Annotated in this window: 79 protein-coding genes and 6 pseudogenes (2 of these 85 only partly in view); 29 read left to right on the plus strand and 56 right to left on the minus strand. The window is 71.1% G+C overall.

Going from position 1 to position 115,343, the window contains the following annotated elements:
• Positions 1-642: the 5' portion of an alpha/beta fold hydrolase gene (locus ACJX2R_RS44525; RefSeq protein ID WP_413104727.1), read on the minus strand. It extends 225 nt beyond the left edge of the window; the window shows 642 of its 867 coding nt (coding positions 1-642); it begins with the start codon at positions 640-642; its stop codon lies off the left edge, out of view.
• 172 nt (positions 643-814) lie between these two features.
• On the opposite strand from ACJX2R_RS44525, the gene ACJX2R_RS44530 reads away from it, so the two are divergent.
• Entirely contained in the window at positions 815-2,074 is a 1,260-nt protein-coding gene (locus tag ACJX2R_RS44530) for a cytochrome P450 (RefSeq protein ID WP_413104728.1), read from the plus strand.
• Positions 2,075-2,156: 82 nt separating this feature from the next.
• On the opposite strand, the gene ACJX2R_RS44535 is transcribed toward ACJX2R_RS44530, so the two are convergent.
• The 9 genes from ACJX2R_RS44535 to ACJX2R_RS44575 form a co-directional block, all read right to left on the minus strand.
• Positions 2,157-2,567 (minus strand): acyl carrier protein, encoded by a 411-nt coding sequence (locus ACJX2R_RS44535; protein ID WP_262706065.1) that lies wholly within the window; start codon positions 2,565-2,567, stop codon positions 2,157-2,159.
• 36 nt (positions 2,568-2,603) lie between these two features.
• Positions 2,604-6,467, minus strand: coding sequence for a type I polyketide synthase (locus tag ACJX2R_RS44540; protein WP_413104729.1), 3,864 nt, complete (start codon positions 6,465-6,467; stop codon positions 2,604-2,606).
• Positions 6,464-7,894 (minus strand): FAD-dependent oxidoreductase, encoded by a 1,431-nt coding sequence (locus tag ACJX2R_RS44545; RefSeq protein ID WP_413104730.1) that lies wholly within the window; start codon positions 7,892-7,894, stop codon positions 6,464-6,466. Before ACJX2R_RS44545 ends, ACJX2R_RS44540 begins: the two co-directional genes overlap by 4 nt.
• 26 nt (positions 7,895-7,920) lie before the next feature.
• On the minus strand, positions 7,921-8,397 hold the full coding sequence (locus ACJX2R_RS44550; protein WP_413104731.1) for a nuclear transport factor 2 family protein: 477 nt from the start codon (positions 8,395-8,397) through the stop codon (positions 7,921-7,923).
• A 35-nt stretch (positions 8,398-8,432) separates the two neighbouring features.
• Complete coding sequence (locus tag ACJX2R_RS44555) at positions 8,433-8,870, minus strand: nuclear transport factor 2 family protein (protein WP_413104732.1); 438 nt, start codon at positions 8,868-8,870, stop codon at positions 8,433-8,435.
• A complete protein-coding gene (locus tag ACJX2R_RS44560) occupies positions 8,867-14,713 on the minus strand; it encodes a type I polyketide synthase (RefSeq protein WP_413104733.1) in 5,847 nt (1,948 codons plus the stop codon). Before ACJX2R_RS44560 ends, ACJX2R_RS44555 begins: the two co-directional genes overlap by 4 nt.
• A gap of 90 nt (positions 14,714-14,803) precedes the next feature.
• Complete coding sequence (locus ACJX2R_RS44565) at positions 14,804-21,409, minus strand: SDR family NAD(P)-dependent oxidoreductase (RefSeq protein WP_413104734.1); 6,606 nt, start codon at positions 21,407-21,409, stop codon at positions 14,804-14,806.
• Positions 21,410-21,456: 47 nt separating this feature from the next.
• On the minus strand, positions 21,457-35,781 hold the full coding sequence (locus tag ACJX2R_RS44570) for a type I polyketide synthase (RefSeq protein ID WP_413104735.1): 14,325 nt from the start codon (positions 35,779-35,781) through the stop codon (positions 21,457-21,459).
• Positions 35,782-35,822: 41 nt separating this feature from the next.
• The gene (locus tag ACJX2R_RS44575) at positions 35,823-36,482 is read right to left on the minus strand and encodes a hypothetical protein (RefSeq protein ID WP_413104736.1); all 660 of its coding nucleotides are present in this window, start codon (positions 36,480-36,482) and stop codon (positions 35,823-35,825) included.
• Between the two features lie 268 nt (positions 36,483-36,750).
• On the opposite strand from ACJX2R_RS44575, the gene ACJX2R_RS44580 reads away from it, so the two are divergent.
• Positions 36,751-38,148 (plus strand): M28 family peptidase, encoded by a 1,398-nt coding sequence (locus ACJX2R_RS44580; RefSeq protein ID WP_413104737.1) that lies wholly within the window; start codon positions 36,751-36,753, stop codon positions 38,146-38,148.
• 83 nt (positions 38,149-38,231) lie between these two features.
• On the opposite strand, the gene ACJX2R_RS44585 is transcribed toward ACJX2R_RS44580, so the two are convergent.
• Entirely contained in the window at positions 38,232-40,235 is a 2,004-nt protein-coding gene (locus ACJX2R_RS44585; RefSeq protein ID WP_413104738.1) for a M6 family metalloprotease domain-containing protein, read from the minus strand.
• Positions 40,236-40,573: 338 nt separating this feature from the next.
• Here ACJX2R_RS44585 and ACJX2R_RS44590 point away from each other — a divergent pair, with 338 nt between their 5' ends.
• A complete protein-coding gene (locus ACJX2R_RS44590) occupies positions 40,574-42,208 on the plus strand; it encodes an AMP-binding protein (protein WP_413104739.1) in 1,635 nt (544 codons plus the stop codon).
• A gap of 115 nt (positions 42,209-42,323) precedes the next feature.
• Here ACJX2R_RS44590 and ACJX2R_RS44595 read toward each other — a convergent pair whose 3' ends face one another.
• Positions 42,324-42,692 (minus strand): arsenate reductase family protein, encoded by a 369-nt coding sequence (locus tag ACJX2R_RS44595; RefSeq protein ID WP_020866139.1) that lies wholly within the window; start codon positions 42,690-42,692, stop codon positions 42,324-42,326.
• 122 nt (positions 42,693-42,814) lie between these two features.
• Between ACJX2R_RS44595 and ACJX2R_RS44600 the strand changes: the two genes are divergently transcribed.
• The 4 genes from ACJX2R_RS44600 (at position 42,815) to ACJX2R_RS44615 (ending at position 45,295) form a co-directional block, all read left to right on the plus strand.
• Positions 42,815-43,147, plus strand: coding sequence for a hypothetical protein (locus tag ACJX2R_RS44600; protein WP_413104740.1), 333 nt, complete (start codon positions 42,815-42,817; stop codon positions 43,145-43,147).
• Between the two features lie 275 nt (positions 43,148-43,422).
• On the plus strand, positions 43,423-43,902 hold the full coding sequence (locus ACJX2R_RS44605) for a general stress protein (protein WP_413104741.1): 480 nt from the start codon (positions 43,423-43,425) through the stop codon (positions 43,900-43,902).
• A gap of 98 nt (positions 43,903-44,000) precedes the next feature.
• The gene (locus tag ACJX2R_RS44610; RefSeq protein ID WP_413104742.1) at positions 44,001-44,555 is read left to right on the plus strand and encodes a hypothetical protein; all 555 of its coding nucleotides are present in this window, start codon (positions 44,001-44,003) and stop codon (positions 44,553-44,555) included.
• Positions 44,556-44,626: 71 nt separating this feature from the next.
• Positions 44,627-45,295, plus strand: a complete 669-nt coding sequence (locus ACJX2R_RS44615) for a DUF305 domain-containing protein (RefSeq protein ID WP_262697709.1) — start codon at positions 44,627-44,629, stop codon at positions 45,293-45,295.
• A gap of 103 nt (positions 45,296-45,398) precedes the next feature.
• On the opposite strand, the gene ACJX2R_RS44620 is transcribed toward ACJX2R_RS44615, so the two are convergent.
• Positions 45,399-46,115, minus strand: a complete 717-nt coding sequence (locus tag ACJX2R_RS44620) for a M56 family metallopeptidase (RefSeq protein ID WP_413104743.1) — start codon at positions 46,113-46,115, stop codon at positions 45,399-45,401.
• Positions 46,116-46,312: 197 nt separating this feature from the next.
• Complete coding sequence (locus ACJX2R_RS44625; RefSeq protein ID WP_037956606.1) at positions 46,313-46,681, minus strand: BlaI/MecI/CopY family transcriptional regulator; 369 nt, start codon at positions 46,679-46,681, stop codon at positions 46,313-46,315.
• 107 nt (positions 46,682-46,788) lie between these two features.
• On the opposite strand from ACJX2R_RS44625, the gene ACJX2R_RS44630 reads away from it, so the two are divergent.
• On the plus strand, positions 46,789-47,370 hold the full coding sequence (locus ACJX2R_RS44630; RefSeq protein WP_413104744.1) for a TerD family protein: 582 nt from the start codon (positions 46,789-46,791) through the stop codon (positions 47,368-47,370).
• A gap of 112 nt (positions 47,371-47,482) precedes the next feature.
• Here the strand turns inward: ACJX2R_RS44630 and ACJX2R_RS44635 are convergent, their stop codons facing one another.
• A complete protein-coding gene (locus ACJX2R_RS44635) occupies positions 47,483-48,358 on the minus strand; it encodes a hypothetical protein (protein ID WP_413104745.1) in 876 nt (291 codons plus the stop codon).
• Complete coding sequence (locus ACJX2R_RS44640; RefSeq protein ID WP_413104746.1) at positions 48,358-49,626, minus strand: VWA domain-containing protein; 1,269 nt, start codon at positions 49,624-49,626, stop codon at positions 48,358-48,360. The genes ACJX2R_RS44635 and ACJX2R_RS44640 overlap by 1 nt, the downstream gene beginning before the upstream one ends.
• Before the next feature lie 168 nt (positions 49,627-49,794).
• On the opposite strand from ACJX2R_RS44640, the gene ACJX2R_RS44645 reads away from it, so the two are divergent.
• Together ACJX2R_RS44645 and ACJX2R_RS44650 are read left to right on the plus strand one after the other, a co-directional pair.
• Positions 49,795-52,599 carry an alpha/beta fold hydrolase gene (locus tag ACJX2R_RS44645; protein WP_413104747.1) on the plus strand — a complete coding sequence of 935 codons (2,805 nt, stop codon included), beginning with the start codon at positions 49,795-49,797 and terminating at the stop codon, positions 52,597-52,599.
• Positions 52,600-52,604: 5 nt separating this feature from the next.
• Positions 52,605-53,459, plus strand: coding sequence for an ABC transporter permease (locus tag ACJX2R_RS44650; RefSeq protein ID WP_413106110.1), 855 nt, complete (start codon positions 52,605-52,607; stop codon positions 53,457-53,459).
• A gap of 264 nt (positions 53,460-53,723) precedes the next feature.
• Here the strand turns inward: ACJX2R_RS44650 and ACJX2R_RS44655 are convergent, their stop codons facing one another.
• Positions 53,724-54,902 (minus strand): FAD-dependent monooxygenase, encoded by a 1,179-nt coding sequence (locus tag ACJX2R_RS44655; RefSeq protein ID WP_413104748.1) that lies wholly within the window; start codon positions 54,900-54,902, stop codon positions 53,724-53,726.
• A gap of 815 nt (positions 54,903-55,717) precedes the next feature.
• On the opposite strand from ACJX2R_RS44655, the gene ACJX2R_RS44660 reads away from it, so the two are divergent.
• From ACJX2R_RS44660 to ACJX2R_RS44670, 3 genes are all read left to right on the plus strand, one after another.
• Entirely contained in the window at positions 55,718-58,012 is a 2,295-nt protein-coding gene (locus tag ACJX2R_RS44660; protein ID WP_262697701.1) for a glycosyltransferase, read from the plus strand.
• The gene (locus tag ACJX2R_RS44665; protein ID WP_413104749.1) at positions 58,009-59,259 is read left to right on the plus strand and encodes an acyltransferase family protein; all 1,251 of its coding nucleotides are present in this window, start codon (positions 58,009-58,011) and stop codon (positions 59,257-59,259) included. Before ACJX2R_RS44660 ends, ACJX2R_RS44665 begins: the two co-directional genes overlap by 4 nt.
• A 171-nt stretch (positions 59,260-59,430) precedes the next feature.
• Complete coding sequence (locus tag ACJX2R_RS44670; protein ID WP_413104750.1) at positions 59,431-60,039, plus strand: extensin; 609 nt, start codon at positions 59,431-59,433, stop codon at positions 60,037-60,039.
• Between the two features lie 11 nt (positions 60,040-60,050).
• On the opposite strand, the gene ACJX2R_RS44675 is transcribed toward ACJX2R_RS44670, so the two are convergent.
• The 5 genes from ACJX2R_RS44675 to ACJX2R_RS44695 all read right to left on the minus strand — a co-directional run bounded on the left by ACJX2R_RS44675 (position 60,051) and on the right by ACJX2R_RS44695 (position 65,459).
• Positions 60,051-60,974 carry a lysozyme gene (locus ACJX2R_RS44675; protein ID WP_413104751.1) on the minus strand — a complete coding sequence of 308 codons (924 nt, stop codon included), beginning with the start codon at positions 60,972-60,974 and terminating at the stop codon, positions 60,051-60,053.
• An 82-nt stretch (positions 60,975-61,056) separates the two neighbouring features.
• Positions 61,057-61,704, minus strand: coding sequence for a TetR/AcrR family transcriptional regulator (locus ACJX2R_RS44680; protein WP_413104752.1), 648 nt, complete (start codon positions 61,702-61,704; stop codon positions 61,057-61,059).
• 10 nt (positions 61,705-61,714) lie between these two features.
• Positions 61,715-63,877, minus strand: coding sequence for a xanthine dehydrogenase family protein molybdopterin-binding subunit (locus ACJX2R_RS44685; protein ID WP_413104753.1), 2,163 nt, complete (start codon positions 63,875-63,877; stop codon positions 61,715-61,717).
• Positions 63,874-64,875 (minus strand): FAD binding domain-containing protein, encoded by a 1,002-nt coding sequence (locus tag ACJX2R_RS44690; protein WP_413104754.1) that lies wholly within the window; start codon positions 64,873-64,875, stop codon positions 63,874-63,876. Before ACJX2R_RS44690 ends, ACJX2R_RS44685 begins: the two co-directional genes overlap by 4 nt.
• Positions 64,872-65,459: a (2Fe-2S)-binding protein gene (locus ACJX2R_RS44695; protein ID WP_413104755.1), complete on the minus strand. Its 588-nt coding sequence runs from the start codon at positions 65,457-65,459 to the stop codon at positions 64,872-64,874. Before ACJX2R_RS44695 ends, ACJX2R_RS44690 begins: the two co-directional genes overlap by 4 nt.
• A gap of 50 nt (positions 65,460-65,509) precedes the next feature.
• Here ACJX2R_RS44695 and ACJX2R_RS44700 point away from each other — a divergent pair, with 50 nt between their 5' ends.
• Entirely contained in the window at positions 65,510-66,661 is a 1,152-nt protein-coding gene (locus ACJX2R_RS44700; protein WP_413104756.1) for an XdhC family protein, read from the plus strand.
• Between the two features lie 77 nt (positions 66,662-66,738).
• The gene (locus ACJX2R_RS44705) at positions 66,739-68,082 is read left to right on the plus strand and encodes an MFS transporter (protein WP_413104757.1); all 1,344 of its coding nucleotides are present in this window, start codon (positions 66,739-66,741) and stop codon (positions 68,080-68,082) included.
• A 126-nt stretch (positions 68,083-68,208) separates the two neighbouring features.
• Here the strand turns inward: ACJX2R_RS44705 and gndA are convergent, their stop codons facing one another.
• Both gndA and ACJX2R_RS44715 read right to left on the minus strand, forming a co-directional pair.
• Positions 68,209-69,663, minus strand: coding sequence for an NADP-dependent phosphogluconate dehydrogenase (gene gndA, locus ACJX2R_RS44710; protein ID WP_413104758.1), 1,455 nt, complete (start codon positions 69,661-69,663; stop codon positions 68,209-68,211).
• A 365-nt stretch (positions 69,664-70,028) separates the two neighbouring features.
• On the minus strand, positions 70,029-70,646 hold the full coding sequence (locus ACJX2R_RS44715) for a TetR/AcrR family transcriptional regulator (RefSeq protein WP_413104759.1): 618 nt from the start codon (positions 70,644-70,646) through the stop codon (positions 70,029-70,031).
• A 114-nt stretch (positions 70,647-70,760) separates the two neighbouring features.
• On the opposite strand from ACJX2R_RS44715, the gene ACJX2R_RS44720 reads away from it, so the two are divergent.
• Positions 70,761-71,672, plus strand: a complete 912-nt coding sequence (locus tag ACJX2R_RS44720) for an alpha/beta fold hydrolase (RefSeq protein ID WP_413104760.1) — start codon at positions 70,761-70,763, stop codon at positions 71,670-71,672.
• Between the two features lie 170 nt (positions 71,673-71,842).
• Here ACJX2R_RS44720 and ACJX2R_RS44725 read toward each other — a convergent pair.
• Positions 71,843-72,181: pseudogene (locus tag ACJX2R_RS44725) on the minus strand (MarR family winged helix-turn-helix transcriptional regulator); the annotation flags it as partial.
• Positions 72,182-72,206: 25 nt separating this feature from the next.
• Here ACJX2R_RS44725 and ACJX2R_RS44730 point away from each other — a divergent pair.
• The gene (locus ACJX2R_RS44730) at positions 72,207-72,722 is read left to right on the plus strand and encodes a YceI family protein (RefSeq protein WP_413104761.1); all 516 of its coding nucleotides are present in this window, start codon (positions 72,207-72,209) and stop codon (positions 72,720-72,722) included.
• 115 nt (positions 72,723-72,837) lie between these two features.
• On the opposite strand, the gene ACJX2R_RS44735 is transcribed toward ACJX2R_RS44730, so the two are convergent.
• The 4 genes from ACJX2R_RS44735 to hisD form a co-directional block, all read right to left on the minus strand.
• Positions 72,838-74,625 carry a thiamine pyrophosphate-binding protein gene (locus ACJX2R_RS44735; protein WP_413104762.1) on the minus strand — a complete coding sequence of 596 codons (1,788 nt, stop codon included), beginning with the start codon at positions 74,623-74,625 and terminating at the stop codon, positions 72,838-72,840.
• A gap of 37 nt (positions 74,626-74,662) precedes the next feature.
• Positions 74,663-75,331, minus strand: a complete 669-nt coding sequence (locus ACJX2R_RS44740) for a ThuA domain-containing protein (protein WP_413104763.1) — start codon at positions 75,329-75,331, stop codon at positions 74,663-74,665.
• Positions 75,328-76,986, minus strand: coding sequence for an APC family permease (locus ACJX2R_RS44745; protein ID WP_413104764.1), 1,659 nt, complete (start codon positions 76,984-76,986; stop codon positions 75,328-75,330). The genes ACJX2R_RS44740 and ACJX2R_RS44745 overlap by 4 nt, the downstream gene beginning before the upstream one ends.
• A 95-nt stretch (positions 76,987-77,081) precedes the next feature.
• The gene (gene hisD, locus ACJX2R_RS44750) at positions 77,082-78,407 is read right to left on the minus strand and encodes a histidinol dehydrogenase (RefSeq protein WP_413104765.1); all 1,326 of its coding nucleotides are present in this window, start codon (positions 78,405-78,407) and stop codon (positions 77,082-77,084) included.
• Between the two features lie 124 nt (positions 78,408-78,531).
• Between hisD and ACJX2R_RS44755 the strand changes: the two genes are divergently transcribed.
• On the plus strand, positions 78,532-80,139 hold the full coding sequence (locus ACJX2R_RS44755; protein WP_413104766.1) for a PucR family transcriptional regulator: 1,608 nt from the start codon (positions 78,532-78,534) through the stop codon (positions 80,137-80,139).
• Between the two features lie 11 nt (positions 80,140-80,150).
• On the opposite strand, the gene ACJX2R_RS44760 is transcribed toward ACJX2R_RS44755, so the two are convergent.
• From ACJX2R_RS44760 to ACJX2R_RS44770, 3 genes and pseudogenes are all read right to left on the minus strand, one after another.
• Positions 80,151-81,734, minus strand: coding sequence for a GMC oxidoreductase (locus tag ACJX2R_RS44760; protein WP_413104767.1), 1,584 nt, complete (start codon positions 81,732-81,734; stop codon positions 80,151-80,153).
• A 61-nt stretch (positions 81,735-81,795) separates the two neighbouring features.
• Entirely contained in the window at positions 81,796-82,170 is a 375-nt protein-coding gene (locus ACJX2R_RS44765; RefSeq protein ID WP_413106111.1) for a GMC oxidoreductase, read from the minus strand.
• Positions 82,116-82,346 (minus strand): annotated as a pseudogene (locus tag ACJX2R_RS44770) (NAD(P)-binding protein); the annotation flags it as partial. The pseudogene ACJX2R_RS44770 and the gene ACJX2R_RS44765, both read right to left, overlap by 55 nt.
• 526 nt (positions 82,347-82,872) lie before the next feature.
• Here ACJX2R_RS44770 and ACJX2R_RS44775 point away from each other — a divergent pair.
• The gene (locus ACJX2R_RS44775; protein WP_413104768.1) at positions 82,873-83,058 is read left to right on the plus strand and encodes a hypothetical protein; all 186 of its coding nucleotides are present in this window, start codon (positions 82,873-82,875) and stop codon (positions 83,056-83,058) included.
• 172 nt (positions 83,059-83,230) lie between these two features.
• On the opposite strand, the gene ACJX2R_RS44780 is transcribed toward ACJX2R_RS44775, so the two are convergent.
• Complete coding sequence (locus tag ACJX2R_RS44780; RefSeq protein ID WP_413104769.1) at positions 83,231-83,677, minus strand: anthrone oxygenase family protein; 447 nt, start codon at positions 83,675-83,677, stop codon at positions 83,231-83,233.
• 90 nt (positions 83,678-83,767) lie between these two features.
• Between ACJX2R_RS44780 and ACJX2R_RS44785 the strand changes: the two are divergent.
• Positions 83,768-84,202: pseudogene (locus tag ACJX2R_RS44785) on the plus strand (helix-turn-helix domain-containing protein); the annotation flags it as partial.
• A gap of 158 nt (positions 84,203-84,360) precedes the next feature.
• Here ACJX2R_RS44785 and ACJX2R_RS44790 read toward each other — a convergent pair.
• On the minus strand, positions 84,361-85,029 hold the full coding sequence (locus ACJX2R_RS44790) for a Type 1 glutamine amidotransferase-like domain-containing protein (RefSeq protein WP_413104770.1): 669 nt from the start codon (positions 85,027-85,029) through the stop codon (positions 84,361-84,363).
• Positions 85,030-85,263: 234 nt separating this feature from the next.
• Here ACJX2R_RS44790 and ACJX2R_RS44795 point away from each other — a divergent pair, with 234 nt between their 5' ends.
• The gene (locus tag ACJX2R_RS44795; RefSeq protein WP_413106112.1) at positions 85,264-86,352 is read left to right on the plus strand and encodes a serine hydrolase domain-containing protein; all 1,089 of its coding nucleotides are present in this window, start codon (positions 85,264-85,266) and stop codon (positions 86,350-86,352) included.
• A 38-nt stretch (positions 86,353-86,390) separates the two neighbouring features.
• Here the strand turns inward: ACJX2R_RS44795 and ACJX2R_RS44800 are convergent.
• Positions 86,391-86,492, minus strand: a pseudogene (locus ACJX2R_RS44800) (DUF5988 family protein); the annotation flags it as partial.
• A 220-nt stretch (positions 86,493-86,712) separates the two neighbouring features.
• On the opposite strand from ACJX2R_RS44800, the pseudogene ACJX2R_RS44805 reads away from it, so the two are divergent.
• The 4 genes and pseudogenes from ACJX2R_RS44805 to ACJX2R_RS44820 form a co-directional block, all read left to right on the plus strand.
• Positions 86,713-86,985, plus strand: a pseudogene (locus ACJX2R_RS44805) (methyltransferase domain-containing protein); the annotation flags it as partial.
• Positions 86,986-86,998: 13 nt separating this feature from the next.
• A complete protein-coding gene (locus ACJX2R_RS44810; protein ID WP_413104771.1) occupies positions 86,999-87,496 on the plus strand; it encodes an MFS transporter in 498 nt (165 codons plus the stop codon).
• A gap of 100 nt (positions 87,497-87,596) precedes the next feature.
• Positions 87,597-88,396: pseudogene (locus tag ACJX2R_RS44815) on the plus strand (ATP-binding cassette domain-containing protein).
• A 72-nt stretch (positions 88,397-88,468) separates the two neighbouring features.
• On the plus strand, positions 88,469-88,663 hold the full coding sequence (locus tag ACJX2R_RS44820; RefSeq protein ID WP_413104772.1) for a hypothetical protein: 195 nt from the start codon (positions 88,469-88,471) through the stop codon (positions 88,661-88,663).
• A 138-nt stretch (positions 88,664-88,801) separates the two neighbouring features.
• Here ACJX2R_RS44820 and ACJX2R_RS44825 read toward each other — a convergent pair whose 3' ends face one another.
• Entirely contained in the window at positions 88,802-89,836 is a 1,035-nt protein-coding gene (locus ACJX2R_RS44825; RefSeq protein ID WP_413104773.1) for a sensor histidine kinase, read from the minus strand.
• A gap of 32 nt (positions 89,837-89,868) precedes the next feature.
• A complete protein-coding gene (locus tag ACJX2R_RS44830) occupies positions 89,869-90,543 on the minus strand; it encodes a response regulator (RefSeq protein ID WP_413104774.1) in 675 nt (224 codons plus the stop codon).
• Between the two features lie 236 nt (positions 90,544-90,779).
• Between ACJX2R_RS44830 and ACJX2R_RS44835 the strand changes: the two genes are divergently transcribed.
• Positions 90,780-91,859 carry an alpha/beta fold hydrolase gene (locus tag ACJX2R_RS44835; RefSeq protein ID WP_413104775.1) on the plus strand — a complete coding sequence of 360 codons (1,080 nt, stop codon included), beginning with the start codon at positions 90,780-90,782 and terminating at the stop codon, positions 91,857-91,859.
• A gap of 10 nt (positions 91,860-91,869) precedes the next feature.
• Positions 91,870-92,049, plus strand: coding sequence for a hypothetical protein (locus tag ACJX2R_RS44840; RefSeq protein WP_413104776.1), 180 nt, complete (start codon positions 91,870-91,872; stop codon positions 92,047-92,049).
• Positions 92,050-92,195: 146 nt separating this feature from the next.
• Here ACJX2R_RS44840 and ACJX2R_RS44845 read toward each other — a convergent pair whose 3' ends face one another.
• From ACJX2R_RS44845 to ACJX2R_RS44860, 4 genes are all read right to left on the minus strand, one after another.
• Complete coding sequence (locus ACJX2R_RS44845; protein WP_413104777.1) at positions 92,196-92,693, minus strand: hypothetical protein; 498 nt, start codon at positions 92,691-92,693, stop codon at positions 92,196-92,198.
• 121 nt (positions 92,694-92,814) lie between these two features.
• Positions 92,815-93,378 carry a DoxX family protein gene (locus tag ACJX2R_RS44850; protein WP_413104778.1) on the minus strand — a complete coding sequence of 188 codons (564 nt, stop codon included), beginning with the start codon at positions 93,376-93,378 and terminating at the stop codon, positions 92,815-92,817.
• A 91-nt stretch (positions 93,379-93,469) separates the two neighbouring features.
• Positions 93,470-94,861, minus strand: coding sequence for an MFS transporter (locus tag ACJX2R_RS44855; protein WP_413104779.1), 1,392 nt, complete (start codon positions 94,859-94,861; stop codon positions 93,470-93,472).
• Positions 94,862-94,981: 120 nt separating this feature from the next.
• Positions 94,982-95,485, minus strand: a complete 504-nt coding sequence (locus ACJX2R_RS44860) for a metallophosphoesterase family protein (RefSeq protein WP_413104780.1) — start codon at positions 95,483-95,485, stop codon at positions 94,982-94,984.
• Between the two features lie 104 nt (positions 95,486-95,589).
• Between ACJX2R_RS44860 and ACJX2R_RS44865 the strand changes: the two genes are divergently transcribed.
• Positions 95,590-96,144, plus strand: coding sequence for a tyrosine-type recombinase/integrase (locus ACJX2R_RS44865; protein ID WP_413104781.1), 555 nt, complete (start codon positions 95,590-95,592; stop codon positions 96,142-96,144).
• Positions 96,145-96,246: 102 nt separating this feature from the next.
• Here the strand turns inward: ACJX2R_RS44865 and ACJX2R_RS44870 are convergent, their stop codons facing one another.
• The 6 genes from ACJX2R_RS44870 to manD form a co-directional block, all read right to left on the minus strand.
• Entirely contained in the window at positions 96,247-99,753 is a 3,507-nt protein-coding gene (locus ACJX2R_RS44870; protein WP_413104782.1) for a phosphodiester glycosidase family protein, read from the minus strand.
• Positions 99,754-99,916: 163 nt separating this feature from the next.
• Complete coding sequence (locus tag ACJX2R_RS44875; protein WP_413104783.1) at positions 99,917-100,348, minus strand: YchJ family protein; 432 nt, start codon at positions 100,346-100,348, stop codon at positions 99,917-99,919.
• A gap of 324 nt (positions 100,349-100,672) precedes the next feature.
• Positions 100,673-101,680 (minus strand): NAD(P)-dependent alcohol dehydrogenase, encoded by a 1,008-nt coding sequence (locus ACJX2R_RS44880; RefSeq protein WP_413104784.1) that lies wholly within the window; start codon positions 101,678-101,680, stop codon positions 100,673-100,675.
• A gap of 38 nt (positions 101,681-101,718) precedes the next feature.
• Positions 101,719-103,098: an MFS transporter gene (locus tag ACJX2R_RS44885; protein WP_262697669.1), complete on the minus strand. Its 1,380-nt coding sequence runs from the start codon at positions 103,096-103,098 to the stop codon at positions 101,719-101,721.
• 33 nt (positions 103,099-103,131) lie between these two features.
• Positions 103,132-104,565: a mannitol dehydrogenase family protein gene (locus ACJX2R_RS44890; RefSeq protein ID WP_413104785.1), complete on the minus strand. Its 1,434-nt coding sequence runs from the start codon at positions 104,563-104,565 to the stop codon at positions 103,132-103,134.
• Entirely contained in the window at positions 104,562-105,779 is a 1,218-nt protein-coding gene (manD, locus tag ACJX2R_RS44895; protein ID WP_413104786.1) for a D-mannonate dehydratase ManD, read from the minus strand. Before manD ends, ACJX2R_RS44890 begins: the two co-directional genes overlap by 4 nt.
• Positions 105,780-105,886: 107 nt before the next feature.
• On the opposite strand from manD, the gene ACJX2R_RS44900 reads away from it, so the two are divergent.
• Complete coding sequence (locus ACJX2R_RS44900) at positions 105,887-106,645, plus strand: GntR family transcriptional regulator (protein ID WP_262697666.1); 759 nt, start codon at positions 105,887-105,889, stop codon at positions 106,643-106,645.
• Between the two features lie 108 nt (positions 106,646-106,753).
• Here ACJX2R_RS44900 and ACJX2R_RS44905 read toward each other — a convergent pair whose 3' ends face one another.
• The 9 genes from ACJX2R_RS44905 to ACJX2R_RS44945 all read right to left on the minus strand — a co-directional run.
• Positions 106,754-107,440: an NADase-type glycan-binding domain-containing protein gene (locus tag ACJX2R_RS44905; RefSeq protein WP_413104787.1), complete on the minus strand. Its 687-nt coding sequence runs from the start codon at positions 107,438-107,440 to the stop codon at positions 106,754-106,756.
• A 587-nt stretch (positions 107,441-108,027) separates the two neighbouring features.
• Entirely contained in the window at positions 108,028-108,603 is a 576-nt protein-coding gene (locus ACJX2R_RS44910) for a phage tail protein (protein WP_413104788.1), read from the minus strand.
• Entirely contained in the window at positions 108,604-110,583 is a 1,980-nt protein-coding gene (locus ACJX2R_RS44915; protein ID WP_413104789.1) for a putative baseplate assembly protein, read from the minus strand.
• Entirely contained in the window at positions 110,580-110,987 is a 408-nt protein-coding gene (locus tag ACJX2R_RS44920; protein WP_413104790.1) for a GPW/gp25 family protein, read from the minus strand. Before ACJX2R_RS44920 ends, ACJX2R_RS44915 begins: the two co-directional genes overlap by 4 nt.
• Before the next feature lie 3 nt (positions 110,988-110,990).
• Complete coding sequence (locus ACJX2R_RS44925; RefSeq protein WP_413104791.1) at positions 110,991-111,266, minus strand: PAAR domain-containing protein; 276 nt, start codon at positions 111,264-111,266, stop codon at positions 110,991-110,993.
• 79 nt (positions 111,267-111,345) lie between these two features.
• Positions 111,346-113,265 carry a VgrG-related protein gene (locus tag ACJX2R_RS44930; protein WP_413104792.1) on the minus strand — a complete coding sequence of 640 codons (1,920 nt, stop codon included), beginning with the start codon at positions 113,263-113,265 and terminating at the stop codon, positions 111,346-111,348.
• A 3-nt stretch (positions 113,266-113,268) separates the two neighbouring features.
• Positions 113,269-114,102, minus strand: a complete 834-nt coding sequence (locus ACJX2R_RS44935) for a peptidase M23 (protein WP_413104793.1) — start codon at positions 114,100-114,102, stop codon at positions 113,269-113,271.
• A 3-nt stretch (positions 114,103-114,105) separates the two neighbouring features.
• Positions 114,106-114,537: a phage tail protein gene (locus ACJX2R_RS44940; protein ID WP_020866080.1), complete on the minus strand. Its 432-nt coding sequence runs from the start codon at positions 114,535-114,537 to the stop codon at positions 114,106-114,108.
• Positions 114,538-114,562: 25 nt separating this feature from the next.
• Positions 114,563-115,343, minus strand: partial view of a hypothetical protein gene (locus ACJX2R_RS44945; protein ID WP_413106113.1) — the 3' portion only. Its footprint extends 794 nt past the window's final position; only the last 781 of its 1,575 coding nucleotides appear in the window; its start codon lies beyond the right edge, outside the window; its stop codon occupies positions 114,563-114,565.

Raw genomic sequence — 115,343 nt, forward strand, 5'->3', positions numbered from 1 at the left:
GATGGCCGCGTACCACGGCCGCGGCGGCTCGTTCCAGATGCTGTGCAGGATCGACATGTGCTGCTCGATGGACATGCGCCGGGACAGCGATCCGTCCGGGTTCTCGCGCATCGTGGCCACCGCGGCATCGATCGCCGCCGGGGACCAGTCCGGGTGGATGGCGCGGAAGTAGTCGCTCACGCTCCGCACCGTGGCGCCCTCCAAGGACGCCGGGCGCAGCGCCCCGACGAACGCGTCCCAGGAGGGGAACGCCTTGGCCGGCTCCAGCCAGCCGCCGTCCACCAGGGCCAGCGCGGCGACCAGCCCGGGGTGCTCGGCGGTCAGCCGCACCGAGATGTTGCCGCCCCAGGAGTGACCGGCCACCACCACCCGGTCCAGCCCGAGGGCGGTGGACGCCGCCACCAGATCCGCGACCGCGGTCGGGATGTCGTATCCGGTCTCCGGGGTGTCGGAGTCCCCGTGGCCGCGCAGATCCACCGCGTACACCGCATGGCCCGCGGCGGCCAGATGGTCGGCGACCTCGTCCCACAGCCGGGCGCTCGACGCCATGCCGTGGACCAGGAGAAAGGGAAGCGACGCCGTTCCCGGCCGGTGCCGGAAATGCAATTTCACATCGTCGGTTACGGGCACGGAAAGATCCATGGCGGAATTCTAGCCGGACCGCCCAATCCGATTCGACCGCCGGGGAGATGAGGTATGCGCGAATTAGCGGCGCTTTAGCGGGAGGCGAGATGCTGGCTGGCCGGGCGATTCATACTCGCATGCCGACCCACCTCCCTTGCCGACCGTAGACTCCGAGCCGAAGCGAGGCGCCGTGTATCCCCCGGAATCCAGGTTCGCCCATATCGACAACATCGACCTCACCGACCTGTCCTTCTGGGCACAGCCCTACGGCGACCGCGACGCCGCCTTCGCGGCGCTGCGCGGACGGCCGGAGCCGGTTCTCTTCCGCGAGCCGGTCATGCCCGGGTTCGGGCAGGGGTCCGGCTATTACGCGATGGTCCGGCACGCCGATATCGCCGAGGTGAGCCGGCGTCCGCAGGACTTCGGCTCCGTGCCCACCGCGATCAGCATCATCGATCTGCCGGAGGAGTTCAACAACTTCTTCGGATCGATGATCAATATGGACAATCCCCAGCACGCCCGGATGCGCCGGCTGGTCTCCCGCGCGTTCGGCCGGGGAATGGCCGCCGAGTTCGAGGCGGCTTCCCACAAGGCGGCCCGGAAGATTGTCGACGACCTCATCGCGGAAGGGCCGGGAGACTTCGTCCGGAAGGTCGCGGCCATCATGCCGATCGCGGTACTCAGCGGCATGATGGGGATTCCCGACGACGACTACGAGTTCATTTACGACCGGTCCAATATCATCGTCGGCACCTTCGACCCGGAATATGTTCCCCGGGCCGATCAGGCCACCGCCGCCCTGCTGAAGACCTCCCATGAACTCGCCGACTACATCGCACGGCTCGCCGCCGACCGCACCCGCAACCCCACGGGCGATCTGATCACCCGGCTGGTGCAGGCGCAGATCGACGGTGAGCGGCTCAGCCCCGAAGAACTCTCGTCCTTCTTCATCCTGCTGGTTGTCGCCGGAATGGAGACGACCCGCAACGCCATCTCGCGAGGTCTGGTGCTGCTCAGCGAGCACCCGGAGCAGCGGAAGCTGCTGCTCTCCGACTTCGAGGCGCACGCGCCGGGGGCGGTCGAGGAGATCCTGCGGGTCGCGACGCCCATCAACTGGATGCGGCGCACCGTCCGGCGCGACTGCGAGGTGAACGGCCACCGCTTCGAGGAGGGCGACAAACTGCTGCTCTTCTACTGGTCGGCCAACCGGGACGAGGACGTCTTCCCCGACCCCTACGAGTTCGACATCACCCGGGACCCCAATCCGCATATGACCTTCGGGTCGGTCGGACCGCACTTCTGCCTGGGCGCGCATCTCGCCCGGATGGAGGTCACGGTGCTCTTCCGCGAGCTGTTCAGCCGGCTGCCGGAGATCCGCACGGTTGGCGAGCCCCGGCGGCTGGTGGCCAGCTTCGTCGAGGCCATCAAGCATGTGGAGTGCGCCTTCTGACGCACCTGCCCCGCAGCACCGAGAACGCCGCGCGGGAGGGGGCCGATCCCCTCCCGCGCGGCGTTGTGCCCCGCGGGCCGTACTAGGCCGTGGCGCCGTCACCGGAGTTCACCGCGGCGTACGCCTCGGCCAGGTAGTGGCCCAGCTGGGCCGGGGTGGGGTATTCCAGGATGGCCACGAGGGGGATCTCCACGTCGGTGAGCGTCATCAGATTCCGGGTGAGCTCGAGCGCGGTCAGCGAAGTGAGCCCGTTCTCCAGGAAGTTGCTGTCGTCGTCCACCACGGTGGGGGCCAGGATGTCGGCCAGCTGCGCCCGTACGGTCTCCCGCATGACGTCCTCGCGCTCCTCGGCCGTGGCGATGGCGAGCGCCTGGTGCAGCGCCGCCCCGTCGAGTGCGGTCTCGCTCTTCTCCGTCTGCATCGCGGATCCCTCTCCTTGAGCTTCGGTGCCGTCGCCGGGGGTGTGGTTGTTGACTGTGGTGTGTGCGTTCATGGGTACTCCCGCCTGGTTGGGGCCGGTCGGCGTCGGTCACCGACCGCGGTGGGTGTGCGGCGTGCTCGAAGGGCCGGAGACGTCATCGAGGAGCCGATGTGTTCCCAGCTCGGAGGCGTGTGCGCTCATCCAGGCCCAGTCGATGTCCGCGATGATCACGGTTGCCGTGTCCGCCATGACCGCCTGCCGCAGCAGGGCGGCGGCCGAGCGCTGGGGGAGCGCGGGCAGCCCGTTGGCGCGCAGCTGCTTGGCGGCGCCGACGGCCGTGTCGGGGTCGTCGATCGAGCCCCAGCACACCGAGGTCGCCGGGACGCCCCGGGCCCGGCACTCCTGGGCGAGCGCGCTTAAGTAGGCGTGCGCCGGCGCCTGGTTGCCCAGACCCGGGCTGGGCAGGACGCCCACGACCGAGCATCCGAGCACCAAGGCCGACAGCTCATGGTCGGTGCCGAGGGCGCAGAGGTTCACCGCGCCCGCCACCGTGGCCGCCCACTCGCGCTCGATCCGCGCCACCTCCAGCTGCCCCGCCTCCGCGGCCAGGGGCGCCGTGAGATGCAGGACGGCCGTCAGCGGGAACTCCGCGGGAATGCCCGCGACGACCGCGGTGAGCGCCTCCGGGTCCGCCGCATCGACGGTGGCCACGGACGTCCGTACGCCCGAGGCGCCGAGCTCGGCCACCAGGCCGGCGGAGGGTGGCGCGGTGTCGACGAGCAGCAGGTGTTCGGCGCCGTCCCCGGCCGCCCAGCGGGCGGTGTGGGCACCCAGGGCGGTGGCGGCACCCGTGATGAGGACCGTTCCCCGCAGCCGTCGGGCGGGGATGGCGAGGGCCGTGGGGACATCGCGCACCAGACGCCGGGCGAAGCAGCTGTCGCCTCGTACGGCCACGTCCACTTCGCCGTACGCCCCGGCCAGCACGCCCGCGAGCCGCCGCCCCGCGCGGTCGTCGAACCTGTCCGGCAGCTCGACCAGCCCGCCCCACCAGCGCGGACGCTCCATCGCCAGCGCGCCGCCCAGGCCCCGGAGCCCGGCCTGCTCCGGACGGGACATCGGATCGCCCACGTCGACGCTGACGCCACCGCGGGTGGCCAGCCACACAGGGGCCTCGACCCCAGCCCGCCGCAGCGTCTCGAACAACTCCACGGTCGGGGCCAGCGCCGGGCTCCGCCCGTCGTCCGCCGGTGGCCGAGCGTCTTCCACCGCCAGGAGGGAGAGCACCCCCGCGACCGGCGGCCCGGCGAGGGAGAGTGCGGTGTCCGGAGCGAACATGACGGTCTCCGCGCCATGGTCGCGCAGCGCGGTGGTCACGGCGGCCACCGTGGCGTCCTCGCCGCCGTCGCCGGACGTCACGACCAGCCAGGTGCCGGTCAGCCGTGGTGTCGGCGGGTCGGGGAGGGGCTTCCAGGCGATGCGGTGGCGCCACTCCCGCTGCCGCCGCCAGGTGGCCAGGGCGGGCAGGATCTCCGCGAGCGCTTCCCGCCGCTCGGCGGGCACCTCGAGCGCCCGGGTCAGGGCCGCCGCGTCCGTACGTTCCACGGCATCCCAGAACTCGGCCTCCGCCCAGGTCTCCACCGTGGGCACGGCATCCGACGGCGCCTCGTTCTCCAGCCAGAAGCGCTGTCGCTGAAAGGCGTACGTGGGCAGGGCGACGGCGCGGGGAGCCGGGTCGCCGTCGAACAGGGCGGCCCAGTCCACGGTGGCGCCCCAGGTGTGCGTACGGGCCAGGCCGCACATCAGCGCCCGCACCTCGGCCCCCTCACCACGGAAGGGCGCCAGCACCAGCGCGGCCGGGGCGGAAGGCAGCATCGCCCCGGGCCCCAGCTCCCACACCGCACCGGCCCCGTCGAGCGAGGGCATGGGCGGCCGCTCGTACTCCACCGGACCCGGATCGGCGTCGGTGGCCACCAGCCGGCAGGCGTCGGCGAGGTCCAGAGCACCGGTGAGGTGTGCCGCGGCGATCTCACCGACCCCACGGCCCACCACCGCGTCGGGGCGCACCCCCACCGAGGCCAGCAGCCGGGCCAGCGCGACATAGAGGGCGAACAGCCCGGCCCGGGAGGACGCGTCGTGCACCCCCTTCACCCCGAGCCGTTCACCGATCTCGTCGAAGGCCGTGGCGAAGACGGGGAACCGGTCGTACAGCTCGCGGCCCGTCCCCGGCCGATGACCGCCCTCGCCACCGAAGGCGAACACCGTCCCGCCCGCCGAGGCCGTCGCGCCGGTACGGGCCACATCGGGCCCCACCACCGAGGGGTGCGGCTCACCGGCCGCCAGCGCGGCCAGCCCCGCCCTCAGCTCGTCCGGCCCCCGGCCGACCACGACCGCCCGGTGGTCGAACACCGACCGCGTGGTCACCAGCGACCAACCGACGTCCGTGGGGGACAGCCCGGGAGCGGCGGCCACATGTGCGGCCAGCGCACGGGCCTGGCCACGCAGCGCCGCCGCGCCCCGCGCGGACAGCACCCACGGCACCACCCCCGGGACGCGGGCGCCACCCTCGTCGGCGGCGCCCTCCACCGATTCGGTGAACTCCTCCAGAATCACATGGGCGTTGGTACCGCTGGCGCTGAACGAGGACACCCCGGCCCGCCGCGGCCGGTCCACCCGCGGCCAGTCCATCCGCTCCGTCAGCAGCCGCACCGCGCCCTTGCGCCAGTGCACCAGCCTGGTCGGCCGGTCGATGTGGAGCGAACGCGGCAGTACGCCCCGGCGCATCGCCATCACCATCTTGATCACACCGGCCATTCCCGCGGCGGCCTGCGTATGACCGATGTTCGACTTGATGGATCCCAGCAGCAGCGGCCGGTCCTCCGGACGGTCCTGCCCGTACGTGGCGAGCAGCGCCTGGAGCTCGATGGAGTCGCCGAACGCGGTACCCGTGCCATGCGCCTCCACCGCGTCCACGTCCCCCGTGGACAGCAGGGCGTTCGCCAGGGCGTCGCGGATCAGCTGCTGCTGGGCGGGGCCGTTGGGCGCGGCCATGCCCGTACTGGCGCCGTCCTGGTTGATGGCCGAGCCGCGGATCACGGACAGCACCGGATGGCCGTTGCGCCGTGCGTCCGACAGCCGCTCCAGCAGCAGCAGACCGGCGCCCTCCCCGTACACCATGCCGTCGGCGGCGTCCGCGAACGACCGGCACCGGACATCGGGCGACAACTGACGCTGACTGGAAGCCACTTGGAACACGCTCGCGGTGTACATGATGGCGGCGCCACCGGCCAGCGCCAGCGTGCACTCGCGCCGCCGCAGTGCCCCGGCCGCCAGATGCATCGCCACCAGCGACGACGAACACGCGGTGTCCAGGCTGACCGCCGCGCCCTGAAGGCCGAGGGTGAACGCCACCCGGCCCGAGGACACACTGCCCGCGTTGCCATTGCCCACATGGCCCAGCAGACCCTCGGGGATCTCGTCCAGACGCGAGGCGTAGTCGTGGTACATGACCCCCGTGTAGACGCCGGTCCGGCTGCCCCGCAGGGTGTGCGGATCGATGCCCGCGCTCTCCGTCGCCTCCCACGCCAGCTCCAGCAGCATCCGCTGCTGCGGTTCGATGGCCGCCGCCTCCCGGGCGCCGATGTCGAAGAACTCCGCGTCGAAGTCGGCCGCGTCGTAGATGAAACCGCCGGCCCGCACATACGAGGTGCCGTGGTTCTCCGGATCGGGGTGATAGAGGTTCTCCAGGTCCCAGCCCCGGTCGGTGGGGAAGCTGGAGACGGCGTCCCGCCCGTCGGCCACCAGGTCCCACAGCTGGGCCGGGGTGCGCACACCGCCGGGGAAGCGGCAGGCCATGCCCACGATGGCGATCGGCTCCTCCAACTCCTCCTGGGCCTCCCGCAGCCGCTGCCGGGTCTCATGGAGCTCGGACGTGGTCCACTTGAGATAGTCGACGAGCTTTTCCTCGTTGCTCATGAGCCGCCCGCACCCACTGCGCTGCGCGGGCTCAGATCCACCAGCGCGAGCTCATCGGCGGTCAGCGGCGGCTCGGTGAGCTCCGGGAGGACCCGGTCCTTCTGCATCAGTGACAGGAAGCCGCTGGACGCCAGCTCGGACTGCGGGGCGGTGAGGCTGATGACGTCGGTCACCACATCACACACCGCCGAGGAGCGAATCGACCGGTCGGCGATCAGATCGGAGAAGCGCTGCCGTGCCACGGACCCGCCCGTCAGCCGTGGATCCGTCGTGTTCATCCGGCAGTTGACGTACTCCACGTCCTTGGACGCGGCCATGATCCAGGGGTCGTCCACGGTGGCGCTGATCGCCTGCTGGGCCCGGTGCGTCGCGCCCCCGGCGATCCCGGACCGCTGGAGCTCGGTGTCCAGTGCGGCGGCCGCACGAGCCGCGGAGCTCATGCCGTGGCCGTAGATCGGGTTGAACGCGGCCAGCGCGTCCCCGAGCACCAGCAGCCCCTCCGGCCAGATGTCCAGCCGCTCCGGATACAGCCGCCGGTTGGCACCGACCCGAGAGACGGCCACCGAGGTCAGCGGCTTCGCGAGCGCGATGAGATCGGCGACCAGCGGATGACGCAGTGTCCGCGCGTAGGGCAGGAACTCGTCGTCGTGGGTGGGCAGCCCGGCGCCCCGGGTGCACGACAGGGTCACCATCCAGGTGTCGTCCTCCTGCGGATACACCACCCCGAACCGGCCCGGCTCGCGCAGCCGGTGGTCGGCGGCCACGTTGACGGCGGGGAATCCGGCCGCGGCGCCCGGCGGACCCTGGTACACGCGGGTGGCGTAGGCGATGCCCGCGTCGACGATGTCCTCCTCAAGCGGCGGCACCTCCAGCGCCGACAGCCAGTGCCGGAGCCGGGAACCGCGCCCGGAGGCGTCGACCACCAGATCGGCCTCCAGGGTTTCGCCCGCCCCGGTGTCCACGTCACGCACCCGGACCCCGGTGACCCGTTTGGCGTCGCCGACCAGATCGAGGATCTCGGTGCGCCGGCGCACGGTGATCCGCCCGGTGGCGAGTACGCGGTCGCGGACCTTCCAGTCCAGGAACGGGCGGGTGCACATCAGGGCGTACTGCCGGGCCGGAAAGCGGTGCTGCCAGCCGTGGGACGTCAAGGTCACCAGGTCCTGGTGGAATCCGATCCGGCGGGCGCCCGCGTCGAGCAGTTGGTCGATCATGCCCGGCAGGAGCGTGTCCACGATGCGCGCACCGCTGGACCACAGCACATGGACATGGCGCCCCTGCGGCGAGCCCTTGCGGTGCCGGGGTCCGTCCGGCAGCACATCGCGCTCCACGACGGTGACACGCTCCAGATGGCGGGCCAGCACATGGGCGGCCAGCATTCCCGCCCAGCCCCCGCCCAGAACGATTCCGTGTGTGGGTTCGGTCATGGTTCTCGCTCTCCTCCCTTCACCGCTTACGGCTTTCCCGTCAGACTGGGGCTGCCCTTGGCCTGGACCATCTTGGCGAGGTTCTGGGTGACGGCCATGAAATGCGCGACACCGGTGAGTTCGGGACCGTCGCCCACCTTCGTATCCGTGATGCCCCAGAAGGCCTGGGCGTGATGGACCAGACCGTCATCGCCGAGTTCGATCACGCCGATGATGCTGAAGGTGAGTTTGGTCGGCGCGTACACCGTGACCGTGGTCGGCACCGCCACCCTGCGGCCGTCCATGGACGTGACCGGACGGCCCGGGGTTTCGTGCACCTGGCATTCGATGGACCAGGCGATGTGTTCACGAAGCGCGTCCTTTCCGATGAGCGGGGGCGCGCCGACCGGGTCCTCGAAGACGATGTCGTCCGAGAACAACTCCAATACGGCCTCGACATCACCCTCGTTCATGCGCCGCGCGTATTCCAGAGCCATCCTCTTGAGGGTCGCCTCATCGGCCATGAACGCCTCCTGTGCGGTGCCGGGGTCGTGGGGAATCAGTCGGCGATACCAATGTCCGACCTCCCCCAGAACATCTTCAGTTCCTGAATGAGGCCACCGGCCCCCGCGCGCATCATCAGGACGTACTCCCAGGTGATGCGGGAGTTCTCCGGGGCGTCCTGAGCCACCAGCCAGCCGCGCTCGGCGAAGCCGGGACCTTTGGGCAGATAGTTCATGGTGGCCGTCACCGGCACCAGGACATGCACCCCGTCCTGCCCGGCGACCGGCTCACCGGGAATCTCGGTGATACCCGCCGCGGTGAGTTCCTCGAAATGCGCACGAAGGGCGTCCCGCCCGGTCCTGCGCCCCGAACCGACCGGATCCTCGAATGTGACCTCGTCCGCGTAGAGTTCGAGAAGCCCGTCGACATCCGCGGCGTTCATCCGGCGGCTGTGCTCGAGAATGAGCTTCTTCCGGCTTCGCTCGTCAATCACCGTGTGCCCCCATGTGCATGCTCTCCGTCGCTTTCGCTTCGGCCCAGGTCCTGGTCGATGAACTGGAAGATCTCGTCGGCCGTGGCGTCCTGAATGCGGCCGGCCGTTTGGCCTTCCTCCGTTCCGCCGCCGTGCAGGGCACCCAGTTTCGACAGCGTGGACTGAAGGCGCTTCAACAGCGCCTCATGTGCCGTCCCGTCCTGGGCTACGGAAAGCAGCGCGCTTTCCAGCCTGTCGATTTCGCCCAGCATCGGGGCGAGCGGATCCACATCCTCGGGCGCCAATTCCGCATGCAGATGGACGGCGAGCGCGGCCGGATTCGGGTGGTCGAAGATGAGGGTGGTGGCCAGCCGCAGCCCGGTCACGGCCGTCAGCCTGTTGCGCAGTTCGATCGCGGTGAGCGAGTCGAAACCGAGCTCCAGGAAGCCACGCTCGGTCTGGATCCGCCCCGGGTCGGAGTGGCCCAGCGCCGCCGCGGCATGGGTGAGGACCAGATTGAGCAGCGTACGGCGCTGCTCCTGCACCGGCAGCGCGGCCAGATGACCGGCCCAGTCGGTGTGCGGCCGGGCCGTGGCCGCGGTGCGCCGGGCCGTACCGCCACCGGTGAGCGCCCGCAGGGGAGCGGGCAGGGTGAGGGCCGGCCGGCCCGCCAGCGCCCGTACGTCCAGGTCGATGGCGATCAGATGGTGGTGGCCGTGGCGCACGGCGGCGTCCAGCAGCCCCAGCGCCCGCTCGCTGGACATCGCCCCGATGCCCGACCGGCTCATCCTGGCCCGGTCCGTCTCCCCCAGATGCCCCGTCATGCCACTGGCGTCGGCCCACAGGCCCCACGCCACCGAGAGCCCCGGCAGGCCGAGGGCGCTCCGCCGGGCGGCCAGGGCGTCGCAATAGGCGTTGGCAGCGGCGTAGTTGGACTGCCCGGAGGCGCCCAGCGTGCCCGCCGTGGAGGAGAACATCACAAACAGGGACAGCGGCAGCTCCGCGGTCGCGGTGTGCAGATGGGCCGCGGCCGTGGCCTTCGGACGCCACACCCGCGCCAGCCGCTCCGGGGTCTGGGTGGTGAGGACGGCGTCGTCCAGCACCCCGGCCGCGTGGACCACACCGGTCAGCGGATGCGCGGGATCGACCCCGGCCACCAGATCGGCCACCGCGTCCGGGTCGGCGACATCGGCCGCGGTGATGTGTACCCGCGCCCCCAACTCGGTCAGCCGATCGGTGAGTTCATCGGCACCGGCCGCCTCCGGGCCGCTCCGGCTCACCAGCAGCAGATGCCTGACGCCCCATGCGCGCACCAGGTGTTCGGCGACCAGAGCGCCCAGGGTGCCGGTGCCACCCGTGATCAGCACGGTGCCTTCGGTGTCGAGCCCGGTGGTCCGCTCCTCGTCCTGGCCATCGACGGCCGGGCCGGTCGCGGCCGTCGCACGGACCATCCGGGGCACCAGCACCCGTCCGTCCCGCACCGCCACCTGGGGCTCATGCGCGTCGATCGCGCGCACCACGGCCTCCACGATGCCCTCGCGGTCCGCGTGGCCCTCGTGGTCCTCGTGGTCCTCGGCGAGGTCCAGCAGGACGAACCGGCCCGGGTTCTCGGACTGGGCGCTGCGGATCAGCCCCCACGCCCCGGCGCCGGACGGGTCCAGTGTGGTGTCGTCGGTGTCGTCGGTGTTTTCGTTGGTATGGCTCGCTGCCACGGCACCCCGTGTGACGACCACCAGCCGCGTGTCGGCCAGCGCCGGGCGCCGCAGCCAGGACTGCACCAGCCCCAGCAGCTCCTCGGTCGCCTCCAGCCCGTCCCCGTGGCCGCCCTCGGCGGCGTACGGATGGGCCAGGACGACGGCAGGAGCGGGTTCGCCCGCCTCGACGGCCGCGATCAGCGCATCCAGGTCCGGATGGCACGCCACCGCATCGCTCGTGCCCGCCCGTACCGGCTCCGCCAGCCTCAGCGGGTCCTCGCCCAGCACCACCCAACCACCCTCACCGACCACCGAGTCGGGAGAGGGCGCGGTGGCCGGAGCGGGCAGCGGAGTCCAGTCCAGGGTGAACAGCCCGTCCACGGCACGGGCGGCCGTGCGCAGCCGGTCGGTCGCGGCAGGACGGGTCACCAGCGAGTCGACCGTCAGCACCGGCGCGCCCACCGTGTCCGCCACCGTCAGCCGCAGCGACTGCCGCTCCTCGTCCCGGGACAGCCGGACCCGTACCGTGGCCGCCTCGGTGGCCCACAGAGACACGCCGTTCCAGGCGAACGGCAACCACACCTGGCCGTCGTCCTCCTGCCCCTCGGGCCGGTCCATCAGCAGCGACGGATGCAGCGCCGCGTCCAGCAGCACCGGATGGATGCCGAATCCGTCCCGGCTTCCGGCCGCATCGGGCAGTGCCACCTCGGCGAGGACATCCCCGCCCTGGCGCCACGCGGCCGTCAGGCCCTGGTACGCCGGGCCGTAGCCGTATCCCGCCGCCATCACCTGCCCGTAGAAGGCGCCGACATCCAGCGGCTCCGCGCCCGGCGGCGGCCATGCCCCGCCCAGGCCCTCCACCGGTGCGGGGGCCTCGGCGGCGGGTGCGAGCACGCCCACCGCATGACACACCCACCCCGTGTCCGGGCCGGAATCGAGGGCCGGGGCGTGGCCGAGGCCGTTGGCGGTGTTGGGGTCGTCGGAGGCGTTGGGCCGGTCGGGCCGGTCGGGCCGGTCGGGACGTGAGTACATCCGCACCTCACGCCGCCCGTCCTCCGCCGCGGCGCCCACCACCACCTGCACCCGCAGCCCACCGAACTCGGGCAGCGCCAGCGGCACCTGGAGCGCCAGCTCCTCCACCCCGCCGCAGCCGACCTCGTCCGCCGCACGCAGCGCCCACTCCACCAGCATCGCGCCCGGCGCCAGCACCGCCCCCGCCACCACATGCTCGGCGAGCCATGGATGGGACCGGGTGGAGATCCGCCCGGTGAGCACATGAGTGGTGCCGTCGGCGAGTTCCACGGCGGCGCCGAGCAGCGGATGCCCGGCGGCCGTCAGCCCCAGATCGGCTGGGTTGCCACCCGGCCCGCCCTCTCCGTCCAGCCAGTACCGCTCACGCTGGAAGGCGTAGGTGGGCAGGTCGATGACGCGGGGTGCGGGGTCGGTGCGGAACCAGCGGGTCCAGTCGACGCTGACTCCGGCGGTGAACGCCTGCGCCACCGACCGCGCCAGCTGGGCCGCGCCACCGTGGTCGCGTCGCAGGGTCGGGATGGTGACCGCGTCGACCCCCGCCTCCTCGATGCTCTCCTGCATGCCGATGGTGAGGACGGGGTGGGTGCTGGCTTCGATGAACACGCGGTGGCCGTCGTCGAGGAGTGCTCGTACGGCGTCGGCGAACCGTACTCGTTCGCGGAGGTTCCTGACCCAGTACGCGGTGTCGAGTCCGCTGGTGTCCATGCGGGTGCCGGTGACCGTCGAGTAGAACGCCACCTGGCCCGACACCGGCTTGACCCCGGCGAGGAGTTCGTTCAACTCATCCGCGATTTCGTCGACTTGGGCGCTGTGGGAGGCGTAGTCCACGTCGATGAGGCGGGCGCGATGGCCTGTTTGTTCACATGCGGTGACGGCGTGGGCGACCTGGTCCGGTGGTCCGGAGACCACCACGGACCCCGGTCCGTTGACGGCGGCTACACCCACCCCCTCGGCGCTTTCGCCGAGTTCGGTGAGGAGTTGTTGGGTGTGGGTTTGGCTGAGGGTGAGGGAGGCCATGGCGCCGTGGCCGGTGAGGCGGCGGAGGGCGTGGGCGCGGAGGGCGACGATGCGGGCGCCTTCGTCGAGGGAGAGGGCTCCGGCGACGCAGGCGGCGGCGATTTCGCCTTGGCTGTGGCCGACGACGGCGGCTGGGGTGACGCCGTGGTGGTCCCATACGGCGGCCAGGGAGACCATGACGGCCCACAGGGTGGGCTGTACGACGTCGACGCGGGCGAGGTCGGCGGCGTCCACGCCACCGCGCAGGACGTCGGTCAGGGACCAGTCGACGTGGGGGGTGAGGGCTTGTTCGCATTCGGCTACGCGGGTGGCGAAGACGGGTGAGGTGTTCAGGAGTCCGGCGCCCATGCCGAGCCATTGGGAGCCTTGGCCGGGGAAGACCAGGACGGGGCCCATACCGATGCCGCCGCCGGTGGTGGTATTCGGTTCGATGATGGTGGGGTGGGTGTTGCCGGTGGCGAGGGCGTTGAGTCCGGTCAGGAGTTCGTCGCGGTGTTGGCCGACGATGACGGCGCGGTGGTCGAAGACGGACCGGGTGGCGATGAGTGACCAGCCGACTTCCTCCGCTGTTGTCTCGGGGTCGGTGGCCATTCGTTCGGCCAGTGCCCGTGCCTGACCGCGCAAGGCCTCGGCGCCACGCCCGGAGACCACCCACGGCACCACACCACCCGCCGAAACACCACTCGCCGACACCCCGCCCCCCGAGGTGTCCGGCGCGGGGGCGGCCTCGACCGGCTCGGGGGCCTGCTCAAGGATGAGATGGGCGTTCGTACCGCTGATGCCGAACGACGACACACCCGCACGGCGCGGTCGTCCGTTCGCCCCCCACTCGACGGGTTCGGTCAGCAGCCGCACCTCGCCCGCGTCCCAGTCCACATGCGGTGTCGGCTCGTCGATGTGCAGCGAGGTGGGCAGCACCTCATGCCGCAGGGCCTGCACCATCTTGATGACGCTCGCCACCCCGGCGGCGGCCTGGGTGTGCCCGATGTTGGACTTGATGGAGCCGAGCCACAGCGGCCGGTCCTCCGGCCTGCCCTGGCCGTACGTGGCCAGCAGCGCCTGCGCCTCGATCGGATCGCCCAGCGTGGTGCCCGTACCGTGCGCCTCCACCGCGTCCACCTCGGACGGCGACACCCCCGCGTTGGCCAGGGCCTGCCGGATCACCCGCTGCTGCGAGGGCCCGTTCGGCGCCGTAAGACCATTGCTGGCCCCGTCCTGGTTGACCGCCGAACCCCGGATCACCGCCAGCACCCGGTGCCCGTTGCGCCGCGCGTCCGACAGCCGCTCCAGCAGCACCAGGCCGACGCCCTCGGAGAAACCCGTGCCGTCGGCCGCCGCGGCGAACGCCTTGCACCGCCCGTCCGGGGAGAGTGCGCGCTGGCGCGAGAACTCGGTGAACCCACCGGGCGTGGCCATCACCGTCACCCCGCCCGCGAGGGCCAGCGAGCACTCGTCCTGCCGCAGCGCCTGCACCGCCAGATGCGTGGCCACCAGCGACGACGAGCACGCCGTGTCCACCGTGACCGCGGGCCCTTCCAGGCCGAACGAGTACGACACCCGGCCCGAGACCACGCTGCCGAGGTTTCCGGTGGCCACATAGCCCGCCGAGTCGCTGGTCGTCTGGCCGATGAGCGACAGATAGTGGTACGAGTCCACCCCGGCGAACACCCCGGTGGCACTGCCGCTCAGCGCCTCCCGCGTGAGCCCCGCGCGTTCGAACGCCTCCCACGCCGTCTCCAGCAGCAGCCGCTGCTGCGGATCCATCGCCGCGGCCTCACGGGGGCTGATCCCGAAGAACTCGGCGTCGAAGTCGGCCACATCGCGGAGGAATCCGCCCTCGCGGGCGCTGCTGGTGCCGGCGTGCTCCGGATCCGGGTCGTAGAGGCTCTCCAGGTCCCAGCCACGGTCCTCGGGAAACGAGGAGATGACGTCCACGCCCTCGTCCACCACCCGCCACAGATCTTCGGGGGTCGCCACATCGCCGGGGAAGTGGCAGGCCATCCCGACGATGGCGATGGGCTCCCGGGCGCGGTCCTCGACCTCGCGCAACTGCCGCCTGGCCAGACGCAGATCGGCGGTCGCCCGCTTGAGATAGCTGCGGAGCTTCTCGTCATCCGTCATATCGCATCAACCCGATCGTCACGGCTGTCCTGATCCAGCGGTTTTGATTGAGCGGTCCTGGTCCAGTGGTCCTGGTCCAGCGGTCCCGATTCATCGGAGACTGTCGTCGGAGGGGACGGTCAGCTCGTTGTCGAGCGCCCGGAACAAGTCCTCGTCGCTGGCCGACGCCAGATCCTCCTCGGGGTCGTCGCCGTCCGCGTCCTGCCACGGGCCGTCCGCCTTGCGCAGCAGCTCCCGCAACCGGGCCGCGATCCGGGCCTGTTGCTCCCGGTCGGCGATCCCCCCGGTCAGGGCGGCGTCGAGGGAGTCGAGACCGGTGAGGAGCGAGTCCGCAGCCGCCGCCCCGGCCGGGACCAGGAGCTCCTCAAGCAGCCGCACCACCGCGGTGGGCGTGGGGTGGTCGAAGACCAGGGTGGCGGGCAGCCGCAGACCGGTGGCGGCACCCAGCCGGTTGCGCAGCTCCACGGCGGTCAGCGAGTCGAAGCCCAGCTCCCGGAAGTTCTGGGCGGGGTGGATGGCATCCGCCGTGTCATGGCCCAGTACCGTCGCCGTGGCGTTGCGCACCAGCTTGAGGAGTGCCTGCTGCCGGTCCTCCCCGGACATGGCGGCGAACGCCTCGGCCGGTGCCGCCCCGCCCGAGGCCACGGCTGCGGTGGCCGCCTGCGGGGCGGCGCCGCGCACCAGGCTCCTGAAGAGGGGCGGCAGATCGTCGGTATGGGCCCCTCGCCGCATGGTGGCCAGGTCGAGCCGGATGGGCGCCAGGGTCGGCAGGCCGCTGTCGAGCGCGATGTCGAGCAGCGCGAGGCCCTGTTCGGTCTCCAGCCCCACCATCCCGGCCCGCGCCAGCCGTGCCCGGTCGGTGTCGGTCATCCCACCGGTCATGCCGGTGACCTGGGCCCAGTACCCCCAGGCCAGGGAGGTGGCGGGCAGGCCCTGGGCATGACGGTGCACGGCGAGCGCGTCCAGGAAGGCGTTGGCCGCCGCGTAGTTGCCCTGGCCCGCGGCGCCCAGCAGCCCGGCCGCCGCGGAGAACATCACGAACGCCGACAGCCCGGCGTCGCGGGTGAGCTCATGCAGATTCCACGCCGCGTCGGCCTTCGCCCGCAGCACCTCATCGAGCTGATCAGGTGTGAGCGCCTCGACCGTGGCGTCGCGCAGCAGCCCGGCGGCGTGGACGACGGCGGTGAGTGGATGGCGGTCGGGCACGCTCTCCAGCAGCTTGGCCAGGGCGGCCCGGTCGGCCACGTCACACGCCACGATGGAGACGTGTGCGCCGAGCTCGGTCAGTTCGGCCGCCAGCTCCGTGGCCCCCGGGGCGTCGGTGCCCCGGTGGCTGATGAGCAGCAGCCGCCGTACGCCGTGGTGGGCCACCAGATGTCGGGCGGTGGCGGCGCCGAGAGTGCCCGTGCCACCGGTGATGAGGACCGTGCCCTCCGGGTCGAGGGCGGTGGGGAGCGTCAGCACGATCTTGCCGATGTGGCGGGCCTGGCTGAAGTAGCGGAACGCCTCGGGGGCCCGGCGGATGTCCCACAGCGTGGTCGGCAGCGGTTGCAGCGTCCCGTTCTCGAACAGCGTCGACAACTCGGCCAGCATCTGCTGGATACGGTCCGGCCCCGCCCCGCCGACCAGGTCGAACGCCCGATAGACGACCCCCGGACACCGGGCGCCGACCTCCTCGGGGTCACGGACATCCGTCCGGCCCATGTCGATGAAGCGACCGCCGGGGGCCAGCAGCCGCAGGGAGGCGTCCATGAAGTCACCGGCCAGGGAGTTGAGCACCACATCGACCGTTCCGGCGGCGGCGCGGAACACCTCTTCGAAGTAGAGGGTGCGCGAGGAGGCGATATGACGGTCGTCGAAACCACGTTCCCGCAGGGCGTGCCACTTCGCGGGTCCCGCCGTGGCGAACACCTCGGCCTCCCAGTGGCGAGCCAGCTGCACGGCCGCCAGGCCCACCCCACCGGTGGCCGCGTGCAGCAGCAGCTTCTCTCCGGCCCGCAGCCCCGCGAGATCGGCGAGACCGTAGTAGGCCGTGAGAAAGGCGGATGGTGTGGTGGCCGCCTGTGCGTAGGACCACCCCACGGGGATCCTGGTGATCATCCGGACGTCGGTGACCACCAGCGGTCCGGTGCCGTTGAACAGGCCCATGACCCGGTCGCCCACGGCGAACTCCTCGGTGCCGGGCCCCACTTCGATGACCACGCCCGCACCGTCGCCACCCAGCGGCCTGGGGTCCTCCACCATGCCCAGCGCCACCACGACGTCATGGAAGTTCACCCCGCCCGCCCGAAGCGCCACCCGGACCTCGCCCCGGCCCAGCGGGCGGGTGTTGTCCGGGCAGTCGACCAGCGCGAGCTGGTCCAGGCTGCCGTGGCCGGTCAGCCCCAGGCGCCATGTGGCCGACCCCTCCGGCGGGGTGAGCCGCTTGGCCGCGTCGTCATGGACCAGCCGCGGTACGTACGCCACCCCGTCCCGCAGCGCCAGCTGGGGCTCGCCCGAGGCCACGGCGTCGGACAGGGCCCGTAGCGAGGAATCCCGGTCATCGAGGTCGAGCAGCAGGATCCGGCCAGGGTTCTCCGACTGGGCGCTGCGCACCAGACCCCATACGGCGGAGGCGGGCAGATCGTGCACATCGTCATGGCTCTGCGGGGCGACCGCCCCACGGGTGACCACCGCCAACCGGGCGTCGGCGCATTCGGGAGCGGCGAGGAACTCCCGCAACACCCCAAGGGCCTCCCCGCCCAGGTCATGGGTGCGCTCCACCGGATCGCCGCGGCCATCGGCGGAGGAGCCGAAGAAGGCGAACACCACATCGGGGGCCGGGCCCCCGTCCGCCACCGCCGCCCGCACGGCGGCCATATCGGGGAGGTGGGAGGCATCGGGCGGCGCGTCGGACAGGGGACCGCCGTCCGGACCGATCACGACGGAACGGCACGCGGAGGTGCCCTCGGCCGGTGTCATCCGCGTCCAGGCCAGCTGGAACAGCGAATTCCTCCCCGCCGTACGGGCCCGGCCCAACTGCCCGTCCGGCACCGGGCGCAGGATGAGATCGTCCACGACGGCCACCGCCGCGCCGGTCGGATCGGCCGCGAGCAGGGCGAGCCGGTCCGATGCCGTCGGGGTGATGCGGATCCGCAGAGTGTCCGCGCCGGTGGCACACAGCCGCAGACCGCTCCAGGTGAACGGGAGCAGGATCCGGTGCGCCTCCTCTGAGTCAGGGGCGACATCCAGGGCACGGGCGTGCAGCGCGGCGTCGAACAGGGCGGGATGGATGCCGTACGCGGCCGCGCCCCCGCGCTCCCCTTCGGGCAGGGACACCTCGGCGTAGACGTCGCCGTCCAGCCGCCAAGCGGCGGTGAGGCCCTGGAAGGACGGTCCGTAGTGGTATCCGTGGTCGGCGAGTCGCTGGTAGAAGTCCTCGACGGGGAGCGGTGTCGCCCCGGGGGGTGGCCAGGCGCCGTCCAGGGCTGGGGAGTTGGGTGCGGCGGCGGTGGCGAGTGCACCGGTGGCATGCCGGGTCCAGGCCGTGTCACCGGTGTCGGCCGACGGCCGTGAATACACCGTGATCGGACGCTCGCCCGTGTGATCGGGAGCGGCCACGGCGATCTGCACATCGACCGCCTCTCCCCGCGGAATCACCAGTGGCGCGTGCAGGGTCAGCTCCGCCACATGGTCACAGCCGGTTCGCGCGGCCGCGTGCAGAGCGAGTTCGGCGAAGGCGGTGCCCGGCAGCAGGACGGTGTCCAGCACCCGGTGGTCGTCCAGCCACGGATGGGTCCGCGGCGACAGCCGGCCGGTCAGCAGCTGCGCGCCGCCCTCCGCGAGTTCCACGGCGGCGCCGAGCAGCGGATGCTCCGCCGACCCCAGCCCGAGGTCACCCGGGTCGCCACTGTGGCCACCCCGCCCGTCCAGCCAGTACCGCCGCCGCTGGAAGGCGTAGGTGGGCAGGTCGATGACGCGGGGTGCGGGGTCGGTGCGGAACCAGCGGGTCCAGTCGACGTCGACTCCGGCGGTGAACGCCTGCGCCACCGACCGCAGCAACTGGGCGTGGTCGCCGTGGTCGCGGCGCAGGGTCGGCACCGCGGCCGCGGGCACACCGGCTTCCTCGAAGGTCTCCTGCATGCCGATGGTGAGGACGGGGTGGGTGCTGGCTTCGATGAACACGCGGTGGCCGTCGTCGAGGAGTGCTCGTACGGCGTCGGCGAACCGTACTCGTTCGCGGAGGTTCCTGACCCAGTACGCGGTGTCGAGCTCGCTGGTGTCCATGCGGGCGCCGGTGACCGTCGAGTAGAACGCCACTTCCGCCTGGACGGGCTCGATCCCCGACAGCACGTCCCGCAACTCCCCGGCGATTTCGTCGACTTGGGGGCTGTGGGAGGCGTAGTCGACGTCGATGAGGCGGGCGCGGTGGCCTGTTTGTTGGCAGGCGGTGACGGTGTGGGTGACTTGTTCGGGTGGTCCGGAGATGACGACGGAGCCGGGTCCGTTGACGGCGGCGATGCCTACTGCCTGGGCGTTTTCGCCGAGTTCGGTGAGGAGTTGTTGGGTGTGGGTTTGGCTGAGGGTGAGGGAGGCCATGGCGCCGTGGCCGGTGAGGCGGCGGAGGGCGTGGGCGCGGAGGGCGACGATGCGGGCGCCTTCGTCGAGGGAGAGGGCTCCGGCGACGCAGGCGGCGGCGATTTCGCCTTGGCTGTGGCCGACGACGGCGGCTGGGGTGACGCCGTGGTGGTCCCATACGGCGGCCAGGGAGACCATGACGGCCCACAGGGTGGGCTGTACGACGTCGACGCGGGCGAGGTCGGCGGCGTCCACTCCACCGCGCAGGACTTCGGTCAGGGACCAGTCCACGTGGGGGGCGAGGGCTTGTTCGCATTCGGCTACGCGGGTGGCGAAGACGGGTGAGGTGTTCAGGAGTCCGGCGCCCATGCCGAGCCATTGGGAGCCTTGGCCGGGGAAGACCAGGACGGGGCCCATACCGATGCCGCCGCCGGTGGTGGTATTCGGTTCGATGATGGTGGGGTGGGTGTTGCCGGTGGCGAGGGCGTTGAGTCCGGTCAGGAGTTCGTCGCGGTGTTGGCCGACGATGACGGCGCGGTGGTCGAAGACGGACCGGGTGGCGATGAGTGACCAGCCGACTTCCTCCGCTGTTGTCTCGGGGTCGGTGGCCATTCGTTCGGCCAGTGCCCGTGCCTGACCGCGCAAGGCCTCGGCGCCACGCCCGGAGACCACCCACGGCACCACACCACCCGCCGAAACACCATCGCTGTCGCCATCGGTCGGCACCGTTGCGACGGGCGGCGTCCCGGCGGGGGCGGGTGCCTGCTCCAGGATGAGATGGGCGTTCGTACCGGAGATCCCGAACGCGGACACACCGGCCCGGCGCGGACGCTCCCCACGCGGCCACGCGACCGGCTCGGTCAGCAGCCGCACCGCACCCGACGCCCAGTCGGCGTGCGGCGTCGGCTCGTCGATGTGCAGCGAGGCGGGCAGCAGCTCATGCCGCATCGCCATCACCATCTTGATCACACTGGCCGCACCGGCGGCGGCCTGCGTATGCCCCAGGTTGGACTTGATCGAGCCGAGCCACAGCGGCCGGTCCTCCGGCCTGCCCTGGCCGTACGTGGCCAGCAGCGCCTGCGCCTCGATCGGGTCGCCGAGAGTGGTGCCGGTGCCGTGCCCGTCGACCGCGTCCACCTCGGCGGTGGACAGCTGCGCGTTGGCCAGGGCCTGCCGGATCACCCGCTGTTGCGAGGGCCCGTTCGGCGCCGTGAGACCATTGCTGGCCCCGTCCTGGTTGACCGCGGAACCCCGGATCACCCCGAGGACCCGGCGGTTGCGGCGCTGCGCCTCACACAGGCGCTCCAGGACGATCAACCCGGCGCCCTCGCCCCATCCGGTGCCGTCGGCGGCCGCCGCGAACGGCTTGCAGCGGCCGTCCGGGGCCATGCCGCGCTGACGGGAGAACTCGATGAACGCGCCGGGTGTGGCCATCACGGCCACACCACCGGCCAGGGCCAGATCGCATTCGCCGCCGCGCAGCGCCTGACACGCCAGATGGATGGCGACCAGCGACGAGGAACACGCGGTGTCCACCGTGACCGCGGGCCCCTCGAGGCCGAGCGTGTACGCCACCCGGCCGGACACCACACTGCCGAGGTTCCCGGGCCCGACGTAGCCCTCCACCTCACTGGTGATGTCGCCGATGACCGACAGATAGTCATGCGAACCCACCCCGGCGAACACCCCGGTGTTGCTGCCGCCCAGCGACGACCGGTTGAGCCCGGCGCGTTCGAACGCCTCCCACGCGGTCTCCAGCAGCAGCCGTTGCTGAGGGTCCATGGCCTGGGCCTCGCGGGGGCTGATGTCGAAGAACGCCGCGTCGAACTCGGGCGCGTCGTAACAGAATCCGCCCTGGTCCACATAGGACTTCCCATGGCTTTCGGGATCCGGGTCGAACAGCTCCTCAACGCCCCAACCCCGGTCCGTGGGAAAGCCGGAGACGGCGTCCTCGCCGTCCCGTACCAGCCGCCACAGCTCCTCAGGCGAGCGCACACCCCCCGGATAGCGGCAGGCCATGCCCACGATCGCGATGGGCTCCGGCTCGGCGGACTCGGCCTCCCGCAGACGCTCACGGGTCTGGCGCAGCTCGGCCGTGACCCACTTGAGGTGGTCGAGCAGCTTCTCTTCGTTCGACATCTAGCGGAGGCTCCTTGGCGCGTCGCGGAGGATGGGGGTCATCGGGCTCACGACTTTCCGAGCTCGTCGGACTTTCCGAACTCGTCGGAGATGAGGTCGAAAATGTCTTCTGCCGTCGCCGTCTCGAGCTCGCTGTGGGCCGCGGAACGCTCCGTTTCCCGTTCCGTGTCACTCCACTTGGCCAGCAGCAGCCGCAGTCGCCCGGTGATCCGGCGGCGGGCCGCCTCGTCCACCGCCGATGGCTCCGAGACCGAGTCCCACCGGTCGAGCTCCGACAGCAGATGTCCCTCGGAGGTCAGCTGCCCCTCGACCAGCCGCTCGCGCAGATAGTCGGCCAGCTCCTTGGGGGTGGGGTGGTCGAAGACCAGGGTGGGCGGAAGGTCGAGGCCGGTGGCGGCGGAGAGCCGATGCCCGAATTCGACGGCCGTGAGCGAGTCGAACCCCAGCTCCTGGAACGGCTGGGCGGGTGGGATCGCGTCGATGGTGGCATGGCCGAGGATCGCGGCGGCATGCGTCTGGATGTGATGGAGCAGAAGCTGATGCCGCTGGGCGGGGGAGCCGGTGGCCAGCTGCCGCTGAAGCGAAGTGCTCAACGCCGCGTCGGTGTCCGGGATGGCATCGGTGCCCGGTGACGCGGCGGCGGCCAGGTCGGACAGCAGCGGGCTGGGCCGCTGTGCGGTGAAACCGGCCGGGAACGTCTCCCAGTCGATGTCCGCGATGGTGATCGTGGTGTCACCGTGGTCCAGGGAGTGCTGGAGCGAGGCGATGGCGAGATCGGTGTCCAGGGGGCGCATTCCGCGCCGGCGGTAGTACTCGATGACGGCCTCGTCGGCGGCCATGCCCGCATCGCTCCATGGCGCCCAGGCGAGGCTGGTGGCAGGCAGGCCACGGGCGCGGCGGTGCTCGGCGAGGGCGTCGAGATAGGCGTTGGCGGCGGCGTACGAGGGCTGTCGGCTACCGCCCCACGCGGCCGCGCCGGACGAGAAGAGCACAAAGGCGCTGAGGTCGAGATCCTCGGTGAGCTCATGCAGATGGGCGGCCGCGAGCGCCTTGGGCCGCAGCACCGCCTCGATCCCCGGAAGGTCCAGCTCGGCGAGCGGGGTGTTCTCCGCGAGCCCGGCGGCGTGGACGACGGTGGTGAGGGGTTGTTCTGCGGGGATGGTGCCGAGGAGGTGCTGGAGTGCGGCGCGGTCGGATACGTCGCAGGCGGTGACGGTGACGGCGGCGCCCAACGCGGTGAGTTCTCCGGTGAGTTGGTTGACACCGGGTGCGTCGGGGCCGGAGCGGCTGATGAGATGGAGATGGGATGCGCCCTGGCGGGCGAGCCAGCGGGCCACATGCGCGCCCAGACCGCCGGTGCCGCCGGTGATCAGGGCCGTACCGGCGGGGCGCCACGCGGTGGGCGCGGTGTCCGGGCAGGTCGCGCGCTCCAGACGGCGGGCCAGGGCGGTGGCGCGGATCGCCACCTGGTCCTCGGGCTGGCCGGGCGTCAGTACGGCGGCGATACGGGCGGGGGTACGGGCGTCCACGTCGGCCGGAAGGTCGATGAGACCGCCCCAGAGTTGAGGGTGCTCCAGGGCCGCGACCCGGCCCATACCCCAGATCTGGGCCTGGTGCGGATGGGGGAGCGGATCGGTGGCGGTGGCGGCCACCGCACCCTGGGTGACACACCACAGGGGCGCGATGAGCGGCGTCTGACCGAGGGCCTGGACAACGGCGGCCGTCGCCGCCAGCCCGGTGGGGACGGCCGGGTGGTCGGGGTGGGGCGTCTGATCGAGCGCGAGCAGACTCAGAATGCCCTCGGGGGTGCTGCCATCGGGCAGCTGTGAGAGCAGTGGGGCGAGGGCGTCGCGCCGGGCGTCCACGCCATCGAGCGACAGGACTTCATGGGCCGCGCCATGGGCATCCAGCGCCTGGACGGTGGCGTGGACGGCCGGATGCTGCTCGTGCCCGGAGGGCACGAGCAGCAGCCAGGTCCCGCTGAGGGGCGGCGCGGTGGCGGGGTCCGGCAGCTGCTTCCACGCGACGCGATAGCGCCAGGAGTCGATGGTGGAGCGCTCGCGGTGGTGACGCCGCCAGGTCGACAGTACGGGGAGTGCGGGCAGTAGGGCGTCGATGCCGGGGCTGTCCTTGTCCAGCTGGAGTGTGCTGGTGAGGGCGTCGACGTCAAGCTCCTCGATGGCATCCCAGAGCCTGGCCTCGGCCGGGTGGTGGCCGTTGACATGACCTTCGGCGCGCGGAGCGGGCGGGGCGAGCCAGTAGTGCTGGTGGTGGAAGGCGTAGGTGGGGAGGTCGATGGTGCGGGGGGTGGGGGTGGTGGGGTACCAGCTGGTCCAGTCGATGTCGATGCCGGTGGTGTGGAGTTGGGCGAGGGTGTGGGTGAGGGCGTGTGTGTCGGGTTGTTTGTGGGTGAGGGTGGAGGTGATGAGGGGTGTTGGGCGGTTGGTTTTGGTGGTGTGGTGGTGGAGGGTGTGGTGGGTTGCGGTGGCGAGGGTGGGGTTGGGGCCGAGTTCGAGGTAGATGCTGGTGTGGGGTGTGGTGTGGGTGATGGCGGGGTGGAAGTGGACGGGTTGGCGGATGTGTTGGGTCCAGTAGTCGGGGGTGGTGATGTGTTCGTCGGCTGGTTGTCCGGTGAGGTTGCTGATGAGGGGGATGGTGGGTGGGTGGTAGGTGAGTTCGCTGATGGCCTGTTTGAAGGGTTCGAGGATGGGGTCCATCAGGGGTGAGTGGAAGGCGTGGCTGACGGTGAGGGTGCGGGTTTTACGACCGCGTTCGGCCCAGGTGGCGCTGATCTCGGTGACGAGGTCGATGGGTCCGGAGATGACGGTGTTGCCCGGGGTGTTGAGGGCGGCGATGCTCACCTGGCCGTGGTGTGCGGCGAGGTCGTCGGCGAGTTCGTCGGCCGTGGCGGCGATGGTGGCCATGCCTCCGCCGGTGGGGAGCCCTCCCATGAGGGTGGCGCGGGTGGCGACGAGGCGGCAGGCGTCGGGGAGGTCGAAGACTCCGGCGATGTGGGCGGCGGCGATTTCGCCGATGGAGTGGCCGATGACGGCGTCGGGTCGTACGCCGACGGAGTTGAGGAGTCGTGCCAGGGCGATGTGCAGGGCGAACAGCCCGGCCTGGGCATATGTGGTGTGGTCCAGGAGTGCCGCGTGTTCGGGGTCACGGCCGAAGACGAGCTCTCGTAGTGGGTGTTCGAGATGCGGGTCGAGTAGGCCGCATACTTCGTCGAAGGCTTCGGCGAAGATGGGGAAGCGGTCGTAGAGTTCGGCGCCCATGCCGGGGCGTTGGCTGCCCTGTCCGCTGAACAGGAACACCGTCTGCCCGGTGATTTCGGCGGCCCGGCCGGGGTGCACCAGTCCCGGATGTGGTTCTCCGGCGGCCAGTGCCTCCAGCCCCGCCACCAGCTCCTCGCGGTCCTGTCCGATGACCACCGCCCGGTGGTCGAAGAGCGTCCTGGACCGCAGCAGGGACCAGCCCACCTCCAAGGCGCTCACCTCGGGCTCACCGATGACGTGCCCGGTCAGGGCCCGCGCCTGGCCTCGTAGCGCCGCGTCGCTCTGTGCGGAGATCACCCAGGGCACCACACCGGCGACGTCCGATACGGGGGCGGGCTCGATCGGCTCGGGGGCCTGCTCAAGGATGAGATGGGCGTTCGTACCGGAGATGCCGAAGGAGGAGATTCCCGACCGGCGGGGCCGTTCGCCTTGGGGCCATGGGACGGGTTCGGTGAGCAGGCGCAGGTCGCCCGCGCTCCAGTCGACATTCGGGGTCGGTGCGTCGATGTGCAGTGAGGCGGGCAGTACCCCGTGGCGCATCGCCATCACCATCTTGATGACCCCGGCCACTCCGGCGGCGGCCTGGGTGTGTCCGATGTTGGACTTGATGGAGCCGAGCCACAGCGGACGTCCCTCCGACCGCTCCTGGCCGTACGTGGCCAGCAGCGCCTGCGCCTCGATCGGGTCGCCGAGGGTGGTCCCGGTGCCATGCGCCTCGACGGCGTCCACCTCGGACGGTGACAGCCGGGCGTTGGCGAGCGCCTGCCGGATCACCCGCTGCTGCGAGGGCCCGTTGGGCGCGGTGAGGCCGTTGCTCGTGCCGTCCTGGTTGACGGCGGAGCCACGGATGACGGCCAGCACCCGGTGGCCGTTGCGCCGCGCGTCCGACAGCCGTTCCAGCAGGACGAGACCGACGCCCTCGCCCCACACCATGCCGTCCGCCCCGGCCGCGAACGGCTTGCACCGCGCGTCGGGCGCCAGACCGCGCTGGCGGGAGAACTCGATGAACGCGCCCGGGGTGGCCATCACCGTTACCCCGCCGGCCAGGGCCATCGTGCATTCCCCCTGCCGCAGGGCCTGGGTCGCGAGATGCATGGCCACCAGCGAGGACGAGCACGCCGTGTCCACCGTGACCGCCGGGCCTTCGAGGCCGAAGGAGTAGGCCACCCGGCCGGACACCACACTGCCGATATTGCCCGTGGCGACATAGCCTTCGACGTCGCTCGCCGTATCGCCGGTGAGGGAGATGTAATCCTGGGACGTCACTCCCGCGAATACGCCCGTGTTGCTGCCCGCGAGCGTGTCCCGGTCCAGACCCGCGCTCTCGAAGGTCTCCCAGGCGGTTTCCAGCAGCAGGCGCTGCTGGGGGTCCATGGCGACCGCCTCGCGCGGGCTGATGCCGAAGAACCCGGGATCGAACTTGGCCGCCTGGTAGAGGAATCCGCCCTCGCGGACGTAGCTCGTCCCCGCGCGGTCCGGGTCGGGGTCGTAGAGCGCGTTCAGATCCCAGTTGCGGTCGGTGGGCATCTCCGCGATGGCATCGCGGTGCGCCATGACCAGGTCCCACAGCTCCTTCGGGGAGTGTGCGTCGCCGGGGTAGCGGCAGGCCATGCCGACGATCGCGATCGGCTCGTCCTGAGCGGCCGTGGTGGGGGTGTGAACGGTGACGGCCGACTGCTGGCCCGTGAGTTCGGCGCGCAGATATGTGGCGAGGGCGTTGGGCGTGGGGTGGTCGAAGACGAGCGTGGGTGCGAGGTCGATTCCGGTGGCGGTGGCGAGCTGGTTGCGCAGCTCCACGGCGGTCAGGGAGTCGAAACCGAGCTCTTGGAACGGCTGGGCGGGCGGAATGGCGTCCGGTCCGGAATGCCCCAGGATCGAGGCCGCGAGGGACTGGATCCGCTCGAGGAGGAGCTGGTGCTGCTGCTCGGGAGTGGCGGCGGAGATCCGCTGCCGGAGTGAGGTGCCTGCGGACGTGCCGGCGGTTCGCTCGGTGGGGTTGTCGGCGGGCGTGATCAAGTCGTCGAGCAGCGGGCTGGGGCGCTGGGCGGTGAACGCCGCCGGGAACCTCTCCCAGTCGATGTCCGCCACGGTGACCGTCGTGTCACGCTGGTCCAGGGCGTGCTGGAGCGATGCCACGGCCAGCTCCGGGCTGAGCGGAGACAGCCCGCGCCGCCCGTAGAACGCGAGCGCGGTCTCGTCGGCGGCCATGCCCGCATCGCCCCAGGGGCCCCAGGCGAGGCTGGTGGCCGGGAGTCCACGGGCGCGGCGGTGCTCGGCGAGGGCGTCGAGATAGGTGTTCGCGGCGGCGTAGGCGCCTTGCCGACTGCCGCCCCACACGGCCGCGCCGGACGAGAAGAGCACGAAGGCGCTGAGGTCGAGCCCCTGGGTCAGCTCATGCAGATGGGTGGCGGCCAGGGCCTTGGGCCCGAGCACATGCCGCAGCCGCTCCGGCCCGAGGTCGGCGATGAGCTCGGTGTCCGACGTCCCGGCGGCGTGGACGACGGTGGTGAGGGGGTGTTCTGCGGGGATGGTGTCGAGGAGGTGCTCGAGTGCGGCCCGGTCGGAGGCGTCGCAGGCGGTGATGGTGACGGTCGTGCCCAGGTCGGTGAGTTCTTGGGCGAGTTGGGCGGCGCCGGGTGCGTCGGGGCCGGAGCGGCTGATGAGGTGGAGATGGGGTGCTCCGTGGCGGGCGAGCCAGCGGGCGACATGGGCGCCGAGGCCACCGGTGCCGCCGGTGATGAGCGTGGTGCCGGTGGGCTGCCAGGTCCTGGGGGCATTGGTGGGCGTACCGGCCCTACGAAGGCGCCGGGCGTAGCTGCCGGTGGCGCGGATGGCGGTCTGGTCCTCCGGCCCACCGGGGGCGAGCAGGGCGGCCAGACGGTCGGCGGTGTGGTGGTCGATGACGGTCGGGAGATCGATCAGGCCACCCCAGCGGCGGGGGTGTTCCAGGGCCGCGGCCCGGCCAAGTCCCCAGATCTGCGCCTGCCGAGGGCTGGGGAGCGGATCGCCGGGGCCGGTGGCGACGGCGCCTTGGGTGATACACCACAGTAGTGCCGTGATCTCGGCGTCGCCGAGGGCCTGCACGAGTACGGTGGTCGCGATCAGCCCTGAGGGTACGGCGGCGTATTGGGGGTGCGGCTCGTCGTCGAGGGCGAGCAGGCTCAGTACTCCGGTGGGTTCGCCCTCCATTGCCAGACGGGTGAGATGGTCCGCCAAGGCGTCACGATCGACGGTACGAGTGTCGAGCACATGGCGGAGCGGAGTGGCGCCGTGGGCGGTCAGGGTCTGTGTGGCCGTTGCCACGGCAGGGTGGTCGGACTGACCCGCGGGGATGATCAGCAGCCAGGTGCCGGAGAGGTCCGGACGCGTGGAAGGAGTGGGGAGCGCCTTCCAAGTGGCGTGGTATCGCCAGGAATTGATGACCGACCGCTCACGGTGCTGCCGCCGCCAGGCGGACAGCGTCGGAAGAACGGCGCCCAGCATGGGGTGCTGGTCCGCCGGTGAGTCGATGGTCGCCGCCAGGGACTCCAGATCCTCCCGCTCCACCGCCTCCCAGAACTCCCTGTCGACCAGAGCCGCCTCCGTGGGCGCCGGGCCCGAGGAGGAGCCGGACGACAGCCAGTAGTGCTGGTGGTGGAAGGCGTAGGTGGGGAGGTCGATGGTGCGGGGGGTGGGGGTGGCGGGGTACCAGCTGGTCCAGTCGATGTCGATGCCGGTGGTGTGGAGTTGGGCGAGGGTGTGGGTGAGGGCCTGCGCTTCGGGCTGCTTGCGAGTGAGGGTGGAGGTGATGAGGGGTGTTGGGCGGTTGGTGGGGTTTTCGGTGGTGTGGTGGTGGAGGGTGTGGTGGGTTGCGGTGGTGAGGGTGGGGTTGGGGCCGAGTTCGAGGTAGATGCTGGTGTGGGGTGTGGTGTGGGTGATGGCGGGGTGGAAGTGGACGGGTTGGCGGATGTGTTGGGTCCAGTAGTCGGGGGTGGTGATGTGTTCGTCGGCTGGTTGTCCGGTGAGGTTGCTGATGAGGGGGATGGTGGGTGGGTGGTAGGTGAGTTCGCTGATGGCCTGTTTGAAGGGTTCGAGGATGGGGTCCATCAGGGGTGAGTGGAAGGCGTGGCTGACGGTGAGGGTGCGGGTTTTACGACCGCGTTCGGCCCAGGTGGCGCTGATCTCGGTGACGAGGTCGATGGGTCCGGAGATGACGGTGTTGCCGGGGGTGTTGAGGGCGGCGATGCTCACCTGGCCGTGGTGTGCGGCGAGGTCGTCGGCGAGTTCGTCGGGGGTGGCGGCGATGGTGGCCATGCCTCCGCCGGTGGGGAGCCCTCCCATGAGGGTGGCGCGGGTGGCGACGAGGTGGCAGGCGTCGGGGAGGTCGAAGACTCCGGCGATGTGGGCGGCGGCGATTTCGCCGATGGAGTGGCCGATGACGGCGTCGGGGTGTACGCCGACGGAGTTGAGGAGTCGTGCCAGGGCGATGTGCAGGGCGAAGAGCCCGGCCTGGGCGTAGGTGGTGTGGTCCAGTAGTGCTGCGTGTTCGGGGTCGTGGCTGAAGACGAGCTCTCGTAGTGGGTGTTCGAGATGCGGGTCGAGTAGGCCGCATACTTCGTCGAAGGCTTCGGCGAAGATGGGAAAGCGGTCGTAGAGTTCGGCGCCCATGCCGGGGCGTTGGCTGCCCTGTCCGCTGAACAGGAACACCGTCTGACCGGTGGTCTCGACCGTCTCCCTCCGCTCGACCAGACCCGGATGTGGTTCTCCGGCGGCCAGTGCCTCCAGCCCCGCCACCAGCTCTTCGCGGTCCTGTCCGATGACCACCGCCCGGTGGTCGAAGAGCGTCCTGGACCGAAGCAGGGACCACCCCACCTCAGCGGCACGTACCTCCGGGTCGGCGCTCACCCGTGCCACCAGCGCCCGCGCCTGACCCCGTAGCGCCTCCGTACCGCGCGCGGACACCACCCATGGCACGGGCCCACCCACCGGTTCCACCGGTTCCACCGAGTACGCCGAGTCCACCGGTCCCGCCTCGACGGCTCCGGCCGCCGCCACCGGCTCCTCGGGCGCCTGCTCCACGATGACATGCGCATTGGTCCCGCTGATGCCGAAGGACGAGACACCCGCCCGGCGTGGACGCTCCCCCCGTGGCCACTCCGTCACCTCGGTCAGCAGGCGGACATCGCCCGCGCTCCAGTCCACATGCGGGGTCGGTTCGTCGATGTGCAGCGAGGCGGGCAGTACCCCATAGCGCATCGCCATCACCATCTTGATGACCCCGGCCACTCCGGCGGCGGCCTGGGTGTGTCCGATGTTGGACTTGATGGAGCCGAGCCACAGCGGACTGCCCTCGGGCCGCTCCTGCCCGTACGTGGCCAGCAGCGCCTGTGCCTCGATCGGATCGCCGAGCGTGGTTCCGGTGCCGTGTCCCTCCACCACATCGACCTCTGCCGGCGACAGCCGGGCGTTGGCGAGCGCCTGGCCGATCACCCGCTGCTGCGAGGGCCCGTTCGGCGCGGTGAGCCCGTTGCTCGTACCGTCCTGGTTGACCGCGGAGCCCCGGATCACCGCCAGCACCCGGTGGCCGTTGCGCCGCGCGTCCGACAGCCGTTCCAACAGCAGAAGCCCGGCGCCCTCGCCCCAGCCGGTACCGTCGGCCGCCGAGGCGAACGGCTTGCACCGGCCGTCGGCCGCCAGACCGCGCTGGCGGGAGAACTCGACGAAGGTGGTCGGCGTGGCCATCACCGTCACGCCACCCGCCAGCGCCAACGTGCATTCGCCCTGCCGTAGCGCCTGGGCCGCCAGATGCATGGCCACCAGCGACGACGAGCACGCCGTGTCCACCGTCACCGCCGGGCCCTCAAGGCCGAACGCATACGCCACCCGGCCCGACATGACACTCGGCGTACCGCCCGCGAGCAGGTATCCCTCGACCTCCCGGGCCGAGGAACCGCCGGAGGCGCCGTAGCCCTGATAGGTGCCGCCCGCGAATACGCCGGTGTTGCTCCCGGCGAGCGTGTCCCGGTCCAGGCCCGCGCTTTCGAAGGTCTCCCAGGCGGTTTCCAGGAGCAGCCGCTGCTGGGGATCCATGGCGAGCGCCTCGCGCGGGCTGATGCCGAAGAACGTCGCGTCGAACCCGGCCGCGTCGTGCAGGAAACCGCCCTCGCGCGCATAGCTGGTGCCCAGACGCTCGGGGTCGGGATCGAAGAGGGTGTCCAGATCCCAGTCGCGGTCGGCGGGCATCTCCCCGATGGCGTCCCGGCCCGCGACGACGAGCTGCCACAGCTCCTCCGGAGAGCGCACACCGCCCGGGTAGTGGCAGGCCATGCCGACGATCGCGATCGGTTCGTCGTCGGCGGCCACGGACGACGTGTGGCTGGCGACGGCGGCCTTCTGCCCGGTGAGTTCGGCGCCCAGATACGTGGCGAGCGCGTTCGGCGTCGGATGGTCGAAGACCAGCGCCGGAGCGAGGGCGAGGCCGGTCGTGGCGGCGAGCTGATTGCGCAGCTCGACCGCGGTGAGGGAGTCGAAGCCCAGCTCCTGGAAGGGCTGCCCCGGGGGAACCGCGTCCAGCCCGGGGTGCCCGAGGATCGTCGCGGCCAGGGTCTGGACATGGCGGACCAGGATCTGATGACGCTGTGCGGCGGGCGCCGCGCCGAGCTGTTGCCGCAGCGGATTGTCGTCGGCGGTGGCCGTGGAGGTGGCGGGCTCCGCGTTCGACGGCATCAGACGGGTGAGGAACGGACTCGGGCGCTGCGCGGTGAACGTACGGCCGAACTTGTCCCAGTCGACATCCGCGACGGTGACGGTGGTGTCGTCGTGTGTCAGCGCGTGTTGCAATGACGCGATGGCGAGGTCGGTCGGGAGCGGGGAGAGCCCCCGCCGCTTGAGGTGGGAGAGTGTGTGCTGGTCGGCGGCCATGCCCGCCTCGCCCCACGGCCCCCAGGCGAGGCTGGTGGCGGGCAGGCCCCGGGCCCGGCGGTGTTCGGCGAGCGCGTCCAGGTAGGTGTTCGCGGCGGCGTAGGCGGCCTGTTGCCCGCTGCCCCATGTCGCGGCGTTCGACGAGAAGAGGACGAAGGCCGTGAGATCGAGGTTCTGGGTGAGGTCGTGCAGATGAGCGGCGGCCAGGGCCTTGGACCGCAGAACGGGCTGCAACCGCCCGGGGTCCAGCTCGCCGATCCGACCCAGTTCCATCGTGCCGGCGGTGTGGATGACCGCGGTGAGGGGGTGTTCGGCGGGAACGCTGTCGATGAGCCGCCGGAGTCCGGCGTGGTCGGAGACATCGCAGGCGGTGATGGTGACGTCCGTCCCCAGCGCGGTGAGCTCCTCGCGGAGCTCGGACGCGCCGGGCGCGTCGGGACCGGAACGGCTGACGAGGTGGAGACGGGGTGCGCCACGCTCGGCGAGCCAGTGAGCGATCTGGGTGCCGAGACCGCCGGTGCCACCGGTGATGAGCGTGGTGCCCGACGGCTCCCAGGGAGCGGGGGCCGCGTCGTCGGCGGGCACACGGGTGAGGCGGCGTGCGTACGTACCGGTGGTGCGGATGGCCACCTGGTCCTCGGGCTGCCCGGGGACGAGAAGGGCCGCTAGCCGACCCGCGGTGTGGTGGGTCATGGCGCCGGGCAGATCGATGAGACCGCCCCAGCGCTGCGGATGCTCGAGCGCGGCCACCCGGCCGAAGCCCCAGATCTGTGACTGCTCGGGGTGGGGGAGGAGGTCGCCGCGACCGGTGGCGACGGCGCCCTGCGTGACGCACCACAGCGGCGCGTTGATTCCGGCGTCATCGAGGGCCTGGAGGAGCGCGGTGGTGGCGCCGAGCCCGGCGGACACCGCGGAGTGGCCGGCGAGCGGTTCCTGGTCGAGGGCGAGCAGACTGATGGCTCCGGCGGGCTGGGACTCCTCGGTGAGCCGGTCGAGACGTTCGCGGAGCCCGGCGCGATCGATGTCATGAGCGTCGATCGCGTATGGGAGCGCCGTTGCGCCGTGTGCCCGCAGCGCCTGGAGGGTGACCTGGACCGCGGTGTGCTCCTCCTGCCCGGCCGGGACGACCACCAGCCAGATGCCCGTCAGGGCCGGGGCGGTCGGGTCGGGGAGCTGCTGCCACGTGGCCCGGTAGCGCCAGGAGTCGATGGTGGAGCGTTCACGGTGTTGCCGCCGCCAGGAGGACAGTACGGGGAGTGCGGGCAGCAGGGCGTCGATGCCGGGGCTGTCCTTGTCCAGCTGGAGTGTGCTGGTGAGGGCGTCGACGTCAAGCTCCTCGATGGCATGCCAGAGCTGCGCCTCGGCCGGGTCCCCGGCAGCTCCTTCGAGGCTCGTACGGGCGGCGGGCGGGGCCAGCCAGAAGCGCTGGTGCTGGAAGGCGTACGTCGGCAACCCGACGACTTTCGGGGCCGGGTCGCTGGGGAACCAGCTGGTCCAGTCGACGTCGATACCGGCGGTGTGGAGTTGGGCAAAGGTGTGGGTGAGGGCCTGCGCCTCGGGCTGCTTGCGAGTGAGGGTGGAGGTGATGAGTGGCGTCGGTCGGTCGGTTTCGGTGGTGTGGTGGTGGAGGGTGTGGTGGGTTGCGGTGGCGAGGGTGGGGTTGGGGCCGAGTTCGAGGTAGATGCTGGTGTGGGGTGTGGTGTGGGTGATGGCGGGGTGGAAGTGGACGGGTTGGCGGATGTGTTGGGTCCAGTAGTCGGGGGTGGTGATGTGTTCGTCGGCTGGTTGTCCGGTGAGGTTGCTGATGAGGGGGATGGTGGGTGGGTGGTAGGTGAGTTCGCTGATGGCCTGTTTGAAGGGTTCGAGGATGGGGTCCATCAGGGGGGAGTGGAAGGCGTGGCTGACGGTGAGGGTGCGGGTTTTACGACCGCGTTCGGCCCAGGTGGCGCTGATCTCGGTGACGAGGTCGATGGGTCCGGAGATGACGGTGTTGCCGGGGGTGTTGAGGGCGGCGATGCTCACTTGGCCGTGGTGTGCGGCGAGGTCGTCGGCGAGTTCGTCGGGGGTGGCGGCGATGGTGGCCATGCCTCCGCCGGTGGGGAGCCCTCCCATGAGGGTGGCGCGGGTGGCGACGAGGTGGCAGGCGTCGGGGAGGTCGAAGACTCCGGCGATGTGGGCGGCGGCGATTTCGCCGATCGAATGCCCGATGACGGCGTCGGGGTGTACGCCGACGGAGTTGAGGAGTCGTGCCAGGGCGATGTGCAGGGCGAAGAGCCCGGCCTGGGCGTAGGTGGTGTGGTCCAGTAGTGCTGCGTGTTCGGGGTCGTGGCTGAAGACGAGCTCTCGTAGTGGGTGTTCGAGATGCGGGTCGAGTAGGCCGCATACTTCGTCGAAGGCTTCGGCGAAGATGGGGAAGCGGTCGTAGAGTTCGGCGCCCATGCCGGGGCGTTGGCTGCCCTGTCCGCTGAACAGGAACACCGTCTGCCCGGTGATTTCGGCGGCCCGGCCGGGGTGCACCAGTCCCGGATGTGGTTCTCCGGCGGCCAGTGCCTCCAGCCCCGCCACCAGCTCTTCGCGGTCCTGTCCGATGACCACCGCCCGGTGGTCGAAGAGCGTCCTGGACCGCAGCAGGGACCACCCCACCTCAGCGGCACGTACCTCCGGGTCGGCGTTCACCCGTGCCACCAGCGCCCGCGCCTGACCGCGTAGCGCCGCCGTACCGCGCGCCGACACCACCCACGGCACGGGCCCACCCACCGACTCCACCGAGGACGTCGGCTCCACCGGTTCCGCCTCGGCACCCCCCTCAGGGGCCTGCTCCAGGATCAGATGGGCGTTCGTCCCGCTGATTCCGAAGGACGAAACCCCCGCCCGCCGCGGATGCTCGCCCCGTGGCCACTCCCGGGCCTCGGTCAGCAGATGGACATCGCCCGCGCTCCAGTCCACATGGGGCGTCGGCTCGTCGATGTGCAGCGAGGCGGGGAGCACCTCGTGGCGCATCGCCATCACCATCTTGATGACCCCGGCCGCACCCGCGGCCATCTGCGCGTGCCCGATGTTGGACTTGATGGATCCCAGCCACAGCGGTCGCCCCTCGGGCCGCTCCTGCCCGTATGTGGCCAGCAGCGCCTGCGCCTCGATCGGATCGCCCAGCGTCGTACCCGTACCGTGTGCCTCCACCGCGTCCACCTCGGACGCCGACAGCCGGGCGTTGGCGAGCGCCTGCCGGATGACCCGCTGCTGTGAGGGCCCGTTCGGCGCCGTCAGGCCGTTGCTGGCGCCGTCCTGGTTGACCGCCGTGCCCCGGATCACGGCCAGCACCTGGTGGCCGTTGCGCCGTGCGTCCGACAGCCGTTCCAGCAGCAGGACACCCACGCCCTCGGCCAGGGTCATGCCGTCGCTGTTGGCCGAGAACGCCTTGGACCTGCCGTCCGGCGCGAGCCCGCGCAGCTCGCTGAAGCCGATGAACGGTGCCGTCGAGGACATCACGGCCACGCCCCCGGCGAGCGCCATATCGCATTCGCCCTGCCGGATCGCCTGGCAGGCCAGATGCATGGCGACCAGGGAGGAGGAGCACGCGGTGTCCACCGTCACCGCGGCCCCCTCCAGGCCGAGGGTGTACGCCACCCGGCCGGACACCACGCTGGCGGAGTTGCCGATGGTGAAGTAGCCGGCCGAGCCCTCGGGCACCTGGGACGCGTCGGAACAGTAGTCGAGGTGATCGCAGCCGATGAAGGTGCCGGTCCGGCTACCCCGCAGCGACTCCGGGTCGACTCCGGCGTGCTCGATGGCCTCCCAGGACGCCTCGAGGGCCAGCCGCTGCTGTGGCGCCATTCCAAGGGCCTCGCGGGGGCTGATGCCGAAGAACGTGGCGTCGAATCCCGCCGGGTCGTCGATGAAGCCGCCCTCGCGCGTATAACTCGTCCCCGGGTGCTCCGGGTCGGGGTGGAAGAGATTCTCCACATCCCAATCGCGGTCGGTGGGGAGTTCCGAAATGGCGTCGCGCTCCGTGGCGACGAGTTCCCACAGCTCTTCGGGGGACCGTACGCCTCCGGGGAAGCGGCAGGACATTCCCACGATGGCGACGGGCTCATGCCCCGCGGACTCGACATCCTTCAGACGGCGCTGCGTCTGCCGGAGATCCGCCGTCACCCGCTTCAGATAGTCGAGCAGCTTCTCTTCATTGCTCGCCATGGTCGGCCACCCCCACTTCCCTCGGTCCGGAACGCTGAACGCTATTGGCGGCGGCAGTCGTAACTGCCTTGCAAAGTACTTCCGTCGGGGAAGGTGAAGCTCGTGGTGTCCTTGAAATGCCCCGGCCCGAGGACCTGGTAGTCATCCTTGAGGTCCAGCTTCACGCCCGTCGTCTGCCCCGAGGCATTCGGTGTGATCACCTGGGTGAGGGGCCCCTTGAATATCAGATGGCCGTCCTTCCAGCCGGACGAGGTGTAGTTTCCGGAGGAACCCCAGTTGTCGTGGTACTGGGTGATGAATGTCCCGTCCACGGGATTCCAGCCGAAGGACGAACGGCCGACCACGCTTCCGGGTTCGAGTGTGGCGTCCGTATAGAGGTAATGCCCGCCCATGGCCCGCTTGGTGTTCAGCTTCAGCACCGCCGGCTTTCCGCCCGGCGGTGGGGTGTAGTCGCAGGTGTAGGAGCCGAGCAGAAAGTCCAGATCGCGGATCTGCGGGGGAGCGGGGAGCGGATTCCTGCCGCGCGGCGGTTTGGCTCTGGTATCGGGCTCGGCGTTCACCGGGGAGACGGTGAGCGCGATCAGACTCACCGCGGCCACACCCACGACACCGGCCGGGATCTGCCGGGTCCACCTCCTGTGCCGGGCCGTGCCCCGCGGTTCCCGCTCCCGGTCCCGTTCCTCCGAGCTTTCGGTACGCACACTCGACTCCCAACCGTCAATCGGGCGCTGACCTGCGGCTGAGCCGCCTGATCGGCGGCTTGTCCGGATACGGCGACCATCATTTGTGCCGCCACCAAAGTGGGTCTAACGCCCGGCTTGGCCTCCTCCCGGAGGAGACGTTGGCGTCCTCCCGGAAGAGACGTGGCCTCGTCGCGGATGAGAAAAGGGGAGTGCCGACCTCGCATTAGCCCAGCTTTAGCCCGCCCACCGACCATGAATGCCGACCATGGCGATGAGGAGGATGACGATGAGCGGCTGGCCGGAGCTGGAGAAGTACATCGATCGGGCCCCCACCTCGAAGGAGATGATGGCCTGGATCGAACTGATCGTCAGCCAGGGCATTCGCCGGGCGGGCTATCCGGCCGACGGCTGGACCGAGGAGTGGGCCGCCGAACAATTCCGGGATACCGGTCTGGAGGACGTACGGCTGGAGCCGCTGGACACGCCCATCTGGCGGCCGCGGTCCGCCGCCTTCGAGATCTGGCCCACCGGCCGGCCCGATGAGGTCATCGGCTTCGAGGGACTGGCCTTGCCGTACACCACCCCGACCGAGGGCACCGAGGGCCGACTGGTGCGGATGGAGGACGGGGAGGTGCGGGGCTCCATCGCGGTCCAGGAGATCGGCTTCACCCAGCTGCCGCAGACCGAGGTGGGGGCCCGGGCCACCGGCTCCTACGACCCCGAGGGTGTCTTCCCCGACCTCGTCCAGACCGTGCCCTTCGACCTTCCCCATGTGCTGGACTTCGACATCGCCATCAAGGACGGCGCCACGGCCTATGTCGGCCTGCTCACCGGACTGCCCTGGGAGACCAGCGACTTCTACTGGCCCTATGACGCCGAACGGCGCTCCATCCCCGGCATCTGGCTGAGCGGCAAGGACGGGCAGCGGGTCCGCGAGCTGATGGCGTCGGGGGAGTGCGAGGGCCGGATCGTCTCCGACGCCACCATCACCGAGGAGACCACCCACAACGTGGTGGGCACCCTGCCCGGCGCCTCCGATCACTGGGTGATCGTCGGCTCACACCACGACGGTCCCTGGGCATCCGCCGTGGAGGACGCCTCCGGGGTGGCGCTCGTCCTGGCGCAGGCCAGGTTCTGGGCGTCGGTGCCCCGGGAACTGCGGCCGCACAACATGCTGTTCGTGCTCACGTCCGGCCATATGGCGGGCGCCGCGGGCACCCAGGCGTTCATCGCGGCGCACCCCGAGCTGTTCCCCCAGGTCGTCCTCGAAATGCATCTTGAGCACGCCGCGCGCCAGGCGGAGGTGGTCGACGGGGAGGTCGTGCCCACCGACGACCCCGAGGTGCGCTGGTGGTTCACCACCCAGGCGCCCCAGCTGGAACAGCTGGTGGCCGAGTCGCTCGCGGCGGAGGATCTGCGCCGCTCATGGATCCTGTCGCCGACCGCCTTCGCGCCGAACCCGGCCACCGACGGCGCCTACTTCTACTACACGGGTGTGCCGCTGGTGCAGCTGATCACCACGCCCATGTACATCTTCGATCCGCGGGACACCCCGGACAAGGTGGACGAGCAGAGCCTGGTGCCGCTCACCAAGGGGGCGGCGCGGATCATCGCCGGTACGGCGGGCTGTGAGCCCGACACCCTCCGGGTGCCGATCCAGACCGCGGCCGGCGGGACGGAGTAGGACCGTCGAAGGAGACCGTCGGCGGTACGGGACCGCCGAACGGGGACGGCCCGCCGGGTTCCGGCGGGCCGTCACCCGTCGCCCTACCGGCGCCCCGACAGCCGGCACAGCGCCTTGGCGGTCCGATGCGGATCGCTCTCGGAGCGGGCGGTGAGGACGACCGCGCCCCGCCGCTCGGCACCCTTCTTCGCGGCCACGGCGACCTCCACATCCACCGACTCACCGGCCCTGGCGGTGGCGAGACGGTTGGGCAGCCAGGCGGACCAGCCCCGGCCGACCGCCCTCGCCGACAGCCGGTAGACATCCGAGTCCACCGACGTGGCCGGAGTCGTCGCCCGGTCCCCGGTGGCGCGTCCGGTGTTGTCGAGGCCGAAGGTGCACATGGCCCGGGAGCGGGAGGGGTCCCCCTTGGCCTCGCCGCGGTGCAGGGCCACTCCACGGCGCCACGGTCCCGCGCCGTCCAGGGACTTCACCGCGATGGTGTACGAGAGCACTCCGGATCTGTCGCGCTTGAGGTCGAGCACATAGAAGTGCAGCCGGTTGGCCCGGTCGATGTACTCGTACTGGCTGCCGGAGTCGGCTCCGGCGTGGAAGAGGGCATCGCTGAGCTGCCGGTAGTCGCCCATGGTGATCTTCTGGTCGGTGCCGTCGGGGCGCCGGAAGTCCACCAGGTCGATGTCCTCGGGGTGGGCGTCGACAACCCAGGCGAACGGGGCCCGGTCCTTGTCCTTGGTCTTGGCCAGCAGCACCCCGTGATCCGGGGTGAACGAGTCCATCCCCATGCGGTCGACGACCTCGACGGTGTAGTTGTCGTAGCCGCCGCCGTCGCACAGCGGGTCGGTGCCGTTGTCGCAGGGCTCCGACAGATCGCCGCCCATGGTGATGTTGACCCCGGAGAGCCCCTTCTCGCCCGGTGGCGCCGAGCGTGCGGTGACCCGGGCGACGACGAGGCCGGAGTTCTTCAGCGCGTCGCGGTCCAGCCGCAGCACGTTCTTCTCGTCCACGATGCCGAGCTTCAGCTTGTCGCGCAGCACGTGCTGGGAGCCTATCGAGCCCCCGGCCGTGGCGGGGATCCGCCAGCGGGTGTGCGGTCCGCCGGGGCCGTTGAAGGAGCCGCGCGAGAGCATGCTCCAGATACCGGTGTACGAACGGCTGAGGGGGGTGCCGTACGGGTTGTTGTAGTTGTCCCCGATGCCCAGTATGTGGCTGAGTTCATGGGCGTACACCGCCATGCCGGAGCTCTCGGCCTGCACCGACGACCCGTTGGCGGCGTTGGGCCAGATACGGGCGGCGGCCTGCCAGGACGTCCACGGCACATAGCGGGTACGGGCCGAGTTGTCGCCCGTGGCGGCCGGTGGCCCCCAGGCGGCGGGTACGTCCGGTGCGCCCGGGAACTTCATCGGGCCGAACTCCTGCCAGGTGGACGACTCGTCCTGTCCGGCGGTGAGATAGAAGACGAAGTCGAACGAGTCCGCCTCGTCGGCGCCGACATCGGCCACCCAGGCGGCCTTGCCGTCCTCCCGGATGTCCTTGCCGCAGGTGTCCCCGGCCGGGCAGGCGCCCGGGTTCATCGAGTCCTCGACGCCGTACTGATAGGACTTGCCCGGCATGCGGTACACACCGAAGGCGGTCAGATCGACCCCGATACGGCCGCCGGAGTCCTCCATCCAGTACTCGTTGATGGTGTGGCCGTTGTTCAGCGGCCCCGGTGTGTTGAGGAAGTCCTGGTAGAAGCGCGGGAGACGGTCGCGCGGGACACCGGATGCGCTCGGCTGCGGATTGCCGAACAGGGTGGACCCGGCCGGCCGGCTGACCGTGAACTCCTCGTCCGGATAGTCCAGAAGCACCAGCGCGCCCTTGAAGGTGCGCTGGGTGGGCTTGACGGCGGGGTCCGCCCAGTGGGTACCGGGGACCGCGCGGTAGTCGGCCCAGGTCATGTCGTCGGGGTTGCGCCACTGCTGCGGATCGATCGGCCGCACCAGCGACGGTCGGGCGGGCCCGGCCGGCGGTGCGCCGTCCGGCGTGGCCCGCGCGGGTCCGGCGGCGATGGCCGCCGCGGTGGCGAGGACGGTGGCGACGACGGTCAACCGGCCGACGGGTCTTCGGGGGAGGAACAAGGCTCACCTCGTGTCGGGCGTCTCGGAGCTCAGACATGACAAGCCGTGCGAGCGGTATGCCTACCGCTGCCCAAAGGTAGGACCGGGGAAAGGGGGGACGCCAGAGCGCCCCGGGACGTAAGCGCGATAGCGTGTACCGGCCAACGGGAGCTGCCGCCGCCTGGGACTTCGTCAGCGCAACCCGGGGACAGCCCACCCCGGAAGGTGAGGTGCGCTCGCGCCCCCGAGGTGCGTCCGCGCTCGCCCGAGGCCGGGCACCGGCCCCTCCCGTCCGGCGCGACTCGTGGATACCAGCACTAGGAGCCCTCTTGACCAGCCCAGAACAGCGCATGGCTGACCTGCTCAAGACCTTCGGTGAGCCTGCGGCGAACACCGCGTACCTGCTGTGCGACAGGCACCCGGACGACGCCGTCGCGTTCACTGTGGTGGGCAAGGACATGACCGGTCATGACATGACGTACGGGGAGCTTCGTGACCGTTCCTCGCGCATGGCCGGTGCCCTGGCCGCCCTGGGGGTCGGAGTGGGCGACCGCGTCGCCACCTTGATGGGCAAATCCGCCGAACTGCTGGTCGCGAGCCTTGCGATCTGGCGGCTCGGGGCCGTCCAGGTGCCGTTGTTCACCGCGTTCGCCTCACCGGCCATCGCGCTGCGGATCACGGGCAATGACACGAAGGTCGTGATCAGCGACGCCGACCAACGCCCCAAGCTCGACCCGGAGTCGGGCTTCCCCGGCGAGCGCCCCTGGCGGATCGTCACCACCGGGCCGGTCACCGGGGCCGATCTGTCCTTCGCGGAGCTGGCCGAGGGGCACGACCCGCTGTCCGAGCCGGTGGCCGTGGGCGGCGACGGGCTCATCGTGGAGCTGTTCACCTCGGGCACCGCGGGCACGCCGAAGGCCGTCCCGATCCCGCTGCGGGCGGTCGCGGGCTTCGCCATGTACCAGCGGTTCGGCCTGGACCACCGGCCCACCGACGTCTTCTGGAACGCCGCCGACCCGGGCTGGGCGTACGGCCTGTACTACGCGCTCATCGGGCCCCTCGCCCTCGGACAGCGCGGACTGCTGCTGAACGGCCTGTTCTCCGCGGAGTCCACCTGGGAGGTGCTCTCCCGCTTCGGTGTCACCAACTTCGCCGCCGGGCCCACCGTCTACCGCAAGCTGCGCGCCTCCGGTATCCCCGCCCCCGCCGATCTGCGGCTGCGCTGCTGCTCCGCGGCGGGCGAACCGCTGCCCCCGGACGTCGTCGACTGGGCGCTCGAGTCGCTCGGCGTCCCCGTGCGCGACCACTACGGCTCGACCGAGCTGGGCATGGTGGTCGCCCATGCCTGGCACCCGGACCTGCGCGACGAGATCAAGCCCGGCTCCATGGGCCGTCCGCTGCCCGGCTGGAGCGTGAAGGTGCTGCGCGAGGACACCAACTCAGCGCTGGCCCGCGTGGACATCCCCGGACGGGTCGTGGTGGACATCGCCGAAAGCCCGCTGATGTGGTTCAAGGGCTACCGTGACGCCGCCGAGCAGACCGCCGAGAAGTTCAGCCCCGACGGGCGCTGGTTCTACACCGGTGACACCGCCGCCCGCGACGAGGAGGGCCATCTGTTCTTCTCCGGGCGCGGCGACGACATCATCCTGATGGCGGGTTACCGCATCGGTCCCTTCGAGGTGGAGACCGTGCTGCTGGAGCACGCCGCGGTGGCGGAGGCCGCCGTGGTCGGCGTACCGGACGACGAGTACGGCGAGGTCGTGGAGGCGTTCGTCGTGCCGCGCCCGGGGGCCGAGGTGGGCGACGCGCTCGCGGCCGAGCTTCAGCAGCTGGTCAGGGATCGGTACGCCAAGCACGCCTATCCGCGGCAGGTGCACTTTGTGGCCGAGCTGCCGAAGACCTCCAGTGGTAAGACGCAGCGGTTCCTGCTGCGCCCGCAGCAGGCCGCCCCGCGGAGCCGCTGAGTCGCCCCGGCCCGCAGTACCGAGCACCACGTACGCCCCGGGGCCCCGTGTACGACACGGGGCCCCGGGGCGTTTCCGTGGCCCTGCGGCGCGCTTCCGTGGCCTGGCCGTGAGGTCAGCCGCGGGACCGGGACAGTGCCTCCCGCACCGCCTCCTCGGTGCGCCCCACCACCGCCGAACCGTCGTCCGCCGTGATGATGGGCCGCTGGATCAGCTTGGGGTGCTCGGCGAGCGCCGCGATCCAGCGGTCCCGTGCGCCCTCCTCGCGCGGCCAGTCCTTCAGGCCCAGCTCCTTCGCGGCCGCCTCCTGGGTCCGGGTGATGTCCCACGGCTCCAGCCCGAGCCGGTCGAGCGCCGCGCGGATCTCGTCCTGGCTCGGTACGTCCTCGAGATAGCGGCGCACGGTGTAACCGGCGCCCTCCGCGTCGAGCAGGGTGAGCGCGCTGCGGCACTTCGAGCATGCCGGATTGATCCAGATCTCCATGCCGCACACGGTACCGCGAAAGTGCCTTGGAACGGGGTCTGACCAGGGGCCTTTGTCAGTACCCGGCCGTAGAATGGAGGGAGTTGAAGGGAAGGTTTCCCGACCAACTCAGGAGGTTGCCGATGGCCGTTGCCGGACCCCCTCTTCAGGATCTTCCGACCTTTCCGACCCTGCCGAAGAAGCGGATGCCGGCCGGGCGCCCGCGTGAGTGGTACGAGTCCCACAACCGCCGTCTGAAGGCCATGCGGCTGGCCATCGCGCTGCTCAACTCCGGTGTCTACCGCCCCGAGCAGGCGTCCGACCGCAAGATACGCACCACGGCCGCCCGGATCGGGGTGCATCCGCCGTCCGACACCACCTGCCGGATGGTGCGCTCCCTCATCCGCACTGACCACACCGACCGCACCGGCCACACCGACCGCACTGACCACACCGGCCGCGCCGCCTGCGGCTGAGACCCGCAAGGTCCGTCGCGCCTCCGGTTCCTTTCCGCTCGGCGGAAAGGAACCGGAGGGTTCCGGTAATCGCGCGGTGTCGGGCCGGGTGGGAATTGAGGGGCGAAGAGCGCCGGGGAAATGTTCCACGGAGAGCCGCGGTGGCCGTTCCGGATATCCGGCCGTGCGGACCCTCGACGGGTTTCTCCGATCTTCCCCGTGTCTCTTCCCCGCGTCCCTCCCGTTGCGAGGGTGCGGACGCGGGCGCACGCTCTCCTTGACGGAGGGAGTCAGCGATGACCCAGCAACCGCCGTCGGAGGTGATCGACCGCACGGTCGTCGGCTCGTACCCGACCTACGCCGGCGCCCAGCGCGCGGTGGATTTCCTGGCCGACAACAAGTTCCCGGTGGAGCACACGGCGATCATCGGCTCGGACCTCCGGATGGTCGAGACCGTGCTCGGGCGGCTGACCAGGGGCCGTGCGGCGCTCGCGGGCGCCGGTACGGGGGCGTGGTTCGGACTGCTGATCGGGCTGCTGCTGTCCGTGTTCGCGGCGGGCGCCCACAACGTGATCGTGCTGCTGGTGAGCGGTCTGGTCTACGGCGCGGTGTTCGGGGCGGTCTTCGGTTTCGTCGGGCACGCGATGACCGGAGGGCGGCGCGATTTCTCGTCCCGGAGCCAGATCGTGGCCGCGCGCTATGAGGTGGTCGCGGACGCCCAGGTCGCCGATGACGCGAAGAACATGCTGGCCAGGCTGGCGATGCGGGAGGGCTGAGCGGCTCCGGGGCACTCGGCGGGGTCCGCACACGTACTAATGACTTTAGGAGTAGGGTGTGACTCCGAGAGAGATCGCACCGACCCCGAGGAGCGACGGTGACCACCGGCAGGAGCATGCGCGCGGACGGAGTCCTTCCGCGGCTTCTGCTCGTCGTCGTGCTCGCGCTCGGGGTCCTCGTCATGCACACCCTGGGCCATCCCGACGGCGGCTCCGGCTCGGGCATGACCCACTCGGCGAGCCATGCGCCCGGTGAGATGCGCCCCGCGGCGGACAGCGGCGCCCCCGGGGCGTACAACGGCGACCGCGGGGTCTACGGCGGCGCCCCCGGGGCGTACGGCGGCGACCACGGCGGCGGTACGGCCGCCACCGACACCGGGCCTCAGCGGGCCGCTCCCGCGCCGTCCGCCGATGCCGGGCATGCCCCGGCCGCGCCCGAGAGCAAGCCGCGCGAACCCATGACCGGTATGGACATGGCCTCGCTGTGCGTCGCGGTGCTCGGCGTCTGGGTGCTCGGGGCGCTCCTGCACGCCGTGCTCACCCGCCGGAGCGGTCCGCCGCTGAGGCTTTCCCTGGCGGCGCCCGTCGTCGCGCGCCCCGATCCTCCCTCGCCCGGCCCCGACCTCACTGCCCTGTCTGTTCTGCGGATATAGGCCGAACCGCGCGTAAAGCGCCGGTACGCCCCATGGAACAGTCAACACTTGGCAAAAAGAGGTATATCGACATGACCGCATTCACGCATGTCCCGCGTCGGCCGCTCCACCGCCGTCTCGCGCTCGTGGGCGCCGTCGCCGCCGGAGGGCTGCTGCTCGCCGGCTGTGGCGGGGACGACGACATGAAGGGCATGGACCACGGGAGCGCGAAGGAGTCCGCCACCTCCGAGGCGACCGCGGGCTCCGCCGCGGGAGCGTTCAACGACGCGGACGTCAGCTTCGCGCAGATGATGATCCCGCATCATGAGCAGGCCCTGGAGATGGCCGGACTGGCCGACGACCGGGCCTCGAACGCGCGGATCAAGAGCCTGGCCGGGCAGATCGAGAAGGCTCAGGATCCGGAGATCGTCACCCTGAAGTCCTGGCTCAAGGGCTGGGGCAAGCCGGAGAAGGCGTCATCGGACGAGATGCCCGGAATGAACCATGGCTCGGACGGTAAGAGCGCCATGGGCGGAATGATGTCCGAGGAGGACATGCGGAAGCTCAAGGCCGCCAAGGGGCCCGCCTTCGACCGGGCCTTCGCGAGCATGATGATCGACCATCACGAGGGCGCGATCGCCATGGCGAAGGACGAGAAGAAGAACGGCCGTAACGCCAAGGCCAAGAAGCTCGCCGACGACGTCGTGAAGAGCCAGTCCGCCGAGGTCACCACCTTGCGGACCCTGCTCGACCGGCTCTGAGTTCCGCGTCACGTCCCACCCCGCCCCGGGTCCCGCGGTCCCTCCGCATGGGCCCGGGGCGGGCCGCGTGGTCCGGGGCGGGTCCTGGGGCGTGCCTGGAGTGCTACATCCCGGGGGCGCAGCCCAGTAGGGGTGGCAGCAGGGGTAAGCTCACCGCGACCGCCGCCGCCAGGCCGCACAGCGCCGGATGCGGACGCCGCCGGGCGTCCAGCATCCGCCGCAGCCGGACCGCGGCGCCCGGTCCGCCGACGGTGAAGGCTCCGCTGGGGGCGTGGGGAGCGTGGCCCGCCGCCATCGTGTAGAGGGCGGAGGCGAGCGCCTGGCGCGGATGGCGGCGCATTGCGCGGTCGTCCGCGGCCATCTCCAGCAGAAGCGCCGTCTGCGCCCTGGCCTCGCGCGCCAGCGGCAGCCACCGGAACACCCGGGCGAACGCGTCCGTGGCCGCCAGCGCCAGATGGTGGCGGCCCGCGATATGCGCGCGCTCATGCTCCAGTACGGACTCCAGCTGCGCGGGGGAGAGCAGCCGCAGCGCGCCCGCGCTCACGACGATCCGCGGCCTGCGGCCGGGCAGGCAGTACGCGGCGGGCGTGTCATGGTCCAGCACGGTGGCGCGCAGTCGCGCCGAGCGTCGGCCGACCATGTCCAGAACGCCCCGGTGGCGGGCGCGGACGCGCCGGGCCCGCAGCACCTCATGGCCGAAGCAGACAAGCGGGACCAACGCCACCGAGGCCGGTACGGCGATGGCCGGAACGCCGATCGGGCCCGTGCCGGGGATCCGGGCGTTCAGCGTCAACCCACAGATCCGGAGCAAGCCGGACATTCCATTACGTAGATGCCAAGTTGGGGTGACCAGGTGATAAGTGGTCAGAGCCAGTGCGATGGTGAACGACAGGGCTAATCCGTGCCAAACGGCAACCGCCAAGACGGGTGCGCGATGCGGCCAGGCGCTGCGCGCCAGCGCCTTCGGGGCCGCTGAGCCGACCACGGCGGCGTAGCAGGCCAGGGCGAGGGCGGCCGTCACGCCTTGGTCCGCCGCCCCGCGGTCCGCAGGGCCTTGCGCAGCGCGCTGACCTCCTCGGGGCCCATCTGCTCGACGAAGTGGGTCAGGGCGGCGGAGCGGTCCTCACTGGTGCCGAGGGCGTCCTCCATCAGCGCCGCGGTGTACTCCTCGCGGCTGCGGACCGGTGAGTACACCCACGCCCGGCCCTCCTTGGCGCGCAGCAGCCAGCCCTTGTTGTAGAGGATGGAGGCGACGGTCATCACCGTGGTATAGGCGACCGGGCGGTGCTCGTTGATGTCGTCCACGATCTCCCGCACCGTCGTGGGACGCTGCCAAGCCCAGAGGCGGTCCATGATCTCCGCCTCGAGCTCCCCCAACCGTCGCATGGACGCTTCCTTCCGCCGTTAGTACGGAGGCCCATAGTAGAGACCCCTCGGCGGGGCTCCGCACCCGGCTGTGGAAAAATCCTCAACTCGCCCTCCCCGCGATAGGCTTGACGCCACGCGCATTCAAATCCGCACGGTTCGAGGGAAGGGGAGTCCGGGTGACTGGTCTCAACAAGGGGCTTCAGAAAATCGAGGTGGCGCTCAAGTGGGATCCGAGCCCCCTCGGTGAGCCGCCCCACGATCTCGACATCGTGGCCGGGACGTACCGCGCCGCCGATCCGTACGGTGCGCCCGCGTACCTCGTCCACTTCGACAGCCGCTCACCGGACGGCACCATCAACCTCAACCGGGACAGCCGCACCGGTCAGGGCCTCGGCACCGACGAGTCCATGACCCTCGAGCTCGAACGGCTGTCGTCCGAATACGCCCGGGTGGTCGTCGGGATAACCATCCAGCAGGGTTCGGGGCGGAAGACGTTCGGGGATGTCCCGAACACCAGTGTCCGGATTCTCGAGGGATACACCGAACTCATGACGAGTGACTTCACCGGTGTCTCAGAAGCCACTTCCGCCACGGTCGCGGTATTCGCCCGGGACGACGCGGGGGAATGGGGAATTCAGAGCGCTATTCGTGGATTCGACGCGGATCCGGAAGGCTTTGGACAGCTCATGGGCAAGGACTATTCCTGAGCGGCCGGGCGGCTTCCCGAGAGCTTCCTGAGCGGCCGGGCCGCCTGGGTCCGGTGCGGCGCGGGGCCCGCACGATCGTCGTGCGGGCCCCGCGCCGATTCCGGACATCGGATCAGATGTCGGATCCGGGCCCGATCGGCGGGCGGCCCGGAGAGCGCGGCCCCCGGGTGAGGGTGTAGCCGCCCACCCCGGCGAGCGCCGCCAGCGCCGCGCCGATCACGGTCCACACCCACCGGTCCGACCACCATCCGGAGCCCCAGCCGTCCTCCGGCTCGGCGACCGCGTGCGGAATGTCCCCGCCCTTGTCGTCCGGCGAATCCGAGGCCGTGTCGTCGTCCGGCGGCTCGGAGTCCGTCCCCGGGGCCGTTCCGGCCCGCAGCACCGGATTGAGCGGCGTCATGTCCCCGCCGTCGGCACGCGCCCCGCCCGCGTCCCGTACGGACGCCTCGACCTCGGCGTCGATCGGCAGCCCGAGGTCCTGGGCGGGCAGATCGACGACGGTGAGCCGCACGTAGTACGCGCCCTGGAGAGGGTCGTTGGCCCAGCGCTCGGACCAGGACCGCACCTGGCGCAGGGTGCAGCTCACGGTGACCGTCCGGTCCTGCTGGGCCGCCCGGCGCGCCGGAGTGCCCGAGGCGCACGGCTGATGGCGGCGCAGACCGTCGTAGACATCCAGCTGCCAGGTGGCGCTGCCATGGCGGCTCGAGGCGTCGGGCAGCTTCAGCTCCGCCTCCACCTCGGGAACCTGCCCGGCGGCGGCCGGGAACACCCAGTACAGATAGTCGCCGGTGGAGGCCGCCGCGGTGGCCCGCTGACCGGGCTTGAGCTCGGTGGCGGTGCGGAAGCTCGTTCCCGCCTCGGTGGGCGCCTCCGTGCCGCTCCTGCCGTCCGTGCTGTCCTTACCGTCCGCGGCGGCCGGTGCGGCGGCGGTCAGCCAGGCGGCGGCGCACAGGGTGAGCGCGGCGCCCAGGGTACGCAGGGCTCGCATCAGTTGGACCTCCAGACGGTGACACGCCAGCGGGCCAGCCAGCCCCACAGCAACCCCACGAGCAGCCCGCCCACGGTGAGCACGCCCAGCAGCAACCAGCCGCGGCCCAGGCCGAAGGCGGCCACGTCGGCGGGCGGATCGTCGTTGCCCACCACGTCGACGGCGAGTTCCACCGGAAGGCCCGGAGCGCGCTTGACGGAGGCGGGCGCGGAGAACGACTGGCTCAGCTCCACGCACACCGTCCGCGCCGTCTCGTCCCCGTCGTCGTCCACATCGGCGACCGGATAGCGCAGCCCGCTGGAGATGACGTCCGTACGGCCGCTGCCCGCCTCGCTGCCGCGCACCAGCTCCCGGCCGCCCGGCGTCAACGCCCGCACCAGCACGCCGTAGTCCGGGTCGACGGCGCGGTCCACGGCCACGCTCGCCGAGGCCCGCAGCTCCTGACCGGGCGCCACCCGCATCCGGTACCAGCGGTGTTCCCCGAAGCTCTCCCGGTCGCTGTAGAGGCCGGAGCCCAGATACGGGGCCTTCGCGCACTGCGTGGCGCCCCGCACCGGCGTGGGCGTCTCCACGGGCGTGTCGGCCGAGCGCCGGACCAGCTGCTTGATACGGCTGGAGAGCTGGTCCCGGTGCTGGATCGCCGTATACGTGCCACCGGTTGCCTCGGCGATGCAGCTGAGCTGTTCGCGGACCTTGCGGTCCAGCGTCAGCCCGAGCGTGTCGACGACCAGGTGGGTTCCCTGGGCGGCCAGTTCCCTGGCCACATCACACGGGTCCGGCAGACCGCAGGAGTCCTCGCCGTCCGTGATCAGCACGATCCGGCGGGTCCCCTCGCCGCCGGAGAGGTCCTTGGACGCGCCGCGCAGCGCGAGCCCGATGGGCGTCCAGCCGGTGGGCCGCAGCGTCGCGACGGCGGCCTTGGCCTCGGTGCGGTCCACCTGGCCCACCGGGTAGAGCCGCTCGCTGTCCTGGCAGCCGGCCTTACGGTCCTTGCCGGGGTAATTGGCGCCGAGGGTGCGGATGCCCAGCCGCACCTCTTCGGGTGTGGCGTCCAACACCTCGTTGAACGCCTGCTTCGCCGCCGCCATCCGGGTGTCGCCGTCGACGTCGCGGGCCCGCATCGAGCCGCTGACATCGAGTACCAGCTCGACCTTGGGGGAATCGGAAGCCGGTTCGCCGGCCATGGCGGCGGGAGGGGATATCAGGCCGCAGGCGAGGGCCGCGAGCAGCCCCAACGCGCCTGTCGCCAGACGTTTCTTTATGATCACCGCCGCATCCTATGGAGCATCATCCGAGTGATCCAAAAGCCCGGGTGCCACGGTCGGGGGCATACCGCGCCGGGTGTACGGACGGTGTCCGAGTACTCCCCGGGGAGTGGACGAGAATCCGTCTGGTGTCAGCCACGGCGTTTGCCTCCTCCTCTTAGGGTTTCAGACATGGATCTCCGAAAGACCCGGCCGAGGGGCCGGCGCCTGGTCGCCGCCGTGGCCGCCGCGGTCCTCCTCGCGGGCGCGGGCACCTGGGCGGTCGCCGCCTCCGGCGACCGGCCGGCCGTGCACCGCCAGGACCGCGTGCTGGACATGCCGGGCGCGCGCATCGACACCTCGTACTTCACCGCCGGAACCGGCCGCAGGCCCGCGGTCCTGCTCGGCCACGGCTTCGGCGGCAGCAAGGAGGACGTACGCGACCACGCCGAGGAACTCGCCCGCGACGGATACGCCGTGCTGACCTGGTCGGCGCGTGGCTTCGGCAGATCCACCGGGAAGATCGGGCTCAATGACCCGGACCACGAGGTGGCCGACGTCCGGCGGCTGATCGACTGGCTGGCGAAACGTCCCGAGGTGCGGCTCGACCGCCAGGGCGACCCCCGGGTGGGTGTCGCCGGCGCCTCCTACGGCGGGGCGATCTCCCTGCTCGCCGCCGGATACGACCGCCGGGTGGACGCCATCGCGCCCGAGATCACCTACTGGAACCTCGCCGACGCGCTGTTCCCGAACGGCGTCTACAAGAAGCTCTGGGCCGGGCTGTTCTTCACCACCGGCTCGGCCGACCTCAGCGGTGGCCAGGGCGGCCAGGGCGACACGAGCGGCGCGGGAGGCTCAGGCGGGGGGATGGGCCCAGGAGGTCAGGGCGGCCAGGGCGGCGGAGGCGGCGGGACGGGCCAAGGAGCCCCGGCGGACCCGGGAGACACCAACGGCGGGGGAGAGACCAGGACGGACCGGGGCCAGGGCTGCGGTCGCTTCGAGAAGCAGCTCTGCGAGATGTACGAGCGGGTCGCGGTCGCCGGAAAGCCCGACACCGCCGCCCGCCGGCTGCTCGAGGCCCGCAGCCCGTCCGCCGTCGCCGACCGGATCAAGGTCCCCACGCTGATCCTCCAGGGGCAGGCCGACTCCCTCTTCCCGCTCGGTCACGCCGACGCCATGGCGAAGGCGATCCGCGCCAACGGGGAGCCGGTCGCCGTCGACTGGACGGCCGGCGGACATGACGGCGGCGACCGCGAGACGTCCCGGGTGGCGGCCCGTACCGACGCCTGGTTCGACCGCTACCTCAAGGGCGACAAGGACACCGACACCGGACCCGCCTTCCGGGTCAGCCGCACCGGCGGCATCGACACCACCAACGGCGCGGTCCAGCTGCGCGGCGCCACCGGCGACCGCTACCCCGGCCTCGGCGACGGCGGCCGGAAGGTGCCGCTGCGCGGACGCGAGCAGTCGTTCGCCAACCCGCCCGGGGCGGGGCCGCCCTCCATCTCCACCGTGCCGGGTATCGCCGGGCTGTCCCAGGCGTCCTCGCTCGGCGTCGGCCTGTCCCTCGACATCCCCGGCCAGTTCGCCCGGTTCGACTCGGAGCCGCTGGACCGGCCCCTGCGGATCACCGGATCGCCCGAGGTGAAGGTGCGGGTCAAGGCCGACACGGACGACGCCGTACTCTTCGCCAAGGTCTACGACGTGGGACCGGACGGACAGCAGGTGCTGCCCGAGCAACTGGTCGCGCCGCTGCGCGTCAACGGCGCCGAACAGGGCCGTACGGTCACCGTGCGGCTGCCCGCCGTGGACCACGAGCTCATCGCGGGACACCGGCTGCGGCTCGTGCTCGCCTCCACCGACCTCGGCTACGCCTCCCCGGACGAGCCCGCCACCTACACCGTCGGGCTCGCGGACGGCGGTCTGACGGTGCCCACCGCGCCCGGGGTGCACACCCAGCCCGCCCCGCTGCCCGCATGGGTGTGGGGGCTGCCGCTCGGCGCGGCCGTGGTGGCGCTCGCGCTGCTGCTGACCGGCAGGCGGCGTACGGCCACTCCGCCGCCCGACCCCGAACTGGCCGACGTGCCCCTTCAGATCACAGGTCTGAGCAAGCGCTACGCCAAGTCCGCCGACCGCTACGCGGTGCGCGATCTGTCCTTCCGCGTCGAGAAGGGGCAGGTGCTCGGGCTCCTCGGGCCCAACGGCGCGGGCAAGACCACCACCTTGCGGATGCTGATGGGGCTCATCGCCCCCGACGACGGCGAGATCCGGGTCTTCGGCCAGGCCATCAGGCCCGGCGCGCCCGTGCTCTCCCGCGTCGGAGCCTTCGTGGAGGGGGCGGGCTTCCTGCCGCATCTGACCGGCAGCGCCAACCTCGAGCTGTACTGGCGGGCCACCGGCCGCCCCGCCGCCGACGCCCATATCGAGGAGGCCCTGGAAATCGCGGGCCTGGGCAGCGCGCTGGAGCGTGCCGTACGCACCTACTCCCAGGGCATGCGGCAGCGGCTGGCCATCGCCCAGGCCATGCTGGGCCTGCCCGATCTGCTGATCCTCGATGAACCGACCAACGGCCTCGACCCGCCGCAGATCCGTGAGATGCGCGAGGTGATGATCCGGTACGCCGCCGCGGGGCGTACGGTGATCGTTTCCAGCCATCTCCTGGCGGAGGTCGAGCAGTCCTGCACCCATCTGGTCGTGATGGACCGCGGCCGGCTGATCCAGGCCGGCCCGGTAGGCGAGATCACCGGTAACGGCGGCAGTGTGCTGGTGGGCCACGACGGCGAGCTGAGCGAGGCCCTGATGGGCAAGGTGGGCGCGCTGCCCGGGGTCGCCTCCGCCGGCCGCACCGCCGACGGGCTGCTCGTCCAGCTCGACGGGACCACCCCGGCGCGGCTGCTCACCGAGCTGGTGCGGCTGGAGGTCCCGGTGACCAGCTTCGGGCCCAACCGGCGCCTGGAAGACGCCTTCTTGACGCTGATCGGAGGAGGATCCGCGTGAGCTCCCTGTCCCGGGTCACCGAGGTCGCGCCCGGCTACCGGGCCGGCCACACCCTGCCGCTGCGGGTCGAGGCCGTACGGCAGCTGCGCCGTCGCCGGACCCTGGTGATGGGCCTGGTGCTGGCCCTGCTGCCGTTCGTCCTCGTGATCGCGTTCGCCATCGGCGGCACCCCCGAGGGGCGGGAGAACCGGGTCACCCTGATGACCACGGCCACCGCCTCCGGCGCCAACCTCGCCGCCACCGCGCTGTTTGTCTCGGCCGCCTTTCTGCTGGTGGTGCCGGTCGCGCTGTTCTGTGGCGACACCGTGGCCTCCGAGGCCAGCTGGTCCTCGCTGCGCTACCTGCTGGCCGCGCCCGTGCCCCGGGCCCGGCTGCTGGTGAGCAAGCTGACGGTGGCCCTGGTGTTCAGCGCGGCCGCCATGGTGCTGCTGCCGCTGGTCGCGCTCGCGGTGGGCACCGTGGCGTACGGCTGGGGGCCGCTGCGGATGCCCACGGGCGGTGAGCTGCCGGTCGGGGACGCCCTCGTCCGGCTGGCCCTGGTGGTGCTGTACATCTTCCTGTCCCAGCTGGTCACGGCCGCCCTGGCGTTCTGGCTCTCGACCGTCACGGACGCGCCGCTGGGCGCGGTGGGCGGCGCGGTGGGGCTCACCATCGTGGGCAATGTGCTGGACGCGGTCACCGCGCTCGGCTCGTGGCGCGACTTCCTGCCCGCGCACTGGCAGTTCGCGTGGGCGGACGCACTCCAGCCCCACATGGAGTGGGGCGGAATGCTGAAGGGCGTCTCGGTGTCCGTCGCGTACGCCCTGGTGCTCGTCGCGTTCGCCTTCCGCGGCTTCGGCCGCAAGGACGTGGTGTCCTAGGGGGTGTCCGGCGGACCACGCGCGGAGCCGCATGTCGAAGCTTTCCCCTACCCGTCCCTTCCCGGCACCTGACGATATGCGGCTCCGCCGCGTGGGGGGCTTTGCCCCCAGACCCCGGGGTCGGGGGGCGAAGCCCCTCGTTACGGGAAGGGGCGGGTAGGGGAGCGGCTCGCCGCAGGCGTCAAGATCCGCCGGACCCCGTAGCCCGGCCACGGCTCCCGACCTGGCTCCGGCTGCTGCCCCTGCCACGGCGGCCGGGCCGGGTCAGTAGTCCTTGAGGGTGTAGGAGTTGACCACCTCGTAGAAGCTGTTGTCGATATTGGTCGGGTTGGTGTCGGGCTCCTGCCCGGCCGACGACTCCCGCGCCCCCTTCCGGGCCATGTTGTCCAGGGCGAGCTGCTGGTTGGCCGCCACATAGCCCCGCAGCTCGCGCTCGTAGGCGGCGAAGGCCGCGGTGTGGTCGCCCGCGGCCTTCAGTTCGCCCGCGAGGACGTAGGCGCCGACCACGGCCACGCTGGTGCTCTGCCCGGACGCCGGCGAGCCGCAGTAGCCGGCGTCGCCGACCAGGGCCACCCGGCCACGGGACCAGGAGTCCATGTGGATCTGGGCCGCCGCGTCGAAGTGGAAGTCCGGCGCCCCCCACATGTACTCCAGCAGCCGTGGCATCTCCCAGCGCGCGTGCCGGTACCGCTCGGCCACCAGCTGCTTCTGCTCCGAGACGGACCGGGAGCCGAGGAGCGTGCCGGGCGGTTCCTCGGAGTCGATGCCGATGTAGACCCGGGCCTCGGTGTTGTCGCGGACGCTCATCATCATCCCGCCCCAGACGTCCCCGGCCATCTGGTAGATGACCTCCCAGCGGTCGAGGCCCAGATAGTTCGGCACCGTCCACACGCCCAGATAGCCCCCAAGATGGCGGAGGAAGTCCTCCTCCGGGCCGAAGACCAGCGCCCGGGTGGAGGAGTGCACCCCGTCGGCCGCCACCACGATGTCGAAGGCGCGGGCACCGCCCCGGTGGAAGGTGACCGCCACCTCGTCGGGCCCCTGGACGAGCGAGACGATCGAATCGTTGAAGAGGTACTCGATCCCGTCGCCGCCCGCGGCCATCAGCACCGAGGACAGATCGTCCCGCAGGATCTCGATGTCGGAGCTGTTGAGATCCCCGCCACTCGCGGTCCGCTCGGTGGTGCTGAACAACTCCTTCCCGTCGTCGTCGACCATCGACATACCGCGCAGCCCGGTGCGGTGCGCCCGGATCTCCTCCAGCACGCCCATCCGCTCGCACACCTCCAGCGCCGGGCCCCGTACGTCGATCGCCTGCCCACCCGGGCGCGGCCGCGCGGCGCGCTCCACGACGGTGACCTGGAAGCCATAACGATCCAGCCAGTAGGCGAGCGCGGGCCCGGCGATACTGGCCCCGGAAATCAGAACCCGTGCATTCCGCATGGTGATGTCCCTTCCGAATTCAACCACCGAATGTGGTGCCTCGAAAAAGACTGGCCGGAGCCACCGACACCGCACCGACGCGGCGCCGACGCCGGGCCGATGACGCGCCGACGAGCCGCCGACGCGGTGCCGACAGGGCGCCGACACACCGGCGTCGCGGGGGAGTTGGGCGTGGCCGGGGTCGATCGGTGGACGAACGGAACTCTCTCATCGGTTAATGAGAGTGTTACTTCGATGTGTTGTGTGGTTCCGTAGTGATCGATGAGACTGGGGATTCCGACCGGTCAGCCCAAAAGATCGGTCGCCCCGCACTGGTGACGTTCGGTCCGCCCCCCACGATCCGAACAGGATGGGACCTAATGCGCAATTCGCTGGAGCACGTCCGCGTGATCCCCACCGCCGTCGTGCCCGTCTGTCCGAGACCCCGCCGGAGATCTCACCTCTCCCCGCGCGGATCGGCCACGGTAGCGGCGTAGCCGCCTCTCACCACTCACCGAACGGCGGATCGCCCCGGACTTCCCGGCGACGCCGTCCTCCGGCCTGCCCGTAGGCACCTGCCCCTGTGCACATGCCTGCGGGCCACGTGGTCTGCCATGGCCACGCGGTCTGTCATGGCCACGTGGTTTGTCATGACGACGTGGTCTGCCCGGTCATGTGGTCCGTCCGGCCACATGGTCCGTCCGGCCACGTGGTCTCGCATGACCCGGCCGGAACGTCCGCGTGCCCACGGCCCGTTCGGTGACGCACCCCCCACGAAAGGAACCCCTGAGGTGCTTACTTCGCACCACCCACGATCACGCGAACCCCAGCAACCCGTGCCCGCCGCTCGCGGCGACGTGGCGGGACCGAGCGGGCATGTGCTGGCGGTTGGCGAACCGGGCCCCAGGCTCGACCGGCTGACACGGACACTCGTCTCCACCGGGCATGAGGTGAGCCATGCGGAGCCCGGCGACGTCAGCCGACAGATGCGGCACTCCCCGCCGGACGCGATCGTCGCCCTGGACGACGCCGACGACGGACTGGACCTGATACGCGAGGTCCGCGCCGTCCCCGCGGGACGGGCGCTCCCCCTGCTGATGGTCACCTCCGACCCCCGCCCCACCGGCGTCGCCGACATGCTGCGTGGCGGCGCCGACGACTGCGTGGCGGAGACCTCCGACCCCGTCGAGCTCTCCGCCCGGATCGAGGCCAAGCTGCGCCGGGTCCCGGTCCCCGTCGAGAACCTGCTGCTCGACCCGCGCACCGGCCTGTACTCCCAGCCCCACTTCCTGGGCGAGCTCGACCGGGAGCTCAAACGGGTCGACGACAGCCGCACCGGTGGCGTCGTCGCCATGGTGGGCGTGGCCGAGATCGCCGCCCTCGAGGCCCGGCTGGGGCCGCGGGTCCGCCGTGAGGTCGCCGAACGTCTCGCGGGAGTGGCCGAGAAGCTGGGCGGCGTCTGCGACCGGCTCGGCTGGGACGACGAAGGCCATCTGCTGATGCTGATGCCCGGTGTGGACGAGGACACCGCGCGCCGCGAACTTCAGAGCTTCGCCAACGCCGTGGCCGGGACCCGCTTCGTGGTCGCCGATGAGAACGTGCGGCTGACCCCGGCGATCGGATGGACCCCGCTGGCCGACTGCGCGGACCGCGCCCAGGCCGTCGCCAACGCCCGGAACGCGGTCGAGGAGTCGATCCGCCACCGGGATCTGCGACCGGTCAAGTACGCGGCGTGGATGCGCGGCACCCACCGGCGCAGCCGCCGTACCCTCGCCACCGCGCTCCGCACCCTGCTGTCGGCGCTCTCGCCCGTCCTGGTGCTCCTCTTCGGGGTGGGCATACCGTTCGTCTTCTACCAGCAGATGTACGAACTGGGCTGGGACGTCGGCTCGGCCGCGTACTGGGTCGTGGTGTCCGGCCTGGTGCTCTCCGCCGCGCTGATCGTGCTGGAGTGCCTCTTCTCGCTCGACGCCAAACCCCGGCCCGAACGGCCCGCGCAGCCGTATCCACCGGCCAGTGCCGTCATCGCCGCGTATCTGCCCAATGAGGCCGCGACCATCGTCGACACCATCGAGTCCTTCCTGCGCCTGGACTACCCCAACGAGCTGGAGATCGTGCTCGCGTACAACACGCCGCACCCCATGCCCGTCGAGGAGACCCTGCGCGAGATGGCCCGCCGCGACCCGCGGCTGGTGCTGATGCCGGTGGCGGGCAGCACCTCCAAGGCGCAGAACGTCAACGCCGCGGTCACCCGGGTGCGCGGTGAGTTCGTCGGCATCTTCGACGCGGACCACCACCCGGTGCCCGACGCCTTCCAGCACGCCTGGCACTGGCTGTCCCATGGCTACGACGTGGTCCAGGGCCACTGCGTGATCCGCAACGGCGAGAGCTCCTGGGTCTCCAAGCTGGTGGGCGTGGAGTTCGAGGCCATCTACGCCGTCAGCCACCCCGGCCGGACCCGGCTCTACACCTTCGGTGTCTTCGGCGGCTCCAACGGCTTCTGGCGCACCGATCTGCTCGCCCGGACCCGGATGCACGGCACGATGCTCACCGAGGACATCGACTCCACGATGCGCGCCCTGCACGAGGGCGCCCGGATCGCCACCGACCGCACGCTCATCTCGCGCGAACTGGCGCCCACCACCCTCAAGGCGCTGTGGAACCAGCGGTCCCGCTGGGCCCAGGGCTGGCTCCAGGTGTCGCTGAAGTACCTGTGGCGGGGCTTGCGTTCCCCGGCCTTCACCACCCGCCAGAAGGCGGGGCTGCTGGTGCTGCTGGGGTGGCGGGAGATCCAGCCGTGGCTGACCCTGCAAATCCTGCCCGTACTGCTGTACTCGGCGTGGCGGGCCGGGGGAGTGGACCATCTCGACTGGGCGGTGCCGGTCTGCCTGCTGGCCACCCTGTTCACGCTGTCCGCCGGGCTGGTGCAGGCGCTGTTCGCGTGGCGGCTCGCGGTGCCCGAACTGCGCCGCCGCAAGGCGTGGTTCTGGCGGTATCTGGTGGTTTCCACCGTCTTCTACAGCCACTTCAAGAACATCGTGGCCCGGCAGTCGCTCCTCAAGGAGGTGCTGCGGGACCGCCAGTGGCGGGTCACCCCGCGCCCCGGTGACAAGGCGGTGAAGCGGACATGAGCACGGTGTCCACGACCATCGCGCCCACCACCGCGCCCCGGGCGGTCAACGGCACGCCCGCCAAGGGCGCGCCCTCGCGGAACCGGATGAGCCAGGAGATCCAGGGCCTGCGGGGAGTGGCGGCGCTCCTCACCGTCGTCTTCCACGTCTGGCAGCAGTACTACACCTACGACCGGGACGGCGCCCACTCACCGGTGCCCAACCGGTACGCGAACGCGCTGGTGTCGCTGGAGGTCATCGACCTCTTCTTCGTGCTGTCCGCGTACCTGCTGACGCTGTCCTACGCACGGGCGGCGATCGACGGGGGCTCGACCCGCCCCGGCCGGGTGTTCCTCTTCCGGCGGGCCATCCGGATCGTCCCGCTGTACTTCCTGGCGGTGACGTTCATCTGGGCCACCCGCAACCCCACCCTGCCCGGCGAGTGGTCCGATCTGCTGCACCATCTCACCTTCACCCAGGTCTTCGACCAGGAACAGATCTTCTACACCATCGGCCCCACCTGGTCGTTGTCGCTGGAAATCATGTTCTATGTGGCATTGGTGGCGCTCGGCCCGCTGGCCGTCCGCGCCTGCCGTCCGCTGCGCCGGAGGGCATCCCGGGTGGCGGTGTGCGCGGTGGGCTGTGCCCTGCTGTACATCGGGCCGTTCATCTGGATCGCGGTCGCCCGCTACGGACTGGACATCCCGCACACCGAATGGCCGGTGTACTTCGGACCGCAGGCCCGCTTCGGGGGGTTCGCGGCGGGCATGGGCCTCGCCGTGGCGATGATCGCCCTCGGCGACCGCGGACGGCTGGACGCGAAGGTGGCGATCCCGCTGCGGGCGGCCGCCCTCGTGGGGCTGTACCTGCTGTCCTACTCCGGTACGGAGGCGGAGGACTTCCCCACCACCTTCTACCATCCGCTGTCCGCCCTGCTGTGGATGCTGCTGCTGTACAGCACCATCCACGTGCGGCGGCAGGGGCGGTGGCACTCATGGCTCACGGCCCGCTGGCTCACCGGCGTCGGCCTCGCCAGCTACAGCCTCTTCGTCTGGCATGAGCCGATCATGCTGGGCCTGTACAACGCGGGGCTGCTGCCGCCCGACGGCCAGTCGGGCTTCCCGCTGGCCGTGGTCATCGTGCTGGTGGTGGCCGTGGCCGCCGCCGCGGTGAGCTACTGGGCCATCGAGTACCCGGCGAGCCTGCTCGGGAAGCTCAAGGACGGCAAGGGCCGTCCGCGCGACTTCTACCCGGAGGCCGCGCGCTAGCCAGGAACACACGTTCCCCGGTGCACGGGTGGCCGTACACCGGGGGACGGTGGTTATCATCTGGCTCGTTCTTTACTCTGTAACACGTGTGCGTCGGACATCAGTTCCGCTGGGAATCGGGGCTTCCGGGGCACCCCACCCAACACATGCCATAACGGGGAGACCAGCGAAATGGGTCGACACAGCCGACCGACCGCCGCACAGCAGGCGCGTACCACGACGCTCAAGGCGGCCACCGCCCTCGGAGTGGCCGGAACCATAGCCTTCGGCCTCCACTCGACGCTCGGCGGTGACAAGTCCGTCGAGGCCCGCTCCGATGTGAACGCACAGCAGGCACAGGCGCCGGACGAGGTCGAGCCCACCGCCGATCACTCGCCCTCGCAGAGCCATGTCTCGCCCAGCGAGTCCACGAAGCCGAAGCCGATCTCCGACCACACCGACGCCGCCACCCCCGGTGGCGGCGGTTCGGACCGGAGCGGCGGCACGCCGCGGCACGCCGCACCGGCCACCCCGGACGCGGCCCCCTCCAAGGCCGCGCCCACCATGGCGCCGACCGCCCCCGCGCAGCGGAACGACCAGGTGCCCTCCTCGCCCTCTTCACCGAGCGAGACGACCCCGAGCGCCGATCCGACCACCCCGTCGCAGCAGCCCGGCCAGCCGTCGCAGACCCCCGGTCAGGGCGGCCACCACGACAAGGGCCTGGTGGGCGGGCTGGTGGACGGTGTCGGCGACACCCTGGACGGGGTGCTCGGCGGGGTCGGCGGTGTGCTCGGCGGCTGAGCGCCGCCACCTCACCCCGCGGCCAGCGCCTTGAGGCCCGCCAGGCTTCCGTTGAACCGGTTGTGGTCACCCACCAGCGGTCCGCTCGAGGTGTACTGCCACAGGGTGTGGGTCTTCCAGCCGGCCGGCAGCGGCCCGGGGGTGGCCGCGTACCGCGCCAGCCACAGCGGGTTGCGGTCGGCGAAGGCGGCGCTGTCGCCGGTGCACGTCTGCCACCAGCCGGAGGTCGTGTAGATCACCGGCTGGCGTCCGGTGCGCTCCTTGACCCGCGCGGTGAAGTCACCGATCCAGTTCACGATCTGGGAGTCGGTCAGTCCGTAGCAGGTTGCTCCGTACGGGTTGTACTCGAGGTCCAGGACGGGCGGCAGGGTCTTGCCGTCGTCCGACCAGTCGCCTCCATTGGCGACGAAGAAGTCCGCCTGACGAGTACCGCTGGAACGGTCCGGCAGGGCGAAGTGGTAGGCGCCGCGGATCATGCCCTGCTGGAAGGAACCGTTGTACTGCGAGGCGAACGAGGGGTTCTTGTACGTCGTGCTCTCGGTGGCCTTGACGTAGGCGAATCGGACGTCGTCGTCCCACAGGGCCGCCCAGTCGACCGAACCCTGGTGGTCGCTGACGTCCACGCCCTCCACCGAGGCCGCTCTGGTGGCCCGGGGCGTGGCGCCGGGGTCGGTCTTCTCGTGGCGGGCGATGGTCGAGCCCATCCAGTCCCGCTCGGGGTGCGGGACGGACGCCGCGGGGGCCGGGCCGTTGCCGGCGTCGTGGTCGGGGTCGGTCGTCGAGGCCGTGGCCGGTACGAGGGTGGCGAGGACGGCGGCGCTGACCGCCACTCCCAGTCCGCCGATGGCGTAGGGCGAGCGCAGACGCGAAGGCGCCCGGTGGGCGCCCTTGGAGCCTGTGATACGACACAGGCTCTTACCGGATTTCAGGGACATCTGTTCCTCCGATCCGTTCCGCATCGACGGTATGCGCGCCGAACGAAGAACGTGAAGCGGAACGGGAAATTCTGTCCCTCCGTCAGCGGTCCCGGCCCTCCTCGCCGACCGGCCCGGACGGCACGCCGTAGCCCGCCACCAGCGCCCTAGCGGCCCGGGTCGCCCGGATGGCGACCTCCTCGACCACGTCATCCGGATCGCCGAACTTCCCTTCCAGCAATTGGGCGACATAGCCGCGGGCGAGCGCGTGCAAGGCGTCGAGCAACGCCACGGCCGTCACCGCGGCCTCGCCCGGGGCGACCACCTCGAAGGCGCTCGGCAGCAGCAGATCCACGAACTCCCTGCTGCTGTCCCGTAGCTCCGGATGGGTGGCCCGCAGCCCCGGCGCGAAGAGGATGTCCAGCCCGCCGCGGTAGCGGGCCGCCGTGCGCACGAAGGTGCCCGCCACCGTCGCCAGCCGCTCCTGGGCCGACCCGACGTCGGCCACCGAGTCCAGGTAGATGGCCCGCAGCCGCCGCGAGACCTCCAGGGCGGCGGCCGCGAGCAGCGCGTCACGGTCGGCGAAGTGACGGTACGGCGCACCGGGGCTCACACAGGTGCGGCGCGCGGCCTCCGCCACGGAGAAGCCGCGCACTCCGACCTCGTCGATGATCTCCAGGGTCGTCTGCACCAGCGCTGCGGCCAGGTCGCCGTGGTGGTAGGTGGCGCGTCCCTTCGGGGTGGGTGCCATTCGGGTGACCCTACCCGACCCGTGATTCCGGCTCACCCGCCCCTGGCCTGCGCCTTTCGGCGCCCCGCGCGGCCCGCAACGCGTCCCGCGAGCGCTCGATGCGGATCGGCAGATCCCGCACCCGATCTCCGGTGGCATGGTGGAAGGCGTTGCCGATGGCCGCCGCCGCGCCCACGATGCCCAGTTCACCGATGCCCTTGGCGCCCACCGGATTGGTGGTGTTGTCGTCCTCCTCCAGCAGCACCACGTCCAGTCGCGGAACGTCGGCGTGGGCGGCGATGTGATAGCCCGCGAAATCATGGTTGGCGAAGTCGCCGAAGACCGGATCGACCTCGCCGATCTCCAGCAGCGCCATCGACAGACCCATCGTCATGGCCCCGAGGAACTGCGAGCGCGCGGTGTGGGGATTGACGATCCGCCCGGCCGCGAACACGCCCAGCATCCGGTCCACCCGGATCTCACCGGTGTCGCCGTCCACCCGCACCTGGGCGAACTGCGCCCCGAAGGTGTGCCGCGACAGATCCGCCCGCCGCTCCAGATCCTCGACGGTGTCGGCCACCACCTCCAGGCCGCCGTCCGGGACCACACCCCCGTAGGTGTCCAGCTCCTTCACCAGCGCACGGCACGCCTTGTCCACGGCCCAGCCCCATGAGGCGGTGCCGAGCGAACCGCCCGCGAACGGCGCCATGCCCAGCGACGCACGGCCGATCTCCAGCCGCAGCCGCGACAGCGGAATGCCGAGCGCGTCCGCCGCCACCTGGGTGAGGGCGGTACGAGCGCCCGTACCGAGGTCCGCCGCGCCGATGCGCACCCGGTACGTCCCGTCCTCCTCGGCGCGCGCCACCGCGGAGGAGGGGAAGGTGTAGTCCGGGTGGTGCGAGGCGGCCACACCGGTGCCCAGCAGCCAGCGCCCCTCGCGCCGGACCCCCGGCGCCGGATCGCGGCGCTCCCAGCCGAAGCGGGCCGCGCCCTCGCGCAGACAGGCGACCAGATTGCGGCTGCTGAACGGCTTGCCGCTCTCCGGGTCGGTCTCCGGCTCATTGCGGATCCGCAGCTCCACCGGGTCCATGCCCAGTGCCCCGGCCAGCTCGTCCACGGCCGACTCCAGCGCGAACATCCCCGGGGTGTGGCCGGGGGCGCGGAACCAGGCCGGTGTCATCACATCGAGCGGCGCCACCTTCACCGTCGTACGGGCGTGGGGCGCCGCGTACATCATCCGCGTCGAGGACACCGTCTGGTCGGCGAACGGCACCTGGGCCGAGCGCTGCTGCACCGACTCGTGCTGGATCACCGTCAGCCGGCCGTCGCGCTCGGCGCCCAGCCGCACCCGCTGGATCGTGGGGGAGCGGTAGGGGATCAGCTGGAACATCTGCTGCCGGGTCAGGGCGATCTTCACCGGCCGTTCGACGGCCCGCGCGGCGAGCGCCGCCAGCACCGTCGGCGAGCGCGGAATGCCCTTGGACCCGAAGCCCCCGCCGATGTACTCGGCCACGACCTCAACCGCACCCAGCTCGATCCCGAACAGCGCGGACATCAGCTGCGCGCTCATATAGGGACCCTGGTCGGAGTTGAACAGCGTCAGCCGGTCCTCGTCCCACACCGCGATGGTGGCATGCGGCTCCATCGGGCTCGGATGCTCCACCGGAGTGGTGTACGTGGCGTCCACCCGCACCGGGGCGGTGGCCCAGGCGCCATCGGCGTCACCGCGTTCCACCAGGCCGGGGCTGCCGTCGGTCACCGTCTCGGCGATCTCCAGCCGCTCGTCGTCGGCGCGCAGCACCACATCGTGCGGCTCCCGCTCATAGCCCACCCGGACCGCCGCCGCGCCCTCGCGCGCCGCCTCCAGCGAAGTGGCCACCACGGCGGCCACGATCTGGCCGTGGTACGCCACCTGAGGGGACTGGAGCACGAAGAGGTCCGCGCTCGCCTCCGCCTCCGCGTTCAGCCGCGGGGCGCTGGTGTGGTCGAGCACCGTCAGCACACCGGGCAGGGCCAGCGCCGGGGCCGGGTCCACCTCCGTCACCCGGCCGCGGGCGATGGTGGCCTGCACCGGCCAGACGTAACTGACGTCCCGGGTGGGGAACTCATAGGCGTAGCGCGCCGCGCCGGTCACCTTGTCCAGGCCGTCGACCCGGGTCACCGGGGCGCCGACGCTCTGTTCGACGGTGGTCATGCGCGATCACTCCTCGCGACGAGGTCGCGGACGCCCGCGACGATCAGATCAGTGGCCAGGTCGACCTTGAAGGCGTTGTCGGGCAGCGGCCGCGCCTCGGCCAGCTCGGCCCTCGCCGCCTCGCGCAGCGTCTCCTCGTCCGGCCGGGCGCCGCGCAGCCGCTCCTCGGCGATCCGGGCGCGCCACGGCCGCGGCGCCACCCCGCCGAGCGCGATCCGCACGTCCCGCAGCGAGCCGTCCTCGGCCACGGACACCGCGGTGGCGACGCTCACCAGGGCGAAGGCGTACGACCAGCGGTCGCGCACCTTGCGGTAGCGCATCCGGGCACCGGGCGGCGGCGGGGGCAGCTCCACGGCGGTGATGAGGTCGCCGTGGTCCAGGACGGTCTCCCGGTGCGGTGTGTCGCCGGGCAGCAGATACAGCTCCGCCACCGGAACGGTGCGCGAGCCGCCGTCCACCGACCGCACGTGTGCCACCGCGTCGAGCGCCACCAGGGCCACCGCCATGTCGGAGGGGTGGGAGGCCACGCAGTGGTCGGAGGTGCCCAGCACGGCCAGATCGCGGTGGGCACCCTGGATCGCCGGACACCCGGTGCCCGGCTCGCGCTTGTTGCACGGCTTGGTCACGTCCTGGAAGTACCCGCAGCGGGTGCGCTGTAGCAGATTGCCGCCCACCGTGGCGACCGTGCGCAGCTGCCCGGAGGCCCCCGCCAGCAGCGCCTGGGACAGCAGCGGGAAGCGCTCGCGGATGCCCGGATCGCCCGCCAGCGCGCCGTTGCGCACGGTGGCGCCGATGAGCGCGGAGCCGTCCTCGCGGTGCTCGATCCGGTCGTACGGCAGCCGGGAGACGTCAATGAGCAGACCCGGGTCGGTGACGCCGAGCTTCATCAGGTCCACCAGATTGGTGCCACCGCCGAGATAGGTGGCATCGGGGCGCTGGGCGATCAGCGTGGCCGCCTCGGCGGCGTCGCCCGCGCGGGCGTAGGCGAACTCCTTCATCGGGCGCCTCCGACGGTGGCCGTGTCCTGGGCACCTTGGGCGCCCGCGGCCTCAAGCACGGCCTCGACGATCCCGTTGTACGCGCCGCAGCGGCACAGATTGCCGCTCATGCGCTCGCGCACCTCCCGCGCGTCCAGCGCCGACACATCGGCCACCCCGGTGGCGGTGTCCTCGGTGACATGGCTGGGCCAGCCGCGCCCGGCCTCGCCCAGTGCCCCGATGGCGGAACAGATCTGGCCCGGGGTGCAATAGCCGCACTGGAGCCCGTCGTGGTCGAGGAAGGCGCGCTGCACGGGGTGCAGCTCCCCGCCGTCCGACAGCGCCGCCACGCCCTCGATGGAGACGATCTCGCGCTCCTCGGCGGTCACGGCGAACATCAGGCAGCTGTTCACCCGCTCACCGTCCACCAGCACCGTGCAGGCCCCGCACTGACCGTGGTCGCAGCCCTTCTTGGTGCCCGTGAGCCCCAGGCGCTCGCGCAGCACATCGAGCAGGGTCGTCCGGTTGTCGATGGTCAGGGAGTGGGACGTGCCGTTGATCCGCAAGGTGATGTCGCTACTCGGTGAGTGATGTGAGAGGCTCATACATTGAATGTATCAACCTCTTACATCCGTGGCGAGGAGATATGGATTCCATGCGGGACGTCGTAGCGCAGATGCACCGATGGTGGGGCGAGGGCGAGCCGTTCGCCCGTGCCACGGTGGTGGCGACCTGGCACTCCTCGCCGCTGCCGCCCGGGACGTCCATGCTGGTCGGCCCCGATGGCGCGGCGATCGGCAGCGTCTCCGGCGGCTGTGTCGAGGGCGCCGTCTATGAACTGGCCCAGGAGGTGACCGACAGCGGCAGGCCCGTGCTGGAGCGCTATGGCGTCAGCGACGACGACGCCTTCGCGGTCGGGCTGACCTGCGGCGGGATCATCGATGTCTATGTGGAGCGGATCGACCCCACGGGCTTCCCCGAACTGGGCGAGGTGGCCGAGGCGGTCGCCGCCGGGGAGCCGGTGGCCGAGGTGATCTGCGTGGCCGTCGACGGGCCCGACCCGGAGGGACGGCTGGGCCGCCGGCTGGTCGTACGGCCCGAGGGCACCTCCGGATCCCTCGGCTCCGGGCGGCTGGACGCGGCCGTCGCCGAGGACGCCCGCGGACTGCTGGCCGGCGGGCGCACCGAGACCCTGGCCTACGGCTACGACGGCGTCCGCATGGACGAGGAACTCACCCTGTTCGTCTCGGTCCACGCCACCCCGCCGCGGATGCTGGTCTTCGGCGCCGTGGACTTCGCGGCGGCCATGGCCCGGATCGGGGCGTACCTCGGCTACCACGTCACCGTGTGCGACGCCCGGCCGGTCTTCGCCACCCCGCGGCGCTTCCCCGAGGCACACGAGGTGGTGACCGACTGGCCGCACCGCTATCTGCGCACCGAGGCGGAGGCGGGCCGGATCGACGAACGCACGGTGGTCTGTGTGCTCACCCACGACCCCAAGTTCGATGTGCCGCTGCTGGAGGTCGCCCTGCGGCTGCCGCTGGCCTACGTCGGCGCCATGGGCTCCCGCCGCACCCACGACGACCGGCTCCGCCGGCTGCGCGCCACCGGACTCGGCGAGGACGCGCTGGCCCAACTCGCCTCACCGATCGGCCTGGACCTCGGCGCCCGTACCCCGGAGGAGACCGCCGTCAGCATCGCGGCCGAGATCATCGCCGACCGCTGGGGCGGCAGCGGCACCCGGCTGACCTCCCTCAGCGGCAGCATCCACGGTCAGGAGCCGATGCGGCCCGCGGCCGGAGGCTGAGACGCGGCCACGGCCCGGGGCGGGGATGGTCACAATGGTTCCCGGCCCGAATGGATGTAGGAGGAATCGAACCAGCCGTGGAGACCGCTCGAAGCAGCGACGACGACATAGAACCCACTGCCGCCGACGATGACGCCGTCCCCGGCGCCGGGGACGGCGCTCCCGCCCCGCGGCCGAGACCCGGCTGGCGCCGCTGGGTCATGGACACCCGGCCGCTGCGTCACCGTCCCTTCCGCCGGCTGTGGAGCTCCACCACCGTCACCGCCATCGGCAGCCAGCTGACCGCCGTCGCCGTGCCCAAGCAGATCTACGACATCACCGGCTCATCGGCGTGGGTCGGCTACGCAAGCTTCGCCGGGCTCATCCCGCTGGTGGTCTTCGCCCTGTGGGGCGGGGTGGTCGCCGACCGGATGGACCGGCGCACCCTGATGCTCGTCACCAACGTCGGCATCGCCGTCACCTCGGTGCTGTTCTGGGCCCAGTCCTTCGCCGGTCTGGACTCGGTGGCGGTGCTCATCGTGCTGCTCGCCGCCCAGCAGGGCTTCTTCGGCATGAACTCCCCGGCCCGCAACGCCTCGGTGGCCCGTCTCGTCCCCGCCGACGAACTGCCCGCCGCGAGCGCCCTTCAGTCCACCGTCGCCCAGACCGGCATGATCCTCGGCCCGCTGCTCGCGGGTGCCCTGATCCCCGTCCTCGGCCTGCCCGCGCTCTACCTCATCGACGCCGTGGCGCTGTGCGTCACCCTGTGGGCCGTCTGGCGGCTGCCCGCCCTGCCGCCCCTCACCGAGGGCGCCACGGGCGGCGCGCGGCGCGGCGGATGGCGCGATGTGGCCGACGGCTTCCGGTACATCGCCACCCACCGCGTCCTGCTGATGTCCTTCCTCGCGGACATCATCGCCATGGTCTTCGGCATGCCCCGCGCGCTCTTCCCCCAACTCGCCTCGCACACCTACGCGCCCTGGGGCGAGGGCTTCGCGCTCGGCCTGCTCTTCGCGGCGATCCCGCTCGGCGCGGTGGCCGGCGGTCTGCTGTCCGGCACCTTCTCCCGCGCCCGCCGCCACGGCCTGATGGTCATCGCCGCCGTGGTGGCCTGGGGCGTGGCCATCACCGGATTCGGGCTCAGCCTCAACCTGTGGTGGGCGGTGGCCTTCCTCGCCCTCGCGGGCGTGGCCGACATGGTCTCGATGGTCTTCCGCGGGACGATCCTCCAGGCGGCCGCCACCGACGACATGCGCGGCCGGATGCAGGGCGTGTTCACCGTGGTGGTGGCGGGCGGCCCGCGCATCGCCGATCTGCTGCACGGCACCGCGGGCTCCCTCTTCGGGGCCCGTGCGGCGGTCGCCGCGGGCGGGCTGCTGGTGGCCGTCAGCGCACTCGGGCTCGCCGTAGCGGTGCCCGCCTTCCGCCGCTACACGCCCTGATTGCGCCGCCACGGGCCCTGATTGCGCCGCCACACGCCCTGACGACGCGGCCACGCGCGGACGGGTGAACGCACGACGGCCGTGCCCCCGCCGGAACCCCGGGCGGGAGCACGGCCGTCGCGGCCCTCAGGCCGTACGCTCGTCGCGGTCGGCGCCCCACAGCGTGTGGAACGAACCCTCGCGGTCCACCCGCCGGTAGGTGTGCGCGCCGAAGAAGTCCCGCTGCCCCTGGACCAGCGCGGCGGGCAGCCGCTCCGAGCGCAGCGCGTCGTAGTACGCCAGCGCCGCCGAGAAGCCCGGGGCCGGGACGCCCAGTTCCACCGAGGTGGCCACCACCCGGCGCCAGGCGTCCTGCGCCGCGCCCAGCGCCTCGGCGAAGTGGCCGTCGGTCAGCAGCGTGACGGGCTTGCGCTCCTTGGCGTACGCCTCGGTGATCCGGTTCAGGAACCGCGCCCGGATGATGCAGCCACCGCGCCAGATCCGCGCGACCGCCCCGGGGTCGATGTCCCAGCCGTACTCCTGGCTGCCCGCCTCGATCTGGTGGATGCCCTGCGCGTACGCCACGATCTTCGAGGCGTACAGCGCCTGCTCGACATCGTCGGCGAACCGCTCGGCGGCGGCCCCCGAGAGCCCCTTGCCGGACGGCCCCGGCAGCCCTTGCGAGGCGTCCCGCAGATCCGCGTGGCCGGACAGCGAACGGGCGAACACCGCCTCGGCGATCCCGCTCACCGGCACGCCCAGGTCCAGCGCGGTCTGCACGGTCCAGCGGCCGGTGCCCTTCTGCTCGGCCTGGTCCTGCACCACGTCCACGAACGGCTTGCCGGTGGCGGCGTCGGTGTGCCCGAGCACCTCGGCGGTGATCTCGATCAGATACGACTCCAGCCGGCCGCCGTTCCAGGTGCGGAACACCTCCGCGATCTCACCCGGCGACATGCCGAGCGCCCGCCGCAGCAGGTCGTACGACTCGGCGATGAGCTGCATGTCCGCGTACTCGATGCCGTTGTGCACCATCTTCACGAAGTGGCCGGCGCCGTCCGGGCCGATGTGGGTGCAGCACGGGGTGCCGTCCACCTTGGCGGAGATGCTCTCCAGCAGAGGCCCGAGCGACTTGTAGGATTCCACCGAACCGCCGGGCATGATGCTGGGCCCATTGAGCGCGCCCTCCTCGCCGCCGGAGATGCCGGTGCCCACGAAGTGCAGCCCGCGCTCGCGCAGGGACTTCTCCCGGCGCCGGGTGTCCTCGAAGTGGGCGTTGCCCCCGTCGATGATCACGTCGCCCTCTTCGAGGAGGGGTGCGAACTCCTCGATGACGGCGTCGGTGGGCGCACCCGCCTTGACCATGATGATCAGCCGCCGGGGCCGCTGCAACGAGGCGACGAACTCCTCGGCGCTCTCGGCCGGCACGAAGTTCCCCTCGTGGCCGTGCTCCTCCATCAGCGCCTTGGTCTTGGCGAACGTGCGGTTGTGGAGAGCGACGGTGTGCCCGTGCCGGGCGAAGTTACGGGCGAGGTTGCTACCCATGACGGCGAGCCCGGTGACGCCGATCTGGGCGGTCGGCTGGGCGCTGGAAGGGCTGGGCATACGGTGTTCCACTCCTGTCACGCGCATCGAATCCTTATGCGAGGCAGCAACGCCGAGGGGAGCGGGGATCTTCCCCCTCGATCAGCCGGATATCGCCCGGCCATAGTTGCACGATGTGCGGGACGGCGGATGAGTGTCCGGGGAATGACCCCGGGGCGTGTCATTTCTCTCCCACCCGGGCGATGAGCGGGATTGTGGGATCTCCACAAGGGGTGTGATGCGCGGGTGCGTCTCCAGCTGAAGCGCGGTGAACCGGTGCTCCCGGTACGGGGGGTACTGACCGCTACGGTTGCTTGTGACCGAGCTTCCGTGAGGGCTGCGCCTTGGTAGTGAGATCGGCTCGACAGGGTGTATATGGCCGCCCATCAACTCGCGACATCACCGGTGCGGAAGATTCGGTTCAGGTGGTGGTCCAGGACTGTGGTCGCGGACTCCGGGCTGCGCTGGCCGACGAGGATGCTGGTGCCGAGTCCCGCAGACATGGCAAGCAGGCCGACTGCCTCCAACTGTGGGTCCACACCGGGCTCAAGCAGTGCCGCTTCCTGCGCCTGCCGGAGGAGTTCGGTCAGGGCGTCTTCGGCGGCATCAGGGTTCTTGATGAAGGGCTGGGCTGCGAGCGCCGGGTCGTTCACGGCCAGAACCGCGTACGAAGTGTAGAGGTGGTGGAAGGTGCGGCTCTCGTCGTCTGTCGGCAGCGCCGCCATCAGCAGCGCCTCGACCATCGCGCGCGGACCTGGACTGTCCCCGGCGGCCCGTACACGGGCGGAGACCCGCTCCCCGAATCTCTCCGCCAGCAGCTCGAGCCCGAAGAGCAGCAGCTTTTCCTTGGTCTGGAAGTAGTACTGCACCAGCCGCAGTGATACGCCCGCCTCCGCCGCCACTTCGCGCATCCCGACGGCATGCAGCCCGCGTCGGCCGGCGACCCGGACGAGGGCCTCGGCGATCTCGGTGCGCCGTTCTGCGTGGTCCACGCGCTTGGGCATCGGCCGGTACTCCGCTCGTCGTTCCTGCTACGGCTCCCATGGGGCTTTTGATGATACAGCTGTACCAGCTTCGTGGTACGTTCGTATCACAAAACCTGAACGCCGGAGGTGGCCATGTCCGAAACCGCTACCCGAACCCAGGCCGATGTCGGCCGTTATGTGAGCGATGCCTGGCGGGAGCGCTACTTCACGGCCTGCGATGCGGTTTACGCACTGGGGGCGCCCGCCCTCGCGGAAGAGGACGTGGAGACGTCCTTCGGCACCACGCACGTCTACCGCTATGGCCCCGCGAACGAGGCCGCCCGATCCCGCACCCCCGTCGTCCTGGTGCACGGGGCGGGCTCCTGCTCCGCCATGTGGTACCCGAACACCCCCGCCCTCAGCGCGGACCGCCCCGTCTACGCGATCGACACCCCGGGTGATCCCGGCCGCAGTGTGCAGCGCGAGCCAATCCACCAACCCGAACGCGCCGCACAGTGGCTGGACGAGACGCTCGCCGGACTCGGCCTCGACCGCGTCCACCTCGTCGGCTCCTCCTACGGTGGCTGGCTTGCCCTGAACCAGGCGCATCGCAGGCCCGGTCGCCTCGCCTCGGTCACCTTGCTCGACCCCGGCGGCCTGGAAAAGGTAGGACTGCGCTTCTTCGTCTGGATCTTCGCCAGCCTCTTCGCGACCTGCGCGCCCAAGGCGCTCCGCCCGCGACTGGCGGCTTGGCTCGAACAGCCGGTCCTCGTCGTGCCGGAACTGCGCACGATGATCAGAACGGCGGTTCGCGCCTACCGCATACGCCGTCCGGCGCCGCTCCCCCTTTCCGAGGATGAGCTGTCCACGATCCGGACTCCGCTCTATCTGGTGCTCGGCAAGCGAAGCCTCCTCGTGCACCCGCAGCGGCAGGCGGAGCGTGTGCCGCGCCTGGTCCCCGGTGCTCGAGCCGAGATCATCTCCAGCACGGGCCACGGGCCGCAGATTGACCACGCGGAGGAGACCAACCGCAGGATGCTGAACTTCATGGCCTCCGTCGACTGACACTGCCCACGCCGACGGGCCAGGACGGCGCCGGAGCCCGCGCCCAACTCGGCGACGAGGTCCGCGGCGCGGTCGAGGGTGCGGTCGGCGCCCTGGGCCAGGACGTCGGCGGCCCTGGCGGCCGAGCAGACGGCGGTGATGGTCGCCCCGCGCCACCAGCGGGCCCCGCCCTACGGTGCCTCGGTCTCCCCGGCGAAGTCGGGCAGCAGTCCGCGCATCGCCTCGCGCTGGGCCGGGCCCATGACGTGCGTGAGGGCCTGGACGACCGTCTCGGCGAGCACGCCGGACGTATCCGACAGCAGACCGCGAGCCTTCTCGGTGAGGGCGACCTCGATGCCCCGCTTGTCGCCGCACACCGACTTGCGGGTGACCAGACCGGCGTGCTGGAGGCAGGCGATCTGGTACGTCAGCCGGGTTTTGGGGCGGCCGAGCAGCTCCGCGATACGCGTCATGCGCAGGCCCTCGGGCTGCTCGGCGAGCAGACAAAGGATCAGTAACTCGTCATTTGAACCATATCGCCCACTGGAGAAGATCATGACCGTCGCCGTCGAAACCGGCCTGTGGCAGTTGGACGCCGCCGCCTCCACCGTCGCCGTGCGGTACAAGACGATGTGGGGCCTCGTCACCGTCAAAGGCATCTTCACCGCCGTGGGCGGGCAGGGCGAGGTGCGGCCCGACGGCTCCGCCGCCGGCACCCTGACCCTGGACGTCGCCTCCCTCGACACCAAGAACAAGAAGCGCGACGAGCACCTGCGCTCCGCCGACTTCTTCGACGCGGCGAACCACCCCGAGATCACCTTCGCCGTCCGCAGCGCGGAGTTGCGCGGCGGCGGCACCGTCCAGGTCTCCGGTCAGCTGACGGTGCGCGGCATCAGCCACCCGCAGTCCCTCACCGCCCGGCTGACCAGCGCGGACGCCAAGGCGCTCATGCTGGAGACAGAATTCACCGTCGACCGCGCGGAGTTCGGCCTGAACTGGAACCAGATGGGCATGATGCGCGGCCTGACCGTGGTCACCGCGATCCTGCATTTCGCACGGATCTCGGCCTGACGGTCCGATCAGCCTTCAGACCTGGGCCCCGAGTGGTCGTCGGCGGATGCCTTCTCCGCAGCCGCAGCCGCAGCCGCCGCGGAACGCAGCGGCTGCGAAGCTGGTGACGGCCTGCTCAGAGGTGCTGCTCGGTGGCGCGGGTGCGCTGGTACTCGTCCTGTCGCTCGTCGGTGATGTACGCGGGCACCGGGAAGTCCCACCAGCCGGGCACCCAGGGGCCGGCGGCGTCGCGGTCCGTCGGTACTTCGACCAGGGCGGGCTCGCCCGACTGCACCGCCTTGCGCAGGGTCGACTCCAGGGATCCGGCGTCGGAGACCTTCCACGACTCGATCCCGAAGGCCCGGCCCATGGCGGCGAAGTCCGGGCTGTACGGCGAGCCGTCGGGGTGGGAGAACTCCGTACCGATGTGCCGTGAGGTCTGCTTGCGCTGGCCGCCGCGGATGGACATGTAGCCCGCGTTGTTCTGGACGACGAAGACGACCGGCGCGCCGGCGGTGACGCTCAGGGCGATCTCCTGGGCGGTCATGAGGAAGTCGCCGTCGCCGAGAACGCACACCACCGGGCGGTCCGGTCGGGCCAGCTTGGCGCCGATCGCCGCCGGGACGGCCCAGCCCATGGAGGAGAAGCCGCCGGAGGTGAGGTGGGTGCGCGGTGCGTACACCGGGAAGGTCTGCTTGACCGCTCCCTGGGTGTTGCCGGAGCCCGCGACGACGATCGCGTCGCGCGGAAGTACGGACCGCAGGGCGCCCAGTGGACGCTGCGAGGTGAACGGGAAGCGGTCGCTGTCGCGGCGGCCGGCGAGCTTCTCCTCCCAGTCCCGTTTGAGCGTGGCGAGTTCGGCCAGGTACTCGGAACGGTCGGCGCTCTTCGCGGGCAGGGAGTCCACGATCGCGGCCACGGCTCGCTGGGCGTCGGCGACGATGCCCACTTCGGCGGGGTAGTTCTTGCCGATCTCATGCGGGTCGATGTCGATGTGGATGAGCTTCGCGGGTGGAATCGAGAAGCTGACGCCCTTGGCGTAGCTGGAGGCGGACCAGTCGGTGAAGCGGCAGCCGACGGAAATGACGACATCGGCGGAGCTCGCGATCGCGTTGCCGACCAGCGTGCCGGTCTGGCCGACGCTGCCCGCGAACAGGTCGTGGTCCTCGGGAAAGGCACTCTTGCCGTTCCACGTGGTCACGACGGGGATCTGCCACCGTTCGGCGAGAGCGAGAACCTGGTCGGACGCCTCGGAGGTGATGGCCCCGCCGCCCACCACGATGACGGGCCGCCTCGCGGTGCGCAATATCTCGACTGCGCGCTCCACCGCCTCGGGATCGGGATGCTGGCGTCCGGCGGGGACACGCCGGGCGAGGTCGTGGAGCTGCACGTCGGCGGCCTCGGCCTGTACGTCCATCGGCACTTCGAGGTGCACGGGGCCGGGGCGGCCGGTCAGCATGGAGTTGAAACAGCGGTGCAGGACGAAGGGGAGTTCCTCGACGCGGGTGACGACCCAGTGCCGTTTGCTGACGGCTTCGGCCACCTTGGGGAAGTCGTTGGCCGTGTAGCGGTCGAGCTCCTGGAGCAGCCCGTGGCCCCGCATATGGGTGGGCGGGCCGCCGGTGATGACGAGGACGCTCGTGGAGTCGGTGAACGCGGTGCCCATGCCGATGACGGTGTTGCTGGCTCCGGCGCCGATGGAGGTCACCGCGGCCTGCGGGCGGCCGGTGACCCGGTAGTAGCCGTCCGCGAGGTGGACGGCGCTCTGCTCGTGGAACGTCTGGATGAAGGGGATCCTGGATTCGTCGTCGAGGAAGGCGTCGGTCAGTGACCAGATGCCGTGGCCGGGAATCCCGGCGACGCAGTCGACCCCGTAGTTGCGCAGGGTCCGCGCGACGATCTGGCCTCCGGTGAGGACGGGCATGTGGTTGCTCCCACTCGGCTCGGTTTCGTTCTTGTGGTCATGCGTCCCGGCGGGCGGCCCAGGCGAACCCCTGGGCGCACATCCGGGTCACGTCCGGGTTCTGGAGGTCGTCCAGGTCGTGTCCGACCGCGCTGTAGAACACCCGGCCCCGTCCCCAGGTACGTGTCCACGCCTGGGGGATGGTCCTGCCCTCCAGCCAGGGGAGGTGTTCTCCGGTGAAGGTGGTCTCGGCCAGGACGTGGTTGTTGGGGTCGACGGACATGTAGTACTGCTCGGAGGCGACCCGGAAGTCCTTCACGCCGGCGGTGGCTGGATGGCCGGTGTCCGTGATGGAGACCTCGTAGGGGTACTTCACCCCTTCGCCGGCCGGGTGCTCGAGGAAGCTGCCACCGATCAGCCAGTGGTACTTCAGGCTCGTCCGGAACGCGGCGGCCGCGCCGTGCCAGGCGGCGATCCCGGTGCCGGCCTCCACCGCTTCGAGCAGATGTGTCTCCTGAGCGGCGCTGAGTCCTTCGGACAGCAGGGCGTTGTTCCAGTTGAGCGCGATGAGGTCGTAGCCGGTGAGATCGGCGTCGAGCGCGAAGACGTCGTTGGTCTCCTCGACGACGAATCCCAGATCCTTGAAGATCGGGAGGGCCCATTCCTTGGCGACCTGGTAGGGCTTGTGGCCCGGCCAGCCTCCGTAGAGATACAGCACCCGGGTCATGCGTTCTTCCCTCCGGTGGTGGATGTGATGAATGCGGCGCGGTTGCGCAGGCGTTCCGCCACTTCCAGCGCGTCGCCTTCCGGCGCGGTGGACTTGCGCTCGGGCTTCGCTGTCAGCAGGTACGCCAGGCCCACCGCGGAAACGATGAGGAAACCGATCAGTGCGATCCACCGGTCCACGAACGGAGTTCCGGAGTCGCCAGTGGGCTGGGCCAGGAGGACCATCCCGAGAATGCCATAGGCCAGGGCCGCGACGTTGACCACGATCCCCCAGCGGCCCAGGGTCCAGGCTCCGGCGGGATGCCAGCCCTTCAGTCGCATCCGCAGGGCGGCCAGTACGACCATCATGAAGGCCGCGTAACCGGCCAGCATCTGAAAGGCCGCGATCTTGGTGAGGGAATCCGGCGAGTAGTAGACGAACACGAAGATCAGGAGCGGCGCGACGTTCACGGCCAGCAGCGCGTTCCGCGGAACCCGGTGCCTGGGTGAGATCTTCGAGAAGACGCGGGAGCCCGGGAACATGTCGTCACGGGCGAAGGAGAAGACGATCCGGCTCGCGGCGGCCTGCTGGCTCATCACGCCGGCGATGAAGGAGGTGAGGATGACCAGGAGCACCAGTTTCGTGCCGATGGTGCCGATCGAGTTCTGTAGGATCGCCGGGATCGGGTTGGTGTCCTCTCCCGAGAGGATCGAGGCCAGGTCCGGGGCGGCGAGCGCGTAGCCGACGAACGCGAAGAGCGCTGCCAGTCCTCCGACGGCCACGGTCAGCTGCATGGCACGCGGGATGCTGCGGGCGGGATTCGGGACTTCCTCCGCGACCTCGCCGCACGCCTCGAAACCGTAGAAGAGGAAGAGCCCGACGAGCGAGGCGGCGATGAAGGCCGTGAAATAGCCGTCATGAGCGGAACCGCCGGCCTCGAAGAAGATCGAGACGGAGTTGTGCCGCTCGAAGAGCAGGAGATAGAGGCCCACGAGGACGATGCCGATCAGTTCCGCGGCCAGTCCGATCTTGGAGATCAGGGCCAGTGTTCTGCTGCCGAGGCAGTTGCAGAGCAGACAGACGGCCGTGACGGCGAGCGCGATGCACAGGCGCTCAGCGGGGGTGGAACTGATCCCTGGCCGGTCCGCGGTACCCGCGAAGAGACTGGCCACGAAATCCGAACTGAAGAGCGCGGTGCTGGTGATGCCGATGGTGATGCAGGAGATGTAGGTCCATGCGGTGAACCAGGCAAAGCGCCCGTTCCACAGCCGCCGGACCCACTGGTAGAGCCCGCCCGCGAGCGGGAACTGTGAGACGACCTCGCCGAAGACCAGGGCGACCAGGAACTGTCCGACGCCGACGATGCCTATCCAGAAGACGGACGGCCCGCCCGCGGTGGACAGTCCGACCGAGAACAGGGAGACGACGCCCACGAGGGGCGAGAGGTAGACGAAGCCGAGGGCGAAGTTCGCCCAGAGGCTGACCTTGCGGTCGAACTTCTGCTCATAGCCCAGGGCCGCGAGGAGTTCCGCGTCCTCGTTCGATGGCGCCCGGGTGGCGGTGGCCGGGGCGGTGGTGGACGGGGTGGCGGTGGTGGACGGGTCGGGGGTCCCGCCCGGGGGACTGACGCGGGTGGTCCCGAATCGCACCCGAGAGTCCTTCTCTGTGGCTGACATGACGACCTCCGTGGGTCGGAGAGGCGAGGCTGCGTGGCGGACGGTTGCCTCGCCGCACGTGCGGTTACGTCTAAGTCCTGATCCGTCATCGCCGATCAGGCCCGATCGAAGGCGTGGTCGGTCCAGTCCAGCCGGGCCGATCCATGGCGCGCGCTGCGGACGTCTCCCGAGCGCGCGTGTCCCTCGAAGTTCTCGATGCGGGAGGCCCTGCCGCAGATCTCGCCGAGCTCGGCGCTTGACGCGGCGTTGGTGATCTCCTGGTACGTCACCGTCTTGAGGTACTTGCCGACCCAGAGCCCGCCGGTGTAGCGGGCCGCCCCCAGGGTGGGCAGGACATGGTTGGTGCCGATGACCTTGTCGCCGTACGCGACACACGTCTTGTCCCCGAGGAACAGAGCGCCGTAATTCCGCATCCGGTGCAGGGCCTCGCGGGGCTCGGCCGTGAGGATCTGGACGTGCTCGCTGGCGTATGTGTCAGCGAGGTCGTAGGCCGCATCGAGGGTGGGGACCACGATCACCTCGCCGTGGTCACGCCAGGCGCGCCCGGCGACCTCCCCGGTGGGAAGGCCCGGCAGCAGTTTCTCCACGCACGCGATGGTGCGCGTGGCCACCTCCTCCGATGTCGTGATCAGGACCGCGGGGGAGTCCGGTCCGTGCTCGGCCTGGGACAGCAGGTCGGTCGCCACCACGAACGGGTCCGCGGTCCCGTCCGCGACGATCAGTACTTCCGTCGGCCCGGCGAACAGGTCGATCCCGACCTCGCCGAAGAGCTGGCGCTTGGCCTCCGCCACGTAGGCGTTGCCCGGTCCGGCGAGCATGTCGACCGCGTCGATCGTCTCCGTGCCCAGGGCCAGGGCCGCCACGGCCTGGACGCCGCCCATGACGTAGATCTCGTCGGCCCCCGCCAGGTGCATCGCGGCGATGCTCACGGGCGGCGGCGCACCACGGTCCGGCGGGGTCGTCCCGGCGACCCTCCCGACCCCCGCGACCTTGGCGGTCAGGACGGTCATGTGGGCCGACGCGGTGAGGGGGTAGCGGCCACCGGGAACATACGCCCCGGCCGCGCCGATGGGGATGTTGCGCTGTCCCAGGAAGACTCCGGGCAGGGTTTCCACCTCGAAGTCGGTGAGGGAGTCCCGCTGCGCCCGGGCGAAGCCTCGGACCTGCTTCTGGACGAACCACAGATCGTCGAGGACCGTCTCGGGGACGGAGGAGACCACGGAGGCGATCTGGTCGGGGCCGAGCCGAAAGGACTCCGGGCTCCACGCGTCGAACTTCTGTGACCATCGGCGCACAGCCGTGTCGCCGTTCTGCCGTACGTCGGCGATGACGCCGGCAACGGTTTCGACGATTTCCGGACGGCTGGTCCGCGACGGCTCCGTGGCGACGGGGCCCTTGATGGTCTTGCTTGCTGAGGACACTCTGCACTCCTTGCAGGGGGCGTGCCTGCGGGCTTGACCTGAAGTCTGGGTAAACAAGGAGGGATGACGACAGGCACAGTGTGTGCAATATTGGCCGCCGATCCTGCACATACTGAGGAAGCTCATGACTGAAGTCCTGACCGTCCGCGCCGCACTGCAACTCGAGGTCTTCCGGCGCACCAAGGTGCGCGTCTACGCCGGGGAGCGGAATCTGGACCGTCCCGTGCGCTGGGTGCACACCGGCGAGATCCCGGACATCCATCGCTTCCTCACCGGTCAGGAGATGCTGCTGACCGCCGGACTCGGCATGGGCGAGACGGCCGCCCGGCAGCGCGCCTTCATCAGACGTCTGGCGGACGCCCACGCGGCCGTCCTGGTCATCGAACTCGCCGGACGCATGTTCGGCTCCATGCCCGAAGCCGTCATCGAGGAGGCGGAAGCCGTCGGCCTGCCACTGGTGGGGCTGGCGGACGAAATCCCCTTCGTCGAAACATCGGCCCAGGTCCATGAGGTACTGGTCGGCATGCGCGTCAAGCAGATGATCGCCGAAGAGGCCACCAGCCAGGCGTTCATGGACCTGCTGCTGGCCGACGAGGACTACGTGGGCGTGGTCAGGGAACTGGCCGACCGTACGGGGCACGCCGTGGTGCTGGAGAACGTGGCCCACCAGATGCTCGCCTATGGAGGCGCCACACCCGAGGCCGATGACGTCGTGAACGAGTGGAACGCACACTCCCGGGCGATCCACGAACGCCACCGCTCCCTCGCCGAGCACGGTCCGGAGACGCCCACCGCCGCGGCGGCATCGTTCCGGGACGTCGTGCCGTGTGCGCGGCAGCCCGTGATCCTCCGGGGTGAGTCATGGGGATGGCTCCACCTCCTGCACGGCGGAGCGCGGCCGAGCCCGGCCGAACTACGGACACTGGAGCGGGCGGCCGCCGCGCTGGCGATCACGTTGCTGAGCGAGCGGGAGAGCGGCGCACGCGCGGCCCAACGCCAGACGGCCCTGCTGAACAGGCTTCTGCTCGGCGACATCACGGGCGAGAGATTCGTCAGCCTCGGCCTGGCGCTGGGACAGGATCTGCGCGGCCGGGACCTGATCGTCGTCACGGCGTACGCGGGCGAGGACGTGCCCGTCAAGGATCACGCCCTCGCCCGTCTGCTGCGGGAGACCCACTGGCCCGCCATCGTGGGCGACACCGGTGACTTCGACATGGCGGTCGTGGGCCTGCCGGTGCGCGGCGAGGCGGCTGATGTGCAGACCCTGCTGACCGAGCACGGTGTGCGCGGTGGCATCAGCCGCCTCGTGGAACCGGCCGCACTACCGCTGGCGCTGCGCCAGAGCCGGAGCGCGGCCTCCGTGGCGGCCGCGGCGGCGGTGCCGGAAGTGCGTCATTTCGACGATCTGGGGGCTCTGCGTCTGCTCGTCGCACTCTCCGAAGGCCCTGAACTCAGGCGCTATGTCGAGGATGAACTGGGCCCGCTCCTCGAACACGACGCGCTGGCGAAGAACCCGCTCCTGCCGACCCTCCGCATGTTCCTCGACTGCGGCGGAAACAAGGCGCGGGCGGCGGACGCGCTTTTCGTCCAGCGGCGCACCCTCTACCACCGCCTTGAGAAACTCTCCGGAATTCTCCGGCTCGACCTCACACGGGTCGACAACCAGCAGCGGCTGCAACTGGCCGTACGCGGCCATGACCTGCTCCGCAAGCCGACCCTGCGGCGCACCTGACCACCACGAGGTCAGCCCTTGGTCGCCTTCACGAGGGAGGGAGCGATGCGCAGCGCGTTCGCACCGATCGTCAGGGCTGGATTGAGCGCGGCGGAGGACGGGAAGAACGACGAATCGGCCAGCCAGAGGTTGTCGACGTCGTGGCTGCGGCAGGACGGATCGAGGACACTCTGCGCCGGGTCATGACCCGCTACGGCCGTTCCGCACATATGGGAGTTGGTCTCGATGCCCATGCGCTGGCTGAAGACCAGCGGATAGCCCGCCTTGCGCACCGCCCTGGTCACCCGGCGCACCAGTTCATGGTGGGGTTCGAGGTTGGTCGGCGTCCAGTCGATGACGATGCGGTCACCGTCCACCCGCACCCGATTGTCCCGGGAGGGAAGGTCCTCAGTCGTCAGATAGATGTCGATACTCCTGGCCGACATGAACTTCAGGGCCCACATCGGAGCCCACGGACGGGCGGGCTTGAGCATGGGCGCTTGCAGCTTGCCCAGCATCTGTAGATTTCCGAGCGGGAAGGGCGTTCCCGGGCCGGCTTCGTAGAAATCGTTGAGCCCGAGGGTCTTCTGCCACTTCGTGGGGTTGGTCCGCAGCGGATTGACCCCGACGAAGAACGTGCTGTTGTGCACCATGTAATTGCGGCCCACCAGACCCGACGAATTGCCGAGGCCATCGGGGTGTGCGTCGCCCGCCGACCGGAGCAGCAACGCCGCCGAATTCACCGCACCGCCGGCGACGGCGAAGCTCTTGGCGTTGATACGGACGGTACGGTCGGCGTGCCGCGCCTCCGCGGCGACGACCTTCCGGCCGTCCGGTGACGTGATCAGCCGGGTGACCTCCGCACCCGTAAGGAGCTTCACGCCGTCGCGCAGTGCCGGGAGAAGAATCCTGTTCTCGGCGTCGGACTTCATACCCGTCTCGTCCGGACAGCCATCGGCCGCCGTGACGGCGGCACGATCGGCCTGCGTGCTCACGTTCAACGCGTTCGGCGTGTGGAACGGATGCAGGCCCTGCCCGCGCAGCGACCGGGCGAACCTCTCGATCTCCGGTTCATGCTCGAGCGCGGGATGGGGATAGGGCTGGGAGCGCGGCGGCTCGGTCGGATCCTCACCGACCTGCCCATGCACCTGGAGCAACCGCTCCATCGTGGTGTAAAAGGGCTCGAGGTCGTCGTAGCCGAAAGGCCAGGCGCGCGAGACACCCTCGTGGTGTTCCACTTCCGTGAAGTCGCTGCGCCGGAAACGGGGCAGCATGGCGCCGTAGAAGCGGGTGTTTCCCCCCACCCAGTAGTAGACGCCCGGCGCGAACGGCTTGCCCGTGCTGCCGTCGTACCAGAAGCCCGCGTTCTTGTACCGGCCCTTCATATACATCTCGGCCGGCTGAGAGTTCTCCGGCTCACGCGGAAGGAAATTGCCGCGCTCCGCGACGAGTACATCGAGGCCGGAGCCCCTCAGCGCCCAGGCCAGGGTGGACCCGCCCATACCGGAGCCTATGATCAAAACATCCGTGCTGATCTCATCGGCAGTACCGAAGGAAACTAGAGAATCGGGCCGAAGTTCCTGGGGAACGTAATTCTGACGGACCGGTCCGGACATGGATCGGAACCCCCTTAGGTGCTTGGATGCGGGCGTGACGGAAGAAGATTTGAAAGCGGGGTCACCTTACCGGGGTCCGGATGAACGTGGCAGCCTTTTCTCCGATCATGATGGCGGGAGCATTTGTGTTCCCGGTGACGAGTGTTGGCATGATGGAGGTATCCGCCACGCGGACATTATCAAGCCCGCGCACGCGAAGTTCATGGTCGACGACTTTGCCCATCATGCAGGTACCCGACGGGTGGTAGAAGGAGAAGGACTGCGTGCGAATGTATTCGTCGATGTCCTGGTCGCTGTCCGACGCGGGGGCGAGTCCGGCGTTGGCGGCCCCACGCAGTTCATCGAGCTGGTGCCGCCGACCACTCGGCCACGGGGCAGATAGGCGCGGCGCCCTCCGAGCTGGGGCTCCGGTTCCGTCTCGAAGTCCCAGTCGAATACCGTCTTGAGCTGCTGCGAGAACAGTGCGGGTATCTCGAAGAGGCGACCTCGGGCGGGCGGCCCCGCTTCAAGCAGCGCGACCGTGACATCTGGAACCTCGGATAGACGGGCCGCAACCGTACAGCCGGCCGAACCTGCCCCGACGACGATGTAATCGTACGATTCCGCATTCATTTCGCCTCCGTGGAAGGCCAGTCTCGCTGACCGGCGTCATGGTGGGGAATTAAGGGCCAGAGAGGAGTGGCCTTCCCTCGTGGTGCTTCCTGGAGAGGCTAAGGACACCAGACATGCTCGGTACATGCACGAGATGAGCAATATTTGCTGGCAGGAGTGCGCACTATGGGTACGGCGGGTGGTGAGCCGCCCCCTCCGTGCCGGCGTCGGCTGGGTGGCGTCGGGAGTGGAGCCGGATCGGGTCGCGGTCGGTAACGGCTCTGTCGGGCTCGTGGAGCAGATCGTCCAGCTCGTCCCGCCCTGGGACTTCCATGCCCGATCGGCATGACGGTTCGGGCAATCGGCATTGGCGTGACGTGTCGTCGGCCGCGATGCTCGGCGGGAGACGGAAACCGGCTCGAGAAGAGATTTTGGGAATGCCTAGCTTGCCCGTATGGACGTCATCCGCGTAGGTCATTGAAGAGGTCTCAGAACAGGCCGAGCACTCAGTGGCGCGAAGTATTCCTGCCCGACGAAAGTACCCAGCATGCGGAACAGGCGCAGGCCGTCGAGCGTGCATCCGCTCGCGGGGCTCAAGGCGGTGCATGTCGAGGACCTGCGGGACATGACCCTCTTGCACGAACTGAACCAGTTCGCCGAACTCTCCTGCCGCATGCTCGGCCCGGGTCCGGACCGGCATCCCGGCGTCGGCTGCCGGGCGGTGTCGGCGTGAGCGGACACTGAGCGGACACTGAGCGGGGCTCGCCGGGTCCCGGTCCACCGACGATGCCTACACGCGCCGACGGTGGCGACGGGCGTTTCCAGCAGGAGGATGACCTGTGCCCACACCTGCCGCCAGCCCGGGTGGGGATCGTGCGCCACCAGCGCGGTGTCGGCCCGCGGGGTCAGGTGAGGGCGGCGACCAGCAGGGTGAAGGCGGCGATGATGACGGCGACGCGGGCGTAGTGGAAGCGGTCCCAGCGGTTCATCTGCTGCTTCCAGTCGGCGGGCCGGTTCTCGGCGGTCCACGTCTTGCCCCGGTTGTTGATCGGGACGAGCAGCAGGATCGACATGATCACGCTGAGGATCAGCAGCGCGGCGGCGGTGACGACGAGGCCGGCGCCGTGGTGATGCCATCCGGCGATGGCCCAGATGGCGGTGAGGACAAGCGAGGTGATGTACCAGACCGGCATCAGGGCGCCGAGCATCCGGCCCCCGTGGGCGCGGCCGAGCACGCTGCTGTCCTCGGGGAGTCCGTTGAGGATCGGGTTGATGACGAAGGCGACGGAGAACTCCACCCCCACCATCAGGCCGACGACCACGGTGGTGAACACCTCAAGTGCGTTGAGCATGATGCCCCTCCAGGAACCTAGCGTCGCTAGATGATGAGGCAACGCTAGCGCTACTGTCGCTCGATTGTCTAGCAGCGCTAGGATCGAATCATGTCGGTACAGGAACGCAAGGAGCGCGAGCGGGCGGGCCGCGAACGCCTCATCGTGGCGACGGCCCGCGAACTCGCCGAGCAGCAGGGCTGGGACGCGGTCACCACCCGCCGGCTGGCCGAGCGCATCGAGTACAGCCAGCCCGTCCTCTACAGCCACTTCCGCGGCAAGCGCGAGATCATCGGCGCCGTCGCCCTCGCGGGCGCCGCCGAGATGGCCGCGTTGCTGCGGGCCGCGGCCCGTGCCGCGGACGGCCCGCGCGCCCGGGCCACCGTCCTCGCCCGCTCCTACCTCGACTTCGCCGAACGCGTCCCGGCGGTCTACGACGCCATGTTCCGGCTCGACGGCGGCCTGGCGTTCGCGCACGAGGACACCCCCGAGCCGCTCAAGGACGCCTTCACCGCCCGGCTGGAGACTCTCGGCGAGGTCGCCGGGGCCACACGGCCCAGCCGCGGACCGCCGGGCCCCCGTCCCCCCGGCGGGGCACCCGCTCCGCTGGAGGTGTGATGCTCACGGGGCAGAACCCGATACGTGCCCCTCACGGCAGCGGGCCATCGCCAAGGGCTGCCACTGGCGCCGCATCGCCCGTTGAGTCACGGATGAAACCGCCACCGGCCTTCGGAGACGACGTCCACTTTATCGTCACTGACGCGAATAGCCGTGTCGTCGTCGATGAAGTAGATGGGGAAGTCCGCCCGCTCGACGATGCGATCAGCCCAGGCGTCGTCGCGCTCCGGGAAGTTCGGCGAGTACAGGTGCGGCTTCAGATACCAGTCGAAGAGACCGAACGGGGGCTCCACCGTGGTGGCGCCGAGCACGTGCAGGTCCGCGGCGTCCCCGATGACGTCGGCGGAATGTTCGGTGAGATTCCGGCTGAAGATCATCGATCCGGCGCTCACCCCCACATAGACACGGCTCTCCAGGGCTTCCAGGAAGCCCTCGGCCAGACCGTTGCCGGTGATGCTGCGCGCGAGATGGTAGTGACTGCCGCCCTCGACATAAACGACGTCGGCGTGCAGCAGCCGGTCAAGCACCATCTGCCGAGGCAGGCCGTTCAGCTCCAGGATGTCGAACTCCCGCCAGCCGAGGCCGTACAGCCGGTTCATGTCCGCGACGTACCACCCGTGGTCACCGGGCTCGGCGACGGATGCCGTGGGAACGTACACGACGTTCGCCGACTTGAACGGTTTTCCCAGCAGGTCCCGCAGTGCGTCCCGCAGCGTCGCGTTACGCAGGCCGCTCGCCGTCAACAGAAGATTCACCGGGTGAGCCAATCATGGCTGCCAGACGCGCGCAACGCACCGGGCGGCCGCCACTCCGGCCCGGGCCGGCGACAAGTTCGTGGCGCCGACGCACTGTCCCCCGGACTGCGGGCAGTGGGCTACGCGGCGACAGCTCGCTGGTGTGCGCGCCGACCGATACGGGCGACCGCATGTGACGCCCTAAGCTGCCAACGTCCAGCCAGACTCACTACGCGTGCCGAGCCGGTGACGATGATGCCCTCGTTGCAGCACAAGATCCAAAGCGTCCTCGACGAACTCGTTGATACCGGAGCCGAGACCGGCTTGCAGGTGGCCGTTCACCACCAGGGTGTTCTTGTTGTCGACGCCGTCGCCGGTGTCGCCGACGGCCGGACCGGGCGTGGGGTGACCCCGGAGACTCCGTTCTTCAGCTTCTCGGCCGGCAAGGCCATGACATCGCTGATCGCCCATCTGCTCGTCAAGACCGGTGCGGTCGGATACGACACCCCAGTGGTCGACGTGTGGCCGGAGTTCGGCGCCCACGGCAAGGCGACCGCGACTCTTCGGCAGGTGCTGACACACTCGGTCGGCGTGCCGGCGATGCCTCGTGGCATCGGCCCTGCCGACCTGCCCGACTGGGCGCGGGTCTGCACCGCGATCGCCGGCGCCGAACCGCGCTGGCGGCCCGGTACCGAGACGGGGTACCACTCGTTCACATACGGCTTCCTGGTCGGTGAGATCGCACGCCGGGTCACCGGCAAACCGATGCGGCACCTCTTGCGCGAGTGGGTCACCGTGCCACTCGGCATCGACGGCGGCCTGTATTTCGGTGTGCCCCAAACCGACCTGGCCCGGCTGGCACGGCTCGAAGCCGCCGCGCCGCTCCCGGTTGCCCCGCCGGACGGCGATGCCATTCTTGCGCCCTGGGAAATGCGGCCGACCGCGGCCATGGGCAACAGCCACGAGATCCTGCAAGCGGACATCCCGTCGGTCGGCACCTTCACCGCGCGGGCAATGGCTGCCATGAATGCCGCGGTCCTCGATGGCCGGCTCATCGACTCACACCAGCTCGGGGAGTTGACGGCGGTGGCCTTCGAGGGCACCGACCAGGTCTTTGGCAACCCTGCCCGGATGGCACTGGGCTATCCGCTCGGCCGTATCGGTACGCGGCCGGACGAGACACCCACTACGTTCGGCTGGGTCGGTGGTGGCGGCAGCTACGTCTATGCGGACACCGCCACCGGCACCTCCTTCGCGATGACCAAGACCCGTCTCACCCCCCACTTCAACACCGCACAACGCCTTGCGGACCTGACCGCAGCCGAGATCAACCCCCATTCCTGAGCATCGACGAGATCGCGTTACGGGCTCCAAGGGCCGCATCACTCCGCGATGGCGGTCCGGGCCGTCCAGCGGAAGACCGGGAGTTCTTCGCCGTCGACCGTCGCATAGTCGCCTTGGTGGACGAAGTGCTCGTAGCCGGAGCCGAATTGGTACTCCGCTGTCTTCGGGAGTTGAGTTTTCTGTGACCACTTCGGTAATCGGCAAGGTTACCCGGGATGTGCTGGAAATCGGCCGGGTGATTCGCGTGGTGGCCGCCCCGCCGACCAAACGCGTACAGCGGCTCTAGCTGCTGTACCACCAGAGCAATCTGATGGGAGATGAGACCTCCTAAATCAAATGGGCCACTGGCCGCGCGAATCCATGACGATCGATGAGGCCAGTCAGGCCCTGGCCGACCTGGTGGCCGACGCGGGTGAGTTCGGCCCCGGCGACCGCATACGCGACATCGGATTCGGCTACGGTGATCAGGACTTCCGGTGGCTGGAGACGTGCAAGCCGGAGAAGATCGTCGGAGTGAACGTCACCCCGGGGCAGGTGCGCGCGGCGCGTGAACGCGCTCGCGCGGAGTCGGCGGCGCGGCATCTCGAATTCCGGGAAGGGGCGGCGACCGCGCTCCCGTTCCGGGACGAGACCTTCGACAAGGTCGTTGCTACTGCCCCGGGTACGACCGCGCTATCTGCTGGCGACGGGACTGACGGTTGCCGCGTTCGGCCTGTTCCTGCTGACCCGGATGACGCCGGAGAGCTCGTACTGGGACGGCATTCTGCCCGGCGAAGTGGTTCTGGGGCTCGGACTGGGCACCGTGATGGCGCCCTGTGCCGCCACCGCCACCAATGAAGTCGCCAAGAGCGACAGCGGTGTCGCCTCGGCCTTCTTCAACACCTCCACTCAGATCGGCGCGTCGATCGGCACGGCGCTGCTCAACACCATCGCCGCCAACGCCACCAAGGTGTACCAAGGCGCTCATCCCGGGATCCGTGCCGTGCGCGCCACTGTGCACGGATACGTGGTCGCCGGGAGATGGGCCGCGGGTCTGCTGCTGATGGCGGCCCTGATGGCGGTGGTGCTCATCACCGCGGCGCCGTTCCGGCCCACGGAGGAGGACGAGTGGAGCGACACCGGAGCCGCGGGACGGCCGGGGTGACGTAGGGCGCGCATGCAGAGGGCATCGGGAACCGCACCTGTACCAGGTCCGGGCCGCCGCGGCGTCTGCCGCACACAGCGATATGGGGAGAGGATCGACAGTGATCGAAGCCAGGCATCTGACCAAGCGCTACGGCGACAAACTGGCCGTCGACGAGCTGACGTTCAGTGTGAATCCCGGGGTGGTGACCGGATTCCTGGGGCCGAACGGCGCCGGCAAGTCGACGACCATGCGGATGATTCTGGGGCTGGACCGGCCCGACGGCGGTGAGGTCCTGATCGACGGCAAGCGCTACCACGATCTGGGCCGGCCATTACGGACGGTGGGAGCTCTCCTCGATGCGAAGTGGGCACATCCGAATCGTTCGGCGCATGCGCACTTGCGGTGGCTGGCGAAGTCGAACGGTCTGCCCGCCCGCCGTGCGGACGAGGTGCTGGAGACGGTCGGGCTGACCGAAGTGGCGCGCCGCCGCGCGGGCGGCTTCTCCCTCGGGATGTTCCAGAGGCTGGGCATCGCGGCGGCCCTGTTGGGCGATCCGCAGTTGCTGCTGTTCGACGAGCCGGTCAACGGACTCGATCCGGAAGGGATCCTGTGGATCCGGCGGTTCATGCAGAAGCTGGCGGCCGAGGGGCGCACCGTGTTCGCGGTCATCGAGGCGGCCGGGTACCGCGTCGAGTGCGGCGAGGACCGACCCGGCTGGTGGTGGCGGGGGCGTCCACCGAGGAGATCGGCGAGATCGCCGCCGCGCATCGGATCACCCTGCACGAGTTGATGGAGCAGAACGGATCGCTCGAAGAGGCGTTCATGGAGATCACCGGTGACGCGGTCGAGTATCACGCGGACATTCAGGGGTCCATCGAGGAGCGGTCCCTCCTGGCTTCGATCGGAGATGAAAGTTGACACTGCTGGCAGTCGAGCGGACCAAACTCTCTGGAAACGGTCGTCACGTCGATCCCGGCGCTGGGTGAGCATGTGCAACCCTGGCTGCCGTTCAAGGCGGCGAACTACTTCCTGACCGATGGCCAGCCCGACCGGGTCACGGAGGGGGTGTCCGGGAATACCGTCGATTATCCCTATGGCCCGTGGATCGGTCTCCTCTTTTTCGCGGGAATCACCGCGGTGATTTATGTCGTCCCCTTGATCACAACGCAGAAGCGTGATGCGTGAGGCGGCGTTTCGGCATTGTCGGCAGGCCCTTGGGGAAGTGACGAGCGGCCCCGCTCGTCAGGTCGCGATGGCAGGCGGTCATCGGGAGTGGCATCCGCGTGGGCCGGCTCGTTCAGGAGGGAGCCGAGCCGCGGCGGTCTAGGGCTTTTCCGGTGTTACGGAGTCCTTCGGCCTGGAGCGTCGCTTGCCATGGCGGGGTATCAGGAGGGAGACGCGCGTTCCCTCACCGGGGGTGGAATCAACGGTGAGGTGTCCGTTCAGCAGGTGGCCGCGCTCGCGCATGGCCGACAGGCCGGTACCTGTGGAGACCACGGTGCGGAGCGCGGATCGGTTGACCGGGGTGGACGCTTGATGGGCCATTCCGCGGCCGTTGTCCCTGACCGCCACGCTGATCGCGTGATCGTCGCTGTCGAGTTCCACGAGAAGGTGGCTCGCCTGGGCGTGCTTGACCGCGTTGTTCAGCGCTTCCTGCACGATGCGGTAGATGTGAGCCTGGGCTTCCGGCGACAGCTCGTCCCCGAGCCCGCTCCATTCCGCTCCGACGCGCAGTTCCACCTCCAGCCCGAAGGTTTCCCCGGTACGTCGGCACAGCGTGTCGAGGGCGGGCGCGAGGCCGAGCTGGTCGAGGGCGAAGGGCCGCATTTCCACGATCAGGTGCCGTAGCGATGTGATCTGGTTGGCGACCAGGTCGCGCGCCTGGTTGATGGCCTCCTTCATGGCGGCGGGCTCGCCACTGCCGACGGCGGTGGACAGAACGATCTGGACAGCGACCAGTTCCTGAAGCGTCTCATCGTGCAACTCACGTGCCCAGCGCCGCCGTTCTCGTTCTTCGCCGTCGCTGCGAGCCTGAGCCCGCTCCCGCGCGAGACTACGGCGGCGCGCTACCGCGCCGCGGCCCAGCATGACGGCGCAGCCGATCAGCAGGAGAGGCACGATGTTCAAGCCGTTGAAAAGCGGCTCTTTGGTCATGCGCACCAGTTGTGACACGGCGAGGATGAGTGCCAGCCCGCAGAGGGCCGCCAGCCATGCCCGCCGGACGGCGGTGTTCAGCGCCGCCGCGATGATGAGGACGACGGCCGCGCCGAGGGAGAGCCGCATCACCCAGCGAGGCTGCTGCTGGAGCACCTCGATCGCGAAGGCGATGACGAGCAGCGCCGCACCGGTGGCCTCCATGATCGGGCCGGCCTTGGCCCGCGGCGAACTGTTCATCCCAGCAGTCCACGCTCGCGAGCCGCGGCGATGAGTTCCGCCCGGGTCTCGGTTTTGAGCTTGTCCCGAATCCTGGCGCGGTGAGTCTCCACCGTCCGAACGGAAACGTAGAGACGTCGCGCGATCTCCTGGTTGGTGTGGCCCAGGGCGAGCAGCGAGAGAACCTGAAGCTCGCGCGCTGTCAGAGCGGGATCTCCATCGGCGCCGGGAGCGCCGGTGTCCGCGATGGCCAGTCGGGCGCCCATGGCGGGTTGCAGGTATGTGGCTCCCCTCGCGACCTGGCGAGCCGCGCCGACCAGCTCTTCCGCCGCCGCTTCCTTGAGCAGATATCCGGCCGCCCCGATCCGCAGGGCCGCGCGGGCGAACGCGGGATCCTCCTGCATCGTGAGGATCAGAACGCGGGTGCCGGGGGACGCCGCGAGCAGGTCCGGTATCGAGGGCAGGCTGGATTGGCCGGCCATGGTGAGATCCAGGACCAGCACGGACGGCTGGTGCCTTGTCACGGTCTCGACGGTCTCGGGGACCGTGGAGCTCTCGGCGACGACCTCCAGGGAATCGTCCTGGGACAACAGCACGCGCATCCCCGCACGGACCACAGGATGATCGTCGGCGATCACCACGCTGAGGCGCGACATGGCATCCACTCCCTGTTCAGCGCGGTCGGCATGCACAGGAGTAAAGGTACTGGGCGAGGCCGGCCGGTCCGGGCCCCAGGGCAGCGCTGGAGCGACCGGACGACGTCCCGGACGAGCTCCGGAACGCGGCGGCTGCGGGAAACCCGAAGGACGCCTGCGGACGGATACCGAGGCCCCGAAGCCGCCGGAGCACCACTATGGCTGCTCAGACACTCAGCCGGGCGTGCGGCGCCCGCTCTGCCGACACGGACAGAAACGGTTCAGGTTCACAGATGATCGACAGGCGTACCTTCGGCAAGGCCATCGGCGCGGGGGCGGCGGGAACGGCTGCCGCATCACTGACCGGCCTGAGCGGCCCCTCGTCGGCAGGGGCCTCGTCGGCGGCGGCCTCGTCGTCATCCGGGCCGGGCGCCGACAGGGCGGCGTCGGCGCCGGCGTCGCCCACCGGTGGTGGGTCCTTCCCCGCGCTGAAGCAGGTCAAGGCCGGTGAGCTCACCATCGGCTACGCCGAAGCCGGTCCGGCCCATGGACCGGCCGTCATCCTCCTGCACGGATGGCCGTACGACATCCACAGCTACGTGGAGGTCGCGCCCCTGCTGGCGGCCCGGGGCTACCGGGTCATCGTCCCCCATCTGCGCGGCCACGGCACCACGAGCTTCCGCTCGCCCAAGACCTTCCGCAACGCACAGCAATCGGTGATCGCCCTCGACATCATCGCCCTGCTGAACGCCCTGAAGATCGAGAAGGCCGTGTTCGGAGGCTTCGACTGGGGATCCCGGACCGCCGACATCATCGCCGCGCTCTGGCCGGAGCGGTGCGAGGCCCTGGTCTCCGTGACCGGTTACCTGATCACCAACCGGGAGAAGAACAAGCTGCCGCTGCCGCCGTCGGCCGAGTGGGCATGGTGGTACCAGTACTACTTCGCGACCGAACGCGGTGCGCTGGGCTTCGAGGAGCACCGACACGATTTCGCGAAGCTCATCTGGCGCAATGTCTCCCCGACGTGGAACTTCGACGACGCCACCTTCGATCGCACGGCGGAGGCATTCGACAACCCCGACTACGTCCCCATCGTGGTGCACAACTACCGCTGGCGGCTGGGCCTGGCCAAGGGCGACCCCCGCTACGACAGGCTCGAGGCGCGGCTGGCGGCCGCGCCCGACATCGCGGTGCCCACGATCACCCTCGACGGCGAGCTGGACCCCTTCACCCCGGCCGGTGACGGCGCGGCGTACCGGGACAAGTTCACCGGCCCCTATGAGCACCGAACGCTCAAGGGCATCGGCCACAACGTGCCGCAGGAAGCGCCCGAGGCGTTCGCCGAGGCCGTCCTCGACGTCGACCGATTCTGAGGAGGATGACATGACATCCGAAAAGCCCGGCCCCCCCGATGCCGACGCGACCAGGCGGCGTGCCAGGTTCGGCACGCTCCCGGAACGCGTTCGGGTGGAGGACATGGTCGAGGAGCAGCCGGCCACGGCACCGGATTCGGCGAGAGACGCGTACAACTCCGACGAATGGCTCGTTCGTACGTGTCTGTGAAGGGCGCCGCGCATACGAGGGTGGCGTATATACGAGGGTGCCGCGCAACACCAAGGAGCCGCGCATACGGGGGTGCCGTCCGGATGGGGACGGCACCCCCGTATGCGCGGCCTTTCCGGCCGTTTCCCCGTGTCCGGGGCCCGGTGCTATCTCGGCATCTCCGTCGCCGTACCGTTCACCGTTCCGGTGGCACGCGTCGGGCGCTCCAGGATGCCCCGGGCATCGGGCGGGGCCGGATCCGGTGCGCTGGTGGTGTGCTGCGGGGGCGTGGACTCGGCGGAGCCGTTCGCGGCGCCGTTGTGCGGATGCGCCGAGCCGTTGATCTTCTCGATCGCCTGCCGGGCCTGCTCACCGGGGGAGCGGGCCGCCAGCGGGGGCGAGCCGTGGGACGCGGTGGGCGCGGGCTGGTTCCGCTCCCGCTCCGGTTTGGCGTGGACGCCGATGGTCTGGGTCTGGGCCGTCCCATGGCGCAGCCGATGGCTGACCGCCTCGTCGAGGCTCACCGGCCGCTGTGTCTGGGCCGCCAGCCGGCCGGCCTCCTGGCCCAGTGCGGCGACCACGTCCCAGGGCAGATGGAGCACCAGGCGGACTTCGGCGTCGCCATCCGGCAGCGCCTGGATGGGAGGGATGAACCGGTCATTCATGGAACGGGGCCTCCGGTCTCGGTTTCGGCCTGTGCGGGCGGCGCGCGTCCCCATGGGCAGGACGCGCACAGACCCATACGGAGAACCGGCCCCGCGCGTTCACCCGACCGCCGGAGGGCTGTCAGGTCTTGCTGAGCAAGATCGTCACCGTCGCCAGGATCGCCGCCAGCACCAGCATGGCGATGCCGTAGATCAGCCGCTGCGACCGCAGGAGGGGGAGGAACGCGTCGAGGGAGATCCGGCCGGCTCCGGACAGCGCGAGCCCGACGGCGCCGACGCCGAGGAGCACCGGGAATTCCATGCCGCCGAAATAGCCGAGCGGTGTGGAGGCGGCCACCGCGTTGGCCATCGTGCCCGCGACGGCCGCACCGGCGAGCGGGGTGAGCAGCCCCACGGCGAGGGCGAGACCCCCGAAGGTCTCGGCGATCCCGGCGATCACGGCCATGGCCTTGGGCGCCGGATAGCCGAACTGCGCGAACGCCACCGCCGTCTTGTCGATGCCCAGGCCGCCCCACCAGCCGAAGAGGTGCTGTGCGCCGCGCCCGGCGACGACCAGCCCGACGCCGAGCCGGATGACCAGCAGACCGACGTCATGGGCGCGGAGTACGTGCGCCGCGGATCTGGGCGAGTGCGGGGCGGGTGCGGAGGAGTTCTCCGGGCCGTTGTCGTAGGGGGAATAAGACATGGCGCCCTCGTCTGGTCGGGCTCGGCGCGGATCGCCGAGCCGATATCCGATATGCACCTTAAGTACTTTTTATTCCACCGGGGTGCCGGATTCAATCCGGACGTCCGTCGGCGGCGGACCGGCCTCCGTGGGAGCCATCGGGCCGTATCCGCGTCAGCAGCGTGCTGACCAGGAGCGCGGCCCCGGCCAGACAGCAGCCCCCGGCCGCCGTCAGGGCCGCGTCGACGGCGGCGCCGCTCTGTGCCTCGGCGGCCTCCCCGGACAGGGCCACCCCCAGCCCCGCCGCCGAGGTGATGACCGTCTTGGTCACCCCCGACGCCTCCCCGGCGCGCTCGGGCCGCACCACGGCCTGGGTGGCGATGAGCGTCAGAGCGCCCGCGACCCCGAGCGCCGCCCCGCACCCCGTGATCGCCAGGAGGAAGACCGGCAGGGCCGTCGCCATGGCGGCGGCGCCGAGCGACGCCGCCCCCAGCGCCAGGGCCCCGGCCATCACCCGCACCGCGTCCGCCGTGCGGATCCGCCCAGCCACCGGCCCGGCCAGCGCCAGCGCCGCCGCCGGGCCCAGGAAGGCCACCCCCGCGCCCATGGCCGACAGCCCCCACGGCCCCTGGAGCGCCAGGGGCACGACGAACAGCACGATCACGGTCGCGGCATTGGCCGCCGCCCCGGCCACCGTGAGAGTCACAAACGGCCGGTTGCCGAAGAGCGCGAGATCCACCAGCGGATTCGCCACCGCCCGCTCATGCCGTACGAAGGCGCACCCGAGCGCGACGGCCACCGCCAGGGCCGCCGCCGAGGGGCTCGACGCCCAGCCCCACAGCGGCCCCCGGTCGACCAGGACGGCGAGCGCCGCGAGCGCGCCGGTGGCCGTGACCAGCCCCGCCACGTCCACCGACGGCGGCGCGGTGGTGTCCCGCGACTCGCCGGCCCGTGCCGCGCACGCTCCGGCTACCAGCGCGACCGGTACGTTCAGCCAGAACACCGCCCGCCAGGACACCGCCTCGGTGAGGACCCCGCCCACATACGGTCCGCATACGGTGGCCACGCCCCCGATCCCCAGCGCCCGCCCCATGACCCGCGCCCGCGCGCCGGGCGGGCAGGCGTTCGTCAGCAGGGCGAGCCCGACCGGCATGGCCACCGCACCACCCGCGCCCTGCGCCACCCGCGCTGCCACCAGCACCGGAAGCGACGGGGCCAGCGCACACACCAGCGACGCGCCGCCGAACACCGCCAGGCCCGCCAGCAGCAACCGTCGGCGGCCGTACAGATCGCCGAGCCGACCCACGCCCGCCATCAGCGAGCCGGCCGCGAGCAGATACCCGCTCACCACCCACCGGAGGCCGCCTCCCGCCGCCCCCAGATCGCGCCCGATCCCGGGCAGGGCCAGGTTCAGCGCGAAGGCGTCCAGTTGCACGCAGAACACGGTCGCGGCCACCGCCGCCAGCGCCCATCGCCATGCGGATCCACCGCTTGCCGTCGTCATCACTCACTCCTCGGCACCCGAAAGGACAGGTCGGATACCGGGGCTGAAGAGTGAGACGGGATACGCCGGGAGAACGGCGATACGTCCGGGAAGGCGATACGCCCGGGAAACGGCGATCGGTCAGCGGCGGGGCGGCAGCCGGTGCAGCTCCACGGCGGTCAGCCGCCCGGCCTCGATCGCGGCCGTCATGAACGTACAGTACGGCTGTCGGCGCCGGTCGGTGGGGGAGCCGGGGTTGAGCAGCCGCAGCCGCCCCTCGGCGGTGGTGTCCCACGGGATGTGGCTGTGGCCGAACACCAGCACATCAAGGTCGGGGAACCGCTCGGCACAGCGCCGCTCCCGCCCCTTCGACTGACCGGTCTCATGCACCACGCCAAGCCGCACACCGGCCAGCTCTGTCTGGGCCACCTCCGGTAGCCGCGCCCGCAGCTCGGGCCCGTCGTTGTTGCCGTACACCCCGATCAGCCGCCGCGAGCGCTCCTCGAGCAGATCGAGGGTGGCGAGGTCGACCCAGTCGCCCGCGTGGATCACCACGTCGGCGTCCGGCAGCCGCTCCAGCAGCTCCCCGGGAAGCACCTTGGCACGCCGGGGGAGGTGGGTGTCGGACATCAGCAGAAGGCGCACACGGACGACCGTACCGCCGCGCATCCCTTGACGAGCGCGTCGACCGAAGAAATAGTGTGCCAAGCGGCTCGATCAGCGGGTTCCCAGGGAGGGGGAGGGCGGAAGTGGCGGTGCGTACAGCGAAGGAGGCGGCACGGGACCGCTATCCGCGGCCGGTGGTCACGACGGCGGAGGCGGAGTGGATCTGGCGCCGCCTGTCGGTGGAGGCGATGGAGGACGGCGTGAAGCCGGAGACCGTACGGCTCGCCGTGGTGGTGGGCCTGGCGCGGGCCAGCGGCGCCCGGTACGGCGGGCTGCTGCGCTGCACCCTGTCGGCGCTGGACCTGGACTCCGGATGGGTGACCATCGAGCACGGCAAACACCGCGTCCCGCGCCGGCACGGACTGGACCGCGGCACCGTGCTGGTGCTGCGCCGCTGGCTGCGGGTGCGTCGGGAGCTCTGCGCCGAGCTGGAGGGGTCGGTGCCGGACGCGTTGCTGCTGACGGTCCACCACACCCATGACAACGGCGTGACCGTGGCCGCCGGGCTGCCCATCACCCGGCAGGGTCTGGTGCTCTCCTGGCGCCGGTTCGTCCACCGTACGAACGCCCGGTACGCCGGTCGCCGCCCTCCGCTACCCACCCGCTTCGAGCAGGTCCGCCGCGTCTGGGACACCTGAGGCCGGTGGGGCACCTGAGCGTGGCAGGACGCCTGAGCCCGGCAGGGTGTCTGGGCCCGGTGGGGGCGGGGCGCTCGGGCCGCCCCGCCCCCACCGGCCCGGCTAGGCCGCGGGTGCCGCGGCCGCCGCGGTGACGGTGAACCGCGCCTGTGCGGTGGCGCCGTTCACGCTCACCGCGAGGGTGGCCGTTCCCGGGCGCAGCGCGGTCAGCCTGCCGGTCGCCGGGTCGTACGCCGCCACATCGCGGCGCCCGGCGCCGTCCGGATCGCCGATGTGGAGGTTGGGCGAGCCGGTCCAGTCCGCGCTGAGCGGGAAGCCGACCGGCACCCGGCGGGCGGCGGCCCCCTCGCCCTGGAGGACGGTCGCGGTGACATCCGCCGCCTGCCCGGTGCGCAGTTCGGCCGGGGCGGTGACGGTCAGCCCGTCCACATGGGCGCGGGTCTGTACGGACACCCAGTCCGGGCCGCCCTGCCACGGCGCGTGGCGCGCGGCGGCCTGCTCCCGCGCCGAGACGTGGTCCACGCCGACCATCGACCAGCCCGTGAAACCGCCCTGACCGGGCGGGGTGGCGGGGTTCTTGCCCGAGTTGCCGTTGATCAGATACGGGACGCCGTCCACCCGGGAGGCGTGGAAGGTGCCGACGTGGCTGCCGATGAGGCCCGCGCCCTTGCCGGTGGTGCGGCGGAAGTCGGCCAGCCAGCCCTCCAGCAGCGCCGCCTCCTTGCGGTCGCGGAGCTGGCTGCCCTGCTGTGGGGTGGGGTCACGCGGCGGTACGTGCTCGATCACCATGACCGAGCCGATGTCGGGGTCCTGGGCGGCCGCGTCCAGTTGGGCGCGCAACTCCTTGACCTGGTCGAAGCCACCGGCGCGCAGCCCTAGACGTGAGGTGTCCAGGGTGAGGAAGCGGGTGCCCCGGTGGTCGAACGTGCGGTGGGCGGGCCCGAATTCGGCGGTGAAGTTGTCGATGGAGCCGCCCATCACCTCGTGGTTGCCGGGGACGTAGGTCCAGGGCAGCTCATCGCCCAGTTCCTCCTTCAGCACGGTACGGGCGAAGGAGAGATCGGCGGGGGAGCCCTCGTCCACCAAGTCGCCGTTGATCACCAGGAAGTCGGGCTTGGCCGCCTTGATCTCGCGGAGGGTGCGGCGGGCCTGGGCGACGATGGGGCTGTTCGGATCGCGGGCCACGAACTGCGCGTCGGACATCACCGCGAACCGCCAGTCGCGTCCCCGCGTCCGGGCGGCGGTGGAGATCAGTGGATCGGGGCGCGCGCTCTCCGTGGGCAGTTCGACGGAGGGCGGTACCCGTGCGGTGAGGTCGTCGATGACCACGCTGCCGGTGTACTGGCGGGTGGCGGAGGTCTCGGCGAGGTAGAAGCGGTTGACCTTCAGCGGATAGGCGACTCCGGCCGGTACGGCGAAGTCGACATGTCGCCATCCGGTCCAGGTCACATACGGCCCGCGCAGCAACTGGTCCGAACCCGCCGCGTCCTTGAGGTGCAGGGTGGGCCAGGCCCCCTTGCCATCGCCCTTGATCCACAGGCCGAAGGACTGCGGCTGTCCGTCCACCGCGATCTGCTGCGGCGGGGTGACGTAGGCGGCGCGGGTGGCCGTGGACTGGGTGAAGTCGTAGTCCAGCTTGAGCCCGGTGCTCGTGTGTCCGTCGGGCGTGGCCTCGGCCGAACCGGAGGCGCGGGCCTGGCTGAAGGTCCATTGGCCGGCGTCGTCGAAGGACGCCTCCTGCCGCTCGGTCAGGCCGACGGTGACGGCGAGCACCGTGGTCGTGCCGCCGACGGCGACCGTGACCTGCCCCGCGGCCTGGTCGTGGCGCGCCTTGACGGTGAAGGTGCCGGTCCGGGGGTCCGGGGCGATGTCGAACAGCGTGTGGTCGTACGACAGTCGTACGTCGGACGGTTCGACGGGGGCGCTGGTGCCGTGTGCGTCCAGGCCGACGATGCCGAACCGGCCCGTGGCCTCGGCGTCGGCCAGGCCGACCAGCCGGCTGGTGGGCTGGATCCGGTCCAGCCGGTCCAGGACGGTGAGGTCGAGGTCGCCGTGGGCGGCGCCGCGCCGGGCGGTGACGGTGGTGTCGCCGCCGTGGCGGGCGGTGAAGGTGCCGTCGGCGTCGACCCGGCCGATGTGGGAGTCGTCCGTCCGCCACTGTGGCGTGCCCTCGGCGGGGCCGTATGTCTCGTCGTAACCGGCGGCGGTGAGGCGGCGGGTGAGCCCGGGGAAGACCCGCTCGGGGTGGCCGCCCCGGACCGGATCGGCGGTGGGAGCGGATGCGCGGTCCGTCGCGGTGTCCACCCAGAAGCCCTTGAGGTGGCCGCTGCCGTCGGGGGCGGTGAGGGCCAGGCCGTTGGGGACGGTGCGCTCGGCCCCGTCGGACGGGCTGTTCTCCACCTGGGTGGTGTCGCTGCCGGGCTCGCGGGCGACGAGGGTGGAGGAGCCGCCGCCGTCGAGGTTGAGGGCGCTGTAGGCGCCCGCGTCCTTCATCATCAGGCCCAGCTCGGTGAGGGTGACGCCGCCGCTGTCGGCCTGTCGGCCGTCCACGGTGAGGATCCGCATGGTGCGGCCGTCGCGGGAGAAGCCGACCGCGGTGCGCGGCGCGGTGGCGTTGTTGCCCTCGCCCTCGTGGCCGATCGCCTCGCCGTCCACCACCAGCAATTCGCGGCCGCCGAGGGCGGTGCGCGGCAGGTCGCCGCCGTCGGTCCGGGGCCGGTACTCCATCGACACCGCGTCACCGACGGCCAGTTCGGACAGCGTGTCGGCCCCGGCGTCCCGGCCGACCAGTGCGGTGGCACCGTCCGGGATCGGGCCCTTGCCGGGCGCGCCGGCCGCCTGGGTGACCTTGCCGTCCACGACCGTGACCTCGGCGGTGCGCCGTGCGCCGTCCACGGTCTGGGCGCGGTCCGCCTCGCCCCACTGGGCGGTGTACGCCCCGATCCCGTTGGCCGGGACGTTGGCGGCGTTGAGCGCCGCGAGCGGGTGGGGGCCGTCGGGGAGGGTCAGGGTGCCGTCGAAGTAGAGCTGGAGGACGCGGCCGGCGTCGGCCGGGCCGATGCCGACGGCTCGGGCGGGCCCGGCCGCGGAGGCGGAGTTGACGAGGCGGCCGTCGCCGATGCCGTTGCCCTCGGGGGCGCCGGTCTGGTTGATGTCGAAGAAGTCACCGTTGATGGCCGCGACCGTGCGGCGCCCCGGCCCGGGGTCGTGCTCGGCGGCCAGTTGGGAGACGGTCCGGCGCTCGGCGACCTTGTCGGGGTGGAGATAGTCGACCTTGGTGCCGCCGGCCAGGTCCACCGACAGCGAGTCGACCCGCAGCCATTTGTCCGACTCCAGCCGGTCGTACGAGGTCAGCCGAACCCCCGGGGCGACCGGCCGGGAGGAGCGGGCGGTCTGCACCCCGTCCCCGTCGGCCACGGACCGGGTGCCGGTCGTACCGCTGGCGGGCGGGGGTGCGACCGGGCGCAGCATCTCCGAGGACGACCTGGGGACGGGCTCGGGCGCCGGGGCCGGGGTGTTGTCGGCGGTGGCCTGGCCGGCGGCGCCCAGTACGAGGGCGGACACCGCGGCCAGGGCCGCCAGTGGTCTGGCGAACGCGACAGGAGGCACGGCAACTCCATGGGGCCGGGGGGGCACGCGTGGTTCACACGCACAGCGCCCCAGCATCGCCCGGGAGTTGACCGGGCACCAGAAGGCGTCGGCGACGACACGGGAAACAAATGACCAAGTCGGTGCGGACTGTGATCGCTGACGCGGGGTGGGGTCGGTGGGGTCAGCGGGGTCGGTCTTCGGTCACACCGTCGAGATAGACCCAGGCGCCCTCGTGGCGTACGAAGCGGCTGTTCTCGTGGAGTGAGCCCGCGCGGCCGCCCTGGGTGTAGTGGGCGCGGAACTCGACGGTGCCGGTGGTGTGGAACGCGCTGCCCTCGGTGGTGCCCAGGATCTCCAGGCGCACCCAGCGCGGCCCCGGGTCGAGATCCACGCCGGGCGGCCGGGTGGTGGGGTGCCGGCTGCGCAGCAGATACGCCCCGTCCCCGACGGCGAAGGCGCTGTAGCGCGAGCGCATCAGCTGCTCGGCGGTGGTCGCCGTGGCCTGGCCGCTGTGCAGTCGGCCGCAGCAGTCGTCGTAGGCCGCGGGCAGCCCGCAGGGGCAGGGGGCCGGGGTGGTGCTGGTCGGCCGCGGGCGTCGGGTACGTCGGGACATGATCCCCATTGTGACGGGTGGGGTGGAGCGCCTGCGGCGGGCTGTTCCCCACCCCGCCCCTTCCCGAACCTGGGGCTTCGCCCCAGACCCCGAAACCGGGGCTTCGCCCCAGGCCCCGGGGGGCCGGGCTTCCGCCCCAGACCCCGAGGGTCGGGGTTGTGCCCCAGACCGTGGAGGGTTGGTGTTGTGCCCCAGGCCCCGGGGGGACCGGGCTTCCGCCCCGAGTCCACGGGCCGAGTCGCTGCCACGCGGCGGACCGTATATCGAAGTCGGGGCGGGGAGGGGAAAGATCCGCAACCCGTAGCCCCCCGCGGTCCGAGCGGCTCAGGGCTCGATGACGACCTTCAGCTGCGCCGGGTCGGTGAGGGCCGTCTGGAGCGCGTCCGCCGAGCGTTCCAGCGGGAAGCGCGCGGTGATCAGCGACTCCAGGTCGACCCGTCCGGTGGCGGCCAGGGACACCGCCGCGGGGAACTCCCCGGCGTAGCGGAAGGCGGTGACCAGGCTGAGTTCCTGGCGCTGCATCCAGGCCAGCGGGAGGGTGGTCCGGGGCTGGGGCGGGTTGCCGACGGCGACCAGGGTGCCGCCGGGGCGTAGTGCGTGGGCGGCGGCGGTCAGGGCGGCCTCGATGCCGGAGCAGTCGAGCGCGATGTCGAACAGCGGCTCCTGGGGGAGGGGTTCGCGGGAGGTGTCCAGGGTCCGGTCGGCGCCCAGACGGCGGGCGTGGGCCAGCCGGCCGGGGTTGACGTCGGTCACCACGGTCTCGCCCGCCCCCACCGCGCGGGCGGCCTGGAGGACCAGCAGGCCGATCGGCCCGGCGCCGGTGACCAGCACCCGGTCCCCGGCGGCGACGCCGCCGCGGCGCACCGCGTGCAGGGCCACCGCGAGGGGTTCGATGAGCGCACCGGAGGTGAGGGGGAAGTCGTCGGGGAGGGGGTGGGCGAACTCCTGGGGCACGGCGAGGTGTCCGGTCAGGGCGCCGTGGGTGGGCGGGGAGCCGAAGCAGCGCCCGTGCGGGCACTGGTTGTAGCGGCCCGCGCGGCAGGCGCGGCAGCGTCCGCAGGGGATGGCGGGTTCGATCGCGACCCGGGTGCCCGCGGGTAGCGTGCCGTCGCCCGCCACGACGGTTCCGGCCGTCTCGTGGCCGAGCGCGGTGGGGGAGCGGAGCACATTGGGGCCGTTCTCGCCGTGGGCGTAGTAGTGCAGGTCGGAGCCGCACAGCCCGACCGCGCCGATCTCCACGAGGACTTCGCCGGGGGCGGGCCCGGGAATCGGGTGCCGCTCGATGCGCACATCCTTCGGGCCGTGCAGGATCGCGGCGGTGGCGTCGTTCATCGGGTGGTTCTCCTGGTACGCGAAGGTGTGGAGGGGGCTCAGGCGGCGGTCAGCCGCAGCGGTTCGACGCGCTTGATGACCAGGCCGTAGGTGAGGGCGCCGACGATGCACAGTGCGCCGGACAGCATCAGCGGGGCGACGAAGGAGTGGTGGAAGAAGCCCAGCAGCAGACCGGTGGTGGTCGAGCCGAGCACCCCGGCGAGGTTGGAGGCGAAGTTCTGGATGCCGCCGAGCGAGGCGACATGGCGCGGGGTGGGCGCGACGTCGGCGGGCAGGCTGGCCACCGAGGCGGCGGAGAAGGCCAGGCTGGCGTAGCTGACGGACAGCAGGGCCAGGGCCCACATGGCGCCGGGGACGAGCACGGCGAAGGCGATGACGGAGGAGAAGAGCATCCCGCACACCAGACAGGTCTTGCGGGCCCGGGTCACCGACCAGCCGCGGCGCAGCAGGGTGTCGCTGGTCCAGCCGCCGAGCAGGCTGCCACCGATGGCGACGATGCCGGGCAGGGCGCCGTAGAAGCCCAGTTTGAGCAGGTCGAAGCCGCGGGCGTCGACGAGGTAGCTGGGGAACCAGGTGATGAAGAAGTAGATGACGTAATTGAGGCAGAAGAAGCCGATCATCATGCCCCAGACCGTGCGGTGGCGGAACAGGTCGCGCCAGCGGACGGCGGGTTCCTGCGGCGCCGTCGTCTTCTCGGCGGGGCTCTCCTCGAGCCGGGCGCCGCCCGCCAAGACGTAGGCGCGTTCCTCGGCGCTGAGTCCGCCGCGCGCCGAGGGTTCGCGGTATGTCTTGAGCCACAGCGCCACCCACAGCAGGGCCACGGCGCCGGTGACCCAGAACGCCATCCGCCAGCCCTGCCAGGCGATGAGCGCGGTCACGACGGGGGCGGCGACGGCGGTGCCGGCGCGGGCGCCGTTGTCCCAGACGCTGTTGGCCAGGGCGCGTTCGCGGACGGGGAACCAGCGGGAGACGGACTTGGCGCATGAGGGGTAGGCGGGGGCCTCGCCGGCGCCGAGGGCGAGGCGGGCGAAGAGCAGGCTGCCGATGCCCCGGACGAATCCGGTGCCGACGGTGACCAGTGACCAGATCAGCCCGCCGATGGCGAACATGCGCTTCTCGCCGTAGCGGTCGATGAGCGCCCCGGCGGGCAGTTGGCCCAGCGCGTAGGTCACGAAGAACATGCTGAGGATGACGCCCTGCCACTCGGGGCCGATGTGCAGGTCATCGGTCATATAGGGCAGGGAGATGGAGATGGTGGCGCGGTCGACGTAGTTGACGGTCATGCCCAGGAAGCAGAGGAAGACCATCAGCCAGCGGGTGTTGTGGCGCAGCCCGCGGGGGCGGGGTGGTCCGGTGGTGGCCTCGTCCTGGGTTGGGGATGGCTGGTCGGTGGCGGGGACGGCTCTGGGGGTCTTCAAGGCGGCTCTCCTTCGAAGGGGTGGTGCGTGGGGTCAGCGCGGTGGCCGGGCGCCGGGATCCAGCTCCGCCCGTACGGACGCGATGAGGGCGGTGTCGTCGGCGAGGTCTTCGGCGCCCAGCAGCCGCAGCAGCCGGCGCGGGGCCTCGGTGTGCGGGCCGTCCCAGGCGCGGCGCAGTTCCTCGGCCCGGGGGTCGTCCAGGGGGCGGTCGCGGGTGAGGCGGGCCCAGGCGGCGAGGGCGGTGGCCAGGAGCGGGGTGTCCCGTCCGGCGGCGCGCAGTTCGCGCAGCGGGGCGAGCCACCGTTCGGGGATCTTCTGGGATCCGTCCATGGCGATCTGCTGGATGCGGTGGTGCATCGCGGGGTTGGCGAAGCGGTCCACCAGGCTGTCGATGTAGGCGGGGAGGTCAAGGCCCTCGGTGGGTGGCAGGCTCTGCGCGGCCTCGGCGCAGTAGGCGCGTACGGTTTCCTCGCCCCAGGGGGTGGCCAGGACGTCGGCGACGGTCTCGCATCCGTGTCCGAGTCCGAGGTACGCGATGAGCGAGTGGGAGCCGTTGAGCAGCCGGAGCTTGGCGAGCTGGTAGGGGCTCACATCGGGGACGAGGCGCACCCCGGCCGCCTCCCAGTGCGGGCGGTCGGCGGCGAAGATGTCCTGGAGCACCCACTGGGTGAACGGTTCGCCGGTGACCGCGCCCGCGTCGTCCACGGTGAGGGCTTGGGCGGCGGTCCGCCGGTCGGTGTCGGTGGTGGCGGGGACGATGCGGTCGACGACGGTGGCGGGGAAGGCGACCGAGCCGGTGATCCAGTCCAGCAGGCGGTCGCGGTCGTCCCATGCGGTGGCGGCGATGAACTCCCGTACCAGGCGCCGCAGTACGGCGCCGTTGTCGGCCATGTTGTCGCAGGAGACCAGCGACACCGGGGCGCCGCCGGCCCGCAGCCGGGCGCGCAGCCCCGTGGCGAGCTGCCCGGCCACGCTCGCGGGCGCGGGCCGTCCGGCCAGGTCGTCCCGGATCAGCGGGTCGTCCAGGGCGAGTCCGCCGGTGGCGGTGGCGCGCCGGTAGCCCTTCTCGGTGACGGTGAGGGTGACGACGGTGACCTCGGGGGAGGCGAGGAGCGCGCCGAGCCGGGTGCCGTCGTCGGTGGCGTGCAGCACCTCGGTCACGGTGCCGACCACGCGGGTGGCCGGGCCGTCGGGGCGCCGTTCGGTGAAGGAGTACAGCCCGTCCTGTGGGCGCAGCGCGTCCACGACGGACCGGCTGCGCTGGGTGACACCGGCGATGCCCCAGCCGCCGCCGTGTGCGGCCTCGGCGGCTTCGGTGTAGAGGGCCTGGTGGGCGCGGTGGAAGGCGCCGATGCCCAGGTGCACGATCCGTGGGCGCAGCGCCCCCGGGTCGATGGGCGGGCGGCTCTCGGCGGGGACGCGGGGCAGGGTGGCCAGCGACAGGCGCCGCGGGGTGTCGGCGGTCACCAGTCGTGCACCGACCCGTCGGTGCGGCGGCTCACCGGGAGGTACTTCGGGTCGTACGGGAAGCGGGCGGCCGCCTCCTCGTCGAGCTCGATGCCGAGGCCGGGCGCGGCCTGGGGGTGCAGGGCGCCGTCGATGAGCTCGTAGGTGGGCCGGAACACCTCGTGGGTGAGCGGGTCGTGCGCCATGTACTCCTGGATGCCGAAGTTGGGCACGGTGACATCGAGGTGGACGGCCGCCGACATGCTCACCGGGGACAGGTCGGTGGCGCCGTGCGAACCGGTGCGCACCTGGTACAGCTCGGCGAGGTGGAAGATCCGCCGCAGATGGGTGATGCCGCCGGCGTGCACCACCGAGGCGCGGATGTAGTCGATGAGCCGCTCGGTGATGAGCTGCTGGCAGTCCCAGATGGAGTTGAAGACCTCGCCGACCGCGATCGGGGTGGTGGTGGACTGGCGGATCTGGCGGAAGGACTCCTGGAGCTCGGCGGGGGTGGGGTCCTCCATCCAGAACAGCCGCACCTCCTCCAGGCTGCGGCCGAGCCGCCCCGCCTCGGTGGGCGTGAGCCGGTGGTGGACGTCGTGCAGCAGGTGGAAGCCGAAGCCGAACCGCTCGCGGACCGCCTCCAGATAGCGGGGTGCGAAGTCCAGATATGCCTCGGTGGACCACGGCTGCTCCTCCGGCAGCGCGCCGGTGGCCGGCTCGTAGACGGTGGCGACCGTGCCGTGGCGGATGCCGTAGGTGCCCGGTGAGCCGGGGACGGCGGCCTGGGCGCGGATCGCGCGGTAGCCCATCTCCTGGAAGCGGGCCACGTCGTCCAGCAGCTCGGGGACGTCGCCGCCGCTGGCGTGGCCGTAGACCAGGGCGCCCTCGCGGGCCTTGCCGCCCAGCAGCTCGTACACCGGGAGGCCCGCGACCTTGCCCTTGATGTCCCACAGCGCGGTGTCCACGGCCGAGATGGCGGTCATGGTCACCGGGCCGCGGCGCCAGTAGGCCCCCTTGTAGAGGTAGTGCCAGGTGTCCTCGATACGGGCGGGGTCGCGCCCTATCAGCAGTGGTACGAGGTGGTCCTCCAGATACGAGGCGACCGCGAGTTCGCGGCCGTTCAGGGTCGCGTCACCGAGACCGGTCACGCCGTCGGAGGTGGTCACCTTCAGGGTCACGAAGTTGCGACCCGGCGAGGTGACGATGACCTTGGCCTCCGTGATCGTGGCCATGCGTGCGTGCTCCTCACTGAGCGGGCTCCCGGGGTGGAGTCCGGGCTGTCGGTCGGCTACCATACAAGTACGTCAGCAAGTGGAGTCAAGGGTTCGGAAGGGGCCAGATGACATCGGCGGAGGGCCTGCACGCGGCACGCTCCCGGGGGCGTAACACCCGGCAACTGGTCCATGAGGTGCTGCGTTCGCGCATCGTCGGCCTGGAGCTGGAGCCCGGCTCCGCCGTCTCGGAGAACGATCTGGCGGCCGAGCTCGGAGTGAGCCGCACCCCCGTGCGCGAGTCGCTGATCCTGCTCGCCGACGAGGGGCTGGTGGACATCTACCCCCAGATGGGCACGTTCGTCTCGCGCATCCGGGAGCGCGACGTGGCCTCCGCCCAGTTCATCCGGGAGGCGCTGGAGTGCGCCGCGCTGCGGGAGGCCGTCGGCAAGGCCGGCGCGCGGGACGTGGCGGAGCTGCGGGTGCTGCTCACCGCGCAGGAGGAGGCCGACCGCCAGTCCGACATGGAGGGCTTCTTCCAGCTGGACGAGGAGTTCCACGCCCGGCTGATGGCCGTCAGCGGCCACGCCTCGGCCTGGCCGGTCGTCAGCCAGGCCAAGGCCCAGCTGGACCGGGCCCGCAGGCTGTCACTGCCGATGACCCAGCAGATGTCCCTGCTCATCGGCCAGCACCGCGAGGTGGTCGACCTGCTGGAGGCGGGCGATCTGGACCGCGCCGACGCGTCGCTCCGCTCCCATCTGCGGCTGGTCTTCAGCGATGTGGAGAAGATCCGAGCCAAGCACCCCGAGCTCTTCAGCGACGAGGACGCCCCCTTGCGGCCCCGCCGCGACAGCGCCCGGCGCACCGCCGCCCGGGGGGACCGCTGACCCGGCCGCTGCACCGGCCACTGACCCGCCGCTGACCCGGCCGCCGGCGCGCCGGGCGCCGGGCGTGCCAGATGGCGCCCATGACCGGCCATCGGGGCGGCGCACCCGTCACTGACGGCCGAAGAACTCCACCTCGGCGATGGCCGACCGCCGGTCCGACCGGGCGCCGTACGACGCGTCGACCGTCAGCCGGATCCGCACCACGTCCGAGCCGTGCACATCGAAGCTCTGCTGACCGGCCCGGTCCTGTAGGTTGACGCCCTTCGTGGTGCGCTCGCCCTCGGAGTCGACCAGTGTGAGGGTGAGTTCCGAGGGCCGCGCCTGGGTCAGGAACTCATCCGCCTTCGCCGAACGCCCCGAGGTGATCAGCAACTTCCGCAGCCGCACCGGCCGGTCGAAACCGGCCTCCAGATACTCGCCCGTACCAGGGCCCGCGGTGGCCGGCGCCCAGTAGCGGTTGTTGTAGCCGTCGAAGGCCGCCTGGGCCCGGTGGCCGGGCGCCTGGCTGGAGCCGCGCACGGTCGCGGGGTGCAGCGCCTGTGGATCGCCGGTCTGGTCCTGAGTGAAGGTGAAGACGTCGGACAGCTGGGACCGGGCGAACCACGCCGCCGCGGCCAGCACCAGCACCAGGACCGGAAGGGTCAGCCGGGGCCGCGGCCAGGTCCGGCGCCTGGGCCTGCTGCCCGCGGCCAGCGGACGCTGGGCGTCACGCCGGAACAACCGGCGCCACCAGGGCAGCGGACGCGGCGGACCGGGTGCCGGCGGCCCGGAGTCGAGCAGGGTGCCGCAGCGCACACAGAGCCTGCGGCCCGACGGATTGTCCGCACGGCACCGGGGACACGGGCGTCCGGGGCGGTGCGGCGGGGCCTCCGGCCTCGGGGGCGCCGCCGGGGGCGGGTCCGGTGCGTCCGGCCGGTGGTCCGGACCGGTACCGGTGTCGTCCAGCGGGTCTCCGGGCCGCCGGGGCGCCGCCGCGGGCTCCTCCGGCCGGGCGGTGGACGGGCGCACCGGGGCCGGAGCGGTGGGCGGGGTGGCGGTGGGGGTCCCGGTGGCATCCGGGGGGCGCGGCCCCTGGCCCGTACCGGAGGCGGGCGGAGCGGGTGGCGGAGTGGGCGGAGTGCGAGGCGGAGCGGGCGGAGTGCCGGACGGAGCGGGTGGCGGAGCGCCGGACGGAGCGGGTGGAACGCCGGACGGAGCAGGTGGCGGCGTGGTGCGCGGCGGAGCGACGGGCGGGGGAGTGGTGGGTGGCGGAGTACCGGGCGGTGCCGCGGGCCCCGGCCGCCGGTCCGGCTCGTCGGGCTCCTCGTCCCAGGCCAGGAACGCCTCACAGGAAGCGCAGAAGTGCGCCCCCGCCTCGTTGCGGTGTCCGCAGTCGGGGCAGATCATGACGTCTCCGTCCCCTCGACCGTGGTCCCCTCGGCCGTGACCTCCACCTGGTAGACGACATGCGCCGGCACCTCCGCGGCGAGCAGCTTCTCCAGCCGCAGCCGGGTCGGCGCCACCGCGTCCGGGTCCGGAACCGTGAGCCGCACCGTCACCCACGGCCGCGCCGAACCGGGCAGCGGCGAGCCCGGTTCGGTGGACCAGCCCGTGGCGCCGCTCTCGGTGATGTCCGGTTCCAGCCCGGTCTCCACGCGCACGGCCGCCGCCAGCCCCTCCCGGGTGCCCCGCTGACGGTGGCGGGTGACGGCGCTCGACACCACCGCGCGCCGCTGGGTGACCGGGCGCTCCGCGTCCACCTCCACCGCCACCCATCCGGCCAGCCACGCCAGAAGGTCCTCGGGCGCGGTGCGCGGATGCAGATGCGCGGGCAGATTGTCCAGGGTGAGCAGCACCGGTGACAGCACCTCGTCCAGCGCGCTCAGGAACCGCTCGAGGAACGGATGGTCGAGATAGACGGCGGGAAGCTGATGGAGCAGGGGATGGGCCGTGGGCAGCCCGGGAAGTGTTCCGCGCACTCATGCCTCCCGTACCCGCAGCTGGTGCTCATAGCTGAACACCAGCGCGTGCCGGTCCAGTTCGATCTTCGTGGTGGCCTCCGCCCGCCGCCCCGTCACCGGGTCCGCCGGAAAGAGCCGTACGTCCTCGACGAGATCCACCCCCGGCACCCGCTGCACCACCGCGAACACCTCACCGGAGTGCACCGGCCGCCCGAACGGCCAGCCCTGCCCGTCCGGCCCGCCGGTCAGCGGGTTGAAGTAGCCGTACAGCGCGGTCAGCGCGGCCTCCCGCAGCCGCTCGGCGGACACCCCGCGCCCCGCCTTCACCGAGGCGACCACGGTGACGCCCTGGTAGTACGGCGGCCCCACCGACAGCCGGGTGCCGATCGGGCGCCGCTCGTCCAGATAGGCCGCGATCATGGCGAGGGTGTCCGGCGGCGGGATCAGCTCCTCGAACCGGATCCGCCCCCGCTCGTCATCGCGCCCGGCCGGGACGACCAGCAGCCGCACCCCGCCCGCCGGGTCCTCCGCCCCGTCGCCGCCGCCACCGCCGTCGGCCTCGCCCGCCGGTACGCACGCCACCCGGGCGGCGTCGGGCGCCACCTCGCGGGCCAGCTGCTCGTAGTCGTGCGGCACCACCGCCCGGTGCAGGGTGCGCAGCGTCAACGGGCCCCGCACCCGTGCGTTCTCCACCGTCTCGCCGTCCACCCCGCCCAGCGCCGGGCGCCGGTTCTCCACCCGCGCCACATACGGCAGCGAACTGCGCAGCACCCGCAGCGCGCCCCGCGCCACGTTGCCCCGGTGTCCACCGCCCGTACGGTAGGCGCGCACCCGCACCGGGGAGCCCTTCGGCGGCACCGCCCCGAACAGCCGCAGGGTGCCGTCGGGCTCCCGCACCGCCGGGCCGAAGTCCACCTGCCCGGAGTTGGGGTCCAGCGTGATGTGCCGGTCGTACGGGGAGGAGTGCGCGAAATTGTCCACCCGTGTCCACTCCACCCAGCCGTGGCCCTCGGCCACCTCCACCACGAACGGCTCCTCACCCGCCACCACCGGGGGCCGCGCCACCCGGAAACCCTGCCCCGGCACCCCCTCCGACAGGCCCAGGACCTCCTCGACGACGTTCTCGGCGTGTGCGGCCTCCACGGTGCCGCCGATGGTGAACGCACTGGCCTGACGCACCGTCGGGGACGCCACATAGGTGGGCTGGTCCGCCGCCGCTTCCAGCAGCCGGCAGCGCAGCCACCCTCCGGACTCGCGCACCAGCACCGAGGCGGTGTGGGTGGCCGGCACATGCAGGATGACCTCGCCCGCCTTGTTGAACCCGCCCGTGTCGTCCTTCTCCACCTCGCAGGAGACCCAGGCGCTCCCGTCCCACGCCTCCCACAGCAGCGGCGGGCGGCGCGGATCCACACCCACCCCGTCCACCCGGCAGTCCAGGCGCAGCACCACCGCGCAGCCCGGCACCGGCTGGGAGAGGCCGAGGTAGAGACAGTCCCCGGGGGTGGGCGTACGGCCGAAACAGGGCACGTCGCGGCCCAGCCCCAGCTCCTCCGAGCGGTTGGTGGCATCGCCGGTGGCCGGCCAGGTGGCCAGGTGGTTCAGCTCGCACGGCACCACCGACAGGTCCCGGCCGGTGGTGAAGACCACCGCCTCCTCGGTCTCGGTGCGCACCGTGGCCACCTCCGTGCCCGCCTGGATCCGCACCGGCTCCGGCTGCGGTGCCGACAGCCAGAACGTGGCCTCGGTGCGCGCCGCCGTCGGCGGATACAGCCGCACCCCGATCAGGTCGAGGAAGGCCAGGTAGTTCTTGTCCGGCACCCGGTTGAGCCGGTACACCAGCTGGTCGACCATGGTGGCGAACGCCTCGATGAGCGTGACGCCCGGATCGGAGACATTGTGGTCGGTCCACTCCGGGCACCGCTGCTGCACCAGCCGCTTGGCCTCGTCCACCAATCCCTGGAACCTCCGGTCGTCCAGGTTGGGGCTGGGGAGCGTCATCCGCCCTCCTCGCTGTGCGGGATCACATAGAACGGGAACACGAGGTTGCGCGGGTCGTTGGAGCCGCGCACCGCGTAGTTGATGTCGATGTAGAGCACTCCGTTGTCCGCCTCGTCGAAGCGCACGGCGACGTCCGCCACTTCGATCCGCGGCTCCCACCGCTCCAGGGCCAGCCGCACCTCGTAGGCCAGCTGCCCGGCCGTACCGGCGTCCGCGGGCGCGAACACGTAGTCGCCCAGGGCACAGCCGAACTCGGGGCGCATCGGACGCTCGCCGGGCGAGGTGGCCAGGATCAGCCGGATCGACTCCTCGATCTCCCGCTCCTCCCGGACCAGCGCGATCGACCCGGTGGCGTCCGTACGGGGTGGGAACGCCCAGCCCGCGCCGATGAACTGCCGACCCATCCCTCACCCTCCGATCAGCACGCTCGGACAGCCGGACGTGATCGGCGAGCCGCATCCCGCCGTGTCGCCCACCCGGGCCGCCGGCCGGCCGCCGATGAGCACGGTGGAGCTGCCGGGCGGGCCGATCTTCGACGGGCCGTGCGCGGCGGGCGAACCGCACTGGTGGGCGCTGCCCACGGTGGCCGCGGGTCGCCCGCCGATCAGTACGGTGGGCTCCCCGGGCGGGCCGACCACCCCGGGGTGGCCGGTGGGATCGCCGACGCGTGCGGCTGCTGGCATGTGCTGTGCCCCCTGCCCGGTCGCTGTCTCTTCGCGTCTCTTCGCGTCTCTTCGCGCATCTTCGCCGTGTCGTGCGGGGTCAGTTGATGCGCACCATGGGCGCGTTGACGGAGAGTGAGTCCCCGCCCTTGAGCTCGGTGCGGGTGGTGCCGGCGACCGCCACCTGACCGCCCCGCACCTCCACGGCACCCCCGGTGGACAGCTTCAGCCGGCCGTTGCCGCCGTCCACCTGCACGCCGTCGCGGGCGGTCAGCTTCACCGTGGCGCCGCCCAGCTCCAGCGCGCCGTCGCCCGCGTCGAGGGACACCCCGCTGCCCGCCTTGATGGACACCTGCTCCTCGGCCTCGATCTCCACCGTGCCGTCGCTGTGCACCACGATGGCCGTGCCCTTGCGGTCGAGGTTGATCCTGAGCTTCCCGTCGCCGGTGACCAGCCGTACGCCCTGCGGGCCGTTCGCCGCGTCGAGCAGCTCCAGCTTGTTGCCGCCACGGGAGCCGAACGCACGCTTGTTGACCGCACCGCTGGTGGGGTCGACCGCCTCCGCGTCCTGGCCGTCGCCCTGGCCCTGCTGGGGACCGAGACCCTGCCCCTGCCCCGAAGCGCCCTGCCCCTGCCCCGGTTTGTCCTTGCCGTTGTAGAGACCGGCGAGCACATACGGGCGGTCCAGATGGCCCTGCTCGAAACCGATCAGCACTTCGTCGCCCACCTCGGGGATGAACGCCTCCCCGCCACCGGTCCCGCCCGCCTGGGCGGTGCGTGCCCAGTCGCTCGCGTACTCGTCGGACAGCCAGGGGAACCGCACCTTGACCCGGCCGAGCCCGTCGGGGTCCTTGGTGTCGGTGACCGTGCCATTGGCCAGCCCCGAACACCGGGAGCCGGTCTCCGCGCCATCACCGGACCCGCCGCCGGTCAGCCCGAACAGCGAACGCTCCTGCTGCCCGGAGACCGTCACCCAGGTCTCATAGCCGCGCACCGGGTCGAACACATGCCGCGAGGAGGTGACGGTGTAGCGCCCCTCGAAGGGTTTGCCGACCCCGGCCAGGGTGACCGCGCCACCCGCCCGAACCTCCGGATTGCCCCGGATCACCGCCTCCAGCTCGGCGAACGACCCCGCGATCCGCGCCGCGAGGGCCTTCGCGGCCTGGTCCACCTGCGCCTGCTGCCCGTACGGCGCGTCGGACACCACAAAGCTCGCCTCGCCGAACGGCCGCGCTACCTCCGCCGCCGTCACCCCCAGGTCCAGCGTCGCGGCCCGGCCCGCGTCCGCGCGGCCCACCAGCGGCTGCTTGGTCTTCACGTCCCAGCCCCGCACCTCGACCGTGGACACCTGCTCGGCCGCCGACACCCCGGCCCGGCAGCGCAGCAGATTGTCCCCCATCTCCAGCACCAGGGGATCGCGGGCGGCGCGCGCCGAGGTGTCCGGGGCGCCGCCCGCCTCGGTCGGCTTTGCCACATGCAGCCGTCCGTCCGTCACATACACCTGCGCGCCCGCCTCCTCGGCGAGCCCGCGGAGGAACTCCCAGTCGCTGATGTTCGGCTGCGCCACGTGCTCCAGCACCGGGCCCGCCACATCGACCTTCCCCGGCTTCAGCCCCGCCCGCCGGGCCACCCGGACACAGATGTCGGCCAGGGTCATGTTCTGGTAGCTGGCCACCTGACGGCCCCGGAAGAGCCGGTGGGACTCGTCCAGCCCGCGCACCACCGTGAAGGTGCCGGTGTCGTCGATCTCCACCTCCAGCGCGGTGACGTTCCCGGTCAGCAGGGGGCGCGGCGAAGACCCGCCGCCCGCGCCGGCCAGCAGCCGCACCTCGGTGCCGATCTCCACCCCCGCCTGCTCCAGCAGCACCCGGCCGGGGTCGCGAAAGCGCAGTACGAACAGATCGGGCAGCGTGCGGCTGTCGTCCACGTACCCCTCGACCAGCGTGTTCACCAGTGTGGGGGAGAGCGGACGGCCGCCGAACTCCACCACCAGCGCCTTGGCGACGCTCTGCCCCGCCATCGCTCACCACCCCCCGCCGTGGCCGCCCCCAGGGGCTCCGGGCCGCTCGTCGCGGCCCGGCTCGTCGCGGTCCAGCTTGTCGCGGTCCAGCTCGTCCAGCGCCGGAAGCAGCAGCTCCAAGCCGCCCGGCAGCCGCATCGGATCGTCGATCCCATTGGTCTCCGCGATGACGCGCCAGGCCGCCGGATCGCCGTACTCACGCCAGGCCAGCAGCGGCAGGGTGTCGCCGGTGCGCACCCGGTGCACCCGGCGTGCGTGCAGCGCGCCCGACGTCGGGTTCTGCCCCGGGGTCTCCCCGGTGATCTCCTCCATCGTCACCTGGCACACCGCGCGGATCGGCACACCGGAGGTGGTGAACAGGGTGTATTTCGCCTGGACTTGGCTGACATAGCCGGGGAACCCGGTGAGCCCGCCCCAGTGGAACACCACCCACGGCGGCGAGGCCCGCTGCCGCTGCCGGGTCTCGCTGGTCGGCACGCAGCAGGTGAACAGCCGCTCCACCGAGGTCACCACGCTGGTGTCCTGGGTGTCGCTCGCGTCGAAGAACATCTCGACGGTCAGCTTGCTGGGCTGCGGCCCCTGGTACTCGGGCGGCCCCGCGCTCTTCGCCCCCTTGGCCGGAGTGCGCTTCCAGGCCGCCGCCTTGGTCAGGCTCAGCTCCTTGGGGTTGAACTGGAAGTCGATCCGCCCGCACGGCCCGCCCGGTGTCAGACCGCCCCCCGGCGGAGGGGTGCGCAGCTCCAGATAGGCGTGCTCCAGCTTGGGCCGGGCCCCGCCACCCGCCCTGCCCGCGGCGGCCCCGCCGCCCGCCGCGCTGAACGCCACGGGTGAGCTCATGGGTCAGCCCTCCATCACATAGCCGTGGTGGGCGATCTCGATCGTCTCCATGGCCACCTTGGGTGACTCCGGATTGAACGACGGCCCGGTCCAGCGCACCGGAACCACCTCGAGCAGACCCCACTGGGCCACCCTGTGCCCGTCGCCCGTCCGCGCCTCGATATGCGCGGTGCGGCGGGCGATCCCGGTGGTCATGGACGCGAACCACTTGGCCACCTTCTCGGTGTCACGGGTCAGCGGCCGGGACAGCTTGATGTTGGGGTACTTCAGCCGGGTGGGCAGCTGCCACAGATGGCCGTTGTTGCCGCCCTCCTCCCGCTGTTCGAGCACCACCTCGCAGCCCAGCCCCTCACAGGTGTTGAACGAGCCGAGCTCGATGCCGTCGACCGTGACGACGAAGCAGACGCTGACCGCCGGGTCATCGGTAACGGGCATGCCGTGTCCCTTCTCTCCGCACTTGTCAGTGCCTGGTGTTGATCAGATGTCCGGCCCGTTCGCGCTCCAGCCGCAGCTCCGCCTTCAGCAGTCGGCTGAGCGGTGCGTACAGCGCGCGGACCAGCTCGTCGTCCACCTTGGGTGACGCACCGCCCTTGCCGCCGTCCCCGTGTCCCCCCGGCCCTCCGGGGGCGCCGTCATGGGGCGCGCCCCCGGAAGAAGGCCCGGGAGCGGGCCCGGAGGACGGGCCGGACGGCGGCGGATCGGGCGGATCGGGCGGATCGGGAAGGTCAGGCGGCTCGGGAGGGTCGGGGATGTCGGGGATCTCCGGGCTCTCGGCATCGCGCTGTACGGGCGGGAGGAACCGCGCCCGCTGTATCCCCAGCGGGGAAGGGCCGGGCGGAACGCGCGGCGGCTGGAACACCACGGAGCCGTCCGCCATGCGCTGGGCCACTCCCGAGGCCACCGCCACCGAACCGGCGTCGACCAGCGGACGGGCCGGGCCCGTTGGTGCGGTGGGCGGTGCCGATGCGAGGGGGCGGTGGCCTCGGGTGATGGGGGCTGGTGGAGGAGCGGTGACCGTCGGCGCCACCGACCGCTGAGCGTTGAGTGCCGCCGGGTGATATGCGGCCGCCGGCCCGCCGGTGGCGGCCACCTCTGGCCTCGCGGGGGACGGGTGGGTGGCGGACCACCGCACCGGCACGACCGGCGGCTCGGGTGCGGGGCCGCCGGGTGTGGGAGGTACCTCGTGCGGGCCCGAGAACAGCGGCACCGACCGCTGTGCCACCAGCGGCACCACCGGATCC

The sequence above is a fragment of the Streptomyces sp. Inha503 genome (genome assembly GCF_047215865.1).
In the GTDB taxonomy this organism is placed as follows: Bacteria; Actinomycetota; Actinomycetes; order Streptomycetales; family Streptomycetaceae; genus Streptomyces; species Streptomyces lycopersici.

Bases quoted from the DNA above. Each gene is read 5' to 3' on its own strand.
- ACJX2R_RS44740 (WP_413104763.1), bottom strand. From the start codon at position 75,331: ATGACCCGGGTGCTGTATCTCTACGGAGGCTGGCCGGGCCACAAGCCC.
- ACJX2R_RS44625 (WP_037956606.1), bottom strand. From the start codon at position 46,681: ATGCGACGGTTGGGGGAGCTCGAGGCGGAGATCATGGACCGCCTCTGG.
- ACJX2R_RS44645 (WP_413104747.1), top strand. From the start codon at position 49,795: ATGGATCTCCGAAAGACCCGGCCGAGGGGCCGGCGCCTGGTCGCCGCC.
- ACJX2R_RS44915 (WP_413104789.1), bottom strand. From the start codon at position 110,583: ATGACGCTCCCCAGCCCCAACCTGGACGACCGGAGGTTCCAGGGATTG.
- ACJX2R_RS44580 (WP_413104737.1), top strand. From the start codon at position 36,751: ATGAGCGGCTGGCCGGAGCTGGAGAAGTACATCGATCGGGCCCCCACC.
- ACJX2R_RS44715 (WP_413104759.1), bottom strand. From the start codon at position 70,646: ATGCCCAAGCGCGTGGACCACGCAGAACGGCGCACCGAGATCGCCGAG.
- ACJX2R_RS44935 (WP_413104793.1), bottom strand. From the start codon at position 114,102: ATGAGCTCACCCGTGGCGTTCAGCGCGGCGGGCGGCGGGGCCGCCGCG.
- ACJX2R_RS44685 (WP_413104753.1), bottom strand. From the start codon at position 63,877: ATGACCACCGTCGAACAGAGCGTCGGCGCCCCGGTGACCCGGGTCGAC.
- gndA (WP_413104758.1), bottom strand. From the start codon at position 69,663: ATGCCCAGCCCTTCCAGCGCCCAGCCGACCGCCCAGATCGGCGTCACC.
- ACJX2R_RS44670 (WP_413104750.1), top strand. From the start codon at position 59,431: ATGGGTCGACACAGCCGACCGACCGCCGCACAGCAGGCGCGTACCACG.
- ACJX2R_RS44875 (WP_413104783.1), bottom strand. From the start codon at position 100,348: ATGTCCCGACGTACCCGACGCCCGCGGCCGACCAGCACCACCCCGGCC.
- ACJX2R_RS44850 (WP_413104778.1), bottom strand. From the start codon at position 93,378: ATGTCTTATTCCCCCTACGACAACGGCCCGGAGAACTCCTCCGCACCC.
- ACJX2R_RS44535 (WP_262706065.1), bottom strand. From the start codon at position 2,567: ATGAACGCACACACCACAGTCAACAACCACACCCCCGGCGACGGCACC.
- ACJX2R_RS44700 (WP_413104756.1), top strand. From the start codon at position 65,510: ATGCGGGACGTCGTAGCGCAGATGCACCGATGGTGGGGCGAGGGCGAG.
- ACJX2R_RS44880 (WP_413104784.1), bottom strand. From the start codon at position 101,680: ATGAACGACGCCACCGCCGCGATCCTGCACGGCCCGAAGGATGTGCGC.
- ACJX2R_RS44695 (WP_413104755.1), bottom strand. From the start codon at position 65,459: ATGAGCCTCTCACATCACTCACCGAGTAGCGACATCACCTTGCGGATC.
- ACJX2R_RS44775 (WP_413104768.1), top strand. From the start codon at position 82,873: ATGCGGAACAGGCGCAGGCCGTCGAGCGTGCATCCGCTCGCGGGGCTC.
- ACJX2R_RS44620 (WP_413104743.1), bottom strand. From the start codon at position 46,115: ATGTCCGGCTTGCTCCGGATCTGTGGGTTGACGCTGAACGCCCGGATC.
- ACJX2R_RS44635 (WP_413104745.1), bottom strand. From the start codon at position 48,358: ATGCGAGCCCTGCGTACCCTGGGCGCCGCGCTCACCCTGTGCGCCGCC.
- ACJX2R_RS44940 (WP_020866080.1), bottom strand. From the start codon at position 114,537: ATGCCCGTTACCGATGACCCGGCGGTCAGCGTCTGCTTCGTCGTCACG.
- ACJX2R_RS44600 (WP_413104740.1), top strand. From the start codon at position 42,815: ATGGCCGTTGCCGGACCCCCTCTTCAGGATCTTCCGACCTTTCCGACC.
- ACJX2R_RS44920 (WP_413104790.1), bottom strand. From the start codon at position 110,987: ATGGGTCGGCAGTTCATCGGCGCGGGCTGGGCGTTCCCACCCCGTACG.
- ACJX2R_RS44845 (WP_413104777.1), bottom strand. From the start codon at position 92,693: ATGAATGACCGGTTCATCCCTCCCATCCAGGCGCTGCCGGATGGCGAC.
- ACJX2R_RS44720 (WP_413104760.1), top strand. From the start codon at position 70,761: ATGTCCGAAACCGCTACCCGAACCCAGGCCGATGTCGGCCGTTATGTG.
- ACJX2R_RS44925 (WP_413104791.1), bottom strand. From the start codon at position 111,266: ATGCCAGCAGCCGCACGCGTCGGCGATCCCACCGGCCACCCCGGGGTG.
- ACJX2R_RS44595 (WP_020866139.1), bottom strand. From the start codon at position 42,692: ATGGAGATCTGGATCAATCCGGCATGCTCGAAGTGCCGCAGCGCGCTC.
- ACJX2R_RS44570 (WP_413104735.1), bottom strand. From the start codon at position 35,781: ATGGCGAGCAATGAAGAGAAGCTGCTCGACTATCTGAAGCGGGTGACG.
- ACJX2R_RS44550 (WP_413104731.1), bottom strand. From the start codon at position 8,397: ATGGCCGATGAGGCGACCCTCAAGAGGATGGCTCTGGAATACGCGCGG.
- ACJX2R_RS44680 (WP_413104752.1), bottom strand. From the start codon at position 61,704: ATGGCACCCACCCCGAAGGGACGCGCCACCTACCACCACGGCGACCTG.
- ACJX2R_RS44665 (WP_413104749.1), top strand. From the start codon at position 58,009: ATGAGCACGGTGTCCACGACCATCGCGCCCACCACCGCGCCCCGGGCG.
- ACJX2R_RS44900 (WP_262697666.1), top strand. From the start codon at position 105,887: ATGACATCGGCGGAGGGCCTGCACGCGGCACGCTCCCGGGGGCGTAAC.
- ACJX2R_RS44760 (WP_413104767.1), bottom strand. From the start codon at position 81,734: ATGTCCGGACCGGTCCGTCAGAATTACGTTCCCCAGGAACTTCGGCCC.
- ACJX2R_RS44755 (WP_413104766.1), top strand. From the start codon at position 78,532: ATGACTGAAGTCCTGACCGTCCGCGCCGCACTGCAACTCGAGGTCTTC.
- ACJX2R_RS44560 (WP_413104733.1), bottom strand. From the start codon at position 14,713: ATGACGGATGACGAGAAGCTCCGCAGCTATCTCAAGCGGGCGACCGCC.
- ACJX2R_RS44565 (WP_413104734.1), bottom strand. From the start codon at position 21,409: ATGTCGAACGAAGAGAAGCTGCTCGACCACCTCAAGTGGGTCACGGCC.
- ACJX2R_RS44855 (WP_413104779.1), bottom strand. From the start codon at position 94,861: ATGACGACGGCAAGCGGTGGATCCGCATGGCGATGGGCGCTGGCGGCG.
- ACJX2R_RS44675 (WP_413104751.1), bottom strand. From the start codon at position 60,974: ATGTCCCTGAAATCCGGTAAGAGCCTGTGTCGTATCACAGGCTCCAAG.
- ACJX2R_RS44835 (WP_413104775.1), top strand. From the start codon at position 90,780: ATGATCGACAGGCGTACCTTCGGCAAGGCCATCGGCGCGGGGGCGGCG.
- ACJX2R_RS44730 (WP_413104761.1), top strand. From the start codon at position 72,207: ATGACCGTCGCCGTCGAAACCGGCCTGTGGCAGTTGGACGCCGCCGCC.
- ACJX2R_RS44605 (WP_413104741.1), top strand. From the start codon at position 43,423: ATGACCCAGCAACCGCCGTCGGAGGTGATCGACCGCACGGTCGTCGGC.
- ACJX2R_RS44735 (WP_413104762.1), bottom strand. From the start codon at position 74,625: ATGCCCGTCCTCACCGGAGGCCAGATCGTCGCGCGGACCCTGCGCAAC.
- ACJX2R_RS44745 (WP_413104764.1), bottom strand. From the start codon at position 76,986: ATGTCAGCCACAGAGAAGGACTCTCGGGTGCGATTCGGGACCACCCGC.
- ACJX2R_RS44780 (WP_413104769.1), bottom strand. From the start codon at position 83,677: ATGCTCAACGCACTTGAGGTGTTCACCACCGTGGTCGTCGGCCTGATG.
- ACJX2R_RS44545 (WP_413104730.1), bottom strand. From the start codon at position 7,894: ATGACCGAACCCACACACGGAATCGTTCTGGGCGGGGGCTGGGCGGGA.
- ACJX2R_RS44540 (WP_413104729.1), bottom strand. From the start codon at position 6,467: ATGAGCAACGAGGAAAAGCTCGTCGACTATCTCAAGTGGACCACGTCC.
- ACJX2R_RS44930 (WP_413104792.1), bottom strand. From the start codon at position 113,265: ATGGCGGGGCAGAGCGTCGCCAAGGCGCTGGTGGTGGAGTTCGGCGGC.
- ACJX2R_RS44615 (WP_262697709.1), top strand. From the start codon at position 44,627: ATGACCGCATTCACGCATGTCCCGCGTCGGCCGCTCCACCGCCGTCTC.
- ACJX2R_RS44655 (WP_413104748.1), bottom strand. From the start codon at position 54,902: ATGCGGAATGCACGGGTTCTGATTTCCGGGGCCAGTATCGCCGGGCCC.
- ACJX2R_RS44825 (WP_413104773.1), bottom strand. From the start codon at position 89,836: ATGGAGGCCACCGGTGCGGCGCTGCTCGTCATCGCCTTCGCGATCGAG.
- ACJX2R_RS44840 (WP_413104776.1), top strand. From the start codon at position 91,870: ATGACATCCGAAAAGCCCGGCCCCCCCGATGCCGACGCGACCAGGCGG.
- ACJX2R_RS44690 (WP_413104754.1), bottom strand. From the start codon at position 64,875: ATGAAGGAGTTCGCCTACGCCCGCGCGGGCGACGCCGCCGAGGCGGCC.
- manD (WP_413104786.1), bottom strand. From the start codon at position 105,779: ATGGCCACGATCACGGAGGCCAAGGTCATCGTCACCTCGCCGGGTCGC.
- ACJX2R_RS44795 (WP_413106112.1), top strand. From the start codon at position 85,264: ATGCCCTCGTTGCAGCACAAGATCCAAAGCGTCCTCGACGAACTCGTT.